Raw genomic sequence first — 107,028 nt, 5'->3', positions numbered from 1 at the left:
GTTTACATTCCGAACCCGGAAGCTAAGCCTTTCAGCGCCGATGGTACTGCAGGGGGGACCCTGTGGGAGAGTAGGACGCCGCCGAACAATCATTGCGAAAGCCCCGTACCGGGTATCCGGTACGGGGCTTTTTGCGTTTACGGGCCCCTACCAGTTTGTACGGGACACGGCTTCCACCACCATCAGGACATCGCGGGAGTCGACGACCTTCGCAGTGTCGTCCGTGTCCTCTTCCCCTCGGGGGTGAAGTCGGCCATGCGGTCCTCCTGATGGGTGCCCGACCAGCGTATCCAGTCGGGGCACCCGCTAGAGGCGTCCCGCGGCCTTCAGGGAGAGGTAGGCGTCGGCCAGTGCCGGGGCCAGGGTGTCCGGGGTGGCGTCCACGACGTGGACTCCGTGGCGGGACAGCTGCTCCGCCGTGCGGCGGCGGGTGGTCCGGGACTGGGTGCCGGCCGCGGCTTCGTAGACCGCGTCGAGGGTGCCGCGGGAGCGGGTCATCTCCTCGACCCGGGGGTCCGCCACCGAGGCCATCAGGACCGTGTGGCGCTGCGTGAGGAGGGGGAGGAGCGGGAGCAGGCCTTCCTCCACCGGGGCGGCGTCCAGGCTCGTCAGGAGGACCACCAGGGACCGGCGCGGGGCGTTGCGGAGGACGGTGGAGACCAGTGTGCGGGCGTCGGTCTCGACGAGTTCCGGCTCCAGCGTGGCCATGGCGTTGACGAAGGCCGGGAGGATGTCACCGGCCGAGCGGCCCTGGACCTGGGCGCGGGTGCGGCGGTCGTGGGCCAGCAGGTCGACGCGGTCGCCGGCGCGGGAGGCGAGGGCGGCCAGCAGCAGGGCCGCGTCCATGGCCGAGTCCAGGCGGGGGGCGTCGCCGACGCGGCCCGCCGAGGTGCGGCCGGTGTCGAGGCAGATCAGGATGTGCCGGTCGCGTTCGGGGCGCCAGGTGCGGACGGCGACCCTGTGCCGGCGGGCGGTGGCCCGCCAGTCGATGGAGCGGGTGTCGTCGCCGGGGACGTAGTCGCGGAGGCTGTCGAACTCGGTGCCCTCGCCGCGCGTCAGGACGCTGGTACGGCCGTCCAGTTCGCGCAGCCGGGCCAGGCGCGAGGGGAGGTGCTTGCGGCTGGTGAAGGGCGGCAGGACGCGGACCGTCCAGGGGACGGTGTGGGTGCCCTGGCGGGCGAGCAGGCCGAGCGGCCCGTACGAGCGGATCGTGACGCGGTCGGCCCGGCGGTCCCCGCGGCGGGTGGGGAGCAGCCGGGTGGTGATGCGGCGGCGTTCCCCGGCCGGGATCACGAGGGTGTGGCGGGAGGCCTCGGTCTCGGTGCCCGAGGGCCAGCTGCTGGGGGGCCAGGCGTCGCGGACGCGGGCGCGCAGCGGGCGGGTGCCCGGGTTGGTGACGGTGAGGTGGACCTCGGCGGGTTCGCCGAGGCGGACGGAGGTGTCGCCCGAGCGGGTGAGGGTGAGCCGGCGGACCGGGGCGGCGAGGGCGTAGTCGAGGGCGCAGGCCAGGCCGAGGGCGCCGTTGACGGCGAGCATCCCCGTCCAGCTGGGTTCGAGGATGCCGACGGGAAGACTGCCGAGGGCCGCCAGCAGGGCGGCGCGTCCGGTGAGGGCCATCAGCGCGGGACGGGGACGTGGGACAGGATCGCGGTGACGACGGCGTCGGCCGTCACGCCCTCCATCTCGGCTTCCGGGCGCAGTTGGACGCGGTGGCGCAGTGTCGGCAGGGCGAGGGCCTTGACGTCGTCGGGGGTGACGTAGTCGCGGCCGGTGAGCCAGGCCCAGGCGCGGGCGGTGGCCAGCAGGGCGGTCGCGCCGCGCGGGGAGACGCCGAGGGTGAGGGAGGGCGATTCGCGGGTGGCGCGGCAGACGTCGACGACGTAGCCGGCGATCTCCGGTGAGACGGACACCTTGGCGACGGCCTCGCGGGCGGCTTCGAGTTCGGCCGCGCCGGCGACGGGGCGCACGCCCGCGGCCGCCAGGTCGCGGGGGTTGAAGCCGGCGGCGTGCCGGGTCAGTACGCCGATCTCGTCCTCGCGGGAGGGGAGGGGTACGGAGAGCTTGAGGAGGAAGCGGTCGAGCTGGGCCTCGGGGAGGGGGTAGGTGCCCTCGTACTCGACGGGGTTCATGGTGGCGGCGACGAGGAACGGCTCGGGCAGCCGTCGCGGGACGCCGTCGACGGTGACCTGGCGCTCCTCCATGGCTTCGAGGAGGGAGGACTGGGTCTTGGGCGGGGTCCGGTTGATCTCGTCCGCGAGGAGGAGGTTGGTGAAGACCGGGCCGTTCTGGAAGGAGAACTCGGCGGTGCGGGCGTCGTAGACGAGCGAGCCGGTGACGTCGCTGGGCATCAGGTCCGGGGTGAACTGGACGCGCTTGGTGTCGAGTTCGAGGGAGGCGGCGAGGGCCCGCACGAGGAGGGTCTTGGCGACGCCGGGTACGCCTTCGAGGAGGACGTGGCCGCGGCACAGGAGGGCGACGACGAGACCGGTGACGGCCGAGTCCTGGCCGACGACGGCCTTTCCGATCTCGGTGCGGATCGCTTCCAGGGAGGAGCGGGCGCTGTCCGTGGTGGCCGTCATGAGGTGCGGACCTCTCTTTCGAGGGCGTCGAGGTGGTCGGCGAGCGCGACGAGCGCCGCGTCGGTGGTGGGCGTGGTGCCGAAGAGGAGGCCGGACAGGTCCGGCTGTCGCTCCGTCAGGCGGGCGGACACGGCCGGGAGCAGGGCCGCCGGGTCGTGGGCCCGGGCGGGCGGTACGCCGAGCAGGGCGGCCAGGCGTTCGCGGGTGGCGGCGCGCAGCACGGTGGCGGCGCGGTCGCGGGCTCCGGTCTTGCGGTAGAGGCGGGCGCGGCCCTCGGTGGTCTCGGAGGCGCGGATGGCGACGGGCAGCTTCTCGGTGACCAGGGGGCCGAGCCGACGGGCGCGCCACAGGGCGGCGAGGGCGGCGGCGAGGAAGAGCTGGAGGAGGGCCCAGCTCCAGCCGTGGGGGAGGAGGTCGAGGAAGCCCTGCTCCTGGGCGGGGCCCTCCTCCTGGACCTCGGCGGGGGAGGGCAGGTACCAGACGAGGTCGGGTCGGGAGCCGAGGAGTTGGAGGGCGAGGGAGGCGTTGCCCTCGGAGGCGAGCTTCTTGTTGAGGAGGATCGTCTCGGAGCCGAGGAGGACGGTGTCGCCGCCGGTGGTGCCGGAGGGGAGGACCAGGAGGGTGGGGTGGCCGCCGCTGGGGTAGCAGGCGGTGCCGGTGGCTCCGTCGGTGGTGTAGCGGTGGTCGCCGCCGGTGGCGGCGCGGCCGGCGGAGACGGCGGCGGGCAGGGTGCAGCCGGGGTCGAGGTTCTGGTCGAAGGCGGTGCCCTTGGTGCGGGCGGCGGGGGCCAGGTCGGGGAGGCTGAGGCTGCCGGGGGCGAGGAGGACGGTGCGGCCGCCGGAGAGGTCGATGGCGGAGCGGATGGCGCGGAGCCGGCTCTCGTCGAGCCGGTCGGGGTCGGTGACCAGCAGGGTGGTGCCGGGGCCGGCCGCGGCGGCGGCCTCGCGGGCGGTGGTGACGACGCGGGTGGTGACGCCGCGGGCCTGGAGCAGCTCGGCGACGGCCCGGCTGCCGTCGGGGTCGGCGGAGCGGGGGTCGAGCCGGCCGTGCCGGCTGCCGGAGGTGAGGGCGGCGAGCGTGACGGCGGCGAGGATCAGGACGCCGAGGCAGATCAGGAAGCCGCGGCTGCGCCGCCACACGGTGCGGGGGGTGGCGGCGGGGGTCGTCGTCCGGGCGTCCGCGCCGGTGGTGGGGGTGCCGGTGGCCGGGTGCGGGGGCGTCATGAGGGGGTGCCCGTCAGGAGGGGCTTCGCGTGGGTCAGGGCGAGGTCCAGGCTCCGCAGGTGGGCGTAGGTCTCGGCGTGGGCGGGGCGGCCGCCGTAGGTGACCTCGTCGAAGGCGCGGGCCGCCGTGCGGAGGGCTTCGGCCTGGTCGGGGAGGGAGGCGGCGGCTTCGGCGGCGGCCTCGTCGGCGGTGCGGCCGGGGCGCGGGTCGAGCACGGTGCGCTCCTCCAGGGAGCGGACGACGGCCCGCATGCGCTCCTGGACGGCTTCGGTCCAGCGGCCGGCGCCGGCGTGGGCCTCGGCGGCGGCGCGGTGGTCGGCGGCGCTGCGCAGCCCGTCGCCGAACAGGGCGGCCGCGCCGGCGGCGGCCCGGCGGGGGGAGCCGAGCCGCCACCACAGGGCGGCGGCGGCCAGGGCGACGAGGAGGGCGATGGCGAGCAGGCCCAGGGTGCCGCCGGGGGTGGCGCCCGAGGCGTGGTCGAAGAGGTTGCCGACCCACTCCCAGAAGCGGTCCAGGGCGCGCTGGAGCAGCCCCGGGTCGTCCTGGTGGTACATCGGCTTCGACAGTTCGTGTTCCGCCGCCTCACGGGCGGGGCCGCGCGGTGTCGTCACCGGCGGTTGCTCCGCGGCCGGCAGGAGCGCCGCGGAGCGCGTGATGAGACCCCCCGTACTCATCATCGGCGCATCAGCCCCCGGTCGGCGGCGCGGCCGGGTCCGGGCCGTAGTTCTCCAGGCCCGCCGCCCTGGCGAGCTCCAGGTCGAGGGCCTCGCGGCGGATGCGCTGGTCGACGTAGAGCAGGACGGTGACGCCCGACTGGATCGGCATGGTGATGGTCTGCGCGATGACGGCGCCGACCGCCGAGAGGATGAGCGCGGCCCAGCCGGTCGCGGCGGTGCCGTCCTCCAGGCCGGCGACTCCGCCGTCGGCGAGGCCGATCGCGAGCCCGACGGCGGTCAGCGGCCAGACGATGATGGCCGAGACGAAGGCGGTGATGAGCCCGGTCAGGGCGGTGATGCCGAAGATGCGCCACCAGGAGCCCTGGACGAGCCGCGAGGAGCGGCGCAGCGAGGTGGGGACGCTGCTCTTCTCCAGCATCAGCGCGGGCGAGGCCAGGCTGAACTTGATTCCGAGCCAGAGCAGGAGCGGGAGGGCGACGAAGCCGCCGAGGAGGCCGACGCCGACGCTGCCCATGGCGATGCCGGGCGCGATCAGGACGCCGACGAGGAGGGCGCCGCCGAGGCCCAGCAGGAGGGTCAGCCCGAGCAGGCGGAGCAGCTGGGGGCGGGCCTCGCGCCAGGCGGTGCCGATGCTGGAGCCGTGGCCGAGCACGGCGCGGCTGAAGATCATCGTGAGCATGGCGGTGGCCACGATGGTGCCGATGAGCTGGATGAACCCGTTCGCGACGAGGGCGAGCATGCTGCCGCCGAGGGTGTCGACGAGTTCGCGCAGGCTCGGCTGTGCGTCGTTGGTGACGGGGAGGTCGGCGAGCGTGTACTTCTGCACGAGCACGGTGATGACCTGCACGACCGTGGCCACGACGAGGGTGATCGGCAGGACCGAGCGCCAGTGGCTGCGCATGGTGGCGACGGCGCCGTCGAGGATCTCGCCGAGGTCCAGGGGGCGCAGCGGGATCACGCCGGGCTTGGCGGCGGGGGGCTTGCCCCACTGGCCGGGGCCGCCGGCGGGTCCGTACGTGCCGTGCCGGCCCTGGCCGCCCTGGGGGCCCGCGTACGAACCCCAGCCCGCGCCCGGCTGCGGCTGCTGGTGCGGCGGCTGCGGGGGCTGCGGTGCCTGGGGGGTGCCGGGGCTCGACCACTCGCCGGGCGGCGGCTGCTCGGCGGACCACTTCGGCCCGCCGGCGGGCGGCTGCTGTGCGGGCGGCCGTGCGCCCTCGGTGCCGTCCTGGCCGTCGGGTGCGCCCGGCCGATCGCCGTCGGACGGGGAGGGTCCGGGCACGGCCCAGCCCGGAGAGTCGTTCATCGTCGCTCCTTCACGTGCACCTACGGGGCGGGGGCGCTGGTCGGCTGCCATCGTGCCACGTGGGAACGTTGGGCGGACCGGCCGTCCCCCCGGATCTCCGGCAACCCGCGCCTTCAATTGTCGCCCGGATCCGGGGCAGACTGGTCGCCCTGATCTCCACGCAGGTCCGAGGGGCGATTTCCAGCCCTTTTGGCTGTGGGACAGCTCACCGCCAGGTAACGATTAGCTAATGGGATGATGTCAAGCATGAAGGGACGAGTCCTTGTCGTCGACGACGACACCGCGCTGGCCGAGATGCTCGGCATTGTGCTGCGTGGAGAAGGTTTTGAGCCGTCGTTCGTAGCGGACGGCGACAAGGCACTGGCTGCCTTCCGCGAGGCGAAGCCGGATCTCGTGCTGCTCGACCTCATGCTGCCCGGACGGGACGGCATAGAGGTCTGCAGGCTGATCCGGGCCGAATCAGGCGTGCCGATCGTCATGCTCACCGCGAAGAGCGACACGGTGGACGTGGTCGTGGGCCTGGAGTCCGGGGCCGACGACTACATCGTCAAGCCGTTCAAGCCGAAGGAGCTGGTGGCCCGCATCCGGGCCCGCCTGCGCCGGTCGGAGGAGCCCGCGCCCGAGCAGCTGGCCATCGGTGACCTGGTCATCGACGTGGCCGGGCACTCGGTCAAGCGCGACGGCGCCTCGATCGCCCTGACCCCGCTTGAGTTCGACCTGCTGGTCGCGCTCGCGCGCAAGCCCTGGCAGGTGTTCACCCGCGAGGTGCTGCTGGAGCAGGTCTGGGGCTACCGGCACGCGGCGGACACCCGCCTGGTCAACGTGCATGTGCAGCGGCTGCGCTCCAAGGTCGAGAAGGACCCGGAGCGCCCCGAGATCGTCGTGACGGTGCGCGGTGTCGGCTACAAGGCCGGACCGAGCTGACGTGCCGCCCGGCAAGCCCCGCAGCGGCTCCCGCCGAGGAGTCCTGAGGGGAGGCCGGCAGCTCCGTCAGATGGCCGACGGAGCGCCCGGCGGCCCGGTGCTGCGGTTGTTCGTACGCCTCGTACGACGACCGCTGCTTCCGGCTGTCCGGCTGTGGCGGCGCAACATCCAGCTGCGCGTGGTGGCCGCGACGCTGCTGATGTCGCTGGCCGTGGTCCTCGCGCTCGGTTTCGTGGTGATCGCCCAGGTCAGCAAGGGGCTCCTCGACGCCAAGGAGGAGGCCGCGCAGAGCCAGGCCGCGGGCGGGTTCGCCGTCGCGCAGGAGAAGGCCAACACGCCCTCCGCGGTGGACGGGCCCGACGCCACCGACAACAAGGTCGGCCGGGACGCCAGTACCTGGATGAACTCGCTGGTCAAGCAGCTCGCCAGTGGCGGCCAGACCGCGTTCGAGGTGGTCGCCCTCGGCGCCGGCCCCGACGCGGGCGGGCAGCCGAGCGGGCCGTTCGTCTCGGGCGTCAAGGGCGCCCGCGCCTCCGGGAACGTCGACCCGACCGCGAGCGTCCCCGCGGCGCTGCGCCGGGACGTCAACCACGCGACCGGCACCTTCAAGACGTTCTCGCAGATCCGGTACACCGCCGGGTCCGGGGACAAGGCGCCCGAGCCCGCGCTGGTCGTGGGCAAGCGGCTCACCGACATCAACGGGGATCCGTACGACCTGTACTACCTCTTCCCGCTCACGCAGGAGGAGGAGTCCCTCAACCTCATCAAGGTCACCATCGCCACCGCGGGCGTGTTCGTGGTCGTGCTGCTCGGCGCGATCGCCTGGCTCGTCGTACGGCAGGTCGTGACGCCCGTGCGGATGGCCGCCGGGATCGCCGAGCGGCTTTCGGCCGGGCGGCTCCAGGAGCGGATGAAGGTCACCGGCGAGGACGACATCGCCCGTCTGGGCGAAGCCTTCAACAAGATGGCGCAGAACCTCCAGCTCAAGATCCAGCAGCTGGAGGACCTGTCGCGGATGCAGCGCCGGTTCGTCTCCGACGTCTCGCACGAGCTGCGCACGCCGCTGACGACCGTGCGGATGGCCGCCGACGTCATCCACGACGCCCGGGTCGACTTCGACCCGATCACCGCCCGCTCCGCCGAACTGCTCGCCGGCCAGCTCGACCGCTTCGAGTCGCTGCTCGCGGACCTGCTGGAGATCAGCAGGTTCGACGCGGGGGCCGCGGCCCTGGAGGCGGAACCGATCGACCTGCGGGACGTCGTACGCCGGGTCATCGACGGCGCCGAGCCGCTCGCCGAGCACAAGGGCACCCGGATCCGGGTGCTGGGCGACACCCAGCCCGTCATAGCGGAGGCAGATTCCCGGCGCGTGGAGCGGGTGCTGCGCAATCTCGTCGTCAACGCGGTGGAGCACGGCGAGGGCCGTGACGTGGTGGTCCGCCTGGCTTCGGCGGGCGGGGCCGTCGCCGTGGCCGTACGGGACTACGGGGTCGGGCTCAAGCCCGGCGAGGCCACCCGCGTCTTCAACCGGTTCTGGCGGGCCGACCCGGCCCGGGCGCGGACGACGGGCGGTACGGGCCTGGGCCTGTCCATCGCCGTCGAGGACGCCCGGCTGCACGGCGGCTGGCTCCAGGCGTGGGGCGAGCCGGGCGGCGGTTCGCAGTTCCGGCTGACCCTGCCGCGGACCGCCGACGAGCCGCTGCGCGGGTCGCCGATCCCGCTGGAGCCGGAGGACTCGCGGTCCAACCGGGCCCGGGCCGCTGCCGAGGCGGCCGGCGCGAAGAAGTCCCCGCGGGCGCAGCAGGGCCCGGGCCGCGGCGACCGGTCGCCGATACCGCCGAGGTCGGCGATGGCCGGCGCGCTGCCGGTGCCCGCGGACCCGACGGCCCTGCCGGGCAGCGGGGCGCGCGTCGTGGCCCGCCCGGCCGACCCCGACCAGGGGGCGGACCAGGGGGCGGACCAGGGGGCGGCCGAGCGCTCCGCCGCCGAGCAGTCAGCAGCAGCACAGGAGGATGGCGCAGGTGGACGCTGAGCCCGCACGGGTGCGCAGGAACGGCCGACGCCGGTGGCGGACGGTGCGGGCGTACGCCTTCGGCGCGGCCGGGCTGCTGCTGGCGGGCTGTGCCTCCATGCCCGACCACGGCGAGATCCGCGAGGTGAAGGCCTCGCAGGGCGTGGACTCGCAGGTCCGGGTGTTCGGGGTGCCGCCGTCCGACAAGGCCGGTCCCGCCGACATAGTCGACGGCTTCCTGGAGGCCATGACCAGCGACGACCCGCAGCTCCAGACGGCTCGCAAGTACCTGACGGAGGAGGCGGCCAAGAGCTGGAAGCCCGGTTCCGCCGTCACGGTGCTCTCCGCGGGCATCGACCGGTTCTCCGTGGGCAACGAGAAGGACGCCCCGGGCCCCCGCTGGAAGATGACCGGCAAGAAGCTGGCGACGGTGGACGAGCGCAGCGCGTACCAGCCGGAGCCCGCGGGCGGGCGCTACGAGGAGTACCTGCAGCTGGTCCAGGAGAACAAGCAGTGGCGGATCGCGACGCCGCCGAGCGGCCTCGTGCTCAGCGAGTCGGACTTCCAGCGCATCTACATGCCGGTCAACAAGTACTACTTCGCGGGCGGCGGCCTCGTCGCCGATCCCGTGTACGTGCGCCAGCGCAGCGATCCCGACTCGCGGATGGACCCGACCACGCAGACGGTGCAGTCACTGCTGGCCGGCCCGTCCAAGTGGCTGGGCCCCGTGGTCACTTCGAGCTTCCCGACCGGAACCGAACTGCGCGAGGGCACCAAGTCCCTGGCGTTCGACGGGCAGAACGTGCTGAAGGTGCCGCTCAACGACAAGGTCGACAACGTCGCGCAGCCGCAGTGCGAGAAGATGGCCGCGCAACTCATGTACACCGTGCAGGACCTGACGTCCTCGCGGATGTCGCGGGTCGACCTGCTGCGCTCGGACCGGTCCTCGCTGTGCTCGGTGACCGACGCGACCGCGGCGACGATCGCCCACCGGCCGGGTGCCCCGGAGTACCAGTACTACGTCGACAGCGAGAGCCGGTTCGTCCGGATGAAGCTCGACGTCACCAGTGAGGACCAGCAGTACCGGCCCGAGCAGGTGCCGGGGCCGCTCTCCCCGAGTGCCGGGAACCCCGGGTTCAAGGTGGGCTCCGCGGCCGTCTCGTACGACGAGAAGCGCGCGGCGGTGGTGTCCGAGGACGGGCACGGGCTGTACGTGGTGAACCTGACGACGGCCGGGCCCATGCCCGCGCCGGTGCTGAACGGCAAGGGCGCCAAGCCGAACGGGCTGGGCGCGCCCAGCTGGGACGCGGCGGGCGACCTGTGGGTCGCGGACCAGGATCCGCAGAGTCCGGCGCTGTACCGGGTGCCGGGCGGGACCGGGGCCCCGCAGAAGATCGATGTGGCCGGTCTCGACGGCGGGCGGATCACCGCGCTGAAGGCGTCGCCGGACGGGGTGCGGATCGCGCTGCTCGTGCAGTCGGGGAACGGCAAGAACCTGTTCATCGGGCGGATCGAGCGGCCCGAGGGCAAGGGCGACGCGGCGCCGGTGTCGGTGCGCGAGCTGCGCCCGGCGGCCCCGCAGATGGCGAGCGTGACGGCGCTGAGCTGGGCGCCGCGCGGCCGGCTGCTGGTGGTGGGCCGGGAGAACGGCGGGGTCGTGCAGGCCCGGTACATGCTGGCCGACGGTTCGATGGTCGCGGCGAGCCTGCCCGGGGCGACGGGGCTGGACGCGGTCGCGGCGACGGAGGACGAGAAGAAGCCGGTGGTCGCGCACTCGGACGAGGACGGGATCGTGTGGCTGCCGCCGGGGGCGCAGTGGCGCACGGTGGCGCCGGGCGGCCGGGCTCCGGTCTACCCGGGCTGACCTGCCTTTTCGCCTTCCGTCCCCCGTTGTCCACAGGGGTGGCGCGGTGGGTGGGCGGCCCGGCACAGTGGGCGGATGCGGGGGTGGTGGCAGGAGCTCGCCGGGCTGGTCCTGCCGGCCGCCTGCGGCGGCTGCGGGGTCGCCCGGGTGCTGTTGTGCGCCGGCTGCGCGCAGGCGCTGAGCGGGGCCGCGGCGGGCCGTGTGGGCCCGTCTCCGCGCCCCGCGGGGCTGCCCGCGGTGTATGCGGCCGCCGCGTACGAGGGGGCCGTACGGGAGGTCGTACTGGCGCACAAGGAGCGCGGCGCGCTGCCGCTGGCCGGACCGCTCGGCGCCGCCCTGGCCGCGGCTGTGCGCGGGGCCGTCGGCGCGGGCGGCGTGGCGGCGGGGGCGGAGCTGCTCCTGGTACCCGTGCCCTCGGCGCGACGGCAGGTGCGGGCGCGCGGGCACGATCCGGCGCGCAGGATCGCCCTGGCGGCCGCGGGGCGGCTGCGGCGGGCCGGTTTTCGCGCGCGGGTGGCGTGCGTACTGCGTCAGGTCCGGCCGGTGGCCGATCAGGCGGGCCTGGGGGCCCGGGAGCGGCGGGAGAACCTCGCGGGGGCGCTGGGGCTGCGCCACGGGGGCGCGGTGCGGTTTCCGGTCGACGCACGGATCGTGCTGGTGGACGACCTGATCACCACCGGGGCCACGCTCGCGGAGGCGGCCCGGGCGCTGCGGGCGGCGTCGATCGGGCCGGTGGCGGGGGCCGCCGTGGTTGCCGCTCCGGCGGGATCCTTCGTACGAAATCGGTCGACAACCCGTACAGAGCAACGCTCTTGTGAATAGATTTGGAACTGTTGGGGAAGGCGCATCGTTGCAGGTAGTAAGAGAGAACAGCCACCTGAACGGAGGTACGGTCCGGTAGCGGGTGCCGACAACCGGCATGGAGGGATATGTTCGGTTGTAAGGAACTGGCGAGTCCTGGCCACACGCACCGGATCGGGAGGTGAATGTCGCCAAGTCCGTGGCTCCGGTGTTCACCGGGGCCTGGTGCGAAAGGGAGACGCTTCGCCCCGTGGGGTGGAGCTATCCGGGAACGGAGTTCTGCGTGGACATCGTCGTCAAGGGCCGCAAGACCGAGGTGCCCGAGCGGTTCCGCAAGCACGTGGCCGAGAAGCTGAATCCCGAGCGGATCCAGAAGCTCGACGCCAAGGTGATCAGCTTGGACGTCGAGGTGTCCAAGGAGCACAACCCGCGCCAGGCCGACCGTTCCGACCGCGTGGAGATCACCCTGCGTTCGAGGGGCCCCGTGGTCCGTGCCGAAGCCGCCGCCACCGACCCGTACGCGGCGCTCGACCTGGCACAGGAGAAGCTGGAAGCGCAGCTGCGCAAGCAGCACGACAAGCGCTACACGCGCCGTGGCAACGGCCGGCTCTCGGCGGCCGAGGTCGCCGACGTGGTTCCCGGCGTGGCCCGGCTCAACGGCAACGGCCAGCCGGTCACGGAGGAGCCGGGGGACGCGATCCCGACCACCCGGATCGGATCGCTGGAAGTGCAGGGCGAAGGCCCGCTCATCGTCCGCGAGAAGACGCACTCGGCGGCGCCCATGCCGCTCGACCAGGCGCTGTACGAAATGGAACTGGTCGGCCACGACTTCTACCTGTTCGTCGACTCCGACACCAAGATGCCGAGCGTCGTCTACCGGCGCCACGGCTATGACTACGGCGTGATCCACCTCAATGCCGACGAGGCCTCCAGCTCGGCCGAGCCCGGTGCCGGCGCGGGTGGAGCGCTCGGCGGCTGAGGCCGCGTCCTGATTTTCGGTGAAAAGCCCCCGGGGATGCCGCAGCGTCCCCGGGGGCCTCTGTATGACTCGTATACGCCAGGTGGCCGTCGCGGGCTCCCCTCCGGGTGGCGCGGGCATGGAATCATGGCGGGCAGTCAACCTGCCGGGGTTCCCGTCCGGTTGACCCGGCAGCTCGGTACATGCAGGGGGAGGAACGATGGCGGACAGCTTCGGGCCGGTGCGCGGTGATGACGGCGGCGAGCCGATCCGGGTGCTCGTCGTCGACGACCACGCCCTGTTCCGGCGCGGGCTGGAGATCGTCCTCGCGCAGGAGGAGGACATCCAGGTCGTCGGTGAGGCGGGGGACGGCGCGGAGGCGGTGGACAAGGCGGCGGACCTGCTGCCGGACATCGTGCTCATGGACGTGCGGATGCCGCGCCGCGGCGGAATCGAGGCGTGCACCTCGATCAAGGAGGTGGCCCCTTCCGCGAAGATCATCATGCTGACGATCAGCGACGAGGAGGCGGACCTCTACGACGCGATCAAGGCGGGGGCCACCGGGTACCTCCTGAAGGAGATCTCGACCGACGAGGTGGCGACGGCGATCCGCGCGGTGGCCGACGGGCAGTCGCAGATCAGCCCGTCGATGGCCTCGAAGCTCCTGACCGAGTTCAAGTCGATGATCCAGCGGACGGACGAGCGGCGGCTGGTGCCGGCGCCGCGGCTGACGGACCGCGAGCTGGAAGTGCTCAAGCTGGTGGCGACCGGGATGAACAACCGCGACATCGCGAAGCAGTTGTTCATCTCCGAGAACACCGTGAAGAACCACGTCCGCAACATCCTGGAGAAGCTCCAGCTGCACTCCAGGATGGAGGCCGTGGTCTACGCGATGCGGGAGAAGATCCTCGAAATCCGCTGAGGTCCGCCTTCCGGCTGCCTCCTGCGCGCTCGCGGCTCCGCGCTCGCGGCTCCGCGCTCCCGGCCTCCGGGGTCAGAGGTCCGCCAGCTCCGCCGTGACCGCGGCCGCCTCCTGCGCGGATCCCGCGCGCTCGACGCGGACGGCGTCGCAGCCGACCCACCCGGCCGCCTCGCGCAGCGCCGCGGCCATGGGGCGGGCCGCCTTGGGGGTGGTCAGGGACAGCTGGCGGGCCACCAGCGTGCGGCCCTCGCGGGCCGGGTCGACCCGGCCCTGCAGCCGCCCGCCCGCCAGCAGCGGCATCGCGAAGTACCCGTGAATCCGCTTGGTCTTGGGGACGTACGCCTCCAGCCGGTGCGTGAAGCCGAAGATCCGCTCCGTGCGCGGCCGGTCCCAGACGAGGGAGTCGAACGGGGAGAGCAGGGTGGTGCGGTGGCGGCCGCGCGGCGCCGTCGCCAGCGCGGCGGGGTCGGCCCAGGCCGGCTTGGACCAGCCCTCGACCTCGACGGGGACCAGCCCCGAATCGGCGATCACCGCGTCGACCTGCTCGCCCTTGAGGCGGTGATAGTCCGCGATGTCGGCGCGGGTGCCCACGCCCAGGCTCTGTCCGGCCAGCGTCACCAGGCGGCGCAGGCACTCGCGGTCGTTCAGGTCGTCGTGGAGCAGCGCGTCCGGGACGGCCCGCTCGGGCAGGTCGTAGACCCGCTTCCAGCCGCGGCGCTCGGTGCAGACCACCTCGCCGGTGTCCAGCAGCCACTCCACCGCGATCTTGGTCTCGGACCATTCGAACCACTCGCCGCCGTTCTTGGCGCCGCCCAGTTCGGTGGAGGTCAGCGGCCCGTCGGCCCTGAGGCGGTCCAGGACCGCCTGCGTCGAGCGCTCCTTGTCCTGCAGGACGTGCCAGCGGTGGCCGCGGGCCCGGCGGGCGCGGCGCCGGAACGCGAAGTGCGGCCACTCCTCGATCGGCAGGATGCAGGCCGCGTGCGACCAGTACTCGAAGGCGTGGCCGCCCGACCAGTACGCCGACTCCACCGCGGGCCGGCCCACCGCGCCGAGGCGCGCGTACGGGATCAGCTCGTGCGAGCGGGCCAGTACGGAGATGGTGTCCAGCTGGACGGCGCCCAGGTGCCGCAGCACGCCCCGCACCCTCCCCCCGGCTCCGCCGGGGGTACCGCCGCCCCGGCGGTCCGGCGCCCCGAGGAAGCCCTGCGCGCGCAGGGCGATCCGGCGCGCGTCGTCGGCGGACAGGGACACGGAGGCTGCGAGCGTCATGGGCCGAGCCTAGGCCCGGCCACTGACAGCGGGCAGGTACGGCAGTGAGGGGGACAGGCCCAGGTCCGCGGGGAGCAGGGCGCCGATCCAGGAGTCCCGTGCGGTGCCGCCCCGCAGCACCGCGGCCCGCAGGACGCCCTCGAAGCGGAAGCCGGTCTTCTCCGCGACGGCCCGGGAGCCCGTGTTGCCGACCTCCGCGCGCCATTCCAGCCGTACGGCGCCCACTTCGGTGAAGGCCCAGCGGGAGACGGCGGCGACGGCCTCGGCCATGTAGCCGCGGCCCCGGTGCTCCTTGGCCGCCCAGTACCCGATCTCGTACGAGCCCTGCCCGCGCCCGTGCACGCCGACGGCCGCCACCAGAGGTCCGTCCTCCCCGAGGCGCACCGCGAAGCTGTACGCCGTGTCCTCGCGCCAGCCGGCGGGGACGGTCTCCAGGACGAAGCCGCGGGCGTGCTCGCGCGAGTAGGGGGAGGGGACCATCGTCCAGCGCTGGATCTCCGGGTCCTGCACCGCGGTGTACACCTCCTCCTCGTCGGCCGGGACGAAGGGGCGCAAATGCAGTCGGGCCGTGTTCAGTGTCGTGGGCTCCATGTACGGATTCTGCGCGGCCGGGGCGGGTCGGGCGAGCAGTTTTCGGGCAAGACGTGTCGGGGACACCGGCACCTTCCGGGTACCTCGTACGTTCTCCTTCAGGGCACCCGTGCCCTGCGGGATACGGCGGGCCTCCCGGCGCGGCCGCGTCCTCGCTTACGATGGCCGTTGCGGTGGGGCCCACCCTCCGTGCCCGTGTACGAACCAGTGCCCAGGCCCGACCGGCAAGGAGACAAACCTCGGTGTCCGTCTTCAACAAGCTCATGCGTGCAGGCGAAGGCAAGATCCTGCGCAAACTGCACCGCATCGCGGACCAGGTCAACTCCATCGAAGAGGACTTCGTCAACCTCTCCGACGCCGAGTTGCGGGCGCTCACGGACGAGTACAAGCAGCGCTACCAGGACGGCGAGAGCCTGGACGACCTGCTGCCCGAGGCGTTCGCGACCGTCCGCGAGGCCGCCAAGCGCGTCCTCGGCCAGCGGCACTACGACGTCCAGATCATGGGCGGTGCCGCGCTGCACCTCGGCTACGTGGCCGAGATGAAGACCGGTGAGGGCAAGACCCTCGTCGGCACGCTCCCCGCATACCTGAACGCGCTGTCCGGCAAGGGCGTCCACCTGATCACGGTGAACGACTACCTGGCCGAGCGCGACTCCGAGATGATGGGCCGGGTGCACAAGTTCCTCGGTCTTGAGGTCGGCTGCATCCTGGCGAACATGTCCCCGGCCCAGCGCCGGGAGCAGTACGGCAGCGACATCACGTACGGCACGAACAACGAGTTCGGCTTCGACTACCTGCGCGACAACATGGCCTGGTCGCAGGACGAGCTCGTCCAGCGCGGCCACAACTTCGCCGTGGTCGACGAGGTCGACTCGATCCTGGTCGACGAGGCCCGCACCCCGCTGATCATCTCCGGCCCGGCCGACCAGGCCACGAAGTGGTACGCGGACTTCGCGAAGCTGGTGACCCGCCTGAAGAAGGGCGAGCCCGGCGAGCCGCTCAAGGGCATCGAGGAGACCGGCGACTACGAGGTCGACGAGAAGAAGCGCACCGTCGCCATCCACGAGGCCGGCGTCGCCAAGGTCGAGGACTGGCTCGGCATCGAGAACCTCTACGAGTCGGTGAACACCCCGCTCGTCGGCTACCTGAACAACGCCATCAAGGCGAAGGAACTGTTCAAGAAGGACAAGGACTACGTCGTCATCGACGGCGAAGTCATGATCGTCGACGAGCACACCGGCCGCATCCTCGCCGGCCGCCGCTACAACGAGGGCATGCACCAGGCGATCGAGGCGAAGGAAGGGGTGGACATCAAGGACGAGAACCAGACCCTCGCCACGATCACCCTTCAGAACTTCTTCCGCCTCTACTCGAAGCTGTCGGGCATGACCGGTACGGCCATGACCGAGGCCGCCGAGTTCCACCAGATCTACAAGCTCGGTGTCGTCCCGATCCCGACCAACCGCGACATGGTCCGCAAGGACCAGCCGGACCTGATCTACCGGACCGAGGTCGCGAAGTTCGCCGCCGTCGTCGACGACATCGCGGAGAAGCACGAGAAGGGCCAGCCGATCCTCGTCGGCACCACCTCGGTCGAGAAGTCCGAGTACCTCTCGCAGCAGCTCTCCAAGCGGGGCATCCCGCACGAGGTGCTCAACGCGAAGCAGCACGAGCGCGAGGCCTCGATCGTCGCCCAGGCCGGCCGCCGCGGCGCCGTCACGGTCGCCACGAACATGGCCGGCCGCGGTACCGACATCAAGCTCGGCGGCAACCCGGACGACCTGGCCGAGGCCGAGCTGCGCCAGCAGGGCCTGGACCCGGAAGAGCACATCGAGCAGTGGGCGCACGCGCTGCCCTCCGCGCTGGAGCGCGCCGAGGCGGCCGTGAAGGCCGAGTTCGAAGAGGTCAAGTCGCTCGGCGGGCTGTACGTGCTGGGCACCGAGCGCCACGAGTCGCGCCGCATCGACAACCAGCTGCGCGGCCGCTCCGGCCGTCAGGGCGACCCGGGCGAGTCCCGGTTCTACCTGTCGCTGGGCGACGACCTGATGCGCCTGTTCAAGGCGCAGATGGTCGAGCGCGTCATGTCGATGGCGAACGTGCCGGACGACGTGCCGATCGAGAACAAGATGGTGACGCGCGCGATCGCGTCCGCCCAGTCGCAGGTCGAGACCCAGAACTTCGAGACGCGCAAGAACGTCCTGAAGTACGACGAGGTCCTCAACAGCCAGCGCGAGGTCATCTACGGCGAGCGCCGCCGCGTCCTGGAGGGCGAGGACCTGCACGAGCAGGTGCGCTTCTTCATGGACGACACGATCGACGCGTACATCGCGGCCGAGACGGTCGAGGGCTTCGCCGAGGAGTGGGACCTGGACCGGCTGTGGGGCGCCTTCAAGCAGCTCTACCCGATCAAGGTCACGGTCGCCGAGCTGGAGGACGCGGCGGGCGACCGCGCGGGCATCACCGCCGAGTTCATCGCGGAGTCCGTCAAGGACGACATCCACGAGCAGTACGAGGCGCGCGAGAAGACGCTCGGCTCCGACATCATGCGCGAGCTGGAGCGGCGCGTGGTCCTGTCGGTGCTGGACCGCAAGTGGCGCGAGCACCTGTACGAGATGGACTACCTGCAAGAGGGCATCGGCCTGCGGGCGATGGCCCAGAAGGACCCGCTGGTCGAGTACCAGCGCGAGGGCTTCGACATGTTCAACGCCATGATGGAGGGCATCAAGGAGGAGTCCGTCGGCTACCTGTTCAACCTGGAGGTCCAGGTCGAGCAGCAGGTCGAGGAGCTTCCGGTGCAGGACGCGGCGCCTTCGCTGACCAAGGAGCCGGCGGGCGTGCGCCCGGAGATCCGGGCCAAGGGCCTGGACGCCCCGCAGCGTCCGGACCGGCTGCACTTCTCCGCCCCGAGCGTGGACGGGGAGGGCGGTGTCGTCGAGGGCGACTTCGACGCCGATGAGGAGGCGGGCGACGGCATGACGCGCGCCGAGCGCCGCAAGGCCCAGAAGGCCGCGGGCGGCCGCCGCCGCAAGAAGTGACCCCTGCCCGTACGGGCATCCCCGCCGGGCCGGACACCCTCCGTGGTGTCCGGCCCGGCGGTTTTCCGCGGCCACCGGAGCGGCCACCGGAACGGTCACGGGAGCGGTCACGGGAGAGGGCTCATTTCGATGGCCGCGCAGCGCCAGCGGAGGTCGGGGCCCTGTTCCAGGCGGAAGGCCATCGCCGAGACGCGGTCGCCCGTCGTGATGCGGGCGAAGGCCTCGATGACGCCCGGGCCGGGGTGGAAGCGGCCGCACTGGCGCAGGACCGGGCGCAGGCGGTCGCGCAGGGGGCCCGCGGGGGCCAGGGTGACCAGCTGGTCGTAGGCCTGGCCGATGGTGTGGCCCAGCAGCGAGTGGACCGGCCGCTGGCCGCTGACCACCGCCAGCAGCCGCTCGGCGAACCAGTCGTGCGGGCCGCGCGGGGCGCGGGGGCCGTGGGGGCGGCGCTGGTCGTGGCGGCCGGGGGGCCGGGCGGTGTTCCTGGTCCTGGTCATGGCGGTCGTCCCCGAGAAGTCCGGGCCCGGTGCGGTACCGGGCGGTAACTTGGTAGGGGACTTCTACGGTCCGCGGATACCGTCCGCAACCATGTCGCGGCGCCGGGCCGCCCGGCGGCCCCTTCACCTATCCGGGTGGGTGGCCGTGTGGGCCCCGGCCGCTCCGGCGCCGCGCGGCGGCGTGCCGTGGACGCGATCCCGGCCGCCGGCGGCGCTTCGATGGGGGACCGCAGCCGTCACCCGGCGCAGTCCCGTCAAGTCGTATCCTGAGGGCGTTTCCGACTACCGAAAGCAGCCGGCCATGCGCGTGTACGTCCCCCTGACCCTCCCCGGGCTCGCCGAGGCGCACAAGGCGGGTGAGCTGGGCCCCGCCCCGCTGCGGGCGTACGCCGTCACCCCCGGGCTGCGCGAGTGGTACGTGTCGGACGACATCGAGGAGCTGGAGTACGCGGCCCTCGGGCGGGCCGCCGCCGCCTCCCTGCGCCTGCTCGCCGGGGACGACGGGGCCCCGCGCAAGCGCGTGGTCGTCGCCCTCGACGTGGACGACAAGGCCGCCGCCGCGACTGCCGGGGTCGACGAGGCCGCCCTGGGCCAGGTGACCCTGGCGGGGGCCGTACGGCTCTCCGTGGCCGCCGCCGTGCACGTGGACGCCGACGACGCCCTGGGCGACGTGACGGCCGCCGCGGCTGCCCTGGAGGCCGCCGACGCCGGGGACGACGAGGCGCGGTTCACCGTGGACGGCGCCGAGGACCACGAACTGCTGTGGTTCGGCGTGCAGGAGATCCCGGGGCTGCTGAAGTGAGCGCTCCTCTCACCCCGGGCGTCACCGCAGTCGCTTCCGTCCACATAGTCTGGGACTGGAACGGCACCCTCCTGCACGACATCGACGCCGTCATCACCGCCACCAACGCCTCCTTCGCCGAGTTCGGCTTCGCGCCGATCACGCTGGAGCGCTACCGCGAGCTGTACGTCGTACCGGTGCCGAAGTTCTACGAGCGGCTGATGGGCCGGCTGCCCACCGAAGCCGAGTGGGAGGTCATGGACGCGACCTTCCACCGCCACTACTGGGCCGCGGCCGACAGCGCCGGGCTCACCGAGGGGGCCCGCGAGCTCCTGCGCGACTGGCAGGCGGGCGGGAGCACGCAGTCCTTGCTCTCCCTCGCGCCCCACGAGAAACTCGTACCCCTCGTGCAGGCCCACGGCATCGACCGCCACTTCCTGCGCGTCGACGGTCGGATCGGCCCCTCGCACACCAGCAAGGCAGGGCACCTCGTACGCCATATGGCGGCCCTGGAGCAGACGGGTGTCTCCGCCACCCGTACGGTCCTGGTGGGCGACGCGGTCGACGATGCCCTGGCGGCACGGCACATCGGTGCGAAAGCCGTCCTCTACACGGGTGGTTCGCACAGCCGACGCAGTCTGGAATCGGCGGGGGTCGAGGTCGTCGACACCCTGGCAGAGGCCGTATCCGCTGCTCGCCGCCTGGCCGAATAAGTACGCCCTGAATATGCCCCCGTCACTGCGCACATCGTCAAAGTTCGAGACCTGCTTTTGTACAGATCCAGCGCGTGACGGACAGGGGGTCCGGCGAGATAGCCTGGTACCCGTGATCAGCGCGATAGTCATCGGAGGCGCCGCAGCCTCCGGCCTGCGCCCGGCGCACGACCGTGCCCGGGCCTTCGCTGATCCCTGCCGCCGGGAGCCCCAGCCGATCATGGCCAGTTCGCTCCCGGCCGGCTCTCTCCACGGCGCAGCGCCGATCCCCAGCGGTCACCCCGCATCACGGCGCCACGCCATTCCTTCCTTCACCTACGTCACGCAATGGCGCGCGACAGGAGCCAGAGGACATGCAGACCAAGCTGGACGAAGCAAAGGCCGAGCTGCTCGCGCGGGCGGCACGGGTAGCTGAGCACAGCCCGGCCGGGGGGCTACTTCCGACTGGGTCCGAGCAGGGGGAGCGTCCCGACCGGGACACCACTCTCGCCTACCTCCAGCGCTACTACCTGCACACCGCTCCAGAGGACCTCCTGGACCGGGACCCGGTCGACGTGTTCGGGGCGGCCCTCTCCCACTACCGGCTCGCCGAGACCCGGCCGCAGGGCACCGCGAACGTGCGCGTGCACACCCCGACGGTCGAGGAGAACGGGTGGACCTCCAGCCACTCCGTCGTCGAGGTCGTCACCGACGACATGCCCTTCCTCGTGGACTCCGTCACCAACGAGCTGTCCCGCCAGAGCCGCGGCATCCACGTCGTGATCCACCCCCAGGTCGTCGTCCGCCGTGACGTCACCGGCAAGCTGATCGAGATCCTCGGTCCCGACTGCGACGCGCACGGCCCCAAGACCGCGCGCCCCCACGACTCCCTCGTCGAGTCCTGGATCCACGTCGAGACCGACCGCGAGACCGACCGCGCCGACCTCAAGCAGATCACCGACGACCTGCGCCGCGTGCTGTCCGACGTCCGCGAGTCCGTCGAGGACTGGGAGAAGATGCGCGACGCCGCCCTGCGCATCGCCGACGACCTCCCGAACGAGCCGACCGCCCCCGACCTGCGCGAGTACGAGCTCGAAGAGGCCCGCGAGCTGCTGCGCTGGCTCGCCGACGACCACTTCACCTTCCTCGGCTACCGCGAGTACAACCTCGTCGACGGCGACGCCCTGGCCGCCGTGCCCGGCACCGGCCTCGGCATCCTGCGCTCCGACCCGCACCACAGCGGCCAGGAGGACGCCCACCCCGTCTCGCCGTCCTTCAACCGGCTGCCGGACGACGCCCGCGCCAAGGCCCGCGAGCACCGCCTGCTGGTGCTGACCAAGGCCAACAGCCGCGCCACCGTGCACCGCCCCTCCTACCTCGACTACGTCGGCGTCAAGAAGTTCGACGCCGAGGGCAACGTCGTCGGCGAGCGCCGCTTCCTCGGCCTGTTCTCCTCCGCCGCGTACACCGAGTCGGTGCGCCGCGTCCCGGTCATCCGCCGCAAGGTCGCCGAGGTCCTCGACGGCGCCGGCTTCTCGCCGAACAGCCACGACGGCCGCGACCTCCTCCAGATCCTGGAGACCTACCCGCGCGACGAGCTGTTCCAGACCCCGGTCGACAAGCTCCGCGAGATCGCCACCTCCGTCCTGTACCTCCAGGAGCGCCGCCGGCTGCGGCTGTACCTGCGCCAGGACGAGTACGGGCGCTACTACTCGGCGCTCGTCTACCTGCCGCGCGACCGCTACACCACCGGCGTGCGGCTGCGCCTGATCGCGATCCTCCAGGAGGAGCTCGACGGCAGCAGCGTCGACTTCACCGCGTGGAACACCGAGTCGATCCTGGCCCGCATCCACTTCGTCATCCGCGTCCCGCAGGGCAAGGACCTGCCGGTCCTGACCGACGCCGACGTCGAGCGCATCGAGGCCCGCCTCGTCGAGGCCGCCCGCTCCTGGGCCGACGGCTTCAGCGACGCCCTGGTCTCCGAGGTGGGCGAGGAGCGCGCCGCCGAGCTGCTGCGCAAGTACGGCACCTCCTTCCCCGAGGGCTACAAGGCCGACCACAAGCCGCGCGCGGCCGTGGCCGACCTGTGCCACCTGGAGCGGCTGTCCGCCAGCGACCGCGAGTTCGCGCTCTCGCTGTACGAGCCGGTCGGCGCGGGCCCCGGCGAGCGCCGGTTCAAGATCTACCGCACGGGTGAGCAGGTCTCGCTGTCCGCGGTCCTGCCCGTGCTCCAGCGCCTGGGCGTCGAGGTCACCGACGAGCGCCCGTACGAGCTGCGCTGCAGCGACCGCACGAACGCGTGGATCTACGACTTCGGCCTGCGGATGCCGCTGCCCGCCGGCAACGGCGACGCCACGCTCAGCTACCTCGGCGACGACGCCCGCGAGCGCTTCCAGGACGCCTTCGCCGCCGTCTGGCAGGGCGACGCCGAGAACGACAACTTCAACACCCTGGTGCTGTCCGCCGGGCTCACCTGGCGCCAGGCCGTGGTGCTGCGCGCGTACGCGAAGTACCTGCGCCAGGCCGGCGTGAACTTCAGCCAGGACTACATGGAGGACACCCTCCGCAACAACGTCCACACCACCCGGCTGCTGGTCTCGCTCTTCGAGGCCCGGATGTCGCCCGGCCGCCAGTCCGCCGGCACCGAGCTCATCGACGCCATGCTGGAGGAGCTGGACGGGGCACTGGACCAGGTCGCCTCGCTCGACGAGGACCGGATCCTGCGGTCCTTCCTCACCCTCATCAAGGCGACCCTGCGCACGAACTTCTTCCAGCTGAACGACGCGGGCGAGCCGCACTCCTACGTGTCGATGAAGTTCGACCCGCAGGCCATCCCGGAGCTCCCGGCGCCGCGCCCGGCGTACGAGATCTGGGTGTACTCCCCGCGCGTCGAGGGCGTCCACCTGCGCTTCGGCAAGGTCGCCCGAGGCGGCCTGCGCTGGTCCGACCGCCGGGAGGACTTCCGTACGGAGATCCTCGGCCTGGTCAAGGCGCAGATGGTCAAGAACACCGTCATCGTGCCGGTCGGCGCCAAGGGCGGCTTCGTCGCCAAGAACCTGCCGGACCCGTCGGTGGACCGCGACGCCTGGCTCGCCGAGGGCATCGCCTCGTACAAGATCTTCATCTCGGCGCTGCTCGACATCACCGACAACATGGTCGGCGGCGAGGTCGTGCCGCCCGCGGGCGTGGTCCGCCACGACGAGGACGACACCTACCTCGTCGTCGCCGCCGACAAGGGCACCGCGACCTTCTCCGACATCGCCAACGGCGTCGCCGAGGCGTACGGCTTCTGGCTGGGCGACGCGTTCGCCTCGGGCGGCTCGGCCGGCTACGACCACAAGGGCATGGGCATCACCGCCCGCGGCGCCTGGGAGTCCGTCAAGCGGCACTTCCGCGAGCTGGGCCACGACACCCAGACCGAGGACTTCACGGTCGTCGGCGTCGGAGACATGTCCGGCGACGTGTTCGGCAACGGCATGCTGCTCTCCGAGCACATCCGCCTGGTCGCCGCTTTCGACCACCGGCACATCTTCATCGACCCGACCCCGGACGCGGCGACCTCGTACGCCGAGCGCCGGCGCCTGTTCGACCTGCCGCGCTCCTCGTGGGCCGACTACAACCCGCAGCTGCTCTCCGCGGGCGGCGGTGTGCACCCGCGCAGCGCGAAGGCCATCCCGGTCAACGCGCAGATGCGCGCGGCCCTCGGCATCGAGCCGGGCGTCACCAAGATGACCCCCGCCGACCTGATGCAGACCATCCTCCAGGCCCCCGTGGACCTGGTGTGGAACGGCGGCATCGGCACGTACGTCAAGGCCTCGACCGAGACGCACACCGACGTCGGGGACAAGGCCAACGACGCCATCCGCGTCAACGGCGCGGACGTCCGGGCCAAGGTCATCGGCGAGGGCGGCAACCTGGGCCTGACCCAGCTCGGCCGCATCGAGTTCGCCCGGATCGGCGCCGGCGGCGAGGGCGGCAAGATCAACACCGACGCCATCGACAACAGTGCGGGCGTGGACACCTCCGACCACGAGGTGAACATCAAGATCCTGCTGAACGCGGTCGTCGCGGACGGGGACATGACCGTCAAGCAGCGCAACAAGCTGCTGGCGGAGATGACCGACGAGGTCGGCCACCTGGTGCTGCGCAACAACTACGCGCAGAACACCGCCCTGGCCAACGGCACCTCCCAGGCCCCCAGCCTGCTCCACGCGCAGCAGCGCTTCATGCGCCGCCTGGAGGCGGCCGGCCGGCTGGACCGGGGCATCGAGTTCCTGCCCACCGACCGGCAGATCCGCGAGCTGCTGAGCGCCGGCAAGGGGCTGACCCAGCCGGAGCTGGCCGTGCTGTTCGCCTACACCAAGATCACGGTGGCGGACGAGCTCATCGCCACCGAGCTGCCGGACGACCCGTACCTGCGCCGCCTGCTGCACGCGTACTTCCCGGGCGCCCTGCGCGCGAAGTTCCCGGAGCAGATCGACGGGCACGCGCTGCGCCGCGAGATCATCACGACGCTGCTGGTCAACGACACCGTCAACACCGGCGGTTCGACCTTCCTGCACCGTCTGCGCGAGGAGTCCGGAGCCTCCACGGAGGAGATCGTGCGGGCGCAGCTCGCGGCCCGCGAGATCTTCGGCCTGGCCGGGGTGTGGGACGCGGTCGAGTCGCTGGACAACAAGGTCGCGGCCGACGTCCAGACCCGGGTGCGGCTGCACTCGCGCCGCCTGGTCGAGCGCGGTACCCGCTGGCTGCTGAACAACCGGCCGCAGCCGCTCCAGATCACCGAGACGATCGAGCTGTTCTCCGACCGGGTCGCCCAGGTCTGGGCCGAGCTGCCCAAGCTGGTGCGCGGCGCGGACCTGGAGTGGTATCAGTCGATCATGGACGAGCTGATCGGCGAGGGCGTTCCGGAGGAGCTGGCGGCCAAGGTCGCCGGGTTCTCCTCGGCCTTCCCGACGCTCGACATCGTCGCGATCGCGGACCGCACCGGTGTCGACCCGCTGGACGTCGCCGAGGTGTACTACGACCTCGCCGACCGCCTGCAGATCACCCAGCTGATGGACCGGATCATCGAGCTGCCGCGGTCCGACCGCTGGCAGTCGATGGCCCGTGCCTCCATCCGCGAGGACCTGTTCGCGGCGCACGCGGCGCTGACCGCCGACGTGCTGGCGGTGGGCAACGGCGACTCGACTCCCGAGGACCGCTTCAAGGCCTGGGAGGACAAGAACGCGGCGATCATCAGCCGGGCGCGGACGACCCTGGACGAGATCCGGGGCTCGGACGACTTCGACCTGGCGAACCTGTCGGTCGCGATGCGCACGATGCGTTCGCTGCTGAGGGCGCACGCGTAGTCCCTGCGGGGCGGTGACGGACGAAGGGCGGCCCGGGCTTCGGCCCGGGCCGCCCTTTCGCGGCCCTTTCGCGTCCCTTTCGCGTCGGCGGTGCGCCGGCGCGACGGGAACGGGCCGGGACCTGGTGGTCCCGGCCCGTCCGTTCCCCCGTGCGTGCGCCCCTGTGCGTGCGCGCCCCCGTCAGCGGCCCGAGGTGAACCTCTCGTACGCGTCGCAGACCTCGGCGGCGGGGCCGTCCATGCGCAGCACGCCGGCCTCCAGCCAGATCGCCCGGTCGCAGGTCTCGCGGACCGTGCCGATGCCGTGGCTGACCAGGAAGACGGTGCCGGCCTGCTCGCGGAGCTCCTCGATGCGGGCCTGGCTGCGGCGCTGGAAGGCGGCGTCGCCGGTGGCGAGGGCCTCGTCGATCATGAGGACGTCGTGGTCCTTGGCGGCGGCGATGGAGAAGCGCAGCCGGGCGCCCATGCCGGAGGAGTACGTCCGCATGGGCAAGGAGATGAAGTCGCCCTTCTCGTTGATGCCGGAGAAGTCGACGATGTCCTGGTAGCGCTCGCGGATCTGCTGCTTGGACATGCCCATCGCGAGGCCGCCCAGGACGACGTTGCGCTCGCCGGTCAGGTCGTTCATGAGGGCCGCGTTCACGCCGAGGAGGGACGGCTGGCCGTGGGAGTAGATCCTGCCCCGGGCCACGGGCTGGAGGCCGGCGATCGCGGAGAGCAGGGTGGACTTGCCGGACCCGTTGGTGCCGATCAGGCCGATGGCCTCGCCCTTGTACGCGACGAAGGTGACGCCCTTGACGGCGTGGACCTCGCGCATGCCGGGGGCGGGCCCCCGGGAGAAGAGCCGGCTCAGCGCGGCGGTGGCGCCGCCCTTGCGCGCGCCCGCGCCGTTCACCTTGTAGATGACGTGGACGTCGTCGGCGATGACGGTGGGGATCCGGGTGTCGCGGGGGTCGGGGAGCGCCGCGGCCGGTGTGGTCGCGGGTGCGGGTGCGGTTTTGGTGTCAGCCACGGCCGTACTCCTCCTCAGCCTTCCAGAAGTAGATGAACCCGCCGACGCCCGCGAGCAGGGCCCAGCCGGCGGCGATCGCCCATACGTGGTGCGGCAGCGCGTGCGCGTCGAAGCCGTCGATCAGCGCGTAGCGCATCAGGTCGATGTAGACGGCCGCGGGGTTGGTCTTGAGCAGGACGGTCACCCAGTGCGCGAGGTGGTCCTTCTTGAGCATCGAGTCGATGGACCACATGACCCCGGACGAGTACATCCAGGTGCGCAGGACGAAGGGCATCAGCTGGCTGACGTCCGGGTTCTTGCTGCCGATGCGGGCCATGACCATGGCGACGCCGGCGCAGAAGACGGCCATCAGGGCCAGGGTGGGCGCGGCCAGCAGCCACCTGGGGTTCGGGGTCTGACCGAGGGCGAGCAGGAGCAGGACGAGCGCGCCCATGGTCACCAGCAGCTGCTGGAACAGCTGCACGACGGTCGACAGGGGGAGGCTGGCGCGCGGGAAGTGCAGGGCGCGGACCAGGCCGAGGTTGCTGTGGACGGCGCGGGTGGAGGCGTTGATGGAGCTGCCGATGAAGTCCCAGACGAAGACGCCGGTGATCAGGAACGGGATGTAGTCGGCCACGCCGTTGCTGGCGTCGAGGACGATCCCGAAGATGAAGTAGTAGACGGCGGCGTTGAGCAGCGGGGTCACCAGGTGCCAGACCTGGCCCAGTCTGGCCGTGCTGTACGTGGCGTGCATCCGGGCGGTGGCGTACGCGGTCACGAAGTGGCGCCGGCCCCAGAGCCGGCGCACGTAGCTCGGCAGTGAGGGGCGGGCGCCGCTGAGGGTCAGGCCGTGGGCCGCCGCCAGATCGGCGAGCGCGGCCGATGTCACCGCCGGTGCGGCGGGGTGGGTGGTCACTGTCACGGGGGTCGCTTTCGACGGGGTCGTGCGTCGGGACGGGTCCGTATCGTCGCTACGGCGAGATTAGGGCTCAGTGCGACGGAACGCAACCGTATCGTCGTGACGAGGGAGTGGCGGCGTGCGCGGCTATGCTCGGTCCATGAACTCCACGGACCCCGCCACCACCACCCCCGACTCCGCTCCCGCCGCCGCCCGCCGGGCCCCCGCCGGGGCCGCCGTCCTGCGCGAGGACGTGACGGAGGCGATCCGGGCCGCGGTGCTGGAGGAGCTGGCCGCGGTCGGGTTCTCGCGGATGTCGATCGAGGGGATCGCGCGGCGGGCCGGGGTCGGGAAGACGGCCGTGTACCGGCGCTGGAAGTCGAAGCTGCACCTGGTGCTGGACCTGGTGGGGGCCTTCGCGGTGGACGGCCTGCCGGTGCCGGCCACGGGCTCGCTGTACGGGGACGTACGGGCGCTGCTGGAGGTGATGTCACATGTGCTGCGGCACCCGGTGGCGTCGGCGGTGATCCCCGACCTGCTGGTGGAGGCGGCGCGCAATCCGGAGATCGCGGATGCCGTGCGCGGCGCGCTGCTGGAGGGGGAGCGCCGGATGGCGGAGGGGATCGTGTCGGAGGCGGTGGCCCGGGGGGAGCTGGCCGAGGGTACGGATCCGGGGCGGGCGCTCGACCTGGCGATCGGGCCGCTCTACTGGCGGCAGGTGGTGGTGCGCGACGCCGTGCCGGCGGAGTACCTGGACGACCTGGCCAGGTCGGTGGTCGCGGGGCTGACCGCCGCGTCCGGCTGACCGGGTCGCACCCCCTACGGCCAGAGGCCGGCGGTCAGGGTGGGTTCCCGGGTCAGGGACGGGGCCGCGGGGGCCGGGGTGCGCTCGTCCAGGGGAGTGATCGGCGGGGTGGGCGCCGGGTCGTTCAGGAAGACCCGGCGCACCACCCGCTCCGCCGCGTGGCCGTCGTCGTACGAGCAGAAGCGGGAGCGGAACGCCGCGCGCAGCTGCGCCGAGCGCGAGCCCTGCCAGTGGCCCGTCGTGAAGATGTCCACCAGCTCGTCCTCCGTGCGCGCGATCGCCCCCGGCGGGCAGGTCCGCAGGTCGAAGTACGTGCCGCGGGCGGCCTCGTAGGCCTCCCAGTCGTCCGCGTGGATCACGATCGGCCGGTCCAATGCCGCGTAGTCGAACATCAGCGACGAGTAGTCCGTCACCAACGCGTCCGAGGCCAGGCAGAGTTCCTCCACCGACGGGTACGCGGAGACGTCGACCAGGCGCGCGTGGCGCACCGGCTCGGCGGGCGCGTCCGCGTACGTCAGGTGCGTACGGGTCAGGACCGTGAAGCGCGGTCCCAGGTCCCGCAGCACCCGCTCGAAGTCCAGGTGTGCGGGCCGGCTGCGCCGGTAGTCGCGGTGGGTCGGCGCGTACAGGATCGCCGTCGACCCGAGCGGGATGCCCAGGCGCTCGCGCAGCGCCACCACGTCGTCCAGGGTGGCCCGGTGGAAGGCGTCGTTGCGCGGGTAGCCGTACTCCAGCGTCGTGTACGAGGACGGGACCGCCTTCTCCCACACCAGGGTGGAGTGGCGGTTCGCGGACAGCAGGTAGTCCCACTGGTCCGCGCCCCGCAGCAGCCCCGCGAAGTCCGTCGTCGGGGTGGCGGCCGGCCGGTCCTGGAGGTCCAGGCCGACCCGCTTGAGCGGGGTGCCGTGCTGGGTCTGGAGCAGGACCTGGCCCGGCCGCTTGACCAGGGCGCGCTCGAAGTTGACGTTCGTGGTGAGGTAGGTGGCCCGGGCCAGTGCCGTCCAGTACGCCGCCGAGCCCGGGCGGAGCACGGCCGTCTGCGCCGGGAGCGTCGCCGCGTGCCGCGGATCGCAGATCCACGCCGTCCGCATCCGGGGCGCGAGCTCGCGCAGCTTGGCCTCGATCGCCGCCGGATTGCACGCGTAGCCGCCGTGCCAGTACGCGGAGAAGACCGCCAGCTCCGGGCGCAGCGGCAGCAGCCGCTGGCCGCGGTAGTGCAGCCGCAGCGCGCTCTCGCGCAGGCCCCGCCCCAGCGACACCCCCGCCCGCCCCGCCGCCAGCGCGGCCGAGCGCAGCACCGACAGCGTGCGGTACGCACGGTGCACGCCGAGCCGCATCAGCAGGTGGCGGATCCGGTCCGTGCGGGACAGGGGCGGCGCAGGCGTGCCGGTGGTCCGGTGGCGGCGCAGCAGTGCGGCGGCCCGCCGGAAGAACTCGGCCCGGCAGGCGCGCGGGAGGCGGCGCGGGTCGGCGTACAGGGCGCAGAAGTGCTCGGCCATCCGCCGTTGCACCGCGGGGCGCCAGCGCTCCAGCTCGGGGCGGGCGGCGAGGTAGCCGAAGACCCGGTCGTACTGGTCGAAGATGTCCAGGTGGCGGCGGGTGGTGGTGGTCAGGATCGAGCCGGTGCGGCGCTGGCGGTAGTGGACGCAGACCCGGTCGAGGACGGCGATGGACTCGGCGGCCAGCAGGGCCGGGTAGGTCCAGGGGGTGTCCTCGTAGAGGCCGGGCGGGAACTCCAGCCCCTCGCGTTCCACGTACTCGCGGCGGTACGCCTTGTTCCAGACGACCATCAGCATGCCGAGCAGGGCCGGGCGGTCGGTGAGCCGGAAGCTGGCGGGGCCCTCCTCGGACAGCCGGTGCGCGAGGCGGTTGCGCACGAGCTCCCCGGTCCAGAAGGTGCGCGCGTAGTCGTAGACGAGGACGTCGGGGGAGCCGGTGTCCTTGAGCCGGTCGGTGACGGCCTGGAGGGCGCCGGGGGCGAGGGTGTCGTCGCCGTCGAGGAAGACCAGGTAGTCGCCGGTGGCCCGGGCCAGACCCGCGTTGCGGGCCGGGCCCAGGCCGAGGTTGTGCGCCAGGTGCACGGCGGTCACCCGGGGGTCCCGGGCCGCGTACTCGTCGATGATCGAACCGCAGGCGTCCGGGGAGGCGTCGTCGACCGCGATCAGTTCCAGATCCGGGAAGGACTGGGACAGGACCGAGTCCAGACTCTCCTGGAGGTACGCCTGAACCTTGTACGCGGGCACGATGACGCTGAACCGGGGCACGGCACATCCAGGGGTCGGCGCGGGCATGTGGCTCCCCAGCAACCCCCGCGTGGCGATCGGGTTACGCAGCGTGTGGCATTCGGGTTACCCAGCGTCAACGCCGCACGTCAACCACCTTGCACCGGTCCGCCGTGCGCTACTTGACCGCTCCCGCCATCACCCCCGTGACGAACTGCCGCTGGAAGGCGAAGAAGACGACGAGCGGGACGATCATCGACAGGAACGCACCGGGCGCCAGCACGTCGATGTTGTTGCCGAACTGCCGTACCTGCTGCTGGAGCGCGACCGTGATCGGCGGGTTCGCCGAGTCCGCGAACACCAGCGCGACCAGCATGTCGTTCCACACCCACAGGAACTGGAAGATGCCGAGCGAGGCGATCGCCGGCCCGCCCAGCGGCAGCACCACCCGGGCGAACAGCCGCAGTTCGCCCGCACCGTCGAGGCGGGCCGCCTCCAGCAGCTCGCGCGGGATCTGCGCGAAGAAGTTGCGCAGCAGGAAGACGGCGAACGGCAGCCCGAACGCGGTGTGGAACAGGACCACCCCGGCCGTGGTCTCGAACAGCCCGATGGCGCCGAAGAGTTCGGAGACCGGGATCAGCGCCACCTGTACCGGGACGACGAGCAGCCCGACCACGACCAGGAACAGCCAGTCCCGTCCCGGGAACTCCAGCCAGGCGAAGGCGTATCCGGCGAACGAGCCCAGCGCGACCACCAGCAGGGTCGCCGGGACGGCGATGGCCACGGTGCTGAGCAGCGCACTGGTGATGGTGTCGTTGGCCAGCAGCCGCTCGTAGTTGTCGGCCGTCAGCCGGGTCGGGGCGGTCAGCGCCTGCCACCAGCCGCCCTTGTTCAGGTCGGTGGGGGAGAGGAACGAGGAGATCAGCAGCCCGAGCGTGGGCATCAGCCAGAACAGCGCGGCCAGGACCAGGAACACGCGGACGGCCCCGGCCGCGGCCCCCGCGGCCAGCTTGCCGGCCCGGGCACCGGCGCGCGGAGCGGGACGGGCTCCGGCACCTGCCTTCGGGCGGGCCTGCGCGGCGGCGCTCATCGGGCCCCCTCCTTCCGCAGCCTGCGGATGTTGTAGAGCATGACCGGGAGGACCAGCACCAGCAGCAGCACCGCGATGGCGCTGCCCAGCCCCGGATCGGCATCCGTGCCGAAGGAGGTCCGGTACAGCTGGAGGGCCAGGACGTTCGCGTCGTCCTGCACCGAGCCCGGCGCGATCACGAAGACCAGGTCGAAGATCTTCATCACGTTGATGACGAGGGTGACGAGGACCACCGCCAGCACCGGCGCCAGCAGCGGCACGGTGATCCGGCGGAACACCTGCCACTCGTTCGCCCCGTCCACCCGCGCCGCCTCCAGCAGCTCCCGCGGTACGGCGGCCAGCCCGGCCGCGATCAGCACCATCGCGAACCCGGCCCACATCCACACGTACGCCCCGATCACCGCCGGGGTCACCAGCGTCGGGCCGAGCCACTCCACCCCCGCGTACGCCTCGCGGAAGTTCGACGCGGGCAGCCGCAGCACCGCCCCGTCCGCCTTCGCGGACAGGGTGAACGTGCCGTCGGCGCGGGCCGTCGCCGAGTCGACCACCCGGCCGTCCTTGACCGCCTCGACCCGGATCCCGGCCAGGCCCGATTCGGTGGGGTCGACCGCGTTGGTACGGCCGCCCCCGCCCCGGGTGAAGTCCTGCCAGACCGTCCCGGTGACCTTGCCGGGCTCGGCGGGCGCGGCCCCGGCCGTACGGGTCCCACCGGGCAGGTCCTCCGGGGCCACGCCGACCAGCGGGAGCAGCACCGGCACCCCGGCCCGTACGGGATCACGGGTCGTGAAGCCGCCCGCGCCGGCCCCCGCGGCCGGGACCAGCGGGGAGTCGCGGCCCGGGCGGGCCTTCGGGAAGGCCGAGGACTCCGCGAAGGTGTCGTGCACCCCGACCCAGACCGCGTTGGCGATGCCCCGGTGGGGGTCGTGGTCGTACACGAGCCGGAAGATGATGCCCGCCGCCAGCATCGAGATGGCCATCGGCATGAACACGAGCAGCTTGAAGGCCGTTCCCCAGCGCACGCGTTCGGTCAGCACCGCGAAGATCAGCCCGAGGGCGGTGGCGGTGGTCGGGGCCAGCACCACCCACAGCGCCGTGTTCCCCAGGGCCGTGCGGATCGTGTCGTCGTGCAGGATCTCGCCGTAGTTGGCGCCGCCCACGAAGGTGTCGCCGGAGCGGTCGAAGAAGCTGCGGTAGAGGGAGTAGCCGATCGGGTGCACGACGAGCGCGCCGAGCAGCACCAGGGCGGGCAGGAGGAACGCCGCCGCGACGAGGCGGCGGCGCCGGGTCTCCGCGGACCGAGCGGACCGAGCGGGCGTGGCCGGTATGGCCCCCGCGGGCGTGGCGGCCTTGGCGGCCTTGGCGGTCACCGGATCAGTTCCCGTAGGCCTTGGCCGCGTCCGCCTCCAGTCTGGCCTGCGTGCCCGTCACGTCCGACGGGTTCGCCAGGAAGTCCTGGAGCGCCTTCCACTCGCCGGCCCCCGGGGTCCCGCCGAACGCCGCCGGGGCCTGGTCGGACATGTCGAAGCGGAAGTCGTCGCCCGCCGCGATCAGGGCCTTGGCGATGTCCCGCTGGATGGGGTTCGGATAGGCGCCCGGGTTCACCGCCTTGTTCGCCGAGATGAACCCGCCCTCGCGGGCCTGGATCTCGCCCGCGTCCGGGGAAGCCAAGAACGTCAGCAGCGCCTGCGCGCCCTTCGACGGCTTCAGCGCGACCGCCACGTCACCGCCCGAGATCACGGGCGGCTTGGCGCCGACCGCCGGGAAGTTGAAGACGAGGGCGTCCTCGCCGACCTTCGCCGCCGTCTGCGCGATGTTCACGGCCACGAAGTCGCCCTCGAACACCATCGCGCCCGCGGGGCGGTCGCCCCCGGTGAAGGTCTGCGTCACCGACTTCGGGAACTCGGTGGCCAGTGCCCCGCTCGCCCCGCCCGCCAGGAAGTCCTTGCGCCCGAACAGCTCGCCGAGCGTGGTCAGCGCCTGCTTGACGCTGTCGTCCGTCCACTTGATCTCGTGCTTGGCCAGCTGGTCGTACTTCTGCGGACCCGCCTGGGAGAGGTAGACGTTCTCGAACCAGTCGGTGAGCGTCCAGCCGTCCGCACCCGCCACCGAGACGGCCGGGGTGCCGGAAGCGGAGAGCGTGTCGGCCGCCTCCACCAGCTCCTTCCAGGTCTTGGGGGGCTCCACGCCCGCCGCCTTGAAGGCCTTCGCGTTGTACCAGATCAGCGACTTGTTGGCGGCCTTGTAGTACACGCCGTACTGGGTGCCGTCGACCGCGCCCAGCTTCTTCCAGCCGTCCGCGTAGTTCGCGTCGAGCTGCGCCTTGGCCTCGGGGCCGACCGGCTGGGCCCACTTGTTCTGCACGGCCGCGGTCAGGGCACCGACCTGCGGGAGCAGCGCCACGTCCGGCGGCTGGCCGCCCGCGATCTTCGTACCGAGGAAGGTGACGATCGGGTCCTGGGCCGGGACGAAGGTGACCGTGGCACCGGTCCGCTTCTCGAACTCCTTCAGCACCTTCGTGAAGTTCGCCTGCTCCGGACCCGTCCAGACGGCCGCGACCTCCAGCTTCTCGCCGTCCAGCCGAGGTAACGCGACCGGCGGCCTCGCCTCCGGGGACGATTGCGCGCCCTGCGGCGGGTCGGACTTCCCGTCCCCGTCCCCGCAGGCGCCGAGCGTCAGCGCGCCCACGGCCGCGAGGGCCGTCCAGGCGACCGCGCGGCTCCCTCTCCGGCCGCCGGTACGGCTGCGGTCCTTCGTCCGGCCCGTTCCCTGCCTTCGCATGGCTCTGCCCCCGATGCCCGTGGTGTGCCCGTGGTGTGACCTGTCGTGTGACTCGCCCCACAAGGTCTACGCCGAGCCGCGTACCCCCGCAATACCGCGTCGAACCGCGCCGGGGGCTTGGGGACGGGCTCAGGGTGCGGGCGGGAACAGCACGGGTATCGCCGAGACCAGGTGCGAGGCCCGGTCCAGGGCGCTCGCCAGCAGTGCCAGGTCGGTGGGGCCGTTGCCCAGCTCGCGCACGGGCCGGCGGGCCGGCGGATCGCCCATCCGCTCCCACTCCACCGGGACCACCGTCGGCCGCTGCGTCGCCGTCCGCGGGATCCGGCCGGTCACCCGGCCGCCCTGGAACGGGACCGTCCGCCCGTCGGGGCAGCGCAGCCGGCCGCGGCCGGGGCCCGGCTGGTCGGGGGCGTCCAGATCGACCCTCAGCGGGTTCGTACGCGCCAGCTCGGTGTCGGCCGTACGGTCGGGGCGGGCGCTGGTGGCCACCAGGTGCACCCCGAGCCGGCCGCCGTCGCGGGCCACCGCGTCCAGCGCCCGTACGACGGACCCGGCGGCGGGGCGGCCCGTGCTGCCGAGCCCCGGCGCGACCAGCGCGTCGAAGTCGTCCACCAGCACCACCAGCCTGGGCAGGGGGCTCGGGCCGGCCGGGTCGGTGCGCACGGCGGAGGCGCGCAGCCGGAGCGTGCCGGTGCGCTGGGGTTCGAGGTCGCCGAGCAGCTCGCCGGGGCTGGGCTGGCGGGGCGCGACCATCCGGTCGCAGACCTCCCGCCGGGCGTGCCACTCGGCGAAGGCGGCGCCGTCCAGGAGCTCGGCCCGCCGTTTCAGCTCGGCCCCGAGGGCCTGGGCGAACTCCCGCATGCGCAGCGGGTCGGAGGCCACGAGGTGCGCGCACACGTGCGGCAGCTCGGTGCAGGGCTGGAGCCCGTCGCCGCGCTCGCCGCCGGCCCCGTCGAGGAGCAGCAGCCCGAGCCGGTCGGGGCGGGCGGCCGCGGAGAGGGAGGCGGCCACCGAGCGCAGCAGCTCCGTACGGCCGCTGCCCGCGGGCCCCTCGATGAGCAGGTGCGGGCCGTCCTGGACCAGCTCGGCGCCGACCGGGCCGCGCCGACCGCTGCCGAGCACGAGCTCGGCGCGGCCGCCGACGCCCTGCCCCTGGTCGGTGGCGGCGGCCCAGCGGGCCATCAGGGAGGCCGGGGTGGCCCGCGCCAGCCCCAGCTCGTCCAGGAGGCGGGCGGTGTTCGGGAGCGCGGCGGCGACGGCCGGGCGGGGCCCGGAGGGGGAGGGTTCGGCGCGCAGCGGGGCCAGGGAGCGGGCGAAGCGCTCGGCCCAGGCGGCCGAGACGGCGTCGGCGGTGGCGGTGGTACCGGACGCGGACGGCTCGCCGCCGGTCACCGTGAACGTCCGTACGGTGGTGGCCACATCGCCGCTGAGCAGCGCGGCCGCGCCACAGGTCCGGAAGGCGGGGCCGCTCGCGCAGGCGGCCTCGTACGTCTCGGCGAGCGGGGAGGCGGGTGTGGCGGCCGGGGTCTCGGCGAGCACGAGGAGGTGGATCCCGGCGGCCGGGCCGTGCGCGGCGAGCCGGCCGGTGATGTCGCGCAGCGCGGCGGCGCCGGGATCGCCGTCGACGACGAGGAGCGTGTACGGGCCGTGGTGGGCGTCGCCGGGGGCGCTCTCGCCGAGGGGGCTCTCGTCGAGGCGGCGGGTCAGCTCGGCGGTGCGGGCGCCGGCCTGGTCTCGGTCGTACGCGAGGAGCAGGCGGCAGTCCTGGCCGTGCGCGGGCCGTACGTGCGGCAGCCAGCCGAGCCAGCCCCAGTCGGCGCGCCGCTCGGGGAGGGCGCGGGTGCGGTCGGCGGCGAGGAGCACGATCTCCAGCTCGCCGGGCCCGTGCAGGGCGGCGAGCTGGGCGATCACGGAGCGGGCGACGCCGGTCAGCCGGGCGCGGGGCCCGGCGATGCCGAGTGCGCCGACCTCCTGGAACGCGATCCGGCTCCCCGCCCCGAGCCCGACGTCCAGCCGCCCCCGGCCACGGGACCACAGCCGCCGGGTGGGCCCCAGCGCGGCGAGCAGCAGCGTGGCGGGATCGTCGGCATCGGGCGCGGCGGCCGTGACGGCTTCGGCGGCGACGCCCGGGTACCCCGGGTCCTCTTCGCCCCGGACCCACTTGCGGGCCCAGGCCCCGAGCCCGCGCTTGCGCGGCCGCTGTCCGGCTGCGTCGATGCCCTCGCGGGAGCCGGCGGCGCCGTACTCCGCTCCGGCCCGGCCCGTACCGGGCGCACCGATGTGCAGGCCGGCGCCCGATCCGACCCCGGAGGCCGCGCCGCTCCACCCGGCCCCGTTGGTGTCGGAGTCGGGGTACGGCCGGTGCCCGTCGGGGTCGGGGGCAGAATCCCCGTGCCGGGACGGGGCGGGGTGGGGGGAGGGGCCCTGCGGGCCGCCGGGCCCGCCGGCCGCGCCGGGCTCGCCGTGGCGGCCGGTGAGGGAGCCGGGCGTGCCCTCCCGCGGGCCGCCCCGGGCGGCCGGGAGGGACAGGTGGCCTTCCAGGTCCGGGACCAGGGGGAGGGGGGCCGGGGCGTCGGTGGCCAGGCGGAGCGTCGATTCGCCGATGCGCAGCAGCGCCCCGGGCGCCAGCGCCACCGGCTGCGCGCCCACCGGCGCGCCGTCCACCGTCGTACCGTTCGTCGAGTTCAGGTCGGCCACGGCCACCCGGCCGTCCGGCATCACCGTCACCGCGCAGTGCAGCCGCGACACGTCCGGATCGTCCAGCGGCACGTCGGCGTCCGCCGAGCGCCCGATCCGGATCGCCCCGGGGTGCAGCAGGTGCACCCCGCCCGCGTCCGGCCCCGCCACCACGTGCAGCTGCGCGTCCGTCCCGGCGGGCAGGACGTGCCCGTCGGGCAGGACGCCCGGCACCGGCGCGTGCAGCCCCAGCACCGCCCCGTCCACCAGCGGAGGCTCCCCGAGCACCCGCCGCTGGAGGTCGAGCCGCTCCGTACCGGCGTACAGCACGACCGTGCCGCCGGTGTCGGGCCCGCCGACGGTCGCCGCGAGCCCGGAGGCCACGGCGGCGAGCGCGGTGCCCACGGGCGCGGTGACGAGCACGTCACAGCCGGCGGGCGCGGTCTGGTGGCCGCTGCGCGACCCAAGGACGGTCAGCCGGATCTGCATCGCCGTCAGCGGTCCCTTCTGCGCGGTGCGCGGTGCGTGCGCCCGGCAGGGGTGCGACGGGGCATGGCCGCCCCGATCAACCCCCCACCCGGCACGGCGCGTCGTCCGGTCAGGTCTGCCCGGAACGCGGGCTCCCGTCCCGGCCGTTCCGTACGGGTGCATCCTCGCACCTGTCGCTGACAACACGCCCGGCACCCGGCAATAAATGATCTTGAATGATCACGGCCCTGCGCGTGTCGCGTACACGCCCGGGCGGGTACTCCGGCCGAAAAGTGGAACATGGCCGGGGAAAATCGCCCCCGGCATACCCCTCAAACCTCACCCTTCGTACAAATGTGCGGCAACCAACCTCCGGCGCCCCGCGTCTTCCCCGACGACACCCCCTAGAGTGGGCCGGAAAAACGCACCACGAAACGAACCACAGCAGGACGACAGCAGGGAGCGCGAGACGTGCGGCCAGTCGGCAGCAAGTACCTGCTCGTAGAGCCGCTCGGACGCGGCGCCACGGGCACCGTCTGGCGTGCCAGCCAGCGGGAGACGGCCGGCGCGGAGGCCGCCGTCGCCGGGCAGCCCGGCGAGACCGTGGCCATCAAGGTCCTCAAAGAGGAGCTGGCCCAGGACGCGGACATCGTCATGCGCTTCCTGCGCGAGCGCTCGGTCCTGCTGCGCCTGACGCACCCCAACATCGTGCGCACCCGCGACCTCGTCGTCGAGGGCGACCTGCTCGCCCTGGTCATGGACCTGATCGACGGTCCTGACCTGCACAAGTACATCCGGCAGAACGGCCCCTTCACGCCGGTCGCCGCGAGCCTGCTGACCGCCCAGATCGCGGACGCGCTCGCCGCCAGCCACGCCGACGGGGTGGTCCACCGCGACCTGAAGCCCGCCAACGTCCTGCTCGACGAGCGCGGCGGCCAGATGAAGCCGATGCTGACCGACTTCGGCATCGCCCGCCTCGCCGACTCCCCGGGCCTGACGCGCACGCACGAGTTCGTCGGCACGCCCGCGTACGTCGCCCCCGAGTCCGCCGAGGGGCGTCCGCAGACCTCCGCCGTCGACGTCTACGGCGCCGGCATCCTGCTCTACGAACTGGTCACCGGACGCCCTCCGTTCGCGGGGGGCAGCGCCCTCGAAGTCCTCCACCGCCACCTCAGCGAGGACCCGCAGCGGCCGCCGAACGTGCCCGAGCCGCTCTGGATCGTCATCGAGCGCTGCCTGCGCAAGGAGCCGAACGAGCGGCCCAGTGCGGAGAACCTGGCCCGCGGCCTGCGCGTGGTCGCCTCCGGCATCGGCGTGCACAGCGCCCCCGCCGAGGTGGAGGCCGCCCTCGGCGTCGGCGCGCTGCTCGCGCCCGACCCCTCGCCGGCGCCGGTCCCCGAGACGCCGGGCGTGGGCGGCGGCGCCGATCCGACCCAGGTGCTGCCCGGCCGCGTCGGCGCCGCCTCGCCGATGGGCGCGTACGACCCGAACGGCATGACCAGCGTGCTCCCGCCGGTCGGCGCGGCCGACGCCACCTCCGTGCTGCCCAGCACGGGCGGTCCCGGTGGCCAGGGCGGCCCGGGCGCGGACCCGACCTCCGTCATGCCCCCGGTGCAGCAGCCGGACCAGCCGCACCCGTGGCAGTCGCAGATGCAGGCCGCGCGCGACCGCAACGAGCAGACGCAGATGCAGTACCTCGACCCGAGCGAGGACCCGCTGCGCCGGCGTCCGCAGCGACAGGCGCCCCCGCCGCCGCAGCAGCGGCCCCAGCAGCCGCCGCAGTACCGTCAGGGCCCGCCGCCTCAGCAGTACCAGCAGCAGCCGCAGTACCAGCAGCCTCCGCAGCAGCCGTACTACCAGCAGCAGCCGCCGCCTCAGCAGTACCAGCAGCCGCAGCAGGCTCCGTACCAGCAGCAGCCTCAGCAGCAGCCCCAGCGGCAGGCCCCGCAGCGGCAGGCCCCCCAGCGGCAGCAGCCCCCGCAGCAGCAGCCCCCGCAGGCCCCGCCGCAGCGCCGGGAGCCGCGCGAGCCGCGCCCGCGCAGCGCCAACCCGATCAAGATCCCGGGCCTGGGCTGCCTCAAGGGCTGCCTGGTCATGATCCTGCTGTTCGTGGTGGCCGGCTGGCTGGTCTGGGAGCTCACCCCGCTCCAGGAGTGGGTCGGCACCGGCAAGGGCTGGTTCGACCAGCTGTGGACCTGGGGCTCCGACGTCGTCGACTGGGTCACCGCCATCGGCGACTCCACGGGCGGCGGCTCGGGCGGCGGAACGCCCTGAACCGGGCGCCCGCAGTGCTGGGTTGTTGATTTGTCGACTTCTGGGACGTGATTTCGCCCCCAGAAGTGAAGGTCGCCGTGTTCCGGGGCGTTCAACCCCCATCCGGCCGCGTAGCTTTGGTGCGTACGCCAGCCGCTGAGGGAGCAGTCGTGGCACGGAAGATCGGCAGCCGGTACACCGCGCACCAGATCCTGGGGCGCGGCAGCGCGGGCACGGTGTGGCTGGGCGAGGGGCCGGACGGGCCCGTCGCCGTCAAACTGCTGCGCGAGGACCTCGCGTCCGACCAGGAGCTGGTCGGACGATTCGTCCAAGAGCGCAGCGCGCTGCTCGGCCTGGACCATCCGCACGTCGTGTCCGTCCGCGACCTCGTCGTGGACGGCAACGACCTGGCCCTGGTCATGGACCTCGTACGCGGTACGGACCTGCGCACGCGCCTGGACCGGGAGCGCCGGCTCGCCCCCGAGGCGGCCGTGGCGATCGTCGCGGACGTCGCGGACGCGCTGGCGGCGGCGCACGCCGCGGGGGTCGTGCACCGGGACGTGAAGCCGGAGAACGTCCTGCTGGACATGCAGGGGCCGCTGGGGCCCGGCGGCTCGCACCCCGCGCTGCTCACCGACTTCGGCGTGGCCAAGCTGATCGATTCGCCGCGGCGGGCCCCGTCCGGGGTACCGGGCGCACGCGCCTCGGCGACGACGACGCGGATCATCGGCACCCCGGACTACCTGGCCCCCGAGATCGTGGAGGGCCTGCCGCCGCGGGCCGCGGTGGACATATACGCGCTGGCGACGGTGCTGTACGAGCTGCTGGCGGGGTTCACCCCGTTCGGCGGGGGGCACCCGGGCGCGGTCCTGCGCCGGCACGTGACGGAGACGGTGGTTCCGCTCCCCGGCATCCCCGACGAGCTGTGGCAGCTGATCGTGCAGTGCCTGGCGAAGGCGCCGGCCTCCCGGCTGCGGGCCTCGGAACTCTCGCTCCGCCTGCGGGAGCTGCTCCCCCTCCTGGCCGGGATGCCGCCGCTGGACGTGGACGAGCCGGACGAACCGGAGCCCGAGCAGTCGTCGGCGGAGCCGGTCCAGGAGACCGAGTCCCCTCGTCGGCGGGGCGTGGTCCCGCTGGTGCCGGGCTCCGCGACCGACTCGAACCGGGACACCCACACCTCGATGCGGGTGCCGGGGCCGGACGAGCTGGCCGGGGGCGCGCTGGGCACGGCCCGGGTCCCGCGCCCCGCGGGCGGCCACCGTCCCGGCTCGGCCCGCCACCGCGCGGAGACGGCCCGCAAGCGGCGCCTCGCGCTGACGGCGGGGGCCGTGGCGCTGGCCGCGGCGCTGGGCGTCGGCACGTGGCTGGCCACCTCCGGGGACGAGCCCCCGCCCCAGGACACCAAGCACTCCACCCCGGCCAAGCCGTAGCCGTAGCCGTGCCGTGGGTCGTGGCCGCAGCCGTGGCCGGGCGCGGGAGCGGCCCCCCGCACCCGCGCACCCCGGCCGGGACTACGCCTCCACGAGCTCCGGGTGCCAGCGCCGGGCCACCGCCGGGTGGGCCCGGGTCCAGCCCTTCAGCTCGTTGCGGCCGTACTCCGCGTGCAGCGGGTTCGAGGCGTCGTGCGCGACACCCGGCGCCGACCGCAGGTACTCGCCCGGCACCGTCTCGATCACGGCGTCCAATCGCGGGTTGTAGAAGAACGGCACGGAGTACCGCTCCACCGCCCCCGGCGGGCTGACCACCCGGTGGTCCGTGGCCACCAGGTACCCCTCCGTCGCGATCTCCAGCAGCTCGCCCAGGTTGACCACGAACGCCCCCGGCATCGGGGGGATGTCCACGAAGCCGCCGTCCCGGACGACCTGGAGCCCGCCCACCCCGTCCTGCAGGAGCAGCGTCAGGAACCCGTAGTCCTTGTGCGCCCCGACCCCCTGGCCGGCGCCCGACGGGGCCGATCCCGGGTAGCGGATCAGCTTCGTGTGCAGGTGCGGCCGGTCCGCGAACGCCGCGTCGAAGAAGTCGGACGGAGCCCCGATCGAGGTCAGCAGCTCCCGCAGCAGCCGGTGGGCCACCGCCGCCAGCCGCGCCTGCCACTCCAGCACCACCGGCCGCAGCTCCGGCAGGGCCTGCGGCCACTGGTTCGGGCCCTCCAGCCACAGGTACGCCGGGTCGTCCGGCCCCAGGGCGGGCGCCGGCCGCTCGGCGCCGACGTCCAGCTGGTCGCGCCAGTCGGACGCGCCGCCGGTCAGCTCGTGGCCGATGCGGGTGTACCCGCGGAAGTGGGGCGAGTTCAGATTGCTCACCGCGAGCCGGTCGGCCTCCGGCAGGGCGAAGAAGGCCCTGGTCAGCTCCAGCACGCGGGCGGTCTCGGCCTCGGTGATCCCGTGCCCGGTGAGGTACAGGAAGCCCGTGTCCCGGGCCACGGCGTGCAGCTTCTTCAGGAAGTCGGCCCGCTGGGCCGGGTCGTCGGCCTGGGACAGGTCGATGACGGGAAGCGCCGGAACTGCGGAATCGGCGGGAAGGTCGGTGTGCGCGGACGGCATGACGGCTCCGTTTCGGATGTCACGGGGTCCTGTTCCCCAGAGGTGTCGGGGCAGCGGATGGGGAGGGCCGCCGGCAGGGGTGGCGCCGGAGCCGCTTGGGCCGCGTACAGGACCAAGTCGGATCGGGGTGGATCAGGCTTGGGGAAGGTCCGGCGGCAGACAGCTCGTCGTCGTGACACGCATGTGGTCCACATGGCGGCGCTTGACGAGGAGCAGAGTCATACCGTGAGCGTACGCCCGTTCCCCCGCTCATCAGAACGGGTGATCCGGCCTGCCCGGACGGTGCCGCCCGCGGACCGGCTACGCTGGACCCGTGGCAGTCGTCGATGTTTCCGAAGAGCTGAAGTCCCTCTCCTCGACCATGGGGTCGATCGAGGCCGTCCTGGACCTCGACAAGCTGAGGGCAGAAATCGCCGTGCTTGAGGAGCAGGCCGCCGCGCCGTCCCTGTGGGACGACCCGGAGGCCGCTCAGAAGATCACGAGCAAGCTGTCGCACCTCCAGGCCGAGGTCCGCAAGACCGAGACCCTGCGCGGTCGCATCGACGACCTCGCGGTGCTGTTCGACCTCGCCCAGGAGATGGACGACGCGGAAACCCTCGCGGAGGCGGAGACCGAGCTGGTCTCCGTGCGCAAGGCGCTGGACGAGATGGAGGTCCGCACCCTGCTCTCCGGCGAATACGCCGAGCGCGAGGCGCTGGTCAACATCCGCGCCGAGGCCGGCGGCGTCGACGCCTCCGACTTCGCCGAGCGCCTGCAGCGCATGTACCTGCGCTGGGCCGAGCGCCACGGCTACCCCACCGAGATCTACGAGACCTCGTACGCGGAAGAGGCCGGCATCAAGTCGACCACCTTCGTCGTCAAGGCCCCGTACGCCTACGGCACCCTCTCGGTCGAGCAGGGCACCCACCGGCTCGTGCGCATCTCGCCCTTCGACAACCAGGGCCGCCGCCAGACGTCCTTCGCGGGCGTCGAGGTGCTGCCGGTCGTCGAGACCAGCGACCACGTCGAGATCGACGAGACCGAGCTGCGCGTCGACGTGTACCGCGCCTCCGGCCCCGGCGGCCAGGGCGTCAACACGACCGACTCGGCGGTGCGCATCACGCACCTGCCGACCGGCATCGTCGTCTCCTGCCAGAACGAGCGCTCGCAGATCCAGAACAAGGCCAGCGCCATGAACGTCCTCCAGGCCAAGCTGCTGGAGCGGCGCCGCCAGGAGGAGCAGGCCAGGATGGACGCCCTCAAGGACGGCGGCAGCTCCTGGGGCAACCAGATGCGCTCCTACGTCCTGCACCCGTACCAGATGGTCAAGGACCTGCGGACGGAGTTCGAGGTCGGCAACCCGCAGGCGGTGCTCGACGGCGAGATCGACGGCTTCCTGGAGGCCGGCATCCGCTGGCGCAAGCAGCAGGAGCAGACCGCGTAAGCGCTGGTACGCGCCACGCACCATGCACGGCGAAGGGCCCGGACACCTTGGGTGTCCGGGCCCTTCGCCATCTCTGTCTCTGAATGTCTGCCGGCGTCGATGATCGGGACGCGACGGGGAGCTACGCCGTCTGCTGGGCCAGGAGGGCCACGGCCGCCACGAGGACCACCAGGAGCACGATGAGCGCCAGGGGGTTCAGGCCGCCGAAGGGGCCTTCCTGCTGCTGGAGGCGCTCCCGGTTCGCCCGGCACACCGGGCAGCGGCCCTGGCTGACGGGCGCGGCGCAGTTCGCGCACACGAGCCGGTCATACGTCATGCGCTCTCCTCCTCTCGTCCCCTTGAACAACGAACACCTTGAACAACGCTTGAAGGTACGACTGCGTTCCCCTACCACTGTGCCAGCTCCGGCGACATTCGGCGCGGCCCGTCCGGGCAATCACGGACCGTCCCGGGACGATCCCCTCCCGGACCAGGGGATATATCGGGCAACTCCGGCCGCCGGGCCCCCACCCCCCGCCCGTTCGCGTATGGTCACGCACACCGACTCCGCACACCTACTCCCGGCGACCGTGGTGCACCCGTGATCCGATTCGACAACGTCTCCAAGTCCTACCCGAAGCAGAACCGCCCCGCACTCAGAGATGTCTCCCTGGACATCGCGAAGGGTGAGTTCGTCTTCCTGGTCGGCTCCTCCGGCTCCGGCAAGTCCACCTTCCTGCGGCTGGTGCTGCGCGAGGAACGGGCGAGCCACGGCCAGGTCCACGTCCTGGGCAAGGACCTCGCCAAGCTCTCCAACTGGAAGGTCCCGCAGATGCGGCGCCAGCTGGGGACCGTGTTCCAGGACTTCCGCCTGCTCCCCAACAAGACGGTGGCCGAGAACGTCGCCTTCGCCCAGGAGGTCATCGGCAAGCCCAGGGGCGAGATCCGCAAGGCCGTCCCGCAGGTCCTGGAGCTCGTGGGCCTCGGCGGCAAAGAGGACCGCATGCCCGGCGAGCTCTCCGGCGGTGAGCAGCAGCGCGTGGCCATCGCCCGCGCCTTCGTCAACCGGCCGGCCCTCCTCATCGCGGACGAGCCCACCGGCAACCTCGACCCGCAGACCTCGGTCGGCATCATGAAGCTGCTGGACCGGATCAACCGGACCGGCACCACCGTGATCATGGCCACGCACGACCAGCAGATCGTGGACCAGATGCGCAAGCGCGTCATCGAACTCGAACAGGGCCGACTCGTGCGCGACCAGTCGCGCGGCGTCTACGGCTACCAGCACTGAAAGGCCCTTGAGACGTCATGCGCGCCCAGTTCGTCATGTCGGAGATCGGCGTCGGTCTCCGCCGCAATCTCACCATGACCTTCGCGGTCATCATCTCCGTGGCCCTGTCGCTGGCCCTGTTCGGCGGCTCCCTGCTCATGCGCGACCAGGTGAGCAAGATGAAGGGCTACTGGTACGACAAGGTCAACGTCTCGATCTACCTCTGCAACAAGAGCGACGCGGAGGACACCAGCGAGAGCGGGAGCAAGGCCTGCGCCAAGGGCGCGGTCACTCCCGATCAGAAGCAGCAGATCGAGACCGACCTGAAGAAGATGGAGCTCGTCGAGACCGTCCACTACGAGTCCTCCGACGAGGCCTACAAGCACTACAAGGAGCGCTTCGGGCACACCGCGCTCGCCTCGGTGGTCACCCCGGACCAGATGCCCGAATCCTTCCGGGTGAAGCTCAAGCAGCCCGAGAAGTACCAGGTCATCACGACCGCCTTCGCGGGCCGCGACGGTGTGCAGTCGGTGGAGGACCAGCACCAGGAGCTGGACAACCTGTTCACGATGCTCGGCTACCTCAACCTGGCCGCCCTCGGCATCATGCTCATCATGCTGATCGTGGCCCTGCTGCTGATCGTCAACACCGTGCGCGTCTCCGCCTTCAGCCGCAGGCGCGAGACGGGGATCATGCGGCTCGTGGGCGCCTCCAGCTTCTACATCCAGGTCCCGTTCATCATGGAGGCCGCCTTCGCGGGCCTCGTCGGCGGAGTGTTCGCCTGCGTGATGCTCGGCGCCGGCCAGTACTTCGTCATCGACCACGGCGCCTCGCTGCGTACGAAGATGGAGCTGATCAACTTCATCGGCTGGGACTCCGTGTTGACGAAGCTGCCGTTGGTGCTGGTCATCGGGGTGCTGATGCCCTCGCTGGCCGCCTTCATCGCATTGCGCAAGTACCTGAAGGTGTGACAAGCGCCCCGTGTGAGGTCCGTCCAACCCGCCGTGCCTCAACGGGGCTTGTCCTAGACTCGGCGCCATGCCGGGACTGCCCGCCTTGCGTCTCCGGCCCCGCGACCTGCGTCGCGGGGCCGCTTTGACGTTGGCCTTCATCGCCGCCGTGGGCACCGCGGCGGGCACCGGCTGCTGGGACCGCGCGGACGCCGTCGGCGCCGCGGGAGGCGGGTTAGCGGCCGCAGCCGGTACGCGCGACCCCGCAGCCGCCGCCCCCGCGGCGCCCGCGCAGGACGCGGCCGCGACCGCCGACCGCGAGGCCGTCGCCCGGGCCGCGGCCGAAGCCGTCGCCGAGGGAAAGTCCGGCAAGAAGGCCGCCCAGGAGGTGGTCAGCCGCAGCGGCGACCGCTGGGGCATGGTCTACGACCAGGGCGAGTACGCGGCCTTCACCGACGACCTCGACGGACGCTGGACCGGCGTGGGGCTCTGGATCGAGAACCGCCCGGGCGACCGCATCGCCGTCGAGAAGGTCCAGCCCGACAGCCCCGCCGCCCGCGCCGGCCTGCGCGCCGGGGACCGGCTCCTGAGCGTCGACGGCCACTCCGTCACCGGCCTGCGCGTCTGCGACGTGGTCGCCCTGCTGCGCGGCGGCGCCGGCACCCCGGTCGTCCTGCGCCTCGCGCGGGACGGCGCCGACCTCACCGAGACCCTGCGCCGCGAGCAGCTGCACACCGAGCCCGTGACCGTACGGGAGCTCCCGGGCCCGATCACCGTCATCAAGGTCGCCTCCTTCAGCCGCGGCTCCGGCGAACAGGTCCGCGCCGCCGTCCGCGCGGCCCCGGCCGGCTCCGGCTTCATGCTCGACCTGCGCGGCAACCCGGGCGGCCTGGTCACCGAGGCCGTGACGGCGGCCTCGGCCTTCCTGGACGGCGGGCTGGTGGCCACGTACGACGTACGGGGAGCCCAGCGCGCCCTGTACGCGAGCCCGGGCGGGGACACCGCCCGACCTCTGGTGGCGCTGGTCGACGGCGGCACGATGAGCGCGGCGGAGCTGGTCACGGGCGCCCTCCAGGACCGCGGCCGCGCGGTGGCGGTGGGCACGAGGACCTTCGGCAAGGGCTCGGTGCAGATGCCGACGCCGCTGCCGGACGGCTCGGTGGCGGAGCTGACGGTGGGCACGTACCGCACTCCGGGGGGCCGCAGCCTCGACGGCAGCGGCATCACCCCGGACCTGGCGGCGGGTGACGGGGTCGAGGAACGGGCCCGCAAGGTATTGGGTGGCCTCGGGGTGGGTCCGTAGTGCGAAAATGACCGCACTATGGCTAAGGAACAAGGGCGCAAGCTGATCGCCCAGAACAAGAAGGCGCGGCACGACTACACGATCATCGACACCTACGAGTGCGGCCTCGTGCTCACGGGTACCGAGGTCAAGTCCCTGCGCCAGGGCCGTGCCTCGCTGGTGGACGGCTTCGTGTCGGTGGAGAGCGGCGAGGCCTGGCTCTACAACGTGCACGTGCCGGAGTACAGCCAGGGCACCTGGACCAACCACAGCGCCCGCCGCAAGCGCAAGCTCCTCCTGCACCGCGAGGAGATCGACAAGCTGGACTCGAAGACCGGCGAGACGGGCAACACGATCGTGCCGCTCTCGCTGTACTTCAAGGACGGCCGGGCGAAGGTCGAGATCGCGCTGGCGAAGGGCAAGAAGGAGTACGACAAGCGCCAGGCCCTGCGCGAGAAGCAGGACACGCGCGAGACGAACCGGGTGATCTCGGCCGTGAAGCGCAAGGAGCGCGGTCAGCTGTAATCTCCTGGCACGCCGTGGTCCACTTCGCGTACCATGGCGTCAGCACCCGCCGCTCGCGGTGGGAGCACTTTGTTAACAAAACATGGGGATGATCGGTTTCGACAGCGGATGTCGATGCAGGGGAAGCGAGCCGAGGAAGCGGCAATGATCTCGCTAACCACATGTCGCAAAAAATAATCGCCAACTCCAAGAGCGATAACTCCCGCTTCACCCTCGCTGCCTAATAACAGTGAGCTGAAGCCTCTGTGAGGAGCGTCAGCCCGGAAGTGGTCCCGGTCCGGATCCTGGCGTCAATTAGGGATCTAAACCTCTAGCCCCGGTCACGGGGGCTGGAGGGAAACCAAACAGTGACTGAGCCCGTCGGAGACTTGTCCGTGTGATCTCCGGGGCTGAGAAAAGCGCAGCGGACTGCGCTCGGAGAAGCCCTGCTTCTGCACCGTTGGACGCGGGTTCGATTCCCGCCATCTCCACTCATCCCATGTGGGCGAAGGCCCCGCAGCCGCCAGGCTGCGGGGCCTTCGTCATGCCCGGAGCGCCCGCCGCGTCAGTAGTGGTAGCGGGCCTTGAGCACCTTCACTTCCTTGTCGTCCGCCCGGTACACGAGGCGGTGCTCGTCGTCGATGCGGCGGGACCAGTAGCCGGTCAGCTGGCCCTTCAGCGGTTCGGGCTTGCCGATCCCGGTGAACGGGTCGCGCTGGATCGCGCCGATCAGGCGGGTGATCCGGCGGGCCGTCTTCAGGTCGGAGGAGAGCCGGAACAGGAAGTCCTCCCAGGCGGCCGGGTCGAAGTGAACGCTCCTCACTCCTCCCCTCCGGCCAACTGCCGCAGCTCGTCCATGCTCTTGGCGACCGACGCTGCTCCCTCGCGGTCGCGCGCGACGGCTTCCATCAGCCGTTGGGCGTTGGCGGGGGAGCGCAGCAGGTAGACGGTCTCCTGCCAGGAGTCGTAGTCGTCGGCGGACATGAGGACGGCGTCGCCGTTCTTGGAGGTGATGCGCACCGGGGCGTGGTCGGTGTTGACCCGCTCGATCAGCGGGAACAAGGTGGCCCTGGCTTCGCTGGCGCTTATCGACATGGTCCGCTCCTCCGGTAGTGGTACCACTACATGGTACCTAACTCGTACCGGAAACTCGTACCAACCGGCTGGTGATGAGGGCCAGGAGGGCCGCCGCTGCCGGGAGGGCGTACGGGGTGGTGGGGCCCAGGTGGTCCACCAAGGTGCCCGCCGTGGCCGCGCCCAGGGCTATGCCCGTCAGGATGGCCGTCACCGCCAGGGTCATCGACTCGTTGAGGCGGCCCTCGGGGGCGAGGGCGTGGACGCGGGACATCGCGGTGACCATCGTCGGCGCCGTGGCCATCCCGGCCAGGAGGAGGGCCGCGGCCAGAAGGGTGAGGGACCCCGCGGCGGCCGCCGCCCAGGGGAGGGTCAGGGCCGCCGTCAGGGCGATCAGGCAGGTCCGCAGAGCGCGGGGGCGCAGCGCGCCGTAGAGCAGGCCGGCCGCGCAGGAGCCCGCCGCCTGGAGGGCCAGGACCAGGCCGGTGGCGGCGCCGAGCCCCCGGGCGTCGAGGTACGCGATCGAGGTCACCTCCATCGAGCCGAACAGCACGCCCAGGGGGGCGAAGAGGGCCAGGAGCGGCATCAGCGTCCGCAGGGGGGACCTTCCGGCGCGGGGCGCCGACGGCGGGGGCTCCGTCCGGCGCTGGGAGGTGAAGACGAGCATGCCCGTCAGGAGCAGGGCGGCCGCCGTGAGCGTGCCCGCCTCCGGGAAGACGGCCGAGCACAGGGACGCGGCCACCACCGGGCCCAGCATGAAGCACAACTCGTCGGCGGCCTGCTCGAACGACATCGCCGTGTGGTGCGCGGCGGGGGAGTCGCGCAGCAGGTGGGTCCAGCGGGCCCGGGACATGCCGCCGATGTTGGGGGTGGTCGCGGTGGCGGCGTACGAGGCGAACAGGGTCCAGGCGGGGGCGTGCGTGCGGACGCACAGGACGAGCCCCACCGATCCGAGCACCGCGATCAGCGTCGCGGGGACGGCGATCCGGGCCTGGCCGTACCGGTCGACCAGGCGGGCGGTCCACGGCGCGACCAGCGCCGTGGCGGCCAGCCCGGTGGCGGTGACCGCGCCGGCGAGGGCGTACGAGCCGCGCTGGCCGGCGATCATCATGACCGCGCTGATGCCGAACATGCCCATCGGGAGGCGGGCCAGCAGGTTCCCGGCCGTGAAGGCCCGGGTCCCGGCATGTGCGAAGAGGCGGGTGTACGGGCCCGGGGCGCGGGGCGGGCGGCGGTGCGGGGCGGGGGCTATCACGAGCGTCGAGCCCGTCACGGTCATCAACTGCGGCATGGTCCAAGGCTCCGGCGCGGGGGCCCCGGGCGTCCAACACCTGTTCCGGCGCCATTGACCCGTTTCCGTTGTTAGTCTCCCCGGGTGATACCCCGTGATGTGGAACCCCGGCTGCTGCGCGGGTTCGTCGCCGTGGCCGAGGAGCTGCACTTCACCCGCGCCGCCGCCCGCCTGTACGTCGCCCAGCAGGCACTGAGCCGCGACGTGCGGCGGCTGGAAACCGGCCTGGGCGCGGCGCTGTTCGTCCGGACGACCCGGGCCGTCGAGCTGACCGCCGACGGGGAACGGCTGCTGCCCCTGGCCCGGCGGGTGCTGGCCGCGCACGAGGAGCTGGCCGCCGCCTTCGCCCACGCCGGCCCCCGCCCGCTGCTCGTCGACCTGAACACCGACGGGCCGAGCACCGCCCGCACCGTCCTGGAGCGGGCCCGCGAACTCGCCCCCGACTGCGAGCTGATGGCCCGCTTCGAGAGCGGGCTGACGTACGCCGCCGCCGAGGTCGCGGCAGGGCGCCTGGACGTGTCCTTCGGGTACGCCGGCGGGCTGGACCCGGTGCTGCGCTCCCGCCTCGCGCACCGGCCCGTACGGTACGAGCCGCTCGCGGTGCTGCTGCCCGAGGGGCACCCGCTGGCCGCGCGGGCCGACGTACCGCTGGACGCGCTGGCCGGGGAGGCCGTGTACGCCGGGGCCGGCAACCCGCGGACCCTGGAGTGGACCGGCCTCGCCCGCGAGCTGCTGACGGGCCGCGGGATCGCGCTGGCGCCGCCCGCGCCCGCGGCCGTGGGCAAGGACGAGTTCCGCCGGGTCATGGCCAAGACCCGCAATCCGGTCCTGGTGACGGTGGACTTCGTCGATCTGCCGGGGAGCGTGAAGCGGCCGCTCGTCGCCCCGGTGCCGCTGTCCCCGCTGTCGATGGTGTGGCGCAAGGGGTTCCACCACCCCGGGCTCGACGCGCTGCACCGGGCCGCGACCGCCCTCGGCGCCGAGCACGGCTGGCTGGAGGTGCCCGCGGCGAGCTGGCGTCCCGCGGCGCTCACAGACGTCTCCGGCGGCGGGTGAGTGCAAGGTTTCCCACCGGTCATCCGGTGGGGACCCGGGCCGAAACGCGCCGTTCCTACGGTCGTCACCAAGGACGCGACAGCTGTGGAGGCGTGTGATGACCGGTACGACCGCACCGCGCGGGGCACGCAAGGGGGGCCGCTGGATCGAGCGGTGGGAACCCGAGGACGAGACCTTCTGGAAGGAGTCGGGCGAGCGCATCGCCCGCCGGAACCTGCTCTACTCCGTGCTCTGCGAACACATCGGGTTCTCCATCTGGACCCTGTGGTCGGTGATGGTGCTCTTCATGGGCCCCGCGTACGGGATCGACCCGGCCGGGAAGTTCTTCCTCATCGGCACGGCCACCTTCGTGGGCGCCTTCGTCCGGGTGCCCTACACCTTCGCCGTCGCCCGTTTCGGCGGCCGCAACTGGACCGTCTTCAGCGCCCTGCTCCTGCTCGCGCCCACCACCGCCGCGCTGGTCGTCATGGAGCCGGGGACCTCGTACGGGACCTTCGTGGCCGTGGCCGCGCTGACGGGCGTGGGCGGCGGGAACTTCGCTTCCTCCATGACCAACATCAACGCCTTCTTCCCGCTGCGCAAGAAGGGCTGGGCGCTCGGCCTGAACGCCGGCGGCGGCAACATCGGCGTGCCCGTGGTGCAGCTCGTGGCACTGCTGGTCATCGGGACCGCCGGGGCCGGGCACCCGCGGCTGCTGCTCGCCGTCTACCTGCCGCTGATCGTGGCCGCGGCCGCGCTGGCCCTGCTGCGGATGGACAATCTGGCGCCCGTGCGCAACGACACCGGCGCGGTGCGCGAGGCGGTCCGCGACGCCCACACCTGGATCATGGCGTTCCTCTACACCGGCACCTTCGGGTCCTTCATCGGCTACAGCTTCGCCTTCGGGCTCGTCCTCCAGACGCAGTTCGGCCGCACCCCGCTCCAGGCCGCCTCGCTCACCTTCGCCGGGCCGCTGCTCGGCTCGCTGATCCGGCCCGTCGGCGGCGCCCTCGCGGACCGGTTCGGCGGCGCCCGGATCACCCTCGCGACCTTCGTGGCGATGGCCGCGGCCACCGGGGTCGTCGTCCACGCCTCGGGGCACGCGTCACTGCCCGTCTTCCTCGTCGGGTTCGTGGCGCTGTTCGTGCTCAGCGGGCTCGGGAACGGCTCCACGTACAAGATGATCCCCGGCATCTTCCAGGCCAAGGCGCTCGCGCGGGGCATGGACGGGGAGGCGGCGGCCGCGTACGGGCGCCGGCTGTCCGGGGCCGCCATGGGGCTCATCGGTGCGGTCGGCGCACTCGGCGGACTCGGCATCAACCTGGCCTTCCGGCAGGCGTTCTCGACCTCCGGGTCCGGGACGGCGGCCTTCGTCACCTTCCTCGGCTTCTACGCGGCCTGCTGCGCGGTCACCTGGGCGGTATACCTTCGGCGGCCGGCCCCCCAGGTGCTCCCGAAGGCCGGGGCCGAGGCGAAGCCGCAGCTCACGTCGGTGTAACGGCGGTTTACGGGGACGAAATACGGCGGAACCGAGCCTGACACGGCGACTTGACAGGCTCGGTTCCGTTCTCGCGACACGTGTCGCGCGATGTGATACCGACCCACTGGGCAAGGCAGGTCACCATGGACGACACGCGCACAGTCGCCGCAGCCGGGGCGGCGGGCCCCCTCGCGGGATTCACCGTGGGGGTCACCGCGGCCCGGCGGGCGGACGAGCTGATCGCCCTGCTGCGCCGGCGCGGGGCCACGGTCCTGCACGCCCCGGCCCTGCGGATCGTGCCGCTGGCCGACGACAGCGAACTGCTCGCCGCCACGAAGGAATTGATCGCCTGCGCACCCGACACCGTCGTCGCCACCACCGCGATCGGCTTCCGCGGGTGGATCGAGGCCGCCGACGGATGGGGGATCGGCGAGGAGCTGCTGACGCGGCTGCGGGCCACCGAACTGCTGGCGCGCGGACCGAAGGTGAAGGGGGCCGTACGGGCCGCCGGGCTGGTGGAGACGTGGTCCCCGCAGTCGGAGTCGCTGGCCGAGGTCCTCGACCGGATGCTGGCCGGCGGGGTCGCCGGGCGGCGCATCGCCCTCCAGCTGCACGGGGAGCCGCTGCCCGGGTTCGTCGAGGCGCTGCGGGCGGGCGGGGCCGAGGTGGTCGTGGTCCCCGTGTACCGGTGGATGGCCCCGGAGGACCTCGCGCCGATGGACCGGCTGCTGGACGCGGTGGCATCGGGCGCCGGGGCGATCGACGCGGTCAGCTTCACCTCGGCCCCGGCGGCGGCGTCGCTGCTCTCGCGGGCCGAGGAGCGGGGGATGACGCAGGCGGTGCTCGCGGGGCTGCGGGGGGACGTGCTGTCGGCGTGCGTGGGGCCGGTGACGGCACTGCCGTTGCAGGCGCGCGGGGTGGACACCGTGCAGCCGGAGCGGTTCCGGCTGGGGCCGCTGGTGCAGCTGCTGTGCCAGGAGCTGCCGGGGCGGGCGAGGGTGCTGCCGGTGGCGGGGCACCGGGTGGAGATCCGGGGGCACGCGGTGCTGGTGGACGCGGAGCTGCGGCCGGTGCCGCCGGCGGGGATGGCGCTGCTGCGGGCCCTGGCGCGCCGGCCGGGGTGGGTGGTGGGGCGGGCGGAGCTGCTGCGGGCCCTGCCGGGCGCGGGGCGGGACGAGCACGCCGTGGAGACGGCGATGGCGCGGCTGCGGGGGGCGCTGGGGGCGCCGAACGTGATCCAGACGGTGGTGAAGAGGGGATACCGGCTGGCCCTGGACGCCGGCGACTGCTCGCCGGCGGACTAGGCCGCGCGTCTTTCGGATCAGGGGGCGTCCTCGGGATCAGGATCCGGCCCCCGGGGGCTGGATGTGGCGGCCGGGGTTGGTTAGCGTGCCCTGGTGATCATTGACGGGGTGGAGATGCGGGGCATCGAGGTCGGGGACGCCGCCGGGCTGGCCGACGTGCTGGCGCGCAATCGGGCCTTCATGGCGCACGTCGAGCCGTGGCGGTCGGAGGTGTTCTACACCGAGGCGGGACAGGCCGCCCGCATCGAGGCGCTGCTCGCCGAGGGCGCCGCGGGGCGCCAGGCCTCGTACGTACTCGTCGAGGCCGGCTCCGGCGCGCCCGTCGGGACGATCAACCTCGGCAGCATCGCGCTCGGCCCCCTCCGCAGCGGCGGCGTCGGCTACTGGGTCGACCGGGCCTGGCACGGCCGCGGACTGGCCACCGCCGCCGTCGAGGAGGTCTGCCGGATCGCCCGCGACGAGATCGGGCTGCACCGCGTCGAGGCCGGCACCCTGGTCGACAACCTCGCCTCGCAACGGGTCCTGGCCAAGGCCGGGTTCGAGCGGTACGGGCTCGCGCCGCGCTACCTGCACATCAACGGCGCCTGGCGCGACCACGTCCTCTTCCAGCGCATCCTCCACGACGACGCGCCCCTCTGAGCGGACCCGGCCCCCGTACGGGGGGTTCCGCATCGCAGCGGGGCGCGGCACTCTGAGAGGCACGCACCCCCGAGGCAAGAGGCGGTGACGGGCATGTGGTTCGAATCCGGGCGGGTGTCCCTGGACCTGGTGGCCACCTTCGCCGCCCCCGCGGGCGCCGAGGAGATCCGCGACGGCGACGAGCTGCGCCTGTGGCTCGCCGGAGCCGGGCTCGTGCCCGACCGGACGCCGATCGCCCGGGTGGGCCCCGACTGGGTGGAGGCCTTCCGGGCGCTGCGCCGCGACGTGGGGAGCCTCGTACGGGCCGAGCTGGCCGGGGCCGGTCCCGACGGGGGCGCGCTGGCCCGGGTCAACGCGCTGGCCGCCGGTCCACCCCCGGGACTGTGTGCCGTACAGGACCAAGAGGGGCACCTCGTGCGGGAGTTGTGCGGCGGCGTGGAATGCGGCGCGCTGCTCGCCGCCGTGGCCCGCGACGCCGTCGAACTGCTCACCGACCCCGGCGAGCGGGACCTGCTGCGCTCCTGCGAGGGGGACGGCTGCACCCGGGTCTACCTGGACACTTCGCGCGGGCACCGGCGGCGCTGGTGCTCCAGCGAGCTGTGCGGCAACCGCGAGCGGGTCGCCCGGCACCGGCGCAGGGTTCTCGCGGCCCGCCCCGGGTAGCGATCGGGGGGCCGCCGGACGGCGGACGGGCAGTGATCTTCGCCCGGTCACCGGAACGGGCGTGCGGACAGGCCGTCGGTTCGCGTACGGTTGACGGTCGCCCATGCACGTCAGAAGGGGGCCTTGGTGGCCGCGCAGAATGCCGCTGTCGACAGCACGGCGGATTCCGTCCGCGATCGGGAGATCGCGGTCGAGCAGACGCATCTGGACCAGGTGTACCGCCGCCTCGAAGAGAAGATCGACGAGGCCGAGTTCCTGATGAACGACGCGGCCAAACGCGGTCAGGTCGGCACGCCCGGCGCGCTCGCCGAGCGCGACGCACAGGTCTTCCGGGCGGGAATCCACCTGAACCGGCTGAACAACGAGTTCGAGGACTTCCTCTTCGGCCGGATCGACCTGGTCCTCGGCAAGGACGGGGAGCGCGGCCCCGACGGCGCGTACACCTCCGTCGAGCCGGCCGACGACGCGATCCGCGCGGACCTCACCGCCGACATCGCCGAGACGCTCCACATCGGGCGCATCGGCGTGCTCGACGCCGACTACGCGCCGCTGGTCATCGACTGGCGCGCACCGGCCGCCGCGCCGTTCTACCGCTCCACGCCCAAGGACCCGGGCCGCGTCATCCGGCGCCGCGTCATCCGCTCCAAGGGCCGCAAGGTGCTCGGCGTCGAGGACGACCTCATGCGCCCCGAGATCACCGCCTCGCTCGACGGCCGCGAGCTGCCCGCCATCGGCGACGGCGCCCTGATGGCCGCGCTCGGGCGGGCCCGTACGCACTCGATGCGGGACATCGTCTCCTCCATCCAGGCCGAGCAGGACATGGTGATCCGGGCCCCCGCGGCCTCGGTCGCCGAGGTCGCGGGCGGTCCGGGCACCGGCAAGACGGCCGTCGCCCTGCACCGCGCCGCCTACCTGCTCTACCAGGACCGGCGCCGCTACTCCGGCGGCATCCTGATCGTCTCGCCCACCCCGCTGCTCGTCGCGTACACCGAGGGCGTGCTGCCCTCCCTCGGCGAGGAGGGCCAGGTCGCCATCCGCGCGCTCGGCTCGCTGGTCGACGGCGCCGAGGCGACCACGTACGACGAACCGGCCGTGGCCCGCGTCAAGGGCTCCTCGCGCATGCGCAAGGTGCTCCACAAGGCCGTACGGGGCGCACTGGAGCTCGGGGAGGCGCCCGAGCGGCTGCGGGTCGTGGCCTTCGGGCGGCGCCAGGAGCTGGAGGCCGACGAGCTGAACCGGATCCGGCAGAACGTGCTCAGCGGCACCGCGCCCGTGAACCTGCTGCGCCCGCGCGCCCGCAAGCTGCTCCTCGACGCCCTGTACGCGAGATCCGGCGGGGCCGGCCGGCACAGCGATCCGGAGCTGGCGGCCGAGCTGCGCTCCGCGTTCGACGAGGACATCTCCACCGAAGACGCGTTCATCGACTTCCTGAACGCCTGGTGGCCCGAGCTGACCGCGCGCGGGGTGCTCGCCGCGATGGCCGACGAGCGGCGCCTCGGCCGCTGGTCGCGCCGGGTCCTCAACCCGCGCGAGACCCGCCAGCTGGCGCGCTCGCTGCGCCGGGTGGGCCCGGATGGCAAGGGCCCCCTGTCGGTCCACGACGTGGCGCTGCTGGACGAGCTCCAGCTGCTGCTCGGCGCGCCGGCCCGGCCCAGGCGCAAGCGGCAGCTCGACCCGCTGGACCAGCTCAGCGGGCTGGAGGAGCTGATGCCGACCCGCGAGGAGACCCAGTGGGAGCGGGCGGAGCGGATCGCGGCGGAGCGCACCGAGTACGCGCACGTGATCGTCGACGAGGCGCAGGACCTGACGCCGATGCAGTGGCGGATGGTCGGCCGCCGGGGCCGGATGGGCACCTGGACGGTGGTCGGCGACCCGGCGCAGTCCTCGTGGACGGACCCGGAGGAGGCGGCCGCGGCGCGTGACGAGGCCCTGGGCTCCCGGCCGCGCCGCCGGTTCACCCTGACGGTGAACTACCGCAACCCGGCGGAGGTCGCCGAGGTCGCGGCCCGGGTGCTGCGGCTGGCGATGCCGGGCATGGAGCCGCCGACGGCGGTCCGCTCCACGGGGCTGGAGCCCCGCTTCACGGCCGCCGGCGCCGATCTGGGCGCGGCGGTCCGCGAGGAGACGCGCATGCTGCTGGAGCAGGTCGACGGCACGGTCGGCGTGGTCGTGGCGATGGACCGGCGCGCGGAGGCCGCGGGCTGGCTGGCGGACCTGGGGGAGCGGGCGGTGGCGCTCGGCAGCCTGGAGGCCAAGGGGCTGGAGTACGACGCCACGGTGGTCGTCTCCCCGGCGGAGATCGCGGAGGAGTCCCCCGCGGGCCTGCGGGTCCTGTACGTGGCCCTGACGCGCGCGACGCAGCAGCTGACGGTGGTGTCCGCCGGCCGTGACGAGCCCGATGCGGACGGGGTGCCGGCGCTGCTGAAGCCGTAGGGCCGCCTTCGTACGACCGCGGGACCGCGCGGCACGGATGGCCCGCGCCCACACGCGTGGTGAGACGAGGTCAACCCCTTGGAGGGGGATCGCTTCCGGCGATCCTTTGTTAGCCTGGGTACGGCACCGACTCGATCCAAGCCCCCGGGCCCAACCTTCGTCGCTTAGAGCGACCACTTGCCGCGAGGCGAGCATGGCGGGTCGGTGTCATAGACGTTCATACAGGTCCGCGCCCCTCGGATTCCGAGGGGCGCGGACCTTTTTCGTACGGGCATACGCTTCCACACGCCTGATCTATCTCGTATGGTGGAAGTGTCTTTCCGAAATTTGTAGCTGGTTACCTTGTACTGGCTGGTAGGTGGGACGATCGGACAACAGGTCCTGCCGCACCTGCCGTGCGTGGGGCCCTGTGTGTGTACAAAAAACCAGGGACAGAAGAGGAACACGGCCATGGCAACGGCGCCCAGCGTCTCGTACTCGATGACGGTCCGCCTGGAAGTGCCCGCGAGCGGAACCGCGGTCTCCCAGCTGACCACCGCCGTGGAGTCTTCCGGCGGGTCGGTCACCGGCCTCGACGTGACCGCTTCCGGTCACGAGAAGCTCCGCATCGACGTCACCATCGCCGCGACCTCCACCGCGCACGCCGACGAGATCGTCGGCAAGCTGCGCGGCATCGAGGGCGTCAGCCTCGGCAAGGTCTCCGACCGAACCTTCCTGATGCACCTCGGCGGCAAGATCGAGATGGCGTCGAAGCACCCCATCCGCAACCGCGACGACCTCTCGATGATCTACACCCCGGGCGTGGCCCGCGTGTGCATGGCGATCGCCGAGAACCCCGAGGACGCCCGCCGCCTGACCATCAAGCGCAACACGGTCGCAGTCGTGACGGACGGCTCCGCCGTCCTCGGCCTCGGCAACATCGGCCCGATGGCCGCCATGCCGGTCATGGAGGGCAAGGCCGCCCTGTTCAAGCGCTTCGCCGACATCGACGCGTGGCCGATCTGCCTGGACACCCAGGACACCGACGAGATCGTCTCGATCGTCAAGGCGATCGCCCCGGGCTTCGCGGGCATCAACCTGGAGGACATCTCCGCGCCGCGCTGCTTCGAGATCGAGGCCCGGCTGCGCGAGGCCCTCGACATCCCCGTCTTCCACGACGACCAGCACGGCACGGCCATCGTCGTCCTCGCCGCCCTCACCAACGCGCTTCGCGTGGTGGGCAAGGCAGTTGGCGACGTCAAGGTCGTCATGTCCGGCGCCGGCGCGGCCGGTACGGCCATCCTCAAGCTGCTCCTCGCGGCCGGCGTGAAGAACGTCGTCAGCGCCGACATCCACGGTGTCGTGCACGCGGGCCGCACCGACCTGGTCGACGCGGCCGTCGATTCGCCGCTGCGCTGGATCGCCGACAACACCAACCCCGAGGGCTACACCGGCACTCTGAAGGAGGCCGTGGTCGGCGCCGACGTGTTCATCGGCGTCTCGGCCCCCAACGTGCTGTCCGGCGAGGACGTCGCGGCCATGGCCGAGGGTGCGATCGTGTTCGCGCTCGCGAACCCGGACCCCGAGGTGGACCCGGCCGTCGCCCGCCAGACCGCCGCCGTCGTGGCCACCGGCCGCTCCGACTTCCCGAACCAGATCAACAACGTGCTGGTCTTCCCGGGCGTCTTCCGCGGCCTGCTGGACGCCCAGTCCCGCACCGTGAACACGGACATGATGCTGGCCGCCGCCACCGCGCTGGCCGACGTCGTCGGCGAGGACGAGCTCAACGCGAACTACATCATCCCGTCGGTGTTCAACGACAAGGTGGCCGGCGCGGTCGCCGGAGCCGTCCGCAAGGCCGCCTCGGCGGTCTGACGCACAGTCGGACGGAACCGCCGGGTCCCGGCCGCCTGTGACGGCCCTCACGGCTCGCCTCTCCCGGCGCGTCGCGAGATGCGGGCCCGGCGGGCCGCCTCTAGGGTTGCGGGGATGCCCGCGAGGTCCGCGGTCCGCATCCACCAAGTGCGGACGGAGCGTCACCGCGGCGTGACTGTGGCGCTTTTCGTGTGACCCTGGCGGGTGCCGGATTGGCTTTCCCGCCGCTGGTGGGGGCAGGATGCGTAACCGGGCGAGAGGGTCTGACGTTCAGACCCGGGTCCGGGGACTGTCCGAGGGCCCTGGCAGCATCGGCTTCGATCTCACGCCTCTAAGGCAAGTTGAACACGGGAGTACAACATGAACCGCAGTGAGCTGGTGGCCGCTCTGTCCGAGCGCGCCGAGGTGACCCGCAAGGACGCCGACGCCGTTCTGGCCGCGCTCGCCGAGACCGTCGGCGAGATTGTCGCCAAGGGCGACGAGAAGGTCACCATCCCCGGCTTCCTGACCTTCGAGCGCACCCACCGTGCCGCTCGCACCGCGCGCAACCCGCAGACCGGCGACCCCATCCAGATCCCGGCCGGCTTCAGCGTGAAGGTCTCCGCGGGCTCCAAGCTCAAGGAAGCCGCCAAGGGCAAGTAAGTCCCGTCCGTACCGGGGCCCGTACGGGCCTTCGGAGCGGCGGTGCAGTACGCAGTACTGGCGAAGGGCGGCCACCCCCGGGCGGGGAGGCCGCCCTTCGGCCTGTCCGGGGGTTCCCGGACGCCGGGGTCGTCACGGGCCGCCGAGGGCCCCGCAGGCCGCCCGGCGGCCGCGTACGGGCCGCCCGGGGCACGCACCGCGTACGGGCCGCCCGGGGGCACGCGAAAGCCCCCCGGGCCCTTGCGGGGGCACGGGGGGCTCTCGGTCGGCCGTGGGGCTCAGACGAGGTCGCCGCCCGGGAGCTCGACCTTCGCCCCCAGCTCCACGAGCTTCTCCATGAAGTTCTCGTAGCCGCGGTTGATGAGGTCGATGCCGTGGACGCGCGAGGTGCCCTCCGCCGCCAGCGCCGCGATCAGGTACGAGAACCCGCCGCGCAGGTCGGGGATGACCAGGTCGGCTCCCTGCAGCTTCGTCGGGCCGGAGACGACCGCCGAGTGCAGGAAGTTGCGCTGCCCGAACCGGCAGGCGCTGCCGCCCAGGCACTCCCGGTACAGCTGGATGTGTGCACCCATCTGGTTGAGCGCGGAGGTGAATCCCAGACGGGACTCGTAGACCGTCTCGTGCACGATCGACAGGCCCGCGGCCTGGGTCAGGGCGACCACCAGCGGCTGCTGCCAGTCGGTCTGGAAGCCGGGGTGGACGTCCGTCTCCAGCGCGATCGCGTTGAGCGGTCCGCCCGGGTGCCAGAAGCGGATGCCCTCGTCGTCGATCTCGAACGCGCCGCCGACGCGGCGGTAGGTGTTCAGGAACGTCATCATCGAGCGCTGCTGCGCCCCGCGGACATAGATGTTGCCGCCGGTCGCCAGCGCCGCGGAAGCCCAGGAGGCGGCTTCCAGGCGGTCCGGGAGCGCCTTGTGGTTGTAGCCGCCGAGGCGGTCGACACCGGTGATCCGGATGGTCCGGTCGGTGTCCATGGAGATGATGGCGCCCATCTTCTGCAGTACGCAGATGAGGTCCTCGATCTCCGGTTCCACCGCGGCGTTGCTGAGCTCGGTGACGCCCTCGGCCAGGACGGCCGTCAGCAGCACCTGTTCGGTCGAACCGACCGAGGGGTAGGGCAGGCGGATCTTGCAGCCGCGGAGGCGCTGCGGGGCCTCAAGGTACTGGCCGCCCTCGCGCTTCTCGATGGTCGCGCCGAACTGGCGGAGCACGTCGAAGTGGAAGTCGATCGGCCGGCCGCCGATGTCGCAGCCGCCCAGGCCCGGGATGAAGGCGTGGCCGAGGCGGTGCAGCAGCGGGCCGCAGAACAGGATCGGGATGCGCGACGAACCCGCGTGCGCGTCGATGTCCGCGACGTTCGCGCTCTCGACGTGCGTCGGGTCGAGCACGAGCTCGCCCGGCTCCTCGCCGGGGCGGACGGTCACCCCGTGCAGCTGGAGCAGCCCGCGCACGACCCGGACGTCGCGGATGTCGGGAACGTTGCGGAGCCGACTGGGTCCGCTGCCGAGCAGAGCGGCGACCATGGCCTTGGGCACGAGGTTCTTCGCACCGCGGACACGGATCTCGCCCTCAAGCGGGGTACCGCCATGGACAAGCAGTACGTCGTCTCTGTCTGTGCCGGTCATGAATCTCGCGTTCCGGAGAGGGGCTCCCCCGGCGAAGCCAGAGGAGGGTGGGCAGGGGGCCAGGGAAAAGGGTAAGGGGCACCACCCCCTTGTTCGTAAGGCTGACGCGGCCGTAGGACTGTCATGAATCAGCCACAACACCCACAGTGCCCACCTCATGGCGGAGTGTCGCATTCCGCCCGCGTCGGCGACACGCGCTCCTCCCTGCTGCCGTGCGCCCTGAACCGCGAGCGGTCCGATGCGCCCGCCCGCTCCCCCGAAGGGCGAATGTGCGAGATCATGTCGGCATGACCGAGGTGTCCTCCCTCACAGGGCGGCTGCTCGTGGCCACCCCCACCCTCGCGGATCCGAACTTCGACCGCGCGGTGGTGCTCCTGCTCGACCACGACGAGCAGGGCTCGCTCGGCGTGGTCCTCAACCGGCCCACCCCCGTGGGGGTCGGCGACATCCTGCTGCCCTGGGCGACCCTGGCCGGCGACCCCGGGGTCGTCTTCCAGGGCGGGCCGGTCGGCCTGGACTCGGCCCTCGGCGTGGCGGTCATCCCCGGTGAGGAGGGGCCGCTCGGATGGCGCCGGGTGTACGGGGCGATCGGCCTGGTCGACCTGGAGGCCCCGCCGGAGCTGCTGGCCGCGGCCCTCGGCTCGCTGCGGATCTTCGCCGGGTACTCGGGCTGGGGTCCGGGTCAGCTGGAGGCGGAGCTGGGCGACGGCGCCTGGTACGTCGTGGAATCGGAGCCGGGTGACGTGTCGTACCCGGATCCGGAAAGGCTGTGGCGGGCGGTGCTGCGCCGCCAGCGCAACGAGCTCGCGATGGTCGCCACGTATCCCGACGACCCGTCGCTCAACTGACCCGCGCACGGGTCGGTACCCTGGCTTTTATGAGCACTCTTGAGCCCGAGCGCGGGACTGGTACGGGGACCCTCGTAGAGCCGACGCCGCAGGTGTCCCACGGCGACGGCGACCACGAGCGCTTCGCCCACTACGTCCAGAAGGACAAGATCATGGAGAGCGCGCTCGGCGGGACCCCCGTCGTCGCGCTGTGCGGCAAGGTGTGGGTGCCGGGCCGTGACCCGAAGAAGTATCCGGTCTGCCCCATGTGCAAGGAGATCTACGAGTCCATGGGCCCCGGCGGGGACAAGGACAAGGGCGGCAAGGGCGACAAGTAGTCCGCACGGAGTCCCTCCGCCCCCTTCTCGGCAGGCCGAAGGCCCCCGGACGCGCTCGCGCGTCCGGGGGCCTTTGCCGTGCGCGGAGGGCGGACTAGGGTCGGCCGCACGGGCGCCGAGCGCCCTGTGGAACGCGCGTTGCGCATCGCGCAACGGCTGGACGGTGGAGGGGTCGAGGCCATGCCCGAGTTGATTCCGGAGCCGCGGTACGCGCGGTTCGCGCCCGACGGCGGCGAGTGCGTGCTGGACGATCCGCTGCTCGACGCCGGCCCCGGCACCGAGGGCACCGCCCGCTGGCTGCGCCGCGAGCTCGGCGCGGCCACCGGCTGGGAGCTGCCCGCGTCGGAGGCGGGGCGGACGTACGGCGGGCGCGCGGTGATCCGGCTGGTGCTGCGCCCCGGGCTCGCGGCGCAGCCTGCGCAGGGCGGGGGAGCGGAGTCGTACGAGCTGCACGTCACGCGGCAGGGGGTGCTCCTCGAAGGCGCCGGTCCGGCGGGCCTCTTCTACGCCGCGCAGACGCTGCGTCAGCTGCTCGGGCCCCGGGCCTTCCGGCGCGCGCCCGCGGCGCCGGACCGCGAGTGGCGGCTGCCGGTGGGGGGCGTCCAGGACGGCCCCCGCTTCGGATGGCGCGGGATGATGCTCGACGTGGCCCGGCACTTCATGCCGAAGGACGGGGTGCTGCGGTACGTCGACCTGCTCGCCGCGCACAAGCTCAACGTGCTGCACCTGCACCTGACGGACGACCAGGGCTGGCGGGTCGAGATCAAGCGCCGTCCGCGGCTCACGGAGGTCGGCGCGTGGCGGCCGCGCAGCCGCTGGGGGCACCGGGCCTCGCCGCTGTGGAACGAGACCCCGCACGGCGGCTTCTACACGCAGGACGACATCCGCGAGATCGTCGCGTACGCCGCCGAGCGGCACGTGCGGGTGGTCCCGGAGATCGACGTGCCGGGGCATTCGCAGGCCGCGATCGCCGCGTACCCGGAGCTCGGCAACACCGACGTCGTGGACACCGCCGCGCTGGAGGTGTGGGACGACTGGGGGATCAACGAGAACGTGCTCGCGCCGACCGAGGCCGTACTGCGCTTCTACGAGGGGGTCTTCGAGGAGCTGCTGGAGCTGTTTCCGGCGGAGGTCTCGCCGTTCTTCCACGTGGGCGGCGACGAGTGCCCGAAGGGGCAGTGGCGCGCGTCGGCGCTCGCGCAGGAGCGGATCCGGGAGTTGGGGGTGGACGGGGAGGACGGGCTGCAGTCCTGGTTCATCCGGCACTTCGACGGCTGGCTCGCGCAGCGCGGGCGGCGGCTGATCGGGTGGGACGAGATCCTGGAGGGCGGGCTCGCGCCGGGGGCCGCGGTCTCCTCCTGGCGCGGGTACGCGGGCGGCATCGCCGCCGCGGAGGCCGGGCACGACGTGGTGATGTGCCCCGAGCAGCAGGTGTACCTGGACCACCGTCAGGCGGGCGGCCCGGACGAGCCGATGCCGGTCGGGTACGTGCGCACGCTGGAGGACGTGTACCGCTTCGAGCCGGTGCCGCCGAAGCTGTCGCCGGGGGCCGCGTCCCGCGTACTGGGCGCGCAGGCCAACGTGTGGACCGAGGTGATGGAGAACCAGGCCCGGGTCGACTACCAGGTGTTCCCGCGGTTGGCGGCGTTCGCGGAGGTGGTGTGGTCGCGGCTGCCGGAGCCGGGCGAGCGGGACTACGCGGGCTTCGAGGCCCGGATGGGTGCCCACTACGGGCGGCTTGACGCGCTCGGCGTCGACTACCGGCGGCCGGGCGGTCCATTGCCGTGGCAGCGGCGGCCGGGGGTGCTCGGGCGGCCGATCGAGGGAGGGCCCCCGAACGTGTGATGCGGGTGGGCGGCGGGGTCGCCGGGTGGCGGGCGGCGGTTGGCCGGAACCTTTCCGCGCGCTGCCGCGCCCCCGCGCCCCGGGTGCGGCGGTTTCGCGGACCGTTGCGGACCGATCGGAACCCTTCGGACTTCTGCGGAACTCCCGAGGCTTCCCGGACGTCCTTCGTTCTTGGTGGGTAGTCGGGAACTCTTGCTCGATTTCGGGGTATTCGACGGATCTGAATCGATTCGGTTCATTCGGTGAATACGGGGGAAACCGGACGGCCGGAGGTGCCGGGGGGCGCCCGCCGGACCCTCGCGCCGGGAGGTGGGGAAGATGTGCCAGAGTTGCCACGTCCCGGCGGTGAGCACGTACCGTACGGCGGACAGGCGTGAGCGCCGGGACCGGGACATCGGGAAGGGGCAGCTGGGTTGACCACGCACGCACCGCATGCACTGCATTCATCTCAGGGGCCGCAGGCGGCGCAGTCCGTGACGCTGCCGGCCTCGCTCGACGAGGCCGTGGCGGCACTCGCCGCCATGCCCGCCGCCGTGCCCGTCGCCGGCGGCACCGACCTCATGGCCTCCGTCAACGCCGGGCTGCTGCGGCCCGCCGCGCTCGTCGGCCTCGGCCGGATCAACGAGATCCGCGGCTGGCAGTACCAGGACGGGCATGCCCTGCTCGGCGCCGGGCTCACCCACGCGCGGATGGGACGGCCGGATTTCGCCGCTCTGATCCCCGCGCTGGCGGCTGCCGCGCGGGCCGCCGGGCCCCCGCAGATCCGCAATGCCGGCACCCTCGGCGGCAACATCGCCACCGCCGCGCCGACGGGCGACGCACTGCCCGTACTGGCCGCGCTGGAGGCGATCCTCGTCATCCACGGCCCGGGCGGATCGCGCCGCGAGATCCCGGTCTCGCACCTGCTGGCCGGCCGCGAGATGCTGCGGCCCGGCGAGCTGATCGGCTTCGTACGGGTGCCGCTGCTGCACGCGCCGCAGGTCTTCCTGAAGGCCACGGGACGTACCGGACCGGGGCGCGCGGTGGCGTCCGTGGGGCTCGTGCTGGATCCCGCGCGCCGCGGTGTGCGCTGTGCGATCGGCGCGGTCGCGCCCATGCCGCTGCGGCCGCTGGAGGCCGAGCAGTGGGTCGCCTCGCTGATCGACTGGGACGGGGAGCGGACGCTGGCCCCCGAGGCGCTGGAGGCCTTCGGCGAGTACGTCGCGGCCGCCTGCGTCCCCGACCAGGGGGAGCCGGTGGCACCCGGGGTACTGCATCTGCGGCGGACGGTCGCCGTGCTGGCACGGAGGGCCCTGGGGAGGGCGCTGACCTCATGAGTGAGAACGAGAACGTGAGCGGAACGACGGGTGACGCGGGTCCCGCGGGCCACACCGGCACCGGCTGGGGCTGGGAGCCGGTCCCGCAGGGCGGCGAGTACGACTCCGACGCGACGGCCTTCGTGAAGCTGCCGCAGGACATGCTGGACGCGCTCGGCACCGGGGAGCCGCTCGCGGCGCCCGGGCACGGCTACGTGCCGCCGCCGATGATCGTTCCGCTGGGTTCGGCGAGTGCGGATCCGGCGGCCACGGGTACGTGGACGATGCCGGTGCAGTGGCCCGAGGCGGGGACGGCGGCCCGGGGCGGCCCGGGGGCCGCGGGTGCTCCGGCGGGTGCGCACGCGCCCGCACCGGTCGGGGGGCCGATCCCGGCCTCGATTCCGCTTCCGGCGTCGGTGGCGGCGGCGTTCGAGGGCGCGGGACAGGACCCCGTTCGGGTCTCGGGCCAGGTGGCCGGCCCGGCCGCGGCCCCTGCGCCGGCTTCGACGCCGGCGTCGGCTTCGGCGTCGGCTTCGGTTTCGGCCGAGGGTGCGCACGATCCCGGTGCCACCGCCGAGTGGCGGTTCCCGGAGGCGGTCCAGGACTCCGAGCCCGTGACCACCGGCCAGTGGACCCTGCCGGAACTGCACGAGCAGACCGGCGAGTTCCGCTTCAGCGCCCCGGCGGCCGACTGGAGCCAGGCCCCGGCGACACTGCCGGGCGGCGCGGCGGCCCCCTGGGCGACCCGTCCCGACTTCGAGGCGGCGGCGGCCGCCGGTCCGGCGGCCGCCGGACCCGGTGCCGTGATGAGCTCGGGCGTGCTGCCCGAGGCGCGCCCCGACGCGGGTGACACCGGCACCTCGGGCGCCGGCCTGCGCCGGCTCGGCGGCCCCGGCGTCGGCGGCCCCGCCCGCGGCCCCCGCGTGCTCGGCGGCCCCGGCGTGGGCACGCTCCCGGAGCCGGCGGAGCCGGAGCCGGGGCACCCGGCCCCGCACGACATCGAGGCCGCCCACGGCCCGGCGGCGACGCCGGTCACGGCGGAACGGCCGCATCCGGGGGCGGAGGCCGGCGAGGCCGCTTCGGCCGCCGGGGCGGGTTCGGCCGTGGGCGCGGCTCCGGCCCCCGGGGCGGACCCGGAGGCGGAGCGCGCGGCGACGCCCGTCGCGGCCGCGCAGTACGTCCTGTCGGGTGGCCCCGGGGCCGGCGGCGTCGCCGGTGGCGGTGGCCCCGGGGGTGACGGCGGCTTCGCCGGGTCGGGGGACACCGACGGGCACGGGTTCACGGCATCGGGCCACGGCCCCGCCGGGGCGGAGCCCGGGCCGGGCGGTGAACACGGGTTCACGGCGGAGCCCGCCGCGGAGCGGGCCCCGGAGCCTGCCGGTACGGACGGGCGGGGGTTCGCCTTCGCCGGAGCCGGGGCTCCGGGAACGCCGGGTGGGGACACCGCGGACATCGCCGGGGCGACGCCGGACGCGGGTGGGGGCGAAGGTTTCCCGGCCGAGGTGGCGGCGTACGAAGAAAACGCGACGGCCGAGGCCGTCGCCCATCACGAGCATCCGCTGGCTTCCTACGTCCTGCGCGTCAACGGCGCCGACCGGCCCGTCACCGGCGCGTGGATCGGCGAGTCCCTGCTCTACGTGCTGCGCGAGCGGCTCGGCCTCGCCGGGGCCAAGGACGGCTGCTCGCAGGGCGAGTGCGGGGCGTGCGCGGTGCAGGTCGACGGCCGGCTCGTCGCCTCCTGCCTGGTGCCGGCCGCGACGGCGGCGAGCAGCGAGGTGCGGACGGTGGAGGGGCTCGCCGGTGGCGGGGAACTCTCGGACGTGCAGCAGGCGTTGTGCAGGTCGGGTGCGGTGCAGTGCGGGTTCTGCGTGCCCGGCATGGCCATGACCATCCACGACCTGCTGGAGGGCAATCACGCCCCCAGCGAGCTGGAGACGCGCCAAGCCCTCTGCGGCAACCTGTGCCGCTGCTCCGGCTACAAGGGCGTCATCGAGGCCGTGCGCGAGGTCGTCGCCGAGCGCGGCGCCCCGGCCGCGGCCGAGGCGCCTGCGACCGGGAACGGGCTCGGGCCGGGCAGCGGGAACGGGCTCGGGCCGGGCAACGGGCCCGGGAGCGGGCCGGGCAACGGGCCCGGCAACGGCTCTGGCGCGGAGGCGCGTATTCCGCACCAGGCGCCGCCCGGCGAGGGCGGGATCCACCACAACGGAGGCATGGCGTGAGCGGGCACGACGCGGCCACGGCCACGACGACGGTATCGGTCTCCGCGGGCGCCTCGGCCGCCGTGGCGCCCGAGGCGGGCGAGCAGGAGGTGCCGCGCGGAATCGGAGCCTCCGTACCCGCCGCCGACACCCGCGCCAAGAGCGAGGGCACCTTCCCGTACGCCGCCGACCTGTGGGCCGAGGGCCTCCTGTGGGCCGCCGTCCTGCGCTCCCCGCACGCCCACGCCCGCATCCTCTCCATCGACACCTCCGCGGCCGCCGCCATGCCCGGCGTGCGCGCCGTCGTCACCCACGCCGACGTCCCCGGCGCCACCACCCACGGCCGCCGCGTCGCGGACCGGCCCGTCTTCGCCCACGACGTCGTACGCCACCACGGCGAGCCCATCGCAGCCGTCGCCGCCGACCACCCGGACACCGCCCGCCTCGCCGCCGCCGCGATCGCCGTCGAGTACGAGCTGCTGGACGCGGTCACGGATCCCGAGCAGGCGTTCGGCGCCCCCGCCCTGCACCCCGACGGCAACCTGATCCGGCACATCCCGCTCCGCTACGGCGACCCGGAGGCCACCGGCGAGGTCGTCGTCGAGGGCCTGTACCGGATCGGCCGCCAGGACCCCGCGCCCATCGGCGCCGAGGCCGGGCTGGCCGTGCCGCGCCCCGATGGCGGCGTGGAGATCTACACCGCCTCCACCGACCCCCACCTGGACCGCGACCTGGCGGCGGCCTGCTTCGGTCTGGAACCCGACCGGGTGCGCGTCGTGGTCACGGGCGTTCCGGGCGCGACGGCGGACCGCGAGGACGCCGCCTTCCAGCTCCCCCTCGGCCTCCTGGCCCTCCGTACCGGCTACCCGGTCAAGCTGGCCGCCACCCGCGAGGAGTCCTTCCTCGGCCACACCCACCGCCACCCGACGCTGCTGCGCTACCGCCACCACGCGGACGCGGAGGGGCGGCTGGTCAAGGTCGAGGCCCAGATCCTGATGGACGCGGGCGCGTACGCCGACTCGTCCTCCGAGTCGCTGGCGGCGGCGGTCGCGTTCGCGTGCGGCCCGTACGTGGTCCCGCACGCCTTCGTGGAGGGCTGGGCGGTCCGTACGAACAACCCGCCGTCGGGCCACGTGCGGGGCGAGGGCGCGATGCAGGTCTGCGCCGCGTACGAGGGCCAGATGGACAAGCTCGCGGCCGCGCTCGGCATCGACGGCGCCGAGCTGCGCCTGCGCAACGTACTGGCGACGGGCGACCTCCTCCCGACGGGCCAGACGGTGACCTGCCCGGCCCCCGTGGCCGAACTCCTGCGCGCGGTACGCGATCACGAGCTCCCCTCCCTCCCGAAGGACACCCCGGAGGAGGAGTGGCTGCTGCCCGGCGGCCCGGAGGGCGCGGGCGAGCCGGGCGCCGTGCGGCGCGGGGTCGGGTACGGCGTGGGCATGGTCCACATGCTCGGCGCGGAGGGCACGGACGAGGTCTCGACGGCGACGGTCAAGGTCGTCGACGGCGCGGCGACGGTCATCTGCGCCGCCGTCGACACCGGCCAGGGCTTCTCCACGCTCGCCCGCCAGATCGTCCAGGAGATCCTGGGCGTGGACGAGGTGGTGACGGCCCCGGTCGACACGGACCAGCCGCCGGCGGGCCCGGCGGCGCACGGCCGCCACACGTGGGTGAGCGGGGGCGCGGTGGAGCGCGCGGCGAAGATGGTCCGCACCCAACTCCTCCAGCCGATGGCCCACAAGCTGGGCATGTCGACGGAACTCCTGCAGATCCAGGACGGCCGGATCACCTCGTACGACGGCGCGTTCTCGACGACGGTCGCGGAGGCGATCGAGGGTAAGGAACTCTGGGCGACGGCCCAGTGCCGCCCGCACCCGACGGAGCCGCTGGACGGCGACGGCCAGGGCGACGCCTTCGTGGGCCTGGCGTTCTGCGCGATCCGCGCGGTGGTAGACGTGGACATCGAGCTCGGTTCGGTCCGCGTGGTCGAACTGGCGGTGGCGCAGGACGTGGGCCGCGTCCTCAACCCCCGCCAGCTGGAGGCCCGTATCGAAGCGGGCGTCACGCAGGGCGTGGGCGCGGCGCTGACGGAGAACCTCCGCTCGGTGTCGGGCCTGGTCCGCCACCCGGACCTGACGGGCTACGCGCTGCCGACGTCGCTGGACGCGCCGGTGGTCCGGATCGTCAAACTGGTCGAAGAGCGGGACGTGGTGGCGCCGTTCGGGGCGAAGGCGGCGAGCGCGATCCCTGTGGTGACGACCCCGGCGGCGGTAGCCTCGGCGGTACGGGCGGCCACGGGCCGCCCGGTGAACAGGCTCCCGATCCGGCCGTCGGCGGCGGTCGCGGCGCCCAACTCGTGACCGTGTGACCCGCATTGCACCTGCAACCCCGAGGTTGGGACTGTCGGTACCGGTCGCTAGAGTGATCGGTAAGACGTAGTACGTGCGCGATTGAACGGGTGCGAACGGGGAGGGGCCACGGCGGAAACGCCGTGACCCCGGGGATTTCGGGGAGTCGGGGAGGCCATCGTGGCAGAGGAGAAGGCACCGGACGGGCTGGCGGGGCTGAGCGGCCTCGGGACGGGCCTGGCGGACTCGATCCGCGCGCAGGCCGCGGCGCAGTCGAAAGCGGCAGCGCTGCAGGTCGAGTACGACACGCTGACGGACTATCAGACCATGGTGAAGGACCTGCTGGACGACCTCACCGGATCGCACGCCGACCACAAGAAGCTGGCGGACGACACCCTGCCGGCGGGCAAGCTCGGCACGGGCTTCCCTGAGGCGGACGCGCTCTTCAAGTCGTACGGCACGGTCATCACGGAGCTGCAGAAGCTCTCGAAGGGCCTGGCGGGGCAGATCGAGGCCCTGGGGATCGCGATCTTGTCGGCGGGCAAGGGCTACGGCGGTGTGGACGAAGAGACCAAGCGTCGGATGATGGCTCTCGCGAAGACGGCAGAGGCGCAGTACGACCCGAAGCGCGACCCGTATGTGGAGGAGCAGCGCAAGCTGGCGGCTTCGAAGCACGCCGGCACCAATGGCGATACGGGGGGTAACTACTGATGGCGACGAGTTTCGAGGGCTATTCGCACCAGCAGCTGCGGGCGATGATCGCTTCGCTGGATCCGACGGCGGTCAAGGAGCGGGCTGACCGGCTGCAGAAGGCGTCCGAGGACATCGCGAAGATCGGTGAGAAGCTCAAGAACCACCGGGTCACCGGCTGGGAGGGCGAAGCGGCCACGGCCTTCCAGGAATGGGTGGGGCGGGCGGGCAACGCGACGCTCCGGCTGAGTGAGTACAGCGCGACGGGGTCCAAGTGGATGGGTGACGCCGTCCAGATGATGGTCGAGGCGTCGAAGATGCCTGCCTACAACACGGGCGCCGCCGAGAATCTGGCAGCGGCCCGGAAGTTCCACAACGATCCGGATGCGCAGCAGATCGCCCAGCAGGAGCAGGGCAAGCTGACGGCGGACCACAACGACGCTGTCACGCGGATGAACAATCTGGCGCAGAAGTACGAGCAGTCGTCCGGTGAGATGAACAAGGCGGAGATCCCGACGTTCCCGCCGCCGCCGGAAGCATTGTTGCCGGCGGGTGTCGACAGCGGGCAGACGCTGACGCGGTCCGGAGGCTCGTCCAGCGGGGAAACTGGCACATCCAGTGCCTCGCACACGTCGACGCCTGGCACGCCCTCGAACGAGTCGGGTTTGGTGCCGGGGCATCAGCCGAAGGCGGACGGTACCCCGCCCCAGACGAGTGTGCCCACGTCCCTGCCCGGGTTTCCGGACCGCGACGTGGACGTGGACCTCGACCACGTGGCGACCTTGCCGTCGCCCACGACGACTTTGCCCCCGGCGACGGGTACGCCGGTCCCCAACCTTCCTGTGGGTCCGGGTCCTGGTCCCGTCGTTCCCATCCCGCCGCTGGGGCTCCCGTCGGTCACTGGCAAGACGGGTCCCGGCCTCGGTCCCGGCTTCAGCCAGATGCCGAACCTCGGTCCGGGTGGCACCGGCCTCGGCAAGGTCAGCCCGATCTCCGGCCTGCCCTCGCGGGATTCCGGCATCATGGGCGGCCGAGCCGTGCCGACGAGCGGGCCCAACGCGGGTATCCCGCGTGGCACGGTCATCGGCAGCGAAGGCACACAGACCGGCGCGGGCCGCGGCATGATGGGCGGCGGTGCTCACGGCGGTGGTGGTGCTCCCGCCGGCGGCGTGAGTGGTTCCCCGGCGCGTCGGCTGGCCTCGGAGCCGGGCGGCATCGTGGGCGGTCGCCAGGCTGCGGCGGGCGGACGCCTGGCCACCGGTGGTCAGCCGTTCACCCAGGGTGGTTCAGGTCTCGTGCGCAACGGTGGCGGCGCCATGGGCCACGCGGGTGCGGGAACGCGTGCTGCCGGCAAGCGACGCGAAGACGAGGGCAGCGAGCGCCCGGACTACCTGGTCGAGGACGAAGAGACCTGGCAGGGCAACCATCGTGTTGCTCCGCCGGTGATCGACTGAGAAGAACGGACGTTGTACGAGATGCACATGCGCAAGGCGACTTCGGCCCTGGTGGGTCTGCTGCTGGCCGGGGTCGCCGCGACCCCGGCCCATGCGGAGACCATTCGTTCGCAGCAGTGGCATCTCGACACCATGAAAGCCGAAGACATCTGGAAGATCAGCACCGGTAAAGGAATCACCGTCGCGGTGATCGATACCGGAGTGAAGAGCATTCCGGAGTTGGAGGGACAAGTCTTGTCCGGCAAGGATCTTATGGCTGGCAAGGCTGAGGGTGACGAGCGCACCGACTATGACGGTCACGGCACCACGATGGCCGCGCTCATCGCCGGCACTGGAAAACATTCAAGTGGAGACGGCGCCTACGGATTGGCGCCTGGCGCCAAGATCCTTCCGATCCGTGTTCCCAACATGGGAGAAGCCGACACGACCCCGTCTTGGGTGGCTGCCATTCGATATGCGGCGGACTCCGATGCCCGGATCATCAATATCTCCCAGGCTCGTTCAAGTCAGCCCGAGGACGATCGGGAGCGGGCGGAGGCTGTTCGGTATGCCCTTTCCAAGGGGAAGTTGATTTTCGCAGGCGCTGGCAACAACGGAGATACACACAACAGGGTCATGTACCCGGCGGCTACTCCCGGAGTAGTGGCTGTTGGTGCCGTGGACGCCAAGGGTGAGCCGACCAAGGAGTCTCAGCACGGTCCTCAAGTGGACATGTCTGCACCTGGCATCGACATCGTTACAGGCTGCGGGAGCAGCACGGGCGTTTGTAAGAACCACGGCACCAGTGACGCGACCGCCCTCGCCTCCGCCTCCGCCGCCCTCCTCTGGTCCGCGCATCCCGACTGGACCAACAACCAGGTTCTGCGGGTCCTCCTGAACACCGCCGGCAAGCCGACCGACGGCGCTCAGCGCAACGACCACATCGGCTACGGCATCGTCCGGCCCCGGATCGCGGTTCCCAACCCCGGCGACCCCGGTCCGGCCGACGTGTACCCGCTGCCCGACCTGGCTGCCGCGGATGCGGCCAAGAGCCCGGCGGCTTCCGGCGACGGCAAGGCTTCCGACTCGGCTTCCTCCAAGCCGGCGCCCCAGGCCGAGGAGAAGAAGAGCGGCAGCTCGCTTCCCTGGATCGCTCTCGGGCTGGGAGCCTGTGTTCTCATCGGCGGAGCGGTCACCGCCGTCGTCGTGCGGCGCAGGAGCCACTGACGGCGCGTACGAAACGAGCCGGACGACGGCTCACCCCGTTCTCCGCCACAGCCGTAACCCCAGACGCAGCTCAGCGTGTTAGACGTTGATGTGACACAGGGAGAAAAGCACGCGATGTCGTTCGACGAGGAATGGTCCACCGCGCGCGCCACCGCCGCGGCCAACGTCTCGATGCGCCTCAACCACGTACCCGCCGACCCCGGCGGCGGCACGGCCGGCGGTGACCTTGAGATCAATCAGGACCACATCGGCGCCATCGGCTCCGAGGCCTACAAGCTGCACACCCGGCTCCTGACCGACGGCAAGCACGCCGCCACCGCCACCGGCGAGGCCGCCGGCGCGCTCACGAAGGAGAGCTTCGGGAGCGGGGCGGCGCTGCAGAAGGTCGCCACCATGTGGGAGAGCCAGGTGAAGACCCTCGTGGCCGCCTGCGCGAACATCTCCAACGGGCTCAACTACTCGCTCTCCTCCCACGCCAAGGAAGAGCAGCAGTTGCACGCAGACTTCACCACGTCCGCGATCGACAAGTACCTCAAGTAGGCGGCGCCTTCCATGCTGACGTACGAGAACGTGATGAACGCGCCCCTGGACAAGCTCCAGACGGCGGCCACGGACTGGAAAGCCATGGCCGACAAGCTGGACGAGATGGCCGAGGCCGCTCGCAACGGCATGAAGGCCAAGGCCGACAAGGCGCAGTGGAGCGGAGTCACCGCAGGCGTCGGGCGGGCGTTCGTCGACAAGACGGCCAAGGAGTTCGAGGACGCGGCGAAGGAGGCCAAGGGCGTCCATCAGCTGCTCAGCGATGGCCACACCACCATCAAGACGGCGCGGGACGCACTGAAGAAGGCCGTCGACGAGGAGGCCCCGGCCGCCGGGTTCCGCGTGGACGCGGTCGGCAAGGTCTCGGCCGTTCCGATGGACCCGAAGACCGAGTACGCGGCCCGGCACGACCCGGACTACCCCGAGTTCAAGCGCAAGCAGGAGGAGAACCGCAAAGCCTGGCAGGCGAGGGTCGACCGGCTCGTGGAGGACTGCGCGGACGCCGACGACTCCCTGGCCCGCGCGCTGCGCGCGAACGTCTCGGACGACCACGACTTCACCGCGCCGAAGTACACCACCCTCGACGGTGAGCAGGCCGACCGGGCGGCCGAGCTGATGAGGAAGCTCAGCAAGGAGCCGGGCGGTGTGGCCCGCGATCCCGGGGCGCTGCGCGAGCTGGAGGACCTGCTCGACGACAACCGCAACGACGCGGAGTTCGCCCCGGACTTCTACCGCAAGCTCGGCCCCGACGGCACGCTGGAGGCGTACGCGAAGCTTTCCATCGACGCCTCGACCCTCGGTGAGGCCGGCAAGGACCGCCTGGCGATGGTCGGCAACATCCAGAACGACATGGGCGCGATGCTGGGGCTCGCCACGCAGAAGGGTTCGCCGAACCACCTGGACGCGGCGTGGACGACCGGCCTGATGAAGGCCGGCCGCAAGGAGATGCAGGTCACCGGCGATCTGACCAGCAGGATCTACGGGTACCAGGCGCTGGGCGCGCTGCTCCACGAAGGCAAGTACGACAAGGACTTCCTGACTTCGGTCGGCCGGGACATGGTCGCCTTCGACCGCGAGAACCCCAAGGCCTGGGAGCACGGGTCCCCGTACGACCCGAAGACGGTGCTCAGCCAGGGCAAGGACGGCAGTCGCGGCTTCTACCCGCTGACGGGTCTGATGGACGCGATGTCCCACAACCCGGACGCGGCGACGGCCTTCTTCAACGAGCCGGTCCGCCAGGACAGCAACGGCGACGGCATCGTCACGACGGCCGACAAGGTCGTGTCCGGCCAGCACGGCAAGGCCCGGGGCATGGTCGACTACATGCTGGACAAGGAGTCCTGGGCCGACGCCTTCGACCGGACGCCGAGCCACCCGTACGGCGAAGCGGGCCCGGCCCAGGAGGCACTCGGCGGCGCCCTCGAAGCGGCCGTCTCGGGCCGCGTACCGGGCGACGAGGACGCGAAGCCGGTCCCGCACACCAAGGACATGACGGCGATCATGGAACGCGTCGTCGAAAAGATCGGCGACGATCCGTCCCTGGTGGCGCAGGACCCGGAAGACGAGGACAAGAAGCCGAGGCTCGGACCCATGGCGGGCCACTTCGGCAACATGGCGGCGGAATACATCCCGGACCTCCAGGCGTCCGCCGAGAACGGCGGCAATCAGATCAAGGTGACGGGGGACATGGCCGAGTTCAACAAGGCGACCATGTCGCGTTTCCTCGGTGCGGTCGGCCAGGATCCGGATGCCTATGGAGCCATCACGAATGCCAACCAGGCGTTCACGGCGGTCCTCATCACCGATGTGGTCCAGCATCCCGGCGACAAGGACCTCCTGGACGCGGCCGTCGAGAACGCCGTGCAGCCCGGTGGCCAGATCGCGGGCATGCTGACGGAAGCCCGCGCCCAGAACATGCATGCCGAGACCGCCCACACGAACGAGGAGTACGTGAAGGGCGTCGAGGACGGTGCCAAGTGGATCAACCGCGGTATTTCGGCTGTCGGTGGCAAATACCTCGAAATGGTGCCGGTCGCGGGTGACGTCGTGGAGTGGGTCCAGGAGGACGTCACCGATCTCTTCGTCGAGGATGCCAAAGAGAAGGGCAAGGAGAACACCGGCCACACCCAAGAGGCTGTGGCAAAGATGTACGCAGAGGCCGAGGGCCGGACGAGCGATGCCGCCAGTAAGGCCGTGCTGCACGCAGCCGTCGGATCGGGTCTGTCCGAGAAGGAGATCGATACGCTCGCGGGCGTGGCGTCCAAGGAATCGGCGGTCGCTCACTCGGTCGGCCGCGACTTGGTGGACAGCTCGAAGTGATGGCTTCCACTGCTCGCTTCGTGGCACTCGCGGTGGTTGGAGTCCTGGCCGCAGGGTGTACCGCGTCAGGTCCGGGGCCCGAGACGTCGCCTTCCGTGAAGGCTCCGGAGGTTCCTCCCAACCAGGCGTGCCCCGGGCTGATCACGGCTGCCGCCGGGGAGGCCCTTACGGACGTCCTGCAGTCCTCGCAACTGGTCAACGACGATGCGCAGACCGTCGGAGTCACGGCCATGGGCAAGGCCATGGAGGAGTTCTACCGGGCGGGGCCGAAGGCCGGGGATTTCACCGCACCCCCGTGCACCGTCACCGGAATCGTGGGCCGGGGGAAGCGAGTCGGAGAGATTAGCCTCGCTGCCGCCGGCCGGAACGCCGGCGTGGCCGGAAGTGACCGGACGGGTGTCCGTGTGACGCGCGCCGACAAGGAGCGGGGCGTGGCTTTCGACTGCGCCAGTACCCGCGTCGGCTCCACACGCGACGTCCCGCTGCGGATCACGGCCTCGTACGCGGACCGGTACGAAAGCAGCCGGGGAGATGCCGTGCTGGGTGAGGACTACCTGGTCCTCGCTCATTCCGCCGCGGCCGCGATCGCCAAAGAGCTCGGGTGCGAGAACAACGGAGGACTCCCCGAGCGGGCTTCCGACCTCCCGAAGCAGTGACGTGACGTACGCCGGGAGCCGAGTGCTGCCGGACGACATGCGGAAGGCCGCCCAGGGGTGATGGGCGGCCTTCGTCGAAGCCGTGGCGGGAATTGAACCCGCGTACCTCGCTTTGCAGGCGAGTCCCTGGGCCACTCGGGCACACGGCTGTGGGGTGGTTGTGGATGTGACCGTACGGGCTGCCGGTCGGGGTGGGGAAGGTGGGCGCGGGGGGTGCAATGTGAATGCCATGCCGCGTTCACAAGGCGACACGACCTAGGTCTTGGGGACCATGGAGGATGGGTCCAATTGACAGGGGCGTAGCCCAGGGGTGGGGCTTACTCTGGGGCGATGAGTGCCCTTGAAGACCGTGTGTCGCAGCGCAGTGTGCCGGTTCCTGCGGAGTCGGAGGGCGGGATCCTGGGCTCCGCGTACCGGGTGCTCAGCATCGGGATCATTTCCGTCATCTTCCTGATCGCCTTCGAGGCGACCGCCGTCGGGACGGCCATGCCCGTCGCCGCGCGGGAGCTGGACGGGATCGGGCTCTACGCCTTCGGTTTCTCCGCCTACTTCACCACCAGCCTCTTCGGCATGGTGCTGTCAGGGCAGTGGGCCGACAGGGAGGGGCCGTTGCGGCCCCTGACCGTCGGGATCGCCGCCTTCGCCGCCGGACTGGTGTGCGCCGGGACCGCCGGGATCATGTGGATCTTCGTGCTCGGGCGGGCCGTGCAGGGGTTCGGGGGCGGGCTGGTCATCGTCGCGCTGTACGTCGTCGTGAGCCGGGCCTACCCGGAGCGGCTGCGGCCCGCGATCATGGCCGCCTTCGCGGCGAGCTGGGTGGTGCCGTCCATCGTCGGGCCGCTGGCCTCCGGGGCCGTGACCGAGCACCTCGGCTGGCGCTGGGTGTTCCTCGGGATACCCGTGCTGGTCGTCGTACCGCTGGTGGTGGCCCTGCCCGCGATACGGCGCACCGCGTCCGGGCCGGTGGATCCGGGCGCGCCGACCGCCGCCTTCGACGGGAGGCGGATCCGGCTGGCGTTCGGGATCTCCGCGGGGGCGGCGCTGTTGCAGTACGCCGCGCAGGACCTGCGGTGGCTCTCGCTGCTGCCAGCCGCCGCGGGCGTGGGACTGCTGGTGCCGGCCGTACGGGGGCTGCTGCCGCGCGGTACGTACCTGGCCCGGCGCGGGCTGCCTTCGGTGGTGCTGCTGCGCGGGGTGGCGGCCGGGTCGTTCATCTCGGCGGAGAGCTTCGTGCCGCTGATGCTGGTGACCCAGCGGGGGCTGAGCCCGACGCTGGCCGGGTTCTCGCTGGCGGCGGGCGGGGCGACCTGGGCGGGGGGCTCGTGGCTGCAGTCGAAGCCGCGGATGGCGCCGTACCGGGAGCGGCTGATGGTGGCCGGGATGGTGCTGGTGGCCTTCGCGATCGCGGCCGCGCCGGCGGTCCTGATCGAGTCCGTGCCGGTGTGGACGCTGGCGATCGCCTGGGCGGTCGGGTGCCTGGGGATGGGGCTGGTGACCGCTTCCACGAGCGTGCTGCTGCTGGAACTTTCGGCGCCGGAGGAGGCGGGGAGCAATTCCGCCGCGCTGCAGATCTCGGACGCGCTGGCCAACGTGGTGCTGCTCGCGGCGGGGGGCGCGGCGTTCGCCGCGCTGGGCGGGGGAGCGGTGGGGGCCGCGCACGCCGTCGCCGCCGAGGGGGCGGGCGCGGGCTCGCACCCGGCGGCGTTCGTCGTGGTCTTCCTGCCGATGGCGTGCGTGGCGCTGGTGGGGGCGTGGGTCGCGACCCGGCTGTACGGGTCCGGCCCGGCGGAACCGACGCCTGCGCGGGCGTGAGCGGTCCGGGATCCGGCCCGAGGCCGGGCCGGGCTGCCGGGGGTCCGAAAACACGGTGAGGGGCGGGGGCGCCGGTACGTACGCTGCCCGGATGGAGAACTTGATCATTCGGCTCGACGGTGGTGACCGGGCCCAGCTCGCCGATCTTGCCGATGCGAGTGGGCGCACCCCGGAGGACGTCGCGCGCGAGGCCGTGCGCCGGTACCTGCGGGACGAGCGGGCGCGGGTCGGGGACGAGGCCGCACGCCTGGCGCAGCGGCACGAGGCGCTGCTGAGGCGGCTCGGCCAGTGAGCGGCGGCGCGAGTGCCTACGGCCCCGGCCCCGACCCGGGGACCGGCCCCGACCCCGACCCGGGGACCGGCCCCGGCCCCGACCCCGACCCCGACCCTCGGACCGGACCCGGCCCCGGACCCGGCTCCGGCCCCGGACCCGGCCCCGGCCCCCGCCCCGGCAGCGCGAGTGGGGCCGGCGGTGTGCGGCATCTGACCCTCGCCGAGGTGCTGGATCTTGCGCGGTACGCCTGCCCGGAGCAGGGCGTCGAGCTGCGTGCCCCCGGGCTGCTGGAGTCCGCCGTGCACCGGCCCCGCGCGCGGATGTTCGGGACTCCCGCGTACGCGGACCCGTACGAGCAGGCCGCCGCGCTCCTGCACGCGATCGCGATCAACCACCCCTTCGTCGACGGGAACAAGCGGACGGCCTGGCTCGCCGCCGCGACCTTCCTCGCCGTGAACGGCATCGACCTCGCAGGCGTGGACCAGGACGCCGCCTACGACCTGGTCATCGACGTCGCCGCCGGCACCGAGGCCGATGTGCCCCGCATCGCCGAGCGGTTGCGTCGGATGTGACGCTCGCCGCACCCGCCGAGGTCACGGGCCTGTCCCTCCCCGAGGGGCCGGCCGGCCCCGGTAGGGTGGCCCGGTTGTCCTACGTACGACCGCCGCCGAGAGCCCGAACCGGAGACCGTGACTACTACCGCCTCCCACCACCTCTCACCCGCCTTCCCCGGCCGTGCCCCCTGGGGTACCGCCAGCAAGCTGCGCGCATGGCAGCAGGGTGCGCTGGACCGGTACATCGAGACCCAGCCCCGCGACTTCCTCGCGGTCGCGACGCCCGGCGCGGGCAAGACGACCTTCGCGCTGACGCTCGCGTCCTGGCTGCTGCACCACCACGTCGTGCAGCAGGTGACCGTCGTCGCGCCCACCGAGCACCTGAAGAAGCAGTGGGCCGAGGCCGCCGCCCGGATAGGCATCCGGCTGGACCCGGAGTACTCCGCCGGGCCGCTGAGCAAGGACTACCACGGGGTCGCCGTCACGTACGCGGGTGTGGGCGTGCGGCCGATGCTGCACCGCAACCGCTGCGAGCAGCGCAAGACCCTCGTCATCCTCGACGAGATCCACCACGCCGGTGACTCGAAGTCCTGGGGCGAGGCCTGCCTGGAGGCCTTCGACCCGGCGACCCGGCGGCTCGCGCTGACCGGCACGCCCTTCCGGTCCGACACCAACCCCATTCCCTTCGTCACGTACGAGGAGGGGAACGACGGGATCCGGCGGTCCTCCGCCGACTACACCTACGGGTACGGGAACGCGCTGGGCGACGGCGTCGTCCGGCCCGTGATCTTCCTGTCCTACAGCGGCAACATGCGCTGGCGCACCAAGGCGGGCGACGAGATCGCCGCCCGCCTCGGCGAGCCGATGACCAAGGACGCCATCTCCCAGGCCTGGCGCACCGCGCTGGACGCACGGGGCGACTGGATGCCGAACGTGCTGCGCGCCGCCGACCGGCGACTGACCGAGGTCCGCAAGGGCATCCCGGACGCGGGCGGGCTCGTGATCGCCTCCGACCAGGAGTCGGCGCGCGCGTACGCCAAGCTGATCCGCGAGATCACCGGTACCAAGGCCACCCTCGTCCTCTCCGACGACACCGGCGCCTCGAAGAACATCGACACCTTCAGCGCGAACGACGACCGCTGGATGGTCGCGGTCCGCATGGTGTCCGAGGGCGTCGACGTACCGCGCCTCGCGGTCGGCGTGTACGCGACGACGATCTCGACCCCGCTCTTCTTCGCGCAGGCCGTCGGCCGCTTCGTGCGTTCGCGCAGGCGCGGCGAGACGGCCTCCGTCTTCCTCCCGACCATTCCCTATCTCCTCGGCTTCGCCAACGAGATGGAGGTCGAACGCGACCACGTCCTCGACAAGCCCAAGAAGAAGGGCGAGGAGGACCCGTACGCCGAGTCCGAGAAGGAGATGGACGAGGCGAACCGGCAGGAGGACGAGGACACCGGCGAGGACGAGCAGATGTCCTTCGAGGCGCTGGAGTCCGACGCCGTCTTCGACCGGGTGCTCTACGACGGGGCCGAGTTCGGCATGCAGGCGCACCCGGGCAGCGAGGAGGAGCAGGACTACCTCGGCATCCCGGGCCTGCTGGAGCCGGACCAGGTGCAGATGCTGCTCCAGAAGCGGCAGTCCCGGCAGATCGCGCACAGCCGCCGCAAGCCGGACGCCGAGGCGGACCTGCTGGAGCTGCCGGCCGAGCGGCGGCCGGTGGTCTCGCACAAGGAGCTGCTGGAGCTGCGGAAGTCGCTGAACACGATGGTGGGCGCGTACGTCCACCAGAGCGGCAAGCCGCACGGCGTGATCCACACCGAGCTGCGGCGCGTGTGCGGCGGACCGCCGAGCGCGGAGGCGACGGCCGGACAGCTGCGGGAGCGGATCAAGAAGGTGCAGGAGTGGGCCACCCGGATGCGGTGACCCCGTTCCTCCCTCCACCGCCTCCTCTTTGGCCGGCCACCGTTCCTACGGACTGACGGGCGTGCCCCGGGCGGAGTTTCGTACGGGGGCGCCGTCACGTTCCGTGTCCGGTCCGGGGGCCGGTCCGGCGCCGCCCGGGGCCCGCGGCCCACGATCCGCGTCGGCCGATCGCACAGGCGCCGGCGGTCGGTCCAGGTAACGAAACGACTCCCTCGGCGATCGTTTACCGGCATAAAGGGGTAGTTGGCGCCCGGATTCTGGACGAGCCCTTCCGCTGAGCGGACCCGCTCGCTAATGTCCCCGCATCGAACGCCCCGTGGCAGAGCCGCCGCGGGAGCGCAGCCGGTGCCATGGCCGCTACCGGCGGCCTCTCGTGCGTCGCCGTGGGACCGGCGCCGCATACACCCCGAGAGTCACCGCCGCTCACCGAGAGAGGGAGAGGCGTCGTGACCGCGGAAACCTCCCAGACTCTGGACCGAGGACTCAGAGTCCTCAAACTGCTCGCCGACACCGACCACGGTCTGACCGTCACCGAGCTCTCCAACCGCCTCGGTGTCAACCGCACCGTGGTCTACCGACTGCTGGCCACCCTTGAGCAGCACGCCCTGGTCCGGCGCGACCTCGGCGGCCGGGCCCGCGTCGGGCTCGGCGTGCTGCGGCTCGGCCGGCAGGTGCACCCGCTGGTACGGGAGGCGGCCCTGCCCGCGCTGCGGTCCCTCGCCGAGGACATAGGCGCCACCGCGCACCTGACCCTCGTCGACGGCACCGAGGCGCTCGCCGTGGCGGTCGTCGAGCCCACCTGGACCGACTACCACGTGGCCTACCGGGCCGGCTTCCGCCACCCGCTGGACCGCGGGGCGGCCGGGCGGGCCATTCTGGGCGCCCGTCAGGGCACGCTCACCGAGCCCGGGTACACGCTGACCCACGGGGAGCTGGAAGCGGGCGCCAGCGGAGCGGCGGCCCCGCTCGTGGGCATCACCGGGCTGGAGGGCAGCGTGGGCGTCGTGATGCTGGCCGACGCCGTGCCGGAGCGGGTAGGCCCGCGCGTGGTGGACGCGGCCCGAGAGGTGGCCGACGCCCTTCGCTGATGCGCTGAGCCCGCCGTACGAGGGGTGCGCCGGCCGCGGCCGAACGGGCCGCGCCGAGGCGTGCCCCGACGCATGTCCGGGCGCGCCCCGGCCGCGTACGCGCGAGCCCGTCCGGCCGCGTACGTACGCCTGCCCGCCCGGCCGCGTACGCAGGCCCGCCCGGCCGCGGCCCGGGAGCCCGTCCGGCCGCGTCCCGCACGGTGGGGGGCGGAGGCCGCGGGGGCGCCCGATACATTGACCGGGTGCTCTCTCGCCTCACACGTCTGCCGCGTCCCGCCGCCCTGGCCGTCTGCGCCGTGCCCGTGCTCGGCCTGTTCGCCGCCGCGGCCTTCGCGCCGCTGCCCTTCGTGATCGCCCAGCCGGGCCTCACGGCCGACGTGCTCGGCGACCGCGACGGCAAGCCGGTCATCTCCGTGACGGGCGCCCCGACCCGGCAGACCACCGGCCAGCTGCGGATGACCACCATCCAGGCCACCGGCCCCTCCACCACCGTGACCCTGCCCGAGCTCGTCGAGGACTGGTTCGACACCACCCGGGCGGTCATGCCCAAGGAGGCGGTCTACCCCTCCGGCGGAAGCGACAAGGAGATCGAGGCGCACAACCTGGAGCAAATGGCCGAGTCGCAGTCCACGGCCACCCAGGCCGCCCTCGGCTTCCTCCACAAGGACCCGAAGGACGTGAAGGTCCAGCTGAACCTCGCCGACGTGGGCGGCCCCAGCGCGGGCCTGCTCTTCTCCCTCGGCATCGTCGACAAGCTCGACGGCGACGGCAGCGGCGGCGACCTCACCGGCGGCCGCACCATCGCCGGTACGGGCACCATCAGCGCGGACGGCAAGGTCGGCGCCGTCGGCGGGGTGGCCCTGAAGACCCAGGCCGCGCGGCGCGACGGGGCGAGCGTGTTCCTCGTACCGGAGGCGGAGTGTTCGGACGCGCGGTCCGAACTCCCCGAGGGGCTCCGGCTGGTGCCCGTCAGTTCGCTGACGGACGCGGTGCAGGCGCTGCGTGCGCTGACCCGGGGAGAGCCGGTTCCTTCCTGCTGAGCCCGGGCTCGTCCGCCGGCTCCGGACGGGCCGGTCCGCGGCCGGTCTCCACCGGGCGCTCCATCGTCCGCCAGGCCGGGAAGACCAGCGGAGAGAGCGTGACCAGCAGGTACGTGCCGCCGAACAGCAGCAGTGCCCCGGTCGCCCCGATCCCGTCGACCAGCATGCCCGCCGCGAGTCCGCCCAGCGGCATGGTCAGCTCGCAGCCCGCCGTGGTCACGCCCGAGACGCGGCTGCGCAGCTCGTCCGGGACCCGCTCGTAGATCACGGTGGTCAGGATCGGGTTGAGCATGCCCGCGCCCAGTCCGGACAGCGCCATGGCCAGCGCGAGCGGCAGCGGGGTGTCGGTGAAGGCGGCGGCGGCGTACCGGGGAGCGCCGCACAGCAGGAAGGCGGCGGTGAACACCGCCCGGCGCGGGAACCGCTCGCCCCACGCCCCGTAGAGCAGGGCGCCCAGCAGCGCGAAGCCGCCGAAGACGGAGACCAGCAGGCCGACGGCCGTGGCGCCGCCGAGGGCCTCGCGTCCGTGCACGGGCAGCAGGACCGCGGACCAGCCCTGGTCCAGGCCGTTGGTCATCATCACCATCACGGTGATGCCCAGCAGCAGCCGGGTGCGGGTCAGGAAGCTCCAGCCCTCGGCCAGTTCCGCGCGGTACCCGGCGAAGGAGACCTTCCCGGCGGCCGGCTGCGGCTCGGCGGCCGGGACCCCGCGCAGGAAGGCGCTGACCAGCAGGGCCGAGACCGCGAAGGTGGCCGCGTCCAGCAGCAGGGCCGACTCGGCTCCGAACAGCGCGATCAGTACGCCGGCCAGTGCGGCACCGATCATCCGGGCTCCGCGCGAGACCGCGTCGTACAGACTCGCCGCCCGCCCCACGGTGGTGCCGGCGTGCTCGGCGAGGCTCGGCAGGAGGACGCCCCGGGCGGTCAGGCCGGGCGTGTGGACGAGGCCGCCGACGGCCATCAGCGCGCACAGCATCCAGAACTCCAGCACGCCCGCGTAGTGCAGGAGCGGGATCGCGCCGACCGAGACGGCGCAGACGAGGTCGGAGAGGGCCGAGACCCGGCGGCGGCCGATCCGGTCGATGACGGGACCGCCGACGAGCGCGGCCACGACGACGGGCAGGGTGGCGCAGAACGCGACGACCCCGGCCCGGCCGGCGCTGCCCGTGGTCTGGAGCACGAACCAGGGGACGCCGATGAGGGTGACGGAACTCCCGGCTATGGAGATCGTGTTGGCGGCCAGTACTGCCGCGAAGGGCCGCCGGCTCATGCGGCGTACGGGATGTAAGGGGCGGACGGGGCGTACGGGATGTACGGGATGTGCGGGGCGGGGGCGGCCCGCGCGGTGTGCGCCTCGGGGTGGGCCTCGGCGGGCGTGAAGGCGTGCACGGCAGGACTCCTTCTTCGGGGTGGTGGCGGAGGGGAGGGCGGGCGGGGCGCGCCGGACCGCCCGGCCTAGTCGTCGGCGCGCGGAAGCGCGTGCGTGTGGAAGCGGACCGCCCTGGTGCCCTCCTCGGGCGGCAGGTCGCGGTAACCGTCGATCAACTCGTGCAGCTTGTGGACGAGTTCGAGGCTCTGCGCGGGCGTCAGGTGCAGGGTGAAGTCACTGATGTCCGAGGCGCGCCGCCACTCCTGGGGCCAGCCGTGAGCCGTACCGAGCCAGGTGCTCATCTCCTGCGTGTGGATCGTCGCGATCTCGTGCAGGAAGAGGTCGGCCGCGCCGCGCGTGGCCGGGTCCTCGTCGTACAGCAGCTCCTCGTCGAACCGGGTGCCTTCGTGGGCGGCCCGCCACCAGCGCTCGCGGCCCTTGCCGTGCTCCGGCGCGTCCTCGACGAAGCCGTGCGCGGCGAGCTGGCGCAGGTGGTAGCTGGTGGCGCCGCTGGACTCGCCGAGGCGCTGCGCCAGTTGGGAGGCCGTGGCGGGGCCGTCGTGGCGCAGCGTGGCCAGCATGCGGATGCGCAGCGGGTGGGCGAGGCCGCGCAGCGAGCGGGCGTCGAGCGTGCGGAGCTGTGGCTGCGGGGTTTGCGGCTCTTCGGGCATGGCACGACCGTAGAGTTGCAAAGCAATCGATGCAAGGGTTTCTTTGCAACGTGTCCTTTGGAACCGCGCCACGCCTCACCGCGCGGGCGCTCAGCCCTCCTGCGCCGCCTGCTCCACCAGCGGGATCACCCGCAGTGGCACCGGGTTCTCCATCACGATGGCCGTCGAGGCGCGCACGATCCCCTCGAAGCCGACGACCCGGTCGATCACCCGCTGGAGATCGGCGTTGGAGCGGGCCACGAGCCGGCACAACATGTCCCCGTGCCCGGTCGTGGTGTGCAGCTCCAGCACCTCCGGTACGCCGTTCAGGTGCGCCCGTACGTCGGCCCCCTGGCCCTGTTTGATCTCCAGCGTCGCGAACGCGGTCACCGGGTAGCCGAGCGCCGCCGGATCCACCTGGGGGCCGAATCCGCGGATGACCCCGTTCGACTGGAGCCGGTCGAGCCGGGCCTGCACGGTGCCGCGGGCCACGCCGAGCCGGCGCGAGGCCTCCAGGACCCCGATCCGGGGCTCGCGTGCGAGGAGGACGATCAGCCTGCCGTCGAGTTCGTCGATTCCCATGGCTGCCTCCCGGGCGCGGGGGTGGTCATACTGCACAGATCTCTCAGCCATCCTCCGCCTCGACTGGGCAGTCTGTACAGCCAAATAGGAAACTATTGCGCAGCTTGTGGATGGGCGGGACTCTGCGCTCATGACTGAGTCTCTGGCGAACCTCGAAACCACTCCTCTCACCTCGCACACCTCGCGTGAGGCCGACCCCTTCCCGGTGAAGGGCATGGACGCGGTCGTCTTCGCCGTGGGCAACGCCAAGCAGGCCGCGCACTACTACTCCACCGCGTTCGGCATGAAGCTCGTCGCCTACTGCGGACCGGAGAACGGCGTCCGCGAGACGGCCAGCTACGTCCTCACCAACGGCGCCGCGCGCTTCGTCCTGACCTCGGTCATCAAGGCGACGACGGACCACGGCCGCTTCCTCGCCGAGCACGTCGCCGAGCACGGCGACGGCGTGGTCGACCTCGCGATCGAGGTCCCGGACGCACGCGCCGCGTACGCGTACGCCGTGGAGCACGGCGCGCGCGGCCTCGACGAGCCGTACGAGGTGAAGGACGAGCACGGCACCGTGGTGCTCGCCGCCATCGCCACCTACGGGCAGACCCGCCACACCCTGGTGGAGCGCAAGGACTACACCGGCCCCTACCTGCCGGGCTACGTCGCCGCCGACCCGCTGGTCGAGGGCCCGGCCAAGCGCACGTTCCAGGCCATCGACCACTGCGTGGGCAACGTCGAGCTCGGCCGGATGAACGAGTGGGTCGCGTTCTACAACAAGGTCATGGGCTTCACGAACATGAAGGAGTTCGTGGGCGACGACATCGCGACCGAGTACTCGGCGCTGATGTCGAAGGTGGTCGCGGACGGCACCCTGAAGGTGAAGTTCCCGATCAACGAGCCGGCGATCGCGAAGAAGAAGTCGCAGATCGACGAGTACCTGGAGTTCTACGGCGGGGCCGGCGTCCAGCACATCGCGCTCGCCTCGAACGACATCGTGGCGACCGTCCGGTCGATGCGGGCGGCGGGCGTCGCCTTCCTGGACACCCCGGACTCGTACTACGACACGCTGGGCGAGTGGGCGGGCGAGACCCGCGTGCCGGTGGAGACCCTGCGCGAGCTGAAGATCCTCGTCGACCGCGACGAGGACGGCTACCTGCTGCAGATCTTCACCAAGCCCGTCCAGGACCGTCCGACGGTGTTCTTCGAGATCATCGAGCGACACGGCTCGATGGGCTTCGGCAAGGGCAACTTCAAGGCGCTGTTCGAGGCCATCGAGCGCGAGCAGGAGAAGCGCGGCAACCTGTAGGCCGCGCCCACAGGCCCACAGGCCCACAGGCCCACAGGCCCACAGCCTCCGGCACTCCGGGCCTGACGGCCCCAGGGCCCCCGGCGCCGCCTTCGGCGTCCGGGGGCCCTGTCCCTTTTGCCGGCCGCGGCGCCGTCAGGAGCCGGCCGCGCCGGGCCTGGGTGACGGCTTCGGCTTGGCCGCCTTCGGGAGCTCCGGGGCCACCCACGGCTTCGTCGGCTGCATGTTCTCCGGGCCGCCCGCCGGCGGCTGGCCGATCGAGGCCAGCGCCTGCTTCGCCTGCGGGACCCGGGCCGGCGAGAACCGCGGGTTCGTCCGCAGCGCCTCCTGGAGGTAGCGCCGGGCCCCGGCCTCATCGCCCAGGCTCCGCTCGATCATCGCCCGGTGGAACGAGAACTCCGCGCTGCGCATACCCCGCTCCGTCGACTTCTTCGCGTACTCCAGCGCGGCCGTGTCGTCGCCCGTCCTGTGCAGCGCCCACGCCAGTGCGTCCGCGACCTCCATGCTCTTGTGCCGCGCCCACTCCTGCGTCAGCCGCCGCACGGCCGCAGCCGGATCCCCGTGGTCCGCCTCGAACAGGCCGAGGACCACCGCATCGTTCACCCCGTCCTCGGCGCCCCGCGCCGCGGCCGTACGCAGCATGTCGTACGGGACCTTCGCCTCGTCCCGGCGCCCCAGCGCGTCCAGCAGCTCGCCCAGCTCCAGCGCCAGCCTCGGCACCTGCGCCCGGCCCAGCGCCATCCGGTAGTCCCGCACCGCCTCCCCGCCCCGGCCGAGCCCCGCCAGCGCCCTGGCCCGGCCGCCCAGTGCCTGGGCCTGTGCCGGATCCGCGCGCAGCGCCCCCTCGTACTGGCGCAGCGCCTCCGCCGCGTCGCCCCGTTCCCAGGACAGCTCCCCGAGCCGGAACAGCACGTACGCCTTCTCCGCCGGGGCCTTCGCCGCGCCCCCGGCGTGCTCCATCGCCATCGTCGCGTCCTCGCGCCAGCCGCGGTCCCGGTAGACCTGCGAGGCCCGGATGAACGCCGCCAGCCCCGGACGCACGTCCAGCAGTCGCTCCATCGACCGCTCCGCGGCCTTGTAGTCGCCCAGGCCCGTGTACGCGTCCACCAGCACCGGGTACGCCGTCCACCGGTTCGGCGCCTGCGCCCGGACGAGCTCGCCCCACTTCTTGCCGGTCCCGAAATCGCCCCGGGCGTTGGCCAGCGTGCCCATGCCCGTCATCGCGTCGAAGTTGCCCTTCTCGGCAGGGCGCAGCTCCAGCGACCGCTTCAGCGCCTTCTCGGCCTTCGGGTACCAGGCCGGCTCCGTCGTCCGCCGCGCCTGCTCCAGATAGGCCGCCCCGAGCACCGCCCAGGACGCGTCGTCCTTCTGGTGCCCGGCGACCCACTTCTCCCGGTCCGCGACCAGGGCCGTCAGGTCCACCGCCGCCGCCGGCGCACCCATGCCGACCGCCGACGCGGCCCGTTCGGTGGGCCCCGGAGGGCGGGCGTCGTCGTCCTGGCGGGCCGGCCGGATCACCAGGGCCCCGGCGATCAGCACCACCGCGACCCCGGCCGCCACGAGCGTCTTGCGCCCGGTGAAGGTCACGGGCGGCGCGGGCTGCTGCGCTTCCTCGTCGATGCGGGCGGCGCGAGCGGCACGCGCGGCACGCGCAGTACGGGCGATACGGGAGATGCGCGCGGTACGGGTGGCACGGTCCATGGGGTCACTGTGCGTCAATATGAAGAGTTCGCCGAGGTGTCCGAAGCCCGTCGCGGCCGTGTTCACACCGATGGCCCCCGGTGCCACGCTGGACTCATGGATGTCATGGATGTCAAGGACGGCGCCGGCGAAGACGATCTCTCCCCGCGTCTGTACGCGAGCCTCCTGGAGGGGCTCCCGGCCGAGGCCCTCCTCACCGACCCCGAGGTGACCGCCTCCTACGCCACCGACATGGCCACCTTCTGCGCCGCCGGCACCCCGGCGGTCGTGGCCCTGCCCCGCACCGTCGAACAGGTGCAGCACGTGCTGCGCACCGCCACCGCCCTGCGGGTCCCCGTCGTCCCGCAGGGCGCCCGCACCGGCCTGTCGGGCGCCGCCAACGCCTCCGACGGCTGCATCCTGCTCTCCCTGGTCAAGATGGACCGGATCCTGGAGATCAACACCGTCGACCGCACCGCCGTCGTCGAACCGGGCGTCGTGAACGCGGTGCTCTCACGGGCCGTCGCCGAGCAGGGCCTGTTCTACCCGCCCGACCCCTCCAGCTGGGAGCAGTGCACGATCGGCGGCAACATCGGCACCGCGTCGGGCGGCCTGTGCTGCGTCAAGTACGGGGTCACCGCCGAGTACGTGCTCGGCCTCGACGTGGTCCTCGCCGACGGACGGCTGCTGCGCACGGGCCGCCGTACCGCCAAGGGGGTCGCCGGATACGACCTCACCCGGCTCTTCGTCGGCTCCGAGGGCAGCCTCGGCGTCGTCGTCCAGGCGGTGCTCGCCCTGCGCCCCGCGCCGCCCCGCCAGCTCGCGCTGGCCGCCGAGTTCCCCTCGGCCGAGGCCGCCTGCGCGGCCGTCTGCGCCGTCATGGAGGCCGGACTCACGCCCTCGCTGCTGGAGCTGATGGACCGTACGACCGTCCGTGCCGTCAACGCGCTCGGCAAGATGGGCCTGCCCGAGACCACCGAGGCCCTGCTGCTGGCCGCTTTCGACACCCCGCACGCGCCCGGGGACCTCGCCGCCGTCGGGGAGCTGTGCCGGGCCGCCGGAGCCACCGCCGTCGTCCCCGCCGAGGACGAGGCCGAATCCGAACTGCTCCTCCAGGCCCGCCGGATGTCGCTGACCGCCCTGGACGCCCTGCGCCCGGCGACGATGATCGACGACGTCTGCGTACCGCGCTCGCGGCTCGCCGAGATGCTGGACGGGACGGCCGCCATCGCCGGTGCGTACGACCTGCTCATCGGGGTCTGCGCGCACGCCGGCGACGGCAACACGCACCCGGTGGTCTGCTTCGACCCGGCCGACGAGGACGAGACGCGGCGGGCCCGCGAGTCCTTCGACGAGATCATGGCGCTGGGGCTGGCCCTCGGCGGGACCATCACCGGCGAGCACGGGGTCGGGGTCCTGAAGAAGGAGTGGCTCGCGCGCGAACTGGGGCCGGTGGGGATGGAGATGCAACGCGCGGTCAAGCAGGCCTTCGACCCGCTCGGCCTGCTCAACCCCGGCAAGCTCTTCTGACCGTACGCCGGGTATGGAGCGTACGAGCCCGAGGTGGCGGATCCGCATCACAGGTCGCCGTCCGCCGACTCGTCCGACGGCCACGGATCCCGCATCCACAGGTCGTCGGCCGGGGTCGGCGCGAGCAGTTCCGCCAGCGCGGCGTCCAGGCCCATCCGATCGGCCTCGGTGCCGGGCGGGACCGCGCGCAGCGTGCGCTCCAGCCACGCCGAGACCGCGGTGGCCGGGGCCTCCAGCAGGGCGTCGCCGTCGGGGGAGGTCAGCGCCATGCAGAGGACGGCCTTGTTGTCGACCTTGGTGGGCCAGATCCGGACGTCTCCGTGGCCGCACGGGCGGAACACCCCCTCGACCAGCAGCTCGCGGGCGAAGGTCCAGTTGACCGGGGTGCTGGAGCCGGTGTGGAAGGTGATGTGCACGGCGTACGGGTCGTCCGTCAGGTAGACCAGCCGGGCCGGGACGGCGACGCTGCGCTCGGGGGACAGGACCAGCTTGAGTTCCAGCTCGCGCTCGACGACGGGGTGGTGCATGGCGGCCTCACTTCGGGGTCTCCGGTTCGTTGCGCGGGGCCGGGTTCGCGCCCCACATCCCGAGAGAGCGCCGATGTGCCCGGGTATGACGCGACTTCGGGCACCGGATCGAGGATTGGCCGGATCCTGTCGGGTGTCCGAAAACAGTCGCAGGGTGCGACGTTCGCTCAAAGGCTTGGATTCTCCCGTTACCGGACCTGTCGGGGCACGGTTCTTGGCTATGGTCCTGCCCTTGCACAAGCCTCAAGCCACGATCGGAGTTGGGGACATTGACGGCCTCCCCTGGTGACGGCGAGCACGCTGCCCGCGAGGGCTACTACCCCGATCCGTCCATCCCCGGGTTCGTCCGGTACTGGAACGGCCTCAACTGGGTTCCCGGTACGAGCCGCCCCGCTGCCGCCCCCACCGCTGCCGCCGCCCCCACCGCCGACCCCGCCGCTCCCGCCCTCCGCGCCGCCCGGTCCGACGAGACGGGGCCGGTGTTCCTGGACGAGACCGGCATGGGCGAGGCGCTGGCGGGGCCGCTCGCGTCCGCCGTGCCGGCGGCTTCGTGGCAGGCCGATCCCCTGCACCAGTCAGGCTTCGGCGGGCCCCGCGACCACCGGGTCTCCTGGGGCGGCCCGGCGCAGCCGGAGCCCGACGGGGGCCACGCGTCCGCCCGTTCGGCACCGGCGGAGGTCTCGCCGGGCCGCGGTCCGCGCCCCGAGCCGCTGGAGGCGGCCGAGCGGGCGGAGCGCGGGCCGGGGGTGTCCTTCGCCCGCACGCCCTCCGCGACCGCGGAGCGGTTCCCGGCGCAGGCCGCCGTACGGGGCTCCGCGGAGAGCGTGGGCATCCTGTCGGCCCGCTCCCCGGCCGCCACCGCCCCGGCTCCGGCCCCGGCCCCGGCTCCCGTCGAGCCCGAGTGGCCCGCAGCCCCCGGCACCGGCGCCGGCCCGTCCGGCCTCACCTCCTCCTGGCCGCAGACCCCCCTCCGCCGCGAACCGGCACCCGAGCCGCAGATCCCGGCGGGGTGGGAGCCGTCGGCCCGCGCCGAGCCGCGGGCCGCGGCCGGCCGCGCCGCGTGGCCGCAGGCTCCGGCGCGGGACGACCGGGCGGCGCTCCACGAGCCGGGGAGCCCGGCGGGTGCGGACCCGGTGGCGCACCCCGAGCCCGAGGCGCCGGCATGGCGCGACCGGAGCACCCGGCACCGGCCAGGGGCCCCGGCGAACCCGTTCGCACCCGAGGCCTCGCCGGCCGCGCAGGCCCCGGCAGCGCGCCGCTCCGCGTCCGCGTCCGAGCCCGCGTCCGAGCCCGCGTCCGAGCCCGCGCCCGAGCCCGCCGCGGGCTCCCGCCGGGCCGGCGGGAGCCCCGCCGAAGAGGCTCGCGGCCTCGACGCCGGATCGGCTCCCGGCCGGTCCGCGCCGGCGGACGGGCGGGGCGTCCCCCGCGTCACCGACCGGGCCGTGTTCGAGCGGATGGCCGAGCGGGCCACCCGGCCCGCCGGGCTCGTACGCCGGGCCGTGGCCCGCGTGCTGGACACACTCGTACTCGCCGCGGTCGCGGCGGGCACCGCCCGGCCCCTGCTCCCCGCGGCCACCGCACATCTCGAAGCCAAGGTCGACGCGGCCAAGGGCAGCGGCCGGACCACCACCGTGTGGCTGTTCGACACCACCATCGCCGGATACCTCGGCCTCGTCCTGGCCGCCGTACTCCTCTTCGGGGTCTTCTACGAGGCGCTCCCCACCGCCCGCTGGGGCCGCACCCCCGGCAAGAAGCTCCTGGGGATCCGGGTCCTGTCCGCCGCCACCCTCCGCCCGCCCACGTTCGGCGCGGCCCTGCGCCGCTGGCTGGTGTACGCGTTCCTCGGGCTCCCCGGCAGCCTCTGGTGCCTCGGGGACCGCCCCCGCCGCCGGGGCTGGCACGACCGGGCGGCCAGGACGTACGTGGCCCGCTGACGCCCGGTCCGCGGGGCGCCCGGGGCTCCTTCCCCCGAACGGACGCCGTCCCGTTGCGGGGTTCGCGGAGCCGGGTTCGACTCGGGCCATGAGTACCGATCAGCCGCCGCCGGGCCAGCCGCCCGAGGACGACCCGTTCCTCAAGAAGCCCCAGGAACCGACGCCTCCGTCGGGCGGTTCGCCGTACGACCGGCCCCCGGGCGGCCCGCCGCCCCCGCCGCCAGGCGGTCCGTACGGCGGTGCGGGCGCGGGAGGCGGCGGCTACCCGCCCCCGGGCGGTTACCCGCCCCCGCCCCCGCCTCCGCCCCCCGGAGGCCCGTACGGCGGCAGCGGCGACTACGGCATGCCCGATCCGCTCGCCGGGATGCCCCCGCTGGCCGACTTCGGCAAGCGGCTCGGCGCCCGCATCATCGACGTGATCATCGTGCTCATCCCGCTGTTCCTCATCCAGCTGGCCTTCGGCACGAACCGGTACACGGTCGAGACGAACAAGGGCGAGGACGTCAGCGAGGTCTTCACCAAGTCGTACAGCGGCAGCGGCCTGGCGATGACGCTGATCTCGATCCTGTTCTTCGTCGGCTACGACTGGTGGTTCACGAGGAAGGACGGCCGGACGCTCGGCAAGAAGGCGCTCGGGCTGCGCGTGGCGATGCTCAACGACGGCAGCGTCCCGCAGTCGGGCGCCGCGCTCGGCCGGGCCGCGATGCTCTGGCTGCCGGCGCTCATCTGCTGCCCCTGCCTGTGGCAGATCGTGCTGATCGTGTCGATCCTCGTGGACAAGCCGTACAAGCAGGGCCTGCACGACAAGGTGGGCAAGACCGTGGTGGTCACCGCATAGCGGCGCGGCACACCGGCGCAGAGCAGGCCCGGGTCCCGCCGCGACGAGGCGGCGTACGGCTCAGTGGTGGACCGGCTGTTCGACGGCGGCCGTCCGGGGCTCAGGCACCCGGGCGGCCGCCGTCGCGTCCGCGGGGACCGGTTCGGGCGCGGTGCCGGACGAGCTCGCGAGGACGCCCGCGGGCGTGATTTCGGTAACACCGGGGGAAACGCGCGGGGTACGGGCCGTGGCCCGGGCCGTCCCGGCCGGAGCCGCGTGCCGGCCGCGCCGGCGGGGGCTGGCCGCGGTGAGCGCGACGAGCAGTCCGAGGGCCAGTGCGGCGGTGGCGATGACGGCGATCCCGCGCCCCGTGCTCGTCTGCGAGAGCAGCAGCATGGCGATGGTCGACACGACGACGGTGGCGGACCCGTAGAACAACTGGGCGGCAGTCGGACGCGGCATGGCGGTATCCGTCCTCAAGGCGGGGAGGGGGAGTCGGCTCAACTAGGTCGCGCGTCAAGGGACTCTACGTCGGTGGATTCCCGAGCGGAACCGCCAGTAAGCGTGACCTAACCCACGGTGCCCGGCGCACGGGGGGCGTACGGGATCATTCCGCGTCACACGCCGGGGGCCGGTACGCGGCCTTCGTCCCATATGGCAGAGGAACGTCCGTATACCGGAACTGCCTGACCGCATAGTGCAGTTGTAAGGAACAAGTCAAGGTCTGTCTTTTCCCTCGACTCTCCGGTCAAATGTCGTCACTTGAGACGCGCGCCGCGCGGAACCCCCCACTCCAACGGAGATGTTCCGACCTGTGTCGCGGCCGCGGGAGGGGAACGACATCAAGTGACCAGCAATTCCGCTCGCAGACGAGCGCTGCGCGCCGCAGCCGTCGGTGTGACTCTGGCCGCCACCGCGGCCTCCGGCGCCTTCCTCGTCACTGCACAGGCTTCCGAGGCGCCGTCGACCGCGCCCGCCTCGAACCGGCAGGACCCGACCGCCGCCTCCAAGGAGGCGGTCCAGCACAACCTGAAGGGCCCGTTCAGCGACCAGCAGGCGCAGGCCCGCGAAGCCGCGCTGGACCAGGTGCTGTCCGGCAAGAAGGCCGTGGAGCAGCGGGGCGCTTCCAAGGTCGTCAAGCTCGACGACAAGAAGTACGTCGAGCTCGGCCGTGAGAAGACCGACAAGATCTTCACGATCCTCGTCGAGTTCGGCGACCAGGTCGACAACACGACCATGTTCGACCCGGACGGCCCCGACGGCCCCAAGCCGGCGGTCCCGAAGTACGGCGGCACCCCCGGTCCGCTGCACAACACCATCGCGCAGCCGGACCGCAAGGACAACAACAGCACCGCCTGGCGCAAGGACTTCAGCCGCGACTACTTCCAGGACCTGTACTTCGGTACCGGCAAGGGCAAGGACTCGCTGAAGACCTACTACGAGAAGACCTCCTCGGGTCGCTACTCGGTCGACGGCCAGGTCGCCGACTGGGTCAAGATCCCGAACAACGAGGCCCGCTACGGCTCCAACTACTGCGGCCAGACCAACTGCGCCAACGTGTGGGACACCGTCCGCGACGGTGTCAACGCCTGGGTCGACGGCCAGAAGAAGGCCGGCAAGACCGACGCCGAGATCAAGGCCACGCTGGCGCAGTACGACCAGTGGGACCGCAACGACTTCGACGGCGACGGCAACTTCAACGAGCCCGACGGCTACATCGACCACTTCCAGATCGTCCACGCGGGCGAGGACGAGTCGGCCGGCGGCGGCGTGCAGGGCACCAACGCCCTGTGGGCGCACCGCTGGTACGCCTACGGCACCGACGCGGGCAAGACCGGCCCGGCGAACAACAAGGCCGGCGGCACCCAGATCGGCAGCACCGGCATCTGGGTCGGCGACTACACGATGCAGCCGGAGAACGGCGGCCTCGGCGTCTTCGCGCACGAGTACGGCCACGACCTCGGTCTGCCGGACCTCTACGACACCTCCGGTGGCGGCGAGAACTCGGTCGGTTTCTGGTCCCTGATGTCGGCCGGCTCCTGGCTCGGCGAGGGCAAGGACTCCATAGGCGACATGCCGGGCGACATGACCGCCTGGGACAAGCTGCAGCTGGGCTGGCTGAACTACGACCAGGCCAAGGCCGCGACGAAGTCCACCCACAAGCTGGGCGTGTCGGAGTACAACACCAAGGACAAGCAGGCGCTGGTCGTCGAGCTGCCGAAGAAGCAGGTCAAGACCGACATCGTCGCTCCCGCCGAGGGCTCCTCGCAGTGGTGGAGCAACATGGGTGACGACCTCAAGAACACCCTCACCCGCACGGTCGACCTGACCGGCAAGTCCTCCGCCGCACTGGGCCTCAAGGGCTGGTGGGACATCGAGAAGGACTACGACTACCTCTACACCGAGGTGTCCACCGACGGCGGCGCCACCTGGACCGTCCTGAACGGCACGGCCAACGGCAAGGCCATCCCGGCCGACGCCGCGGGCAACGCCGGTCTGACCGACGTCTCCGGCGGCTGGCAGGACCTGAAGTTCCCGCTCGACGCCTACGCCGGCAAGAAGGTCGACCTCCGCTTCCGCTACCAGACGGACGGCGGCGCGGGCGGCAAGGGCTTCACCGCCGACGCCCTCGCGATCACCGCGGACGGCCAGACCCTGTTCACCGACGGCGCCGAGAACGGCGACAACGGCTGGACCGCCAAGGGCTTCTCCCGCCAGGGCTCCGGGTTCACCAAGGAGTACCCGCAGTACTACATCGCGGAGAACCGCCGCTACGTCTCGTACGACTCCACCCTCAAGGTGGGCCCGTACAACTTCGGCTGGGCCGACTCGAAGCCGGGCTGGGTCGAGCACTACCCGTACCAGGACGGCCTGCTGATCTGGCTCTGGGACAAGTCCCAGAAGGACAACAACACCAGCCAGCACCCGGGCTCGGGTCTGATCCTCCCGATCGACGCCAACGCCAAGCCGATGAAGTGGTCGGACGGCACCCTGCTGCGCAACAAGATCCAGCCGTACGACGCGACCTTCAGCGCGTACTCGACGGACGCGTTCACCCTGCACAAGAACGGTGAGTCGCTGTTCCTGAAGCCGAAGCCCGCGAACATGGTCTTCGACGACCACAAGGGCAAGTACTTCTACGACGAGAACCCGACCGGTTCGGTGAAGGTCGCTGACACCAACACCAAGATCAAGATCGCGAAGGAGACCTACGACGGTCTCCAGATGACGATCGAGGTCGGGGCCGCCGCCAAGTAATTCGGCAAACCCGCAGGTCAAAGCATGATCGGCCGTCGCCCCCTAGCGGGCGGCGGCCGTTCGCGTTTAGATGCGGGTGCCAGTTTTTCTTATTGACGGGGGAGCTGAAGATCATGCCCGGTGGAGGTTTCGTCAGATTGCCAGGCGGCAGCGTGGTGGTCGCGCTCACGCTGCCGCGGCCCTGCGGCGAGGGCGGGAACGTCCGCGTCCTGGTGCACGCCGCGAACCGTGCCCGCGCCCTGACCAGGCTGCGGAACCTCGGCATGCGGGCGGTGTACCTGCGCGGCAACGCACAGCCGCCGACCCCCGACGAGGTCACGGCCGTCCTGCACCACCCGGACGGCCTGCTCTGGCGCGGGGCACCGGACCGGGCGCAGGAGCTCTGGCACCCGATCCGCGCCCTGCTGGGGCACTAGGACACCCGCTAGGGCGCCTGGCGGGGGCTCTCGCCGATCAGCTTCACGCCGGCCGAGCGGAGCTCCTCCACCGCCCGGGAGGCCGTGTGAGGGGCCACGGCGGCCGTCAGGTCCAGCAGCACGCGGGTGGCGAAGCCCTCGCGGGCGGCGTCGAGGGCCGTGGCCCGTACGCAGTGGTCGGTGGCGATCCCGACGACGTCGACCTCGGTGACCTCGCGGTCGCGCAGCCAGCGCGCGAGCCCGACTCCGTTCTCGTCGGCGCCCTCGAAACCGCTGTACGCGGCCTCGTGCGCGCCCTTGTCGAAGACGGCGGCCACGGCGCCCGAGGCGACCGCCGGGGCGAAGTTCGGGTGGAATCCGACGCCCTCGGTGCCCGCGACGCAGTGCACCGGCCAGGAGGTCTCGAAGTCCGGCTCGGCCGGGGGGTGCGCGAAGTGCGGCCCGGGGTCGACGTGGTGGTCGCGGGTGGCGACCACGTGCCGGTAGCCGGCCGTGGCCTGGCCGATCAGCTCGGTGATGGCGGCGGCGACGTCGGCCCCGCCGGTGACCGCGAGGCTGCCGCCTTCGCAGAAGTCGTTCTGTACGTCGACGACGATCAGTGCGCGGTGCATGTCGCGTGTCCTTCGGTTGTCGTGTTTGCCGCTGCGCGGGCTCTTCCCCCACCCCGCCCCTTCCCGAAACCGGGGGCGGCACCCCCGGTCCCGGCACCCCAGGTCCCCGGGTCCCCGCGCGGGGCTACGCGTACTCGGTCGGGATCACGGCCTCGCCGCGCGAGAGCTGCGACGCGGAGAGCGGCAGGCTCGCGAGGGCCTCGCGATGCCGGTCGCGCGCGGCCTCCAGGGACTCCCGCGCCACCACCTCGCCCGCCTTCACCAGCTGGACGAGGAGCTGCTCGTCCGCGAGCGCCGCCGGGACCGCGCCGGTGCCGACCACCTCGGCCTCCGCGACCCCCTCGGCGTCCCTGCGCCGCGCCGCCCACTTGCGGCCGCCGATCGAGGTCTTGCCGCCCGAGGACTTCTTCGCCACCGCTGCCAGCGGGGCCTTCGGGTCCGCCGAGGCGGCCCGCGCCACCAGTTTGTAGACCATCGAGCACGTCGGGTGCCCGCTGCCCGTCACCAGCTGCGTGCCGACGCCGTACGCGTCCACCGGAGCCGCCGCCAGCGAGGCGATCGCGTACTCGTCCAGGTCCGAGGTGACCACGATCTTCGTCGCCGTCGCCCCCAGCTCGTCGAGCTGCTGGCGCACCCGGTGGGCGACCAGCAGCAGGTCGCCGGAGTCGATCCGGACCGCTCCCAGCCCCGTGCCGGCGACCTCGACGGCCGTCCGCACGGCCTCGGCCACGTCGTAGGTGTCCACCAGCAGGGTGGTCCCGCTGCCCAGCGAGGCCACTTGGGCCTGGAAGGCGTCCCGCTCGGTGTCGTGCACCAGCGTGAAGGCGTGCGCCGAGGTCCCGACCGTCGGGATCCCGTACCGGAAGCCGGCCGCCAGGTCCGAGGTGGAGGTGAAGCCGCCGACGTACGCGGCCCGCGAGGCGGCCACCGCGGCCAGTTCGTGCGTGCGCCGCGCGCCCATCTCGATCAGGGGCCGCCCGCCGGCCGCCGAGGCCATCCGGGAGGCGGCGGCGGCGATCGCCGAGTCGTGGTTCAGGATCGACAGGATCACGGTCTCCAGCAGCACGCACTCGGCGAAACTGCCCTCGACGCGCAGGACCGGCGAGCCGGGGAAGTAGACCTCGCCCTCCGGGTAGCCCCAGATGTCGCCCGAGAAGCGGTAGGAGGACAGCCAGTCCAGGGTCCGCATGTCGACGACGGCCCGCTCGCGCAGGAACTCCAGCACGGCGGTGTCGAAGCGGAAGTTCTCCACCGCGTCCAGGACGCGGCCGGTGCCCGCCACCACTCCGTAGCGGCGCCCCTCGGGCAGCCGCCGGGTGAAGACCTCGAAGACCGACCGGCGGTCGGCGGTGCCGTTCGCCAGGGCGGCCTGCAGCATCGTGAGCTCGTAATGATCAGTGAAGAGCGCTGTCGACGGCACGTCCACCGGCAGGCCCAGGTCCGCAGGGTTCATGCCTCGGATGCTAGCGCACATTTCGTCAAAGTGACGAGATCTCGGGACCCGTTTGTGCGACGGGCCGGTCGCAGTGGCAGCATGGGACAAGTGAGTGTTGCTCCCATTGAGATCGAACGCACCGAGTCGGCCGAAGAGACCTTCGCGGTCCCCGAACCCGACGTCCCCTGGGTGACCCTGGTGCACAACGACCCGGTCAACCTCATGAGCTACGTGACGTACGTGTTCCAGGCGTACTTCGGCTATTCGAAGGACAAGGCGCACAAGCTGATGCTCGACGTCCACGAGAAGGGCCGGGCGATCGTGTCCAGCGGCACCCGTGAGGAAATGGAGCGCGACGTGCAGGCCATGCACGGCTACGGCCTGTGGGCGACCCTCTCCCAGGACCGCATCTGATGGGGCGCTCCGCCGGAATGTTCGAAGCCCTGAAGGGCGGCGGCGCCGCCATCGCGCTGGACGAGATCGAGGTCTCCATCCTGCGCTCGCTGGCCGTGCAGCTGCTGGAGCTCATCGGCCCGGGCGCGCCCGAGCCCGACGAGGACGCCGACCCGCTGGCCGTGCTGTTCGCCGAGAGCAGCCAAAAGCCCGTCGAGCGGCCGTCCGACCCCGCGCTGATGCGGCTGTTCCCCGACGCTTACGGCGGCCCCGGCCCCGAGGACCGGAAGGTGGACCCGGCCGAGCTGGCCGCCCGGTCGGCGGAGTTCCGCCGGTTCACCGAGAACGACCTGCGCAGCCGCAAGCGGGAGGACGCGCTGGCCGTCGTGCGGAGCCTGGACGGGCTCACGCCCGGCGAGGACGACGCGGCGGTGCTGGAGCTCACCGGAGAGCTCCGGCTGCGCTGGCTGGGCGCGCTCAACGATCTGCGCCTGACGATCGCCGCGCGGCTCGACATCACCGAGGACGACGAGAGCGCCATGCTCTTCCGGCTGCCGGACGACGATCCGCGCAAGCCGATGGTGATGGCGTACCTGTGGCTCGGCGGCCTCCAGGAGACGCTCATCGAAACGCTCTGAGAACTCCGCCGACACGAAGGGTGTTCGCTCAGCGGACGCTCAAATCCGGATAACGATCAGATCACCGCGATGCGGTGATCTGAGTCGTTTCAGGACTTGTGTCCCGAATTTCTTGTGGCTCAGATCACTTCCCCACGCCCCGGCCACCCATAAGCCCGTGATAAATCTTCACGACCGCCGCGGGGCGCCACCCATGTCCCCGGCCCGCTTGAACCGGCTGACCGCCGGGTGCAACTCCATCCGTATCCGGGGGGATCGAGGACCCGATCCGCTGCCTTCGCAGGCGCGGGTCGGCGTGGAGAAAGGCGCACCAAGACATGACCTCTGTGCAGGTCGAGCAGCACGACAAGACGCCCGGCGAGGGCGCCGCGGCCGAGGGTGGCGAGGGTTACCACCGCGCACTCGGAGCCCGCCAGATCCAGATGATCGCGATCGGCGGAGCCATCGGCACCGGCCTCTTCCTGGGCGCCGGCAAGGCGATCTCGAAGGCCGGCCCCAGCCTGATCCTGGCCTACGCCATCGCGGGCCTGGTCATCTTCTTCATCATGCGCGCCCTCGGCGAGCTGCTGATGTACCGCCCGGTCTCGGGCTCCTTCTCGGACTACGCCCGAGAGTTCCTCGGCCCCTTCTGGGGGTACGCGACAGGCTGGACGTACTGGCTCTTCTGGGTGGTCACCGGCATCACCGAGGTGACCGCGGCGGCCAAGTACATGTCGTACTGGACCCACGACAGCTTCCCGCAGTGGGCCTACGCGCTGATCTTCACGGTCATCCTCTACACCGCCAACCTGATCTCCGTGAAGCTCTTCGGTGAGCTGGAGTTCTGGTTCTCCATGGTCAAGGTCACCGCCATCGTCGGCATGATCCTGATCTGCGCCGGCATCCTCACCGTCGGCTTCTCCGACGCCGCCGCCACGGCCTCCGTCTCCAACCTCTGGAGCGACCGCGGCTTCTTCCCGAACGGCATCGGCGAGACGCTGATGACGCTCCAGATCGTCATGTTCGCCTTCCTGGCGGTCGAGCTGGTCGGCGTCACCGCCGGCGAGTCCAAGGACCCCGAGAAGACCCTGCCCAAGGCCATCAACACCGTGCCGTGGCGCATCGCCGTCTTCTACGTCGGCGCGCTCATCATGATCATGTCGGTCATCCCGTGGTCCAACTTCAAGGCGGGCGAGAGCCCGTTCGTGCTGGCCTTCGAGAAGATGGGCCTCGGCGTCGGCGCCGCGATCGTCAACTTCGTCGTGCTGACCGCAGCCCTGTCCTCCTGCAACTCGGGCATGTACTCCACCGGCCGCATGCTGCGCGACCTCGCGCTCAACGGCCAGGGCCCGAAGTTCTTCACCAAGCTCACCAAGAGCGGCACCCCGCTCGTGGGCACCACCTTCTCCGCCGCGCTGATGCTGGTGGGCGTCTGGATCAACTACGTCGCCCCGGGCAAGGCCTTCGACTACGTCGTCTCCTTCGCCACCATCTCCGGCATGTGGGCCTGGATCATGATCCTGGTCTGCCAGATCCGCTACCGCGCCAAGGCCGACCGCGGCGAGCTGCCGCAGTCCTCCTTCCGGGCCCCCGGCGCCCCGTGGACCAGCTGGTTCGCCCTGCTGTTCATCGGCATGGTCATCGTGATGATGGGCATCGACAAGGACTCCCGCGTCTCGCTGTACTGCGCGCCGCTGTGGGGCCTGATCCTGGGCGTCTCGTACCTGGTGCTCAAGAAGCGCAACCCGGCCGGAGCCGCCTTCAACAAGGCCGGCGGAGCCGACAAGGCCGCCGAGCCCGTCGCCTGACCGAGCCCGCCGCCCGACCGGTCCTGTCCAGCATCCGGGCCCTCCCGTACCACACCTCGGTACGGGAGGGCCCGTCTGCTTATCCTGTCGACCATGCTGACCCTCACCCAGGCGCTGTACGACCAGATCGTCGAGCACGCCCGCAAGGACCACCCCGACGAGGCCTGCGGCGTCGTGGCCGGACCGGCCGGCACCGACCGCCCCGAGCGGTTCATCCCGATGCTCAACGCGGCCCGCTCGCCCACGTTCTACGAGTTCGACTCGAAGGATCTGCTCAAGCTCTACCGCGAGCTCGACGACCGGGACGAGGAGCCCGTGATCGTCTACCACTCGCACACCGCGACCGAGGCCTACCCCTCCCGTACGGACGTCACGTACGCGAACGAGCCCGGCGCGCACTACGTCCTGGTCTCCACGGCGGACACCGACGGTCTCGGGGAGTTCCAGTTCCGCTCGTACCGGATCGTCGAGGGCGTCATCACGGAGGAGGAAGTGCGGGTCGTGGAGGGCTACTGACCACGATGTGAGCGCTTTGCGTCCACGATGCGGGATCACACTCCAAACGGGGGACCGGGAATCGTTAACATGACCGCATGGTTCCCCACGACGTGAGCATCGAGACGCCCGGCAGGCTGCTGCTCGTGGCGCGGCTGCACGTCGACCTGTGCCGTCTCGCCAGCAGCATCTGTCCTGCCGCCTGAGCACCACAGGCCCCCGCGCGGGGGCCATTCGCGCCGCGCGCCCTTCACGCACTTACGCCTTACTTCACAACTGGAGCCTGCCATGGCCATCGAGGTCCGCATCCCCACCATCCTCCGCACCTACACCGACGGCGAGAAGGCCGTCAACGGTGAGGGCACGACGCTGTCCGAGCTCTTCGCGGACCTGGAGACGCGCCACAAGGGCATTGAGGAGCGCATCGTCGACGGCGGCAAGCTGCGCCGCTTCGTGAACGTCTACCTCAACGACGAGGACGTCCGCTTCCTGGACGGCATCTCCACCGCCCTCAAGGACGGCGACAGCGTCACCATCCTCCCGGCGGTCGCCGGCGGCTCCGTCTGATGCGCTACGACTCCCCGCTGGCCGCGGTCGGCAACACGCCGCTCGTCCGGCTGCCCCGGCTGTCGCCCTCGGACGACGTCCGCATCTGGGCCAAGCTGGAGGACCGGAACCCGACCGGCTCGATCAAGGACCGCCCCGCGCTCCACATGGTCGAGCAGGCCGAGAAGGACGGCCGGCTCACCCCCGGCTGCACGATCTTGGAGCCCACGTCCGGCAACACCGGCATCTCGCTGGCGATGGCGGCCAAGCTCAAGGGCTACCGGATCGTGTGCGTCATGCCGGAGAACACCTCGCAGGAGCGGCGTGACCTGCTGGCCATGTGGGGAGCCGAGATCATCTCGTCGCCGGCGGCGGGCGGATCGAACACCGCGGTGCGGGTGGCCAAGGAGCTGGCGGCCGAGCACCCCGACTGGGTGATGCTCTACCAGTACGGCAACCCCGACAACGCGGGCGCGCACTACGCGACGACGGGCCCCGAGATCCTGCGGGACCTGCCCTCGATCACCCACTTCGTGGCGGGCCTGGGCACGACCGGCACCCTGATGGGCGTGGGCCGCTACTTGCGCGAGCACGTCGACGGCATCAAGATCGTCGCTGCGGAGCCGCGGTACGACGACCTGGTCTACGGCCTGCGCAACCTCGACGAGGGCTTCGTCCCGGAGCTGTACGACGCCTCGGTCCTGACGACCCGCTTCTCGGTGGGCTCGGCGGACGCGGTGACGCGCACCCGCGAACTCCTCCAGCAGGAGGGCATCTTCGCGGGCGTCTCCACCGGCGCCGCCCTGCACGCGGCGATCGGCGTGGGCCGCAAGGCGGCCCTGGCGGGCGAGAGCGCGGACATCGTCTTCGTCGTGGCCGACGGGGGCTGGAAGTACCTCTCGACGGGCGTCTACACGGCGAAGACGACGGAAGAGGCCATCGAGACCCTCCAGGGCCAGCTCTGGGCGTAGCCCCGCAACGGGGTCCGGGGGCTCGCTCCCGGGTGTTCTTCCGGCCGGCCCGGCGCCCGAGGGCCCGGTCCGGGCGGGGCGGGCCGGGCCCGGCCCGGAAACGCGGAAGGGGCGGGCGTCCGCGGGCGGGGAGAAGGCGCCGCGCAACGGCCCGGACCACCCGGCCCCGCCCCGCGACCCGGCCCCGCCCCGCCCCGCGGGCCGGTGCCTCAACCCGCCAGCAGCTCCGCGAGCACGGCGGCGTGGCTCGACGCGGGGTCCCTGACCGCGGTCAGGAGGGTGACCGGCCCCGCTTCGGCCAGGCCGCGCAGCCGCTCCAGCTCGGCCGCGGCGGCCGGCTCCGCCAGCTCCGCCTCGTACCGGACCCGGAACTCCTGCGCGGAGCCCCCGCCGCCGTGGAACCACTTCCGCAGTTCCCCGGACGGGGTCACCGCCTTCGGCCACTCGTCCACCGCGGCCGCCGCCTTCGCCAGGCCCCTCGGCCACAGCCGGTCCACGAGGACCCGTACGCCGTCCGCCCCCGGCTCCGGCGGATCGTAAACGCGCCGCACCCGAATCACCGGCCGCCACCTCCGAGTCCCTTGACCTCGTCCCACACCGCAGGATCCAGTACCCCCAGCCGGCCGGCGAACTCCCACACCGACACCTCGGCCGGCCGGTCCGCCTCCAGGAAGCCCGCCCGGCCCTGCGCCCCCACCGTCCCCGGCGGCAGCGGGATCACCCCGGCCCGCCGGTCGTCGTACTTCCCGGTGATCCACGCGACCCGCGCCCGGTGGGCCCGTACGGAGGCCACCGCCAGCACCAGGCACAGCCGCCCGTCCGCGAGGGACCACAGCTCACCGGCCCGCGGCTGCGGAGCCGCGCCCGGCCCGTGCGGCGCCGCGGCCCGCCGGGCGCGCCCCGGCCGCCGCCCCGCGATCAGCACCACCAGCACCACGGCCACCACCGCGGCCGCGGCGGGCCACCAGGACGTGTCCATATTCCGAAGGTAGCCGCGCCCCCACCCCCCGGCACGGCAGTGCACCGGCTGTGCACCGGCACGTCCGTGCCCACCGTCGCTCCCCCGGGTGACAGCACAGGTGATTCCCCCCACAACGGCCTGCCGCGGAGGAGCGACCTGACGTTTCGCGCCTTACGCTCGACCCACGCACGGCCCGCATTCCGTCCACGGACCGTCCCCGGAGGTTCTCGCTCCATGAAGCTCACCGTCGTCGGCTGCTCGGGGTCGTTCCCGTCCGCGGAATCGGCCTGTTCGAGCTACCTCGTCGAGGCCGACGGCTTCCGGCTGCTCCTCGACATGGGCAACGGCGCCCTGGGCGAGCTGCAGCGCCACGTCGGTCTCTACGACCTCGACGCGATCTTCCTGAGCCATCTGCACGCGGACCACTGCATCGACATGTGCGCGTACTTCGTCGCCCGCTTCTACCGCCACGAGGGCGGCCGCTGCGGCACCATCCCCGTCTACGGCCCCGAAGGCACCGAGAAGCGCCTGACGACCGCGTACGAGGACGTTCCCGACGAGCGCTCGATGAGCGAGGTCTTCGACTTCCGGACCCTGAAGTCCGGCAGCTTCGAGATCGGCCCGTTCACGGTCCGCACCGAGCGGGTCAGCCACCCCGTCGAGGCCTACGGCATCCGCGTCGAGCACGGCGGCCGCTCCCTCACGTATTCCGGCGACACCGGGGTCTGTCCCGAGCTGGGGATGCTGGCCGAGCGCACGGACCTGTTCCTGTGCGAGGCCTCCTTCACGCACGGCAAGGAGGACGTCCCGGGCCTCCACCTCAACGGCCGCGAGGCCGGGGAGTTCGCGCACGGCGGCCGGGTCGGCCGCCTCGTCCTGACGCACGTGCCGCCGTGGACGGACGCCCGCCAGAACCTGGCCGACGCCCGCGCGATCTACGACGGCCCGGTGGACCTGGCGTACGCGGGCGCGGTCTACGAGGTCTGAGCGCGGTCCGGCGCCGTCCGCGGCGAAGCCCCCGCCCTCCCGGAAGCCGTCTGGGCGGCCGTGTACGAGGACACGCCCACGTACAGCGCCT

General features: G+C 72.5%; 89 protein-coding genes, 1 tRNA gene, 1 rRNA gene, 1 other RNA gene and 1 pseudogene. 60 read left to right on the top strand and 33 right to left on the bottom strand.

Annotated features, from left to right (window positions below):
* Positions 1-87, top strand: a 5S ribosomal RNA gene (gene rrf / locus AB0M92_RS30745); the annotation flags it as partial.
* A gap of 219 nt (positions 88-306) precedes the next feature.
* Here rrf and AB0M92_RS30740 read toward each other — a convergent pair.
* From AB0M92_RS30740 to AB0M92_RS30720, 5 genes are read right to left on the bottom strand one after another with little or no spacing between them, the layout of a single operon-like run.
* Complete coding sequence (locus AB0M92_RS30740) at positions 307-1,617, bottom strand: DUF58 domain-containing protein (RefSeq protein WP_366105573.1); 1,311 nt, start codon at positions 1,615-1,617, stop codon at positions 307-309.
* Positions 1,617-2,579 carry a MoxR family ATPase gene (locus AB0M92_RS30735; RefSeq protein WP_366105572.1) on the bottom strand — a complete coding sequence of 321 codons (963 nt, stop codon included), beginning with the start codon at positions 2,577-2,579 and terminating at the stop codon, positions 1,617-1,619. Before AB0M92_RS30735 ends, AB0M92_RS30740 begins: the two co-directional genes overlap by 1 nt.
* The gene (locus tag AB0M92_RS30730) at positions 2,576-3,802 is read right to left on the bottom strand and encodes a DUF4350 domain-containing protein (protein ID WP_366105571.1); all 1,227 of its coding nucleotides are present in this window, start codon (positions 3,800-3,802) and stop codon (positions 2,576-2,578) included. Before AB0M92_RS30730 ends, AB0M92_RS30735 begins: the two co-directional genes overlap by 4 nt.
* Entirely contained in the window at positions 3,799-4,476 is a 678-nt protein-coding gene (locus tag AB0M92_RS30725; RefSeq protein WP_366105581.1) for a DUF4129 domain-containing protein, read from the bottom strand. Before AB0M92_RS30725 ends, AB0M92_RS30730 begins: the two co-directional genes overlap by 4 nt.
* A 10-nt stretch (positions 4,477-4,486) precedes the next feature.
* Positions 4,487-5,782: a hypothetical protein gene (locus AB0M92_RS30720; protein WP_366105569.1), complete on the bottom strand. Its 1,296-nt coding sequence runs from the start codon at positions 5,780-5,782 to the stop codon at positions 4,487-4,489.
* 234 nt (positions 5,783-6,016) lie between these two features.
* Here AB0M92_RS30720 and mtrA point away from each other — a divergent pair, with 234 nt between their 5' ends.
* The 6 genes and pseudogenes from mtrA to AB0M92_RS30690 form a co-directional block, all read left to right on the top strand.
* Positions 6,017-6,706 carry a two-component system response regulator MtrA gene (gene mtrA / locus AB0M92_RS30715; RefSeq protein WP_189973359.1) on the top strand — a complete coding sequence of 230 codons (690 nt, stop codon included), beginning with the start codon at positions 6,017-6,019 and terminating at the stop codon, positions 6,704-6,706.
* Between the two features lie 70 nt (positions 6,707-6,776).
* On the top strand, positions 6,777-8,738 hold the full coding sequence (mtrB, locus tag AB0M92_RS30710) for an MtrAB system histidine kinase MtrB (protein ID WP_366105568.1): 1,962 nt from the start codon (positions 6,777-6,779) through the stop codon (positions 8,736-8,738).
* Positions 8,728-10,581: an LpqB family beta-propeller domain-containing protein gene (locus AB0M92_RS30705; protein ID WP_366105567.1), complete on the top strand. Its 1,854-nt coding sequence runs from the start codon at positions 8,728-8,730 to the stop codon at positions 10,579-10,581. The genes mtrB and AB0M92_RS30705 overlap by 11 nt, the downstream gene beginning before the upstream one ends.
* Positions 10,582-10,656: 75 nt before the next feature.
* Positions 10,657-11,403, top strand: a complete 747-nt coding sequence (locus AB0M92_RS30700; protein ID WP_366105566.1) for a ComF family protein — start codon at positions 10,657-10,659, stop codon at positions 11,401-11,403.
* A gap of 262 nt (positions 11,404-11,665) precedes the next feature.
* The gene (gene raiA / locus AB0M92_RS30695; RefSeq protein WP_366105580.1) at positions 11,666-12,361 is read left to right on the top strand and encodes a ribosome-associated translation inhibitor RaiA; all 696 of its coding nucleotides are present in this window, start codon (positions 11,666-11,668) and stop codon (positions 12,359-12,361) included.
* 241 nt (positions 12,362-12,602) lie between these two features.
* Positions 12,603-13,262: pseudogene (locus AB0M92_RS30690) on the top strand (response regulator transcription factor); the annotation flags it as partial.
* 72 nt (positions 13,263-13,334) lie between these two features.
* On the opposite strand, the gene AB0M92_RS30685 reads toward AB0M92_RS30690, so the two are convergent.
* Both AB0M92_RS30685 and AB0M92_RS30680 read right to left on the bottom strand, forming a co-directional pair.
* The gene (locus tag AB0M92_RS30685; protein WP_366105565.1) at positions 13,335-14,531 is read right to left on the bottom strand and encodes a crosslink repair DNA glycosylase YcaQ family protein; all 1,197 of its coding nucleotides are present in this window, start codon (positions 14,529-14,531) and stop codon (positions 13,335-13,337) included.
* Positions 14,532-14,540: 9 nt separating this feature from the next.
* Positions 14,541-15,122 carry a GNAT family N-acetyltransferase gene (locus tag AB0M92_RS30680; protein ID WP_366105564.1) on the bottom strand — a complete coding sequence of 194 codons (582 nt, stop codon included), beginning with the start codon at positions 15,120-15,122 and terminating at the stop codon, positions 14,541-14,543.
* A 242-nt stretch (positions 15,123-15,364) separates the two neighbouring features.
* Here AB0M92_RS30680 and secA point away from each other — a divergent pair, with 242 nt between their 5' ends.
* Positions 15,365-18,157 carry a preprotein translocase subunit SecA gene (gene secA, locus AB0M92_RS30675; protein WP_366105563.1) on the top strand — a complete coding sequence of 931 codons (2,793 nt, stop codon included), beginning with the start codon at positions 15,365-15,367 and terminating at the stop codon, positions 18,155-18,157.
* Positions 18,158-18,264: 107 nt separating this feature from the next.
* Here secA and AB0M92_RS30670 read toward each other — a convergent pair whose 3' ends face one another.
* Positions 18,265-18,654, bottom strand: coding sequence for an Rv3235 family protein (locus tag AB0M92_RS30670; RefSeq protein ID WP_366105562.1), 390 nt, complete (start codon positions 18,652-18,654; stop codon positions 18,265-18,267).
* Positions 18,655-18,955: 301 nt separating this feature from the next.
* Between AB0M92_RS30670 and AB0M92_RS30665 the strand changes: the two genes are divergently transcribed.
* From AB0M92_RS30665 to AB0M92_RS30655, 3 genes are all read left to right on the top strand, one after another.
* Positions 18,956-19,456, top strand: a complete 501-nt coding sequence (locus AB0M92_RS30665; protein WP_366105561.1) for a hypothetical protein — start codon at positions 18,956-18,958, stop codon at positions 19,454-19,456.
* On the top strand, positions 19,453-20,148 hold the full coding sequence (locus AB0M92_RS30660; protein ID WP_366105560.1) for an HAD family hydrolase: 696 nt from the start codon (positions 19,453-19,455) through the stop codon (positions 20,146-20,148). Before AB0M92_RS30665 ends, AB0M92_RS30660 begins: the two co-directional genes overlap by 4 nt.
* A 353-nt stretch (positions 20,149-20,501) precedes the next feature.
* Positions 20,502-25,478, top strand: coding sequence for an NAD-glutamate dehydrogenase (locus AB0M92_RS30655; RefSeq protein ID WP_366105559.1), 4,977 nt, complete (start codon positions 20,502-20,504; stop codon positions 25,476-25,478).
* A gap of 180 nt (positions 25,479-25,658) precedes the next feature.
* Here AB0M92_RS30655 and AB0M92_RS30650 read toward each other — a convergent pair whose 3' ends face one another.
* Together AB0M92_RS30650 and AB0M92_RS30645 are read right to left on the bottom strand one after the other, a co-directional pair.
* Positions 25,659-26,414: an ABC transporter ATP-binding protein gene (locus AB0M92_RS30650; RefSeq protein ID WP_366105579.1), complete on the bottom strand. Its 756-nt coding sequence runs from the start codon at positions 26,412-26,414 to the stop codon at positions 25,659-25,661.
* A gap of 67 nt (positions 26,415-26,481) precedes the next feature.
* Positions 26,482-27,390, bottom strand: coding sequence for an ABC transporter permease (locus tag AB0M92_RS30645; RefSeq protein ID WP_366105558.1), 909 nt, complete (start codon positions 27,388-27,390; stop codon positions 26,482-26,484).
* 136 nt (positions 27,391-27,526) lie between these two features.
* Here AB0M92_RS30645 and AB0M92_RS30640 point away from each other — a divergent pair, with 136 nt between their 5' ends.
* Positions 27,527-28,171: a TetR/AcrR family transcriptional regulator gene (locus tag AB0M92_RS30640; protein WP_366105556.1), complete on the top strand. Its 645-nt coding sequence runs from the start codon at positions 27,527-27,529 to the stop codon at positions 28,169-28,171.
* A gap of 14 nt (positions 28,172-28,185) precedes the next feature.
* On the opposite strand, the gene AB0M92_RS30635 is transcribed toward AB0M92_RS30640, so the two are convergent.
* The 5 genes from AB0M92_RS30635 to AB0M92_RS30615 all read right to left on the bottom strand — a co-directional run bounded on the left by AB0M92_RS30635 (position 28,186) and on the right by AB0M92_RS30615 (position 37,426).
* Entirely contained in the window at positions 28,186-30,462 is a 2,277-nt protein-coding gene (locus AB0M92_RS30635) for a bifunctional glycosyltransferase family 2 protein/CDP-glycerol:glycerophosphate glycerophosphotransferase (RefSeq protein WP_366105555.1), read from the bottom strand.
* A gap of 109 nt (positions 30,463-30,571) precedes the next feature.
* Positions 30,572-31,483, bottom strand: a complete 912-nt coding sequence (locus AB0M92_RS30630; protein ID WP_366105554.1) for a carbohydrate ABC transporter permease — start codon at positions 31,481-31,483, stop codon at positions 30,572-30,574.
* Positions 31,480-32,808, bottom strand: coding sequence for a sugar ABC transporter permease (locus AB0M92_RS30625; RefSeq protein ID WP_366105578.1), 1,329 nt, complete (start codon positions 32,806-32,808; stop codon positions 31,480-31,482). The genes AB0M92_RS30630 and AB0M92_RS30625 overlap by 4 nt, the downstream gene beginning before the upstream one ends.
* Before the next feature lie 46 nt (positions 32,809-32,854).
* Positions 32,855-34,261 carry an ABC transporter substrate-binding protein gene (locus AB0M92_RS30620; protein ID WP_366105553.1) on the bottom strand — a complete coding sequence of 469 codons (1,407 nt, stop codon included), beginning with the start codon at positions 34,259-34,261 and terminating at the stop codon, positions 32,855-32,857.
* Between the two features lie 129 nt (positions 34,262-34,390).
* On the bottom strand, positions 34,391-37,426 hold the full coding sequence (locus AB0M92_RS30615; RefSeq protein ID WP_366105552.1) for an FHA domain-containing protein: 3,036 nt from the start codon (positions 37,424-37,426) through the stop codon (positions 34,391-34,393).
* A 450-nt stretch (positions 37,427-37,876) separates the two neighbouring features.
* On the opposite strand from AB0M92_RS30615, the gene AB0M92_RS30610 reads away from it, so the two are divergent.
* Complete coding sequence (locus AB0M92_RS30610; RefSeq protein WP_366105551.1) at positions 37,877-39,679, top strand: serine/threonine-protein kinase; 1,803 nt, start codon at positions 37,877-37,879, stop codon at positions 39,677-39,679.
* Positions 39,680-39,828: 149 nt separating this feature from the next.
* The gene (locus tag AB0M92_RS30605) at positions 39,829-41,088 is read left to right on the top strand and encodes a serine/threonine-protein kinase (RefSeq protein WP_366105550.1); all 1,260 of its coding nucleotides are present in this window, start codon (positions 39,829-39,831) and stop codon (positions 41,086-41,088) included.
* Positions 41,089-41,169: 81 nt separating this feature from the next.
* Here the strand turns inward: AB0M92_RS30605 and AB0M92_RS30600 are convergent, their stop codons facing one another.
* The gene (locus AB0M92_RS30600) at positions 41,170-42,201 is read right to left on the bottom strand and encodes a 2-oxoglutarate and iron-dependent oxygenase domain-containing protein (RefSeq protein WP_366105549.1); all 1,032 of its coding nucleotides are present in this window, start codon (positions 42,199-42,201) and stop codon (positions 41,170-41,172) included.
* 313 nt (positions 42,202-42,514) lie between these two features.
* Between AB0M92_RS30600 and prfB the strand changes: the two genes are divergently transcribed.
* Positions 42,515-43,624, top strand: coding sequence for a peptide chain release factor 2 (gene prfB / locus AB0M92_RS30595; RefSeq protein WP_366105548.1), 1,110 nt, complete (start codon positions 42,515-42,517; stop codon positions 43,622-43,624).
* A gap of 121 nt (positions 43,625-43,745) precedes the next feature.
* On the opposite strand, the gene AB0M92_RS30590 is transcribed toward prfB, so the two are convergent.
* A complete protein-coding gene (locus AB0M92_RS30590) occupies positions 43,746-43,940 on the bottom strand; it encodes a hypothetical protein (RefSeq protein WP_366105547.1) in 195 nt (64 codons plus the stop codon).
* Between the two features lie 264 nt (positions 43,941-44,204).
* Here AB0M92_RS30590 and ftsE point away from each other — a divergent pair, with 264 nt between their 5' ends.
* The 5 genes from ftsE to ssrA all read left to right on the top strand — a co-directional run bounded on the left by ftsE (position 44,205) and on the right by ssrA (position 48,103).
* Positions 44,205-44,894 carry a cell division ATP-binding protein FtsE gene (gene ftsE, locus AB0M92_RS30585; RefSeq protein ID WP_030161344.1) on the top strand — a complete coding sequence of 230 codons (690 nt, stop codon included), beginning with the start codon at positions 44,205-44,207 and terminating at the stop codon, positions 44,892-44,894.
* A 17-nt stretch (positions 44,895-44,911) separates the two neighbouring features.
* A complete protein-coding gene (gene ftsX / locus AB0M92_RS30580) occupies positions 44,912-45,844 on the top strand; it encodes a permease-like cell division protein FtsX (protein ID WP_366105546.1) in 933 nt (310 codons plus the stop codon).
* A gap of 67 nt (positions 45,845-45,911) precedes the next feature.
* On the top strand, positions 45,912-47,126 hold the full coding sequence (locus AB0M92_RS30575; protein WP_366105544.1) for a S41 family peptidase: 1,215 nt from the start codon (positions 45,912-45,914) through the stop codon (positions 47,124-47,126).
* A gap of 18 nt (positions 47,127-47,144) precedes the next feature.
* Positions 47,145-47,630, top strand: a complete 486-nt coding sequence (gene smpB, locus AB0M92_RS30570; RefSeq protein WP_048476197.1) for an SsrA-binding protein SmpB — start codon at positions 47,145-47,147, stop codon at positions 47,628-47,630.
* An 84-nt stretch (positions 47,631-47,714) separates the two neighbouring features.
* Positions 47,715-48,103: a transfer-messenger RNA gene (ssrA, locus tag AB0M92_RS30565) on the top strand.
* Between the two features lie 71 nt (positions 48,104-48,174).
* Here the strand turns inward: ssrA and AB0M92_RS30560 are convergent.
* Genes AB0M92_RS30560 through AB0M92_RS30550 form a run of 3 tightly spaced genes read right to left on the bottom strand, consistent with a single transcriptional unit; the run spans position 48,175 to position 49,962 of the window.
* Complete coding sequence (locus AB0M92_RS30560; RefSeq protein WP_366105543.1) at positions 48,175-48,432, bottom strand: Txe/YoeB family addiction module toxin; 258 nt, start codon at positions 48,430-48,432, stop codon at positions 48,175-48,177.
* Positions 48,429-48,704, bottom strand: coding sequence for a type II toxin-antitoxin system prevent-host-death family antitoxin (locus tag AB0M92_RS30555; RefSeq protein ID WP_053784891.1), 276 nt, complete (start codon positions 48,702-48,704; stop codon positions 48,429-48,431). Before AB0M92_RS30555 ends, AB0M92_RS30560 begins: the two co-directional genes overlap by 4 nt.
* A gap of 37 nt (positions 48,705-48,741) precedes the next feature.
* The gene (locus tag AB0M92_RS30550; protein ID WP_366105577.1) at positions 48,742-49,962 is read right to left on the bottom strand and encodes an MFS transporter; all 1,221 of its coding nucleotides are present in this window, start codon (positions 49,960-49,962) and stop codon (positions 48,742-48,744) included.
* A gap of 96 nt (positions 49,963-50,058) precedes the next feature.
* On the opposite strand from AB0M92_RS30550, the gene AB0M92_RS30545 reads away from it, so the two are divergent.
* The 8 genes from AB0M92_RS30545 (at position 50,059) to AB0M92_RS30510 (ending at position 60,024) form a co-directional block, all read left to right on the top strand.
* Positions 50,059-51,030: a LysR family transcriptional regulator gene (locus AB0M92_RS30545; RefSeq protein WP_366105542.1), complete on the top strand. Its 972-nt coding sequence runs from the start codon at positions 50,059-50,061 to the stop codon at positions 51,028-51,030.
* A 97-nt stretch (positions 51,031-51,127) separates the two neighbouring features.
* Positions 51,128-52,507 carry a nitrate/nitrite transporter gene (locus tag AB0M92_RS30540; RefSeq protein ID WP_366105541.1) on the top strand — a complete coding sequence of 460 codons (1,380 nt, stop codon included), beginning with the start codon at positions 51,128-51,130 and terminating at the stop codon, positions 52,505-52,507.
* 125 nt (positions 52,508-52,632) lie between these two features.
* Positions 52,633-53,793 carry a uroporphyrinogen-III synthase gene (locus AB0M92_RS30535; RefSeq protein ID WP_366105540.1) on the top strand — a complete coding sequence of 387 codons (1,161 nt, stop codon included), beginning with the start codon at positions 52,633-52,635 and terminating at the stop codon, positions 53,791-53,793.
* 93 nt (positions 53,794-53,886) lie between these two features.
* On the top strand, positions 53,887-54,432 hold the full coding sequence (locus AB0M92_RS30530; protein WP_366105539.1) for a GNAT family protein: 546 nt from the start codon (positions 53,887-53,889) through the stop codon (positions 54,430-54,432).
* A 93-nt stretch (positions 54,433-54,525) separates the two neighbouring features.
* On the top strand, positions 54,526-55,095 hold the full coding sequence (locus AB0M92_RS30525; protein ID WP_366105538.1) for a CGNR zinc finger domain-containing protein: 570 nt from the start codon (positions 54,526-54,528) through the stop codon (positions 55,093-55,095).
* A 126-nt stretch (positions 55,096-55,221) separates the two neighbouring features.
* Positions 55,222-57,528, top strand: a complete 2,307-nt coding sequence (locus AB0M92_RS30520) for a UvrD-helicase domain-containing protein (RefSeq protein ID WP_366105537.1) — start codon at positions 55,222-55,224, stop codon at positions 57,526-57,528.
* 450 nt (positions 57,529-57,978) lie between these two features.
* Positions 57,979-59,382: an NAD-dependent malic enzyme gene (locus AB0M92_RS30515; RefSeq protein WP_366105536.1), complete on the top strand. Its 1,404-nt coding sequence runs from the start codon at positions 57,979-57,981 to the stop codon at positions 59,380-59,382.
* A 360-nt stretch (positions 59,383-59,742) separates the two neighbouring features.
* Positions 59,743-60,024 carry an HU family DNA-binding protein gene (locus AB0M92_RS30510; RefSeq protein ID WP_030161324.1) on the top strand — a complete coding sequence of 94 codons (282 nt, stop codon included), beginning with the start codon at positions 59,743-59,745 and terminating at the stop codon, positions 60,022-60,024.
* A gap of 278 nt (positions 60,025-60,302) precedes the next feature.
* Here the strand turns inward: AB0M92_RS30510 and murA are convergent, their stop codons facing one another.
* A complete protein-coding gene (murA, locus tag AB0M92_RS30505; protein WP_053691036.1) occupies positions 60,303-61,649 on the bottom strand; it encodes a UDP-N-acetylglucosamine 1-carboxyvinyltransferase in 1,347 nt (448 codons plus the stop codon).
* A 287-nt stretch (positions 61,650-61,936) separates the two neighbouring features.
* Between murA and AB0M92_RS30500 the strand changes: the two genes are divergently transcribed.
* The 12 genes from AB0M92_RS30500 (at position 61,937) to AB0M92_RS30445 (ending at position 77,368) form a co-directional block, all read left to right on the top strand.
* Entirely contained in the window at positions 61,937-62,497 is a 561-nt protein-coding gene (locus AB0M92_RS30500; RefSeq protein WP_366105535.1) for a YqgE/AlgH family protein, read from the top strand.
* A gap of 29 nt (positions 62,498-62,526) precedes the next feature.
* Entirely contained in the window at positions 62,527-62,814 is a 288-nt protein-coding gene (locus tag AB0M92_RS30495) for a DUF3039 domain-containing protein (RefSeq protein WP_078860729.1), read from the top strand.
* Positions 62,815-62,994: 180 nt separating this feature from the next.
* A complete protein-coding gene (locus AB0M92_RS30490; protein WP_366105534.1) occupies positions 62,995-64,659 on the top strand; it encodes a beta-N-acetylhexosaminidase in 1,665 nt (554 codons plus the stop codon).
* A gap of 521 nt (positions 64,660-65,180) precedes the next feature.
* A complete protein-coding gene (locus AB0M92_RS30485) occupies positions 65,181-65,975 on the top strand; it encodes an FAD binding domain-containing protein (RefSeq protein WP_260146503.1) in 795 nt (264 codons plus the stop codon).
* Complete coding sequence (locus AB0M92_RS30480; protein ID WP_366105532.1) at positions 65,972-68,173, top strand: (2Fe-2S)-binding protein; 2,202 nt, start codon at positions 65,972-65,974, stop codon at positions 68,171-68,173. Before AB0M92_RS30485 ends, AB0M92_RS30480 begins: the two co-directional genes overlap by 4 nt.
* Before the next feature lie 62 nt (positions 68,174-68,235).
* Positions 68,236-70,515, top strand: a complete 2,280-nt coding sequence (locus AB0M92_RS30475) for a xanthine dehydrogenase family protein molybdopterin-binding subunit (RefSeq protein WP_366105576.1) — start codon at positions 68,236-68,238, stop codon at positions 70,513-70,515.
* Positions 70,516-70,683: 168 nt separating this feature from the next.
* The gene (locus AB0M92_RS30470) at positions 70,684-71,214 is read left to right on the top strand and encodes a hypothetical protein (RefSeq protein WP_366105531.1); all 531 of its coding nucleotides are present in this window, start codon (positions 70,684-70,686) and stop codon (positions 71,212-71,214) included.
* Positions 71,214-72,647, top strand: coding sequence for a hypothetical protein (locus AB0M92_RS30465; RefSeq protein WP_366105530.1), 1,434 nt, complete (start codon positions 71,214-71,216; stop codon positions 72,645-72,647). The genes AB0M92_RS30470 and AB0M92_RS30465 overlap by 1 nt, the downstream gene beginning before the upstream one ends.
* Before the next feature lie 21 nt (positions 72,648-72,668).
* Entirely contained in the window at positions 72,669-73,853 is a 1,185-nt protein-coding gene (gene mycP / locus AB0M92_RS30460; protein WP_366105575.1) for a type VII secretion-associated serine protease mycosin, read from the top strand.
* 114 nt (positions 73,854-73,967) lie between these two features.
* A complete protein-coding gene (locus tag AB0M92_RS30455; RefSeq protein WP_366105529.1) occupies positions 73,968-74,393 on the top strand; it encodes a hypothetical protein in 426 nt (141 codons plus the stop codon).
* Positions 74,394-74,405: 12 nt separating this feature from the next.
* Entirely contained in the window at positions 74,406-76,712 is a 2,307-nt protein-coding gene (locus AB0M92_RS30450) for a hypothetical protein (RefSeq protein WP_366105528.1), read from the top strand.
* A 95-nt stretch (positions 76,713-76,807) separates the two neighbouring features.
* Entirely contained in the window at positions 76,808-77,368 is a 561-nt protein-coding gene (locus tag AB0M92_RS30445) for a hypothetical protein (RefSeq protein WP_366105527.1), read from the top strand.
* 77 nt (positions 77,369-77,445) lie between these two features.
* On the opposite strand, the gene AB0M92_RS30440 is transcribed toward AB0M92_RS30445, so the two are convergent.
* Positions 77,446-77,517, bottom strand: a tRNA-Cys gene (locus AB0M92_RS30440).
* A gap of 181 nt (positions 77,518-77,698) precedes the next feature.
* On the opposite strand from AB0M92_RS30440, the gene AB0M92_RS30435 reads away from it, so the two are divergent.
* The 6 genes from AB0M92_RS30435 to AB0M92_RS30410 all read left to right on the top strand — a co-directional run bounded on the left by AB0M92_RS30435 (position 77,699) and on the right by AB0M92_RS30410 (position 84,056).
* The gene (locus tag AB0M92_RS30435; RefSeq protein WP_366105526.1) at positions 77,699-79,180 is read left to right on the top strand and encodes an MFS transporter; all 1,482 of its coding nucleotides are present in this window, start codon (positions 77,699-77,701) and stop codon (positions 79,178-79,180) included.
* A 91-nt stretch (positions 79,181-79,271) separates the two neighbouring features.
* Positions 79,272-79,472: a hypothetical protein gene (locus AB0M92_RS30430; RefSeq protein WP_366105525.1), complete on the top strand. Its 201-nt coding sequence runs from the start codon at positions 79,272-79,274 to the stop codon at positions 79,470-79,472.
* Between the two features lie 182 nt (positions 79,473-79,654).
* Positions 79,655-80,026 (top strand): type II toxin-antitoxin system death-on-curing family toxin, encoded by a 372-nt coding sequence (locus AB0M92_RS30425; protein WP_366105524.1) that lies wholly within the window; start codon positions 79,655-79,657, stop codon positions 80,024-80,026.
* 117 nt (positions 80,027-80,143) lie between these two features.
* Positions 80,144-81,928 (top strand): DEAD/DEAH box helicase, encoded by a 1,785-nt coding sequence (locus tag AB0M92_RS30420; protein ID WP_366105523.1) that lies wholly within the window; start codon positions 80,144-80,146, stop codon positions 81,926-81,928.
* 446 nt (positions 81,929-82,374) lie between these two features.
* The gene (locus AB0M92_RS30415) at positions 82,375-83,016 is read left to right on the top strand and encodes a helix-turn-helix domain-containing protein (RefSeq protein ID WP_366105522.1); all 642 of its coding nucleotides are present in this window, start codon (positions 82,375-82,377) and stop codon (positions 83,014-83,016) included.
* 242 nt (positions 83,017-83,258) lie between these two features.
* On the top strand, positions 83,259-84,056 hold the full coding sequence (locus AB0M92_RS30410) for a S16 family serine protease (protein WP_366105521.1): 798 nt from the start codon (positions 83,259-83,261) through the stop codon (positions 84,054-84,056).
* Here the strand turns inward: AB0M92_RS30410 and AB0M92_RS30405 are convergent.
* The 4 genes from AB0M92_RS30405 to AB0M92_RS30390 all read right to left on the bottom strand — a co-directional run bounded on the left by AB0M92_RS30405 (position 83,986) and on the right by AB0M92_RS30390 (position 86,657).
* Entirely contained in the window at positions 83,986-85,326 is a 1,341-nt protein-coding gene (locus tag AB0M92_RS30405; protein ID WP_366105520.1) for an MFS transporter, read from the bottom strand. The genes AB0M92_RS30410 and AB0M92_RS30405 overlap by 71 nt on opposite strands.
* The gene (locus AB0M92_RS30400) at positions 85,323-85,445 is read right to left on the bottom strand and encodes a hypothetical protein (RefSeq protein ID WP_366105519.1); all 123 of its coding nucleotides are present in this window, start codon (positions 85,443-85,445) and stop codon (positions 85,323-85,325) included. Before AB0M92_RS30400 ends, AB0M92_RS30405 begins: the two co-directional genes overlap by 4 nt.
* A 66-nt stretch (positions 85,446-85,511) precedes the next feature.
* On the bottom strand, positions 85,512-86,096 hold the full coding sequence (locus tag AB0M92_RS30395; RefSeq protein ID WP_366105518.1) for a helix-turn-helix domain-containing protein: 585 nt from the start codon (positions 86,094-86,096) through the stop codon (positions 85,512-85,514).
* Between the two features lie 90 nt (positions 86,097-86,186).
* The gene (locus tag AB0M92_RS30390) at positions 86,187-86,657 is read right to left on the bottom strand and encodes an Lrp/AsnC family transcriptional regulator (protein ID WP_048476218.1); all 471 of its coding nucleotides are present in this window, start codon (positions 86,655-86,657) and stop codon (positions 86,187-86,189) included.
* Positions 86,658-86,787: 130 nt separating this feature from the next.
* Between AB0M92_RS30390 and hppD the strand changes: the two genes are divergently transcribed.
* Positions 86,788-87,951, top strand: coding sequence for a 4-hydroxyphenylpyruvate dioxygenase (hppD, locus tag AB0M92_RS30385; RefSeq protein ID WP_366105517.1), 1,164 nt, complete (start codon positions 86,788-86,790; stop codon positions 87,949-87,951).
* A gap of 135 nt (positions 87,952-88,086) precedes the next feature.
* Here the strand turns inward: hppD and AB0M92_RS30380 are convergent, their stop codons facing one another.
* Entirely contained in the window at positions 88,087-89,652 is a 1,566-nt protein-coding gene (locus tag AB0M92_RS30380; RefSeq protein WP_366105516.1) for a hypothetical protein, read from the bottom strand.
* 105 nt (positions 89,653-89,757) lie between these two features.
* Here AB0M92_RS30380 and AB0M92_RS30375 point away from each other — a divergent pair, with 105 nt between their 5' ends.
* Positions 89,758-91,161, top strand: coding sequence for an FAD-linked oxidase C-terminal domain-containing protein (locus tag AB0M92_RS30375; RefSeq protein ID WP_366105574.1), 1,404 nt, complete (start codon positions 89,758-89,760; stop codon positions 91,159-91,161).
* Between the two features lie 47 nt (positions 91,162-91,208).
* Here the strand turns inward: AB0M92_RS30375 and AB0M92_RS30370 are convergent, their stop codons facing one another.
* Positions 91,209-91,688 (bottom strand): SsgA family sporulation/cell division regulator, encoded by a 480-nt coding sequence (locus AB0M92_RS30370; protein WP_366105515.1) that lies wholly within the window; start codon positions 91,686-91,688, stop codon positions 91,209-91,211.
* A 269-nt stretch (positions 91,689-91,957) separates the two neighbouring features.
* Here AB0M92_RS30370 and AB0M92_RS30365 point away from each other — a divergent pair, with 269 nt between their 5' ends.
* Positions 91,958-93,622, top strand: coding sequence for an RDD family protein (locus AB0M92_RS30365; protein WP_366105514.1), 1,665 nt, complete (start codon positions 91,958-91,960; stop codon positions 93,620-93,622).
* A gap of 88 nt (positions 93,623-93,710) precedes the next feature.
* Positions 93,711-94,460 carry an RDD family protein gene (locus tag AB0M92_RS30360; protein WP_366105512.1) on the top strand — a complete coding sequence of 250 codons (750 nt, stop codon included), beginning with the start codon at positions 93,711-93,713 and terminating at the stop codon, positions 94,458-94,460.
* Positions 94,461-94,520: 60 nt separating this feature from the next.
* Here the strand turns inward: AB0M92_RS30360 and AB0M92_RS30355 are convergent, their stop codons facing one another.
* The gene (locus AB0M92_RS30355) at positions 94,521-94,901 is read right to left on the bottom strand and encodes a hypothetical protein (protein WP_366105511.1); all 381 of its coding nucleotides are present in this window, start codon (positions 94,899-94,901) and stop codon (positions 94,521-94,523) included.
* A 384-nt stretch (positions 94,902-95,285) separates the two neighbouring features.
* Between AB0M92_RS30355 and AB0M92_RS30350 the strand changes: the two genes are divergently transcribed.
* Positions 95,286-97,697 carry an immune inhibitor A domain-containing protein gene (locus AB0M92_RS30350; RefSeq protein WP_366105510.1) on the top strand — a complete coding sequence of 804 codons (2,412 nt, stop codon included), beginning with the start codon at positions 95,286-95,288 and terminating at the stop codon, positions 97,695-97,697.
* Between the two features lie 113 nt (positions 97,698-97,810).
* Positions 97,811-98,113 (top strand): hypothetical protein, encoded by a 303-nt coding sequence (locus AB0M92_RS30345; protein WP_030158646.1) that lies wholly within the window; start codon positions 97,811-97,813, stop codon positions 98,111-98,113.
* Between the two features lie 8 nt (positions 98,114-98,121).
* Here AB0M92_RS30345 and AB0M92_RS30340 read toward each other — a convergent pair whose 3' ends face one another.
* The gene (locus AB0M92_RS30340) at positions 98,122-98,724 is read right to left on the bottom strand and encodes an isochorismatase family protein (RefSeq protein WP_366105509.1); all 603 of its coding nucleotides are present in this window, start codon (positions 98,722-98,724) and stop codon (positions 98,122-98,124) included.
* A 124-nt stretch (positions 98,725-98,848) separates the two neighbouring features.
* Complete coding sequence (locus AB0M92_RS30335; RefSeq protein WP_366105508.1) at positions 98,849-100,177, bottom strand: nicotinate phosphoribosyltransferase; 1,329 nt, start codon at positions 100,175-100,177, stop codon at positions 98,849-98,851.
* An 81-nt stretch (positions 100,178-100,258) separates the two neighbouring features.
* Between AB0M92_RS30335 and clpS the strand changes: the two genes are divergently transcribed.
* From clpS to AB0M92_RS30300, 7 genes are all read left to right on the top strand, one after another.
* Positions 100,259-100,573, top strand: a complete 315-nt coding sequence (clpS, locus tag AB0M92_RS30330) for an ATP-dependent Clp protease adapter ClpS (RefSeq protein ID WP_366105507.1) — start codon at positions 100,259-100,261, stop codon at positions 100,571-100,573.
* Positions 100,573-101,190, top strand: a complete 618-nt coding sequence (locus tag AB0M92_RS30325; RefSeq protein WP_366105506.1) for a DUF2017 domain-containing protein — start codon at positions 100,573-100,575, stop codon at positions 101,188-101,190. The genes clpS and AB0M92_RS30325 overlap by 1 nt, the downstream gene beginning before the upstream one ends.
* A 317-nt stretch (positions 101,191-101,507) precedes the next feature.
* Positions 101,508-102,977, top strand: coding sequence for an amino acid permease (locus AB0M92_RS30320; RefSeq protein WP_366105505.1), 1,470 nt, complete (start codon positions 101,508-101,510; stop codon positions 102,975-102,977).
* Between the two features lie 93 nt (positions 102,978-103,070).
* On the top strand, positions 103,071-103,493 hold the full coding sequence (locus AB0M92_RS30315; protein WP_366105504.1) for a M67 family metallopeptidase: 423 nt from the start codon (positions 103,071-103,073) through the stop codon (positions 103,491-103,493).
* A gap of 77 nt (positions 103,494-103,570) precedes the next feature.
* The gene (locus tag AB0M92_RS30310; protein WP_324603773.1) at positions 103,571-103,678 is read left to right on the top strand and encodes a putative leader peptide; all 108 of its coding nucleotides are present in this window, start codon (positions 103,571-103,573) and stop codon (positions 103,676-103,678) included.
* A gap of 82 nt (positions 103,679-103,760) precedes the next feature.
* Entirely contained in the window at positions 103,761-104,039 is a 279-nt protein-coding gene (locus tag AB0M92_RS30305; RefSeq protein WP_266628924.1) for a MoaD/ThiS family protein, read from the top strand.
* Positions 104,039-104,989: a cysteine synthase gene (locus AB0M92_RS30300; protein WP_366105503.1), complete on the top strand. Its 951-nt coding sequence runs from the start codon at positions 104,039-104,041 to the stop codon at positions 104,987-104,989. Before AB0M92_RS30305 ends, AB0M92_RS30300 begins: the two co-directional genes overlap by 1 nt.
* A 209-nt stretch (positions 104,990-105,198) precedes the next feature.
* Here the strand turns inward: AB0M92_RS30300 and AB0M92_RS30295 are convergent, their stop codons facing one another.
* On the bottom strand, positions 105,199-105,549 hold the full coding sequence (locus AB0M92_RS30295; RefSeq protein ID WP_366105502.1) for a DUF488 family protein: 351 nt from the start codon (positions 105,547-105,549) through the stop codon (positions 105,199-105,201).
* On the bottom strand, positions 105,546-105,968 hold the full coding sequence (locus tag AB0M92_RS30290) for a hypothetical protein (protein WP_366105501.1): 423 nt from the start codon (positions 105,966-105,968) through the stop codon (positions 105,546-105,548). Before AB0M92_RS30290 ends, AB0M92_RS30295 begins: the two co-directional genes overlap by 4 nt.
* Before the next feature lie 216 nt (positions 105,969-106,184).
* On the opposite strand from AB0M92_RS30290, the gene AB0M92_RS30285 reads away from it, so the two are divergent.
* Complete coding sequence (locus tag AB0M92_RS30285) at positions 106,185-106,937, top strand: MBL fold metallo-hydrolase (protein WP_366105500.1); 753 nt, start codon at positions 106,185-106,187, stop codon at positions 106,935-106,937.
* Positions 106,938-107,028 lie beyond the last annotated feature (91 nt).

It is taken from the genome of Streptomyces sp. NPDC051582, assembly GCF_040681715.1.
In the GTDB taxonomy this organism is placed as follows: Bacteria; Actinomycetota; Actinomycetes; order Streptomycetales; family Streptomycetaceae; genus Streptomyces.
The sequence above is the reverse complement of the archived record's forward strand: the minus strand, read 5'-3'. Positions and strand labels throughout refer to the sequence as shown.

Excerpts from the sequence above, each read along its gene's own strand:
- AB0M92_RS30740 (WP_366105573.1), bottom strand. The coding sequence starts at position 1,617 with ATGGCCCTCACCGGACGCGCCGCCCTGCTGGCGGCCCTCGGCAGTCTT.
- AB0M92_RS30735 (WP_366105572.1), bottom strand. The coding sequence starts at position 2,579 with ATGACGGCCACCACGGACAGCGCCCGCTCCTCCCTGGAAGCGATCCGC.
- AB0M92_RS30730 (WP_366105571.1), bottom strand. The coding sequence starts at position 3,802 with ATGACGCCCCCGCACCCGGCCACCGGCACCCCCACCACCGGCGCGGAC.
- AB0M92_RS30725 (WP_366105581.1), bottom strand. The coding sequence starts at position 4,476 with ATGAGTACGGGGGGTCTCATCACGCGCTCCGCGGCGCTCCTGCCGGCC.
- AB0M92_RS30720 (WP_366105569.1), bottom strand. The coding sequence starts at position 5,782 with ATGAACGACTCTCCGGGCTGGGCCGTGCCCGGACCCTCCCCGTCCGAC.
- mtrA (WP_189973359.1), top strand. The coding sequence starts at position 6,017 with ATGATGTCAAGCATGAAGGGACGAGTCCTTGTCGTCGACGACGACACC.
- mtrB (WP_366105568.1), top strand. The coding sequence starts at position 6,777 with ATGGCCGACGGAGCGCCCGGCGGCCCGGTGCTGCGGTTGTTCGTACGC.
- AB0M92_RS30700 (WP_366105566.1), top strand. The coding sequence starts at position 10,657 with ATGCGGGGGTGGTGGCAGGAGCTCGCCGGGCTGGTCCTGCCGGCCGCC.
- AB0M92_RS30685 (WP_366105565.1), bottom strand. The coding sequence starts at position 14,531 with ATGACGCTCGCAGCCTCCGTGTCCCTGTCCGCCGACGACGCGCGCCGG.
- AB0M92_RS30680 (WP_366105564.1), bottom strand. The coding sequence starts at position 15,122 with ATGGAGCCCACGACACTGAACACGGCCCGACTGCATTTGCGCCCCTTC.
- AB0M92_RS30670 (WP_366105562.1), bottom strand. The coding sequence starts at position 18,654 with ATGACCAGGACCAGGAACACCGCCCGGCCCCCCGGCCGCCACGACCAG.
- AB0M92_RS30665 (WP_366105561.1), top strand. The coding sequence starts at position 18,956 with ATGCGCGTGTACGTCCCCCTGACCCTCCCCGGGCTCGCCGAGGCGCAC.
- AB0M92_RS30655 (WP_366105559.1), top strand. The coding sequence starts at position 20,502 with ATGCAGACCAAGCTGGACGAAGCAAAGGCCGAGCTGCTCGCGCGGGCG.
- AB0M92_RS30640 (WP_366105556.1), top strand. The coding sequence starts at position 27,527 with ATGAACTCCACGGACCCCGCCACCACCACCCCCGACTCCGCTCCCGCC.
- AB0M92_RS30635 (WP_366105555.1), bottom strand. The coding sequence starts at position 30,462 with ATGCCCGCGCCGACCCCTGGATGTGCCGTGCCCCGGTTCAGCGTCATC.
- AB0M92_RS30630 (WP_366105554.1), bottom strand. The coding sequence starts at position 31,483 with ATGAGCGCCGCCGCGCAGGCCCGCCCGAAGGCAGGTGCCGGAGCCCGT.
- AB0M92_RS30620 (WP_366105553.1), bottom strand. The coding sequence starts at position 34,261 with ATGCGAAGGCAGGGAACGGGCCGGACGAAGGACCGCAGCCGTACCGGC.
- AB0M92_RS30615 (WP_366105552.1), bottom strand. The coding sequence starts at position 37,426 with ATGCAGATCCGGCTGACCGTCCTTGGGTCGCGCAGCGGCCACCAGACC.
- AB0M92_RS30600 (WP_366105549.1), bottom strand. The coding sequence starts at position 42,201 with ATGCCGTCCGCGCACACCGACCTTCCCGCCGATTCCGCAGTTCCGGCG.
- AB0M92_RS30590 (WP_366105547.1), bottom strand. The coding sequence starts at position 43,940 with ATGACGTATGACCGGCTCGTGTGCGCGAACTGCGCCGCGCCCGTCAGC.
- ftsX (WP_366105546.1), top strand. The coding sequence starts at position 44,912 with ATGCGCGCCCAGTTCGTCATGTCGGAGATCGGCGTCGGTCTCCGCCGC.
- AB0M92_RS30575 (WP_366105544.1), top strand. The coding sequence starts at position 45,912 with ATGCCGGGACTGCCCGCCTTGCGTCTCCGGCCCCGCGACCTGCGTCGC.
- smpB (WP_048476197.1), top strand. The coding sequence starts at position 47,145 with ATGGCTAAGGAACAAGGGCGCAAGCTGATCGCCCAGAACAAGAAGGCG.
- AB0M92_RS30555 (WP_053784891.1), bottom strand. The coding sequence starts at position 48,704 with ATGTCGATAAGCGCCAGCGAAGCCAGGGCCACCTTGTTCCCGCTGATC.
- AB0M92_RS30550 (WP_366105577.1), bottom strand. The coding sequence starts at position 49,962 with ATGACCGTGACGGGCTCGACGCTCGTGATAGCCCCCGCCCCGCACCGC.
- AB0M92_RS30540 (WP_366105541.1), top strand. The coding sequence starts at position 51,128 with ATGACCGGTACGACCGCACCGCGCGGGGCACGCAAGGGGGGCCGCTGG.
- AB0M92_RS30535 (WP_366105540.1), top strand. The coding sequence starts at position 52,633 with ATGGACGACACGCGCACAGTCGCCGCAGCCGGGGCGGCGGGCCCCCTC.
- AB0M92_RS30525 (WP_366105538.1), top strand. The coding sequence starts at position 54,526 with ATGTGGTTCGAATCCGGGCGGGTGTCCCTGGACCTGGTGGCCACCTTC.
- AB0M92_RS30515 (WP_366105536.1), top strand. The coding sequence starts at position 57,979 with ATGGCAACGGCGCCCAGCGTCTCGTACTCGATGACGGTCCGCCTGGAA.
- AB0M92_RS30510 (WP_030161324.1), top strand. The coding sequence starts at position 59,743 with ATGAACCGCAGTGAGCTGGTGGCCGCTCTGTCCGAGCGCGCCGAGGTG.
- murA (WP_053691036.1), bottom strand. The coding sequence starts at position 61,649 with ATGACCGGCACAGACAGAGACGACGTACTGCTTGTCCATGGCGGTACC.
- AB0M92_RS30500 (WP_366105535.1), top strand. The coding sequence starts at position 61,937 with ATGACCGAGGTGTCCTCCCTCACAGGGCGGCTGCTCGTGGCCACCCCC.
- AB0M92_RS30495 (WP_078860729.1), top strand. The coding sequence starts at position 62,527 with ATGAGCACTCTTGAGCCCGAGCGCGGGACTGGTACGGGGACCCTCGTA.
- AB0M92_RS30490 (WP_366105534.1), top strand. The coding sequence starts at position 62,995 with ATGCCCGAGTTGATTCCGGAGCCGCGGTACGCGCGGTTCGCGCCCGAC.
- AB0M92_RS30485 (WP_260146503.1), top strand. The coding sequence starts at position 65,181 with ATGCCCGCCGCCGTGCCCGTCGCCGGCGGCACCGACCTCATGGCCTCC.
- AB0M92_RS30480 (WP_366105532.1), top strand. The coding sequence starts at position 65,972 with ATGAGTGAGAACGAGAACGTGAGCGGAACGACGGGTGACGCGGGTCCC.
- AB0M92_RS30465 (WP_366105530.1), top strand. The coding sequence starts at position 71,214 with ATGGCGACGAGTTTCGAGGGCTATTCGCACCAGCAGCTGCGGGCGATG.
- mycP (WP_366105575.1), top strand. The coding sequence starts at position 72,669 with ATGCACATGCGCAAGGCGACTTCGGCCCTGGTGGGTCTGCTGCTGGCC.
- AB0M92_RS30455 (WP_366105529.1), top strand. The coding sequence starts at position 73,968 with ATGTCGTTCGACGAGGAATGGTCCACCGCGCGCGCCACCGCCGCGGCC.
- AB0M92_RS30450 (WP_366105528.1), top strand. The coding sequence starts at position 74,406 with ATGCTGACGTACGAGAACGTGATGAACGCGCCCCTGGACAAGCTCCAG.
- AB0M92_RS30435 (WP_366105526.1), top strand. The coding sequence starts at position 77,699 with ATGAGTGCCCTTGAAGACCGTGTGTCGCAGCGCAGTGTGCCGGTTCCT.
- AB0M92_RS30430 (WP_366105525.1), top strand. The coding sequence starts at position 79,272 with ATGGAGAACTTGATCATTCGGCTCGACGGTGGTGACCGGGCCCAGCTC.
- AB0M92_RS30405 (WP_366105520.1), bottom strand. The coding sequence starts at position 85,326 with ATGAGCCGGCGGCCCTTCGCGGCAGTACTGGCCGCCAACACGATCTCC.
- AB0M92_RS30395 (WP_366105518.1), bottom strand. The coding sequence starts at position 86,096 with ATGCCCGAAGAGCCGCAAACCCCGCAGCCACAGCTCCGCACGCTCGAC.
- AB0M92_RS30390 (WP_048476218.1), bottom strand. The coding sequence starts at position 86,657 with ATGGGAATCGACGAACTCGACGGCAGGCTGATCGTCCTCCTCGCACGC.
- hppD (WP_366105517.1), top strand. The coding sequence starts at position 86,788 with ATGACTGAGTCTCTGGCGAACCTCGAAACCACTCCTCTCACCTCGCAC.
- AB0M92_RS30380 (WP_366105516.1), bottom strand. The coding sequence starts at position 89,652 with ATGGACCGTGCCACCCGTACCGCGCGCATCTCCCGTATCGCCCGTACT.
- AB0M92_RS30375 (WP_366105574.1), top strand. The coding sequence starts at position 89,758 with ATGGATGTCAAGGACGGCGCCGGCGAAGACGATCTCTCCCCGCGTCTG.
- AB0M92_RS30370 (WP_366105515.1), bottom strand. The coding sequence starts at position 91,688 with ATGCACCACCCCGTCGTCGAGCGCGAGCTGGAACTCAAGCTGGTCCTG.
- AB0M92_RS30360 (WP_366105512.1), top strand. The coding sequence starts at position 93,711 with ATGAGTACCGATCAGCCGCCGCCGGGCCAGCCGCCCGAGGACGACCCG.
- AB0M92_RS30355 (WP_366105511.1), bottom strand. The coding sequence starts at position 94,901 with ATGCCGCGTCCGACTGCCGCCCAGTTGTTCTACGGGTCCGCCACCGTC.
- AB0M92_RS30345 (WP_030158646.1), top strand. The coding sequence starts at position 97,811 with ATGCCCGGTGGAGGTTTCGTCAGATTGCCAGGCGGCAGCGTGGTGGTC.
- AB0M92_RS30340 (WP_366105509.1), bottom strand. The coding sequence starts at position 98,724 with ATGCACCGCGCACTGATCGTCGTCGACGTACAGAACGACTTCTGCGAA.
- AB0M92_RS30335 (WP_366105508.1), bottom strand. The coding sequence starts at position 100,177 with ATGAACCCTGCGGACCTGGGCCTGCCGGTGGACGTGCCGTCGACAGCG.
- clpS (WP_366105507.1), top strand. The coding sequence starts at position 100,259 with ATGGGACAAGTGAGTGTTGCTCCCATTGAGATCGAACGCACCGAGTCG.
- AB0M92_RS30325 (WP_366105506.1), top strand. The coding sequence starts at position 100,573 with ATGGGGCGCTCCGCCGGAATGTTCGAAGCCCTGAAGGGCGGCGGCGCC.
- AB0M92_RS30320 (WP_366105505.1), top strand. The coding sequence starts at position 101,508 with ATGACCTCTGTGCAGGTCGAGCAGCACGACAAGACGCCCGGCGAGGGC.
- AB0M92_RS30315 (WP_366105504.1), top strand. The coding sequence starts at position 103,071 with ATGCTGACCCTCACCCAGGCGCTGTACGACCAGATCGTCGAGCACGCC.
- AB0M92_RS30310 (WP_324603773.1), top strand. The coding sequence starts at position 103,571 with ATGGTTCCCCACGACGTGAGCATCGAGACGCCCGGCAGGCTGCTGCTC.
- AB0M92_RS30305 (WP_266628924.1), top strand. The coding sequence starts at position 103,761 with ATGGCCATCGAGGTCCGCATCCCCACCATCCTCCGCACCTACACCGAC.
- AB0M92_RS30300 (WP_366105503.1), top strand. The coding sequence starts at position 104,039 with ATGCGCTACGACTCCCCGCTGGCCGCGGTCGGCAACACGCCGCTCGTC.
- AB0M92_RS30290 (WP_366105501.1), bottom strand. The coding sequence starts at position 105,968 with ATGGACACGTCCTGGTGGCCCGCCGCGGCCGCGGTGGTGGCCGTGGTG.
- AB0M92_RS30285 (WP_366105500.1), top strand. The coding sequence starts at position 106,185 with ATGAAGCTCACCGTCGTCGGCTGCTCGGGGTCGTTCCCGTCCGCGGAA.